We start from the raw sequence: 99,380 nt of genomic DNA on the forward strand, positions 1-99,380 counted from the left end.
CCGTGCTGCTGCTATAGGACGTTTAACGCAGCTTTACGCACCATATTTATTGAGCTTCAGTGCATGCGCCATAAGCAGCGGCATCAGATCGGTGCCACGGCGCAGACCGAGGCTGCCTTTCTGGGCTTCTTCCTCGGTGTAGCGCGAGGTCACGTCTTTGCGCCCGTATTCGCTGTGAATCAGGAAAGGCACCGGATGCCAGGAATGACTCGCCAGCCGGCTCGGCGTGCTGTGATCTCCAGCAATGGCCAGCACATCTGGTTGCAGGGCCAGCAGTTGAGGCAGCAGGGCATCAAACAGTTCGATCTTCTTGACCTTGGCATCAAAGTCGCCGTCTTCACCGGTGGAATCAGTCTTTTTGACGTGAAAGTAGAAGAAGTCGTACTTGTCCCAGTTTTCGGTCAGCGCTGCGACCTTGCCCTCCAGAGCGTCTTCCTGACCTTCAACCGTCAACACGTCCATGCCAACCAGACTGGCCAGGCCCTTGTACATCGGGTAACTGGCAATACAGGCCGCCCGCAGCTGGTAGGCGTCGTCGAAACTGGGGAAATGCGGCACGTCGCTGTAGCCCCGGAACAGCACCCCGTTGACCTGCTCTTCTGCGCGCAGGGTCTCCTCGGCGCGGCTCACGAACGCGTTGACCAGCGCCGCTGTCTTTTCACTGGCCGCGTCGTGGGCGGTGGCCGTCAGGGGCGCCACTCCGGTCGCCTGCGGGTCCACATCACTGATGCTTGCCCCCAGAGGCTCCCCTGCGGCGCGGAAAACCACCACGAAGCGGTGCTCGGACTCGGTGTAGATCTCCACCGGCGTACCTTCAATGTCCGGGATGGCCTGACGCAGCCGGGCGACGATCTCGGCGTTCTTCTCGTCGCTCGGGCGCCCCGCGCGGCGGTCGAGCACGGTGCGGCCCTCGCCCAGGGTGGCAAAGTTGCCGCGCACCGCCACGTCGCCGCTGTTCAGCTTCACGCCAATACCGACTGCCGAGAGGGCGCCGCGTCCCACCACGTATTTCAGCGGGTCGTAGCCGAACAGGCTCAGGTGCCCCGGTCCACTCCCGGGCGTAATCCCGGCCCCGACCAGTTCCAGCTGTCCCAGCTCTGAGCGCTGTGCCAGGGCGTCGAGGTTGGGCGTCTTCGCACTGGCCAGTTCGGTCTCGCCGCCGGGGGTGCGCGGCAGCCCGCCGATTCCATCCAGAACAACCAGCAGGATCTTGCTGTCGGTCTTTTTGGCCAGGCCACGCACGGTTTCCAGAAGGTCACTCATGAGGGTCAGTCTAATCGCGCAGGTCACCGCGCACCTCTGGCCTGATTGGAAGGGTGGCCACGAAAAGGGCCGCACTTTCGTAAGAAAGTGCGGCCTGAACAAGGATTCCGGGGGGCTTAGCGCCCGTCGATACGTCCGTCTGCAGCGTCCACGACCGTTTCGTCCATGTGATGCACGATGGCCTCAGCCTTGGCGGCTGCTTCTGCGTCGCTCATGGCCGGCTTCCGGGTCGCAAGGTACGAACCGATGAGCGCAATGGCGGCCATGACTCCCCAGAACAGGACGGCCGGCATGTGGAAGGTCGGAACCGCGGGGAACACCTCGTGCGCAGCTTCCAGGGTTTCCACGCCCAGTTTCACGGCGATCCAGCCCACCAGCGCGTAGGCCACGTCGTCAAAGGCCGGGTACTTGTTGAGCACTTTCAGGAACACCGTAGCCGCGATTCGCATCAGGATCAGGCCCACGATGCCGCCCATCACCACGATGGTCAGGCCCTGCTCACGTGGCATGCCGCGTGGAATCAGCGCCACACCAGCCAGAATCGAGTCCACGCTGAAGGCCAGGTCGGTCAGGTTGAGCAGCACCACCGTCGGCCAGAAGCCGCGGCCCTTGGCCGAAGCGGCAGCCTCGTCTTCGGTGTGGCCCTTTTTCATGAAGTGGCTGATCGCCAGCCAGGCCAGGTACCCGGCCCCGAAGGCCCGCAGCCACCAGTACTCCAGGATGAAGCTGGCCAGCAGCACACCGAGGATGCGCAGCACCACCGCGCCGCCGATGCCGTACGCCAGCGCCTTGCGCTGCATTTCGCCCTTAAGGTGACGCACCATGACGGCCAGCACCAGCGCGTTGTCAGCCGAGAGCAGCCCCTCCAGAAGAATCAGGGTGCCGAGGATCGCCCAGAATTCGGGCGTAAGAGGTGGCATTTCAAGTCCGAACATAAACACGCCAGTCTAACTGCCAAAACTCCAGTAGAGATGACGTACGCAATGAACAGAAAGCACGCGTCTTCCTGTTTGCCTCTCTACCCCGGCCCAGACGTCGTTCAGGCGAGCAGCTGTCCCTGTTCGTCGAGGGCCGGATACCCCTCTCCACGCTCCTGGTAGGTGGAGACCAGATCAGGGTAAGCCCACTCGAAGGCCAGCCGGTCAAGCGCTTCGGGCGAGAGCTGAGGCGCAGCGTACATGCCGGCGGCCAGCCGCTGGCGCTGGGCCTCGAACAGAATCGTTGCAGCAGCAACCGAGACATTCAGGCTCTGCACCATGCCGAACATGGGAATCACGATGTTATGGTCGGCGGCGTCGGCGGCCTCATCCGAGACGCCCCACTTCTCGGCGCCCAGAAGCACACAGGTGGGCCTGGTGTAGTCAGGTTCCCGGTAGTCCACGCTGCGCTGGGACAGGTGGGTGGCCAGGACCTGAAAGCCCTGGCCCTGCAGGGCATGTACTGCACTGACAGCGTCGGTGTGCGAATGCACCGGTACCCATTTATGGGCGCTGCCGCTGGTCGCCTCGTAGGTATGGCCGGAAAAAGAAGCCAGCGGGCCGCCTTTGGGAGGCACAGCGTGGGCTTCAAGGACCCCTACCGCGTCACAGGTGCGGATAATCGCACTGAGGTTGTGGGGCTTGTTTACCTCGTCCATCAGTACGGTCAGGGTGGGCTGACGGTGCCGCAGAACGCGGAGGATCTTGGCATAGCGCTCGGGAGTGGCCATAGGCCAGCAGGGTAAAGGAAACGCGTCCTCCAGAAGTTCTGGGCCTGTCCCGTGACCGGCGCAGAGGGCCAGGGCGAGCGGTGAGTTTCCCAGCCAGCTTCTGCTAAGCCTGCTCACCGCATGCTATGGCGGCCCTGGCGTGTTCCTGACCGCTGGCCGGTCTTACCGCCTGGTCTTCGAGTCCAGCACAAGAAGCTGGGTTTCCATGGATGGCGCGTGGTCGTGGCAGATAATGCGGAAGATTCCCGGCTTGTCTGCCTTGAAGGTGATCGTGGTCAGTTCTCCACGTTTGACCACAAATGCCTGGTTGTAGCCCTCGATGGTGGTGTCATGCTTCGCGCCGTTGACACCCCAGATTTTGAGTTCGACCAGCTCACCGCGGTTCACCACGATCAGCCCGGGTTCGTAACGGTAGGTCGAGTTCTCCCAGCGTCCGTCCACGGGCGGAGTGAGTTTGTAGCCACGTCCGGCGGGTGGCGCAGCTGTCGGGAAGGCTTCTTTGTCGACAGTGGTCGAACCCTTGTACTCCACGGCACTCATGTAGATGGTCCGCTTGGCTGCGGAGGTAGAGCTGGACTGGGCCAGCACAGACCCAGTGAGGACGAGGCTGCCGAGCAGGGCAGCGCCAGCGAGAGGAATGTGCTTGTTCATGTAATGAGACCTCCTGGAACGTTGAGTGGACCGCATTTTGCTTCTTTTTTTCGCATACCCTAAATCTATAATTTGGTTACATTAAACATATGTCAGATGGAGCCTAAATTCAAGTCTTCTGGCTGACCCGAACCGGCTCCGAAAAGTGCATCCTGTTCAGCAGGTACATTGCCGCCTGAAACGCTCTCCCAAACCCGTGAGATCAAGGCCACGCTTATGCTGAAAGGCATGAACCACACCCGTACCTGGTCTGACGTGTATGGCAGCGCCTGCGCGACGTTTGAAGGTCGTGCCGGAGGACACCGCTGGCTGGTAGCGGCGCCCAGTGATCTGGCGGCCGGACTTCCTGCTGTGCTGGAAGCGGTCGATGGCAAGGGGCAGGTACAACTTCTGGTGCACGACGGCCTGACGCCCCTGCTGGCGGCTATCCAGGCGCTTGAACCCCGTGGGGTGATTGTGGTGGCTCCGCTGGCACTGGCCGCCGGTCCGGCCGTGACCGTGCAGGACCGCACTGTTGACAACGCAGGCGCCGCCAGTTACCTCGAAGGAGGCAGCTTTCCGGCCTGGGAAAGCCCGGCCTGGAGCACTCAGGACGCTGCAGACGAGGTCACCGGCGAATGCCCGGCGGCCAGTGCCGTGGCCTCACTAAACGTCCCAGTGCTGGTCACAGTTCCTGCGCGGGTCGGTGAGATGCTGGAACGCTGGATGGACCTCACGCCACACGGCCGGTAAGCGGACCAGGTCGAGCAGCCAGAATATGCCTGGCCGACTGCCCTCTGCAGTGAAAGAGAGCCATGCGTCAGGATCTGTGCGTATCAGCGGGTGAACAGCGCCTCGGCTTCCTGGAATCCGTAGCAGTGTTCGTGCATGGCTGTGAAGGTGCCGCTGCCCTAAGGCGTCGGCCAGGGCATTGTGCGGTCAGACTCCCGGAATCCTCTACCGGATTCCAACGCGGGAATTTCCGGAGGCGTACACTGCCCCGCGTGATGGGCGAGGCAGACATTGATTCGGTGGTCCGGCACCTGTATGTGCACGTGCCGTTCTGCCCGAGTATCTGCCCGTACTGCGACTTTCATGTGCTGACGCGCCGGGCCGGGCTGGTCGAGGCGTATCTGCACAGACTGGAGCAGGAGGCGGCGTGGCTCTCGGGCACCTACGCCCTGGACCTGGATACGGTGTACGTGGGGGGCGGCACGCCCAGTTTCCTGCGTGACGAGGAGATCCGGGCGCTGGCCACCACCGTGCGGCGCCACCTGGGATGGGGAAAGCTGGAGAACACGCTGGAAATCAACCCTGGAACAGTGAGCCCAGGGCGCGCAGCGCACTGGCGTGACCTGGGCTTCGACCGGGCCAGCGTGGGGGTGCAGAGCCTGCACGACCCGACGCTGCGCTTTCTGGGACGTCAGCACGACGCCGCGCAGGCCCGCGAGGCGGTCACGACACTGGTAGGCAGCGGCTTCCGCGTGAGTGGCGACCTGATTACCGCGGTCCCCGGACAGCCGCTGGACTCGGATATCCGCGGGCTGGTGGACCTGGGTGTGGGGCACGTCAGCGCCTACACCCTGACCATCGAGCCGGGGACCGAGTTCGCCCGGCGCGGCGTGAATGTCACGGAGGACGACGAACGTCTGGGGTTTGAGCGCACTGAGCAGTTGCTGACGGCGCTGGGCTTCGGCCGCTACGAGGTCAGCAACTACGCCCGGCCGGGGCAGGAGTCGCGGCATAACCAGGCCTACTGGCACGGGCGCACGTATCTGGGCCTGGGTCCGGGCGCAGCGGGTCATTATCCAGCTGTGGGCAAGGGGGGCCTACCGCTGCCCGTTCCCGGGTCCGCTGTGTCCTCGCCAGTCCTGACGACCCGGCGTACCAATCCGCACCTGCACGAGTGGTTGCAGGACGCAGGCGGCGAAGTGCAGCCGATCGACGCCACCGAGTACGTGACCGACGCCCTGTTCATGGGCCTGCGGCTGCGTGAGGGCGTGAATCTGACCGACCTGTCGCGCCGCGCCGGGATGGATGTGGCGCAGGAATACGCTGCCGTCATCCGGCGGCAGGTCTCGCGGGGCCTGCTGGTGCGCGACGGCGCCCTGCTCCGGGCTACCCCGCAGGGCTGGTGGGTGCTCAACCAGGTGGTCTCGGAGTTCCTGAACGCCTGAAATTTACCAGTGCAGGTTGTCAGTCACGGCTGTCCAGCTATACCGGCAGGTCAGTGCCGCCACTCCTAACGGTTGTTAGACTGCGCGCATGACCAAATCCTATGACTTCGACGTGCTGGTGATTGGCGCCGGGCCTGGCGGCTACCATGCGGCCATCCGCGCCGCGCAGCTGGGCCTGAAGGTCGCCTGTGCCGAGCGCGAGTCTGTCGGCGGGGTGTGCCTGAACGTGGGCTGCATTCCGACCAAGGCGCTGCTGCATGCCGGCGAACAGGTGGCCGCCGCACGTCACGCCGCCGACTTCGGCCTGACCTTCAGCGGTCAGTCGCTGGATATCGCCAAGCTCAACGGCTGGAAAGACGGCATCGTCAAGAAACTGACCGGAGGCGTGGGCGCCCTGTTCAAGGCGAACAAGGTCACCCACCTGCAGGGACAGGCCAGCTTCGTGGACGATCACACCGTGCAGGTGGGCGACAAGACCTACACGGCCGCCAACTTCATTATTGCCACGGGTTCCGAGCCGGCCAAACTGCCGGGTCTGGAAGTCGACCAGCAGGTAATCGTGGACTCGACCGGCGCGCTGGTCGTGCCTGACCCGGTGCCTGCCCGCATGCTGTGCGTGGGCGGCGGCGTGATCGGCTTCGAGTTCGCGCACGTGTACACCAACATGGGCTCACAGGTCAAAGTCATCGAGTTCCTGCCAACCATCATTCCTGGAGCCGATGCCGACGCCGTCAAGGCCTTCCAGAAGTCCATGGAGAAGCAGGGCATCAAGGTGGCCACCCAGACCAAGGCCAACCGTGCCGAGAAGAAGGCCGACGGCGTGCATGTCGAGCTCGAGAACGTCAAGACCGGCGAAAAGACCACCGAGGTCTTTGACCGGGTGCTGGTCGCTGTGGGCCGCCGCCCCCGCACCGATGGCCTGAATGCACAGAACGCTGGCGTGACCGTCACCGACCGGGGCTTCATTCCTGCCACCACCCAGCAGCGCACCAACGTCAGCCACATCTATTCCATCGGGGACGTGGCGAGCAACCCCATGCTGGCCCACAAGGCCATGAAAGAAGGTCTGGTGGCGGCCGAAGTGATTGCCGGCAAGCCTGCCGAGCAGGACGCCGTGGCCATTCCCGGCGTGGTGTACACCAGCCCCGAACTGGCCTGGGTCGGCCTGACCGAGCAGGAGGCAAAGGACAAGGGCTACGAGGTCAAGACCGGTAACTTCCCCTTCAGCGCCTCGGGCCGCGCCATGACCCTGCAGCAGACCGACGGCTTCGTGAAGATGGTCGTGGAGAAGGACACCGACCTGCTGCTGGGCGTGCACATCGTCGGGCCGCATGCCAGCGACATGCTGGGCGAGGCTGGGCTGGCGCTGGAAATGGCCGCCACCGCCACCGATATCGCGCTGACCATCCACGCCCACCCCACGCTGGGTGAGAGCGTGCTGGAAGCGGCGGAAGCTGTGCACAAGCAGGCCATCCACATCATGAACCGCTAAACGCTCCTGTGTTCAGGCGGCCACGTGGGCAAATATGCTCACATGGCCGCTTTCTTGTGAATAAAGTGAGTAAAGCATGAAGATTTTCTCCAAACGCATGGTGTGGCTGACCGGTTCTGCGGCGCTGGCCACACTGCTGATGGCCTGCCCCAAGCCACCGCCCACGCCCGACCCCAGCGTCTCACTCACCTTCGAATTTCCCGAGGTGCAGCACAGCAGCGACCTGCGTCTGGGCGCCATCTCCTTCCAGCAGAACGACAGTGGCGTCAACCTTAAAAAGCTCTCCAGCTACCCGCACTTCTCGTCCACCTCCAGCACTGGGTCTGGGTCGCCCCAGCGGGTCAACCGCGCGTCGGTGCACCTCAGTGGGTACGACCTGCTTGAACTGCGACGGGTTCCGGGATGCATCTCCCCCTTCATCAGCGGTGAAGCTCAGGGCATGACCGGGGTCACGGTGACGCCCGAGAGCGCGCGCACCTGCAACATCTACTTCACCCTGTTCCGGGACGCGAACGGCGACGGCCTGCCCACCGTCAGCGAAGAGCTGTACACCACGCACACCATCTACAGCCACGCCTCGGTTCCCTTCACCTACCGCTTCACTGACGCCAGCGGCCACAGCACCGAGACCGGCACACGCACCCAGGGCTGGTCGCTGGTGCGCCACGAGGTCCTGCAGCCCAGCGCTACGCCTGGTCAATACCGCGTCACCATGAACAGTGGTCCGCGCGAGGACACCGCGTTGCCCATCCGCCTGCATGAACCGACCAACCGCCTGATCAGTCAGAGCCTGAAGGCCGGAGCAACGAAATGAACTGTCTGCCCTTCCTGATTCCCGCCCTGGTGTTGGCTGCCTGCGGCGCAGCGCCCAGCGCCGCCGACGGTGGCCGCCCCACACTGCTTACTGGCGTGAAGGTCCGCTTTCCGGCAGCACCGGCTGACAGCTTCCTCTCGCTGGTCACCGCTCAGGGCGAAAGCGTGTATCAGCTGCCAGTCCCGGCAGGGGCCACTGCTCTGGCCGTCAATCCTGCCCGCTGGGCGGGTGCGTCGGCCCGCGCGCAAGAGCTGAGCACGCTGCTGCCCGCCGGCATGGTGGCGGGCAGCCTGGCTTCAGGCACCTCCGCCGGGAAGGTCACGCTGCTGGAATGGCTGATGTGGCGGGACCACAACACCAACGGCGCCCGGGATGCGGGTGAGGTCCTGCCGCTGATGAGCCACGACCGTGTTGTCTACAGCACGGAAGCCACAGACGTGAGCTTCCGCAGCACAGCGCCAGAGATGCAGCAGCGCTGGACCTTCAAGGCCGGCTGGTCACGTGCCGAGCACTACGTCTACCTGCCGCTGAACAGCACCACCTACCAGCGTTCCCTGAGCAGCACGGCCACCGAACGCTACACCCTGCACGAGCCCACCCCCCTCACCAGTCAGTAAGACACCTGCCTGAGAGCGAAAAGCAGAAAGGAGAGCAGTCAGGAAAACGGGACAGCAATCCAGGCGGCGCCGAAGCACTCCGGCGCCGCTTCTGTCTGCGCCCGTAGACTGCCGCTATGACCACCTCGCTGTCCGAACGCCTGAATCAAGAGCTGTCCAGCCTGCGCGAATCGGGGCTGCTGATTCACCCACGGGTGCTGGAGCGCGCCAACCGCGCGCGCACCCGGGTCGACGGCCGGGAGGTCGTGAACCTCGCCAGCAACAACTACCTGGGCTTTGCCGACCACCCGGCGCTGAAGGCCCGCGCCGAGCAGTACCTGCGCGAGTGGGGTGTCGGAGCGGGCGCCGTGCGCACCATTGCCGGAACACTGCGTATCCACGAGGACTTCGAACGTCAGATTGCCGACTTCAAACACACCGGCAGCGCACTGGTGCTGCACAGCGGCTTCACCACCAACCAGGGCGTGCTGGGCGCGCTGCTGCGCGAGGGCGATCTGGTGGTCAGCGACGAGCTGAACCACGCCAGCATCATCGACGGGCTGCGCCTGACCAAGGCCACCAAGAAGGTCTTCAAGCACGCCGATCCCGAAGACCTGCGCCGTATCCTCTCGGAAAACGAGACCGGCGGCCTCAAGCTGGTCGTCACCGACGGCGTGTTCAGCATGGACGGCGACCTCGCTCCGCTGGACCGGCTGGTGGCGGTGGCCCGTGAGTTCGGCGCCGTGACCTACGTGGATGACGCCCACGGCTCCGGCGTGATGGGCGCGCAGGGACGCGGCACGGTTCACCACTTCGGCTTCGAGTACGCCGACGACGTTATTCAGGTCGGCACGCTCAGCAAGGCCTGGGGCGGCGTGGGAGGCTACGCGGCCGGGCACGGCGACCTGCGCCAGCTGCTGATCAACCGCGCCCGACCGTACCTGTTTTCCACGGCGCAGCCTCCGGCCGTGGTGGGCGCTCTGAGTGCCGCGCTTGATGAGGTGCAGCGCGACCCCAGCCTCATGGAGCGCCTGTGGGACAACACCCGTTACTTCAAGACCGAGCTCGAGGGTCTGGGCTTCGACATCATGGGCAGCGTGACGCCCATTACGCCGGTGGTCTTCGGGGAGGCCAGCGCCGCTTTTGAGGCCAGCCGTCAGCTGTTCGACCTGGGCATTTTCGCCGTAGGTCTGGGCTTTCCCACCGTGCCGCGCAACCTGGCGCGCATCCGCAACATCGTGACCGCCGAGCACACCCGTGAGGACCTGGATCAGGCGCTGGCCGCCTACGCGCAGGTTGGACGGGCGCTGGGTGTGATCCGCTAAACCGGGGCATCAGCTCCCTCGTCCGTCAGCCCTGGCTTCTGGTGCGCTGACTGAACTGATCAACACTGCCTTTGGCTCCTAGTCTGTACCCAAGACGGCCCTCCCCTGGACGGTTTCGTCAGGGTGGTATGGGGCAGCCGACCTGCTCAGGTTCGGCTGATCCCCGTTTTTCCGGTCTGTCCCACCCAGGGGGCCCTATCATCGGCGCTATGACGAACAGGCCGCCGGTGGGAGATCGCCAGGACAAGGGCAGGGACGTGCAGGCCATGTTTGCCAGCATCGCACCGAGGTATGACCTGCTCAACCGGGTGCTGAGCCTCGGTGTGGACCGCTCGTGGCGCCGCGTAGCCGCCGCCGAGGCGCTCGCTCTGGACCCGAAACGCATTCTGGATGTCGCCACCGGCACGGCCGATTTTGCGCTGGAGCTCAAGGCGCGCGCTCCACAGGCGGAAGTGGTCGGCAGCGACTTCGTGCCGCAGATGCTGGAGATCGGTCGGGAAAAGGCACGGGCGCGGCGGCTGGAAATTACGCTGGAAGAAGGGGACGCGCTGAATCTTCCCTATCCGGATGCCAGCTTCGACACAGTGACCTGCTCGTTCGGGTTTCGCAACTTCGCAGACTATGCTCAGGGTCTGGCCGAATTTCACCGGGTACTGCGCCCGGGGGGACGCGCGGTGATTCTGGAGTTTCCCCCTCCTGCTCGGGGGCTGTTTGGCGACGTGTTCCGCTTCTATTTCCAGCAGGTGCTGCCCCGCATCGGCGCGCTGGTCAGCGGCAACGCCGGGGCCTACACCTACCTGCCGGAAAGCGTGCTGGCCTTTCCCGATCCCGAGCGGCTGGCCGGCCTGATGCGCGCCACAGGCTTCCGCACCCGCTACCAGCGGCTGACCTTTGGGATCGCCGCCATCCACGTAGGCGATAAGCTTTAGGGCTTTTCAGCTCCAGGATTTTTCAGGCGCACCACCAGCATCATCTCGGTGTGTGCCTCGAGTTCACCAGACGCTGTGAAGTCCAGCCCTCTGCCGGTCAACCTCACTCAGGTGGGCCGCGTGAGCACGCAGCTGAGCCACGGTCTCTGAGGTGCAGCCGGACTGCCGGGTCCACCAGTCGAACTCCAGCCGGTAGGGCACCAGGGTATGCCGCGCCCAGTGAATGCCGGCGGCCTGAGCTGCTTCCTGCCAGGCGGGTGCAGAGATGGGTTGCCGAGCTGAGATTCAGAAGAAGACGCCGCCTGGGGAACCAGGCGGCGCTCTGCATGAAGCCGAGACTCCAGTTGCCTCAGTTCAGGCTGGTCACGTACGCATGAATGCTGGCCAGATCAGCGTCGGACAGCTGCGCCTCGGTAAAGCGGGGCATGGCTGGTCCCAGTTCACGGTCCGGGGCTTTGCCCTCTCGCACGGCTGCGGTGAACTGCGCCAGGGTCCACTTGTTCGCTTCGTCGGTCATGGCTGGTCCGATGCCGCCCTGGCCGTTCTGGCCGTGGCAGCCTCCACAGCTGGCAGCAAACAGGGTCTGGCCGGCTCCTGCGTCGCCACTGGCCGCAGCTTCACTGGCGCCTTCAGCGCTGGTGCCACTGCTGTGCTCGGTGCCGATTTCCTGCACGCCGGTTCCTTCCGGACCCGCAGCCTCGCTGCCTTCAGGGGCTTCAACACTACGTTGCCGGGCGGGGTCGTCCTCCCCGGCATCCTCGGTGGCAATGTCCTGGTTGTCGTTGCTGGTTCTGGCTGCGCCCGTTCCAGTATTGCCAACCTCGCCGCCCTCAGGGCCCATGCCGGTGCTGTCGTCATCGCCGCCTGCGCCTTCACCGCCGGCCGTGGCACCGTCACCTTCGTCCTGGGGGGTGCCGGTCGTGCCCTCGCCTTCGCCCCCGGGTGACTCCATGCCCGAGACAGCCTCGCTGCCGCCCTCTTTCTCCTGGCCACCAGCCTGATTGCCTTCAGCAGCAGCCATTGTCTGCGCAGGACGCATCATGAGGGGCGTGGCGATCAGCAGGGTAATGCCCAGAATGACGCCCAGTGTGACGCCCAGCATCCAGGACACCACGCTGCCCGCCACCCAATGAGAGTTCCGCGTTCTGTTCATAGAGAACAGCATACGCCCGGACCCCTGGGACGTTGGACTCAGCGTCTCTTCACACCGGGCTTGCTACAGCAGCGGTTCAGGAGATCCCGGCGCGGCCTCCGGGGGCCACCACTGCAGCCGTCCCAGATCACAGCGCCCAGCATCGTCAAAAGTCACCCCTTCAGCTTCCAGCAGCTTTTCCTGCATGTCACCGAATCCCAGCTTGTGCGTGCTCACGCGTCCCTGGGCATTGATCACACGCTGCCAGGGCAGGTCGCTGCCGCCCATCAGGGTGTTCATCACATACCCCGCCTGCCGGGCGGCGCCGGGCTGACCGGCCAGCAGCGCCAGCTGCCCGTAGGTCATCACGCGGCCCTCGGGAATCCGGGTCACCAGCGCCAGCACCCTTTCACGAAATGAGGGCTCCGGGGTGCTGGTCACTTCTCGGCGCCACCTGCACTGGGGCTCAGCACCTGCCGGCTGGCCGTGACGCCTGATATCAGGGCTTCACGGATGCCGTTGGCGACACCGAGAGCAACGCGGTCGAGGTAGTTTTCGTCCTGAAGATTCAGGCCGTCCACGGGATGACTGGTGTAGCCGATTTCGACCAGAGCCGCAGGAACGCGGCTGTTGCGCAGCACGCTCAGGGACAGGTTGTTCTTGAGCCCGCGCGAGAAGGCGCCGGTCTGCTCGACCATCGAGCGCTGCAGGATCGCCGCGAGGCTACTCGACAGCGGGTGGTTGGGGTTCCACCAGGTCTCGATGCCATAGCCACGCAGGGCTGTCTTGGCTTCCAGGGCGTTGACATGAATGCTGACAAACAGCTGGGTCCCCGGCTCACTGGCAGCGGCACGCATCTCCAGATCCGCGTTCTTGCTGCTGTGAAGTGCGCGGTCGGTGTCGCGGGTCATCACCACATCCACGCCGGCGGCACGCAACAGGTCGCGTACCCGCAGCGCGACTCCCAGGGTGATTTCCTTCTCGACCACCGTGCCGACTGCCCCGGGATCACGTCCACCATGACCCGGATCAAGCACCACACGCGGCTGAGCGTAACTGGCACTCAGGGCCAGGATGGCGGTGCCGCGCGTAACAGGCACAGGGGGCACCGCTCCCAGCACTTTCTCGCGGGCCGTCAGCGGGGTGAGGTTGGCCATTGCCGGCGCAATGTCAATCACCAGGCGCGAGCGGTCGTTGCCCGAAGGGGGCAACAGCTGGGCCCGCCACCCACTGCGTTCCGTGACCCGGGCAGCGGTGACCAGGGTCGCCTGCACTCCTCCACTGACCGGTTCAAAGCTCCAGGAGCGGAGTTCGGGGCTGACGTTCTCGGCAGCCTGGGCTCCGCCCGTGACACCGGTGAGCTCGACACGCAGGCTCAGGCCCGACGGCACGATGCGGTAACCGGCGCCCGGCGGAAGGTCCAGAACCACACGCGTCTGTCCAGGGTTCTTGCCGATACGCGGGGCAGTGAGCTGCGCACCAGCCTGTGGAGTTCCGGAAATACGCCCTTCAAGCACGCTGGGCACGTTGACGTCCGCACCCGGCAGGGCCGGAGCAGGTGGCAGGACCTTGACCTTGGCAACGGTATCGCCTGGAGGCAGCCCTTCCTTGACCGGAGCCTTGGCGGTCGAGGCCGGTGCCTGCGGAGCAGCAGGCGCAGGAGACACGCGCACATTGGCTTTGAGCGCTGCGCTGGCACCACCCTCGACCGTGGGGCCGAATTCCACGATCAGCACCCGGTTACCATTGGCCAGAGTGGCCTCCATAGCCTTCCAGCCATGGATAAAGGACAGCGGAAAGGGCGTGATCAGGGTGGCCTGACCGCCTCCAGCACGGTACTCACTGACACTGGCTCCCAGGCGGGCCGTAACGGCGGGGATAACCCGGGCGCCCTGAATGTCCAGCCGAAGCCCCGTGAAGGTGGGGGTCAGGCTGTAGGTGACGCCAGGCTGCAGGTCAAACACGACCCGGGTATTGCTGCCGTCACTGCTGGCGCGCGGTGTTCCGAACGCCGCGTTCTGGGTTCCCGTGAGTTTCAGTGGAGACGTGATGGGCGAAGTGCCCCGCAAGGCCGGCAGGGTCTGGACCGGGGCAGTGCGCTGGAAGGGATCACTGGACTGCGCGCGACCGTGACTCGCCATCGCAACCAGCAGGGCAGATGAGAGAAAGATGGCAATCCGCTTCATGGACCTACATCTTGACGCGAAAAGCCGTGAGAAGCTATCTCCCGCCCTCATTAGAAAGAAGGACGCCAACCCGTGTCTGACGTCCTGGAGAAATTCCGGGGTCGTGAGGATGCCAAAGCACCCAAATGGGGGCTCAGGGAATGGTTGGAGCTGCGAAGGTCCGCGCAGCAGGTGAGAACAGGGCTCTCCAGGTTGCCTGATCAATCCGTCCGGTGACAGGCAGATTATTGGCGGCCTGAAAAGCCCGGACGGTGGCCGCTGTGACCGGGCCGTACCAGCCGTCTCCCTGCCCTCCACGGCTGTCCTCGGTCAGCTGGATCAGGCGGTTCTGGGCAGCACGGATATCCGAGCCGTTCATACGCCGTTCCTGCAGTTGCAAAACGCGGGTAAACGGCATGGGCGCCAGACTCTGCGCCGGATTGGCCGCAGGCGTACTGGGCGTGGAGTTCTGTGGAGGCGCTGGCTTGGCAGTGGGACTGGCTGAGCCTTGCCTGACGGGAGCTGGTTTGGCGGCCGCGCCTGTAGGTGCAGCAGGTTTTACAGGCTCAGGACGGGCGATGGTGACCCGGGCCTGTTCAGTGCGCTTCACCGTGACCTTCGGGGTGGGTGCAGCACTGGCTGCCGGTGTGCCTGCTGATGCGGAATTGGGTGGTGTATCCACGTAGACCAGCGTCTGTGCCCGGCCATCCGGATCAGCCTGAAGCCGCACATACACGTAACCACCAGGAGTCTCAAGCCAGTTGTAGACGCTGCGCTGGCTGTCACGGCTGCGCCAGACACCCTGCAGATCGTTGCCGACTGTGGCACTCAGTTTGCTGCGGACCTGCTCGACCGTAAGAGCGGCACCCACACATTTCTTGTCCCGGGTGCCGATCTTGGTGTAGCTGGCGGGACAGTCACGCAGCACTCCGTCAATTTTGGAAGCCACACGCACTGCGGCCTGCTCCACCTGCACAGGAGTCGGGGCAGCGGACGCGGGAGCCGCCAGAGCCAGCGTGCATGTGAGCGCGATAAACCTCATGGGTTAGTGGTATCACGCTGGACCTGACGGGGACTGAGCCGCAGACCTAGCCCTCTTTGCGGCTTGTTAACCCCAATCCGGCGCCCCGGGTCCTATGAGGTTTGAGCAGGCCACTGCGCACGTGCATGGCTTCCCGGTAAGCTTCCGAGAAGCTGAGCATCAGGACAGCCATTACCCCATGGTCGTCGACCTGCAGACCCTGCAGGCAGAACCCGGCGCGCAGTTTGGGAACCAGAACCGCGTTGTTGGTGGCATGGTGGTGACTGCGCACCAGATCGTAGCCCTCGGCCTCCAGGGCTCGGAGCACGACCGGCAGCAGCCGGCTGTAGACGCCCTGGCCCCGGTGAGCCGGCAACAGGGCCGTGTTGACCATATAAGCCGTGCGGCGGTCCCATTGCCGCGACATCTGCCAGCCGGCCACCTCCCCCTGGTGCCCGATCAGCCAGGCGTAACGGCGGCCTGCCGGCGCTTCCAGGCGCCCGGGGGCCGGCCAGTCGAACGACACGCTGCTGTAGGCCGACTGTTCGAGCTGTGTGTAAATGTCGTAATACACCTCGTAGCTCACCGGGTGAAGGCTGTAACCCCCGCCCAGGTCCTCTCCTGGACCTGAGCTTTCCGGCAACCGCAGGGGTGGGAGTGGAGCAGGCCTCCGGGTCCCAGCAGGCTCAAGCCCTAGACGCCTCGCCGCCTCACCGCGCGCGCCCCGCGCGTCAGGCGCGCGAAAGCCGCTGCGGATGTGCTGGGCCTCCTGATAGGCGGGGTCGAGCGAGAGGGTCAGGGCCACATTGAGTCCGCCCTCGTACAGGCTCAGGCCCTGCACCAGAAACCCGGCCCGCAGCTTCGGCACGATCACGCGGTTGTTGGTCGCGCGGTGGTGACTCTGGACCAGGGTGTACCCGGCGGTGCGGAAGGTTTCCAGCAGTGCAGGCAGCAGCCGGGTGTACAGGCCCCTGCCCTGATGCTCCGGCAGCAAACCGGTATCGGCCATATACACCGTGCGTTCGTCACGCTGGTGCGCGTGGCTCCAGCCGACGAGTTCGGTGCCGCAGTACACGCCCCAGCTGAAGTTCTCACCCAGGGGGGGCGGGGCCTTGGCCGCCGGACCAAAGCTGTACAGCCAGTTGCCGCCAAAGATCCGGTCCTCAAGCCGGGCGCACGCCTCGCGGTAACTTTCAAGGGTTATGCGGCGGGCAGTGTAGCCCCCGCCAAGGTCGGTCACTCCCCGGTCCACACCGTCCCCTGAGGCTGCTGCTGGGTGACGCAGTGAAAGCTGCCGCCGCCCTCGATGATCTTGCGGCTGGGCAGCCCGATCACTTCACGCTGCGGGAACAGCGGGCGCAGGACTTCTATGGCCCGGGCATCGTTCGGGTCGCCGTACATGGGCACCACGACAAAGCCGTTTCCGATATAGAAGTTGGCGTAGGTGGGAGGCAGGCGGCCCTCGGCCCCTTCCAGGCGGCTGGCGGGCAGAGGCAGTTCCACGATCCGGAACGGCTGGCCATCCTGGTCGGTCATCCGGCGCAGGGCTTCAAGATTCTTCTGCATCACCGCGTGGTTGGGATCCGCAGGGTTGCTCTCCACACTGGTGACGATGGTGCGTTCATCCGTGAAGCGGGTGATGGTGTCGATGTGTCCGTCGGTATGGTCGTTTTCCAGGCCGCCGTCCAGCCACAGCAACTGGGAGACACCTAAGGTGTCATTCAGCAGGGCGCCGTAGTCCTCCTCCGTAAGGCCAGGATTACGGGTGTCGGTCAGAAAGCACGAGCGGGTGGTCAGCCCCACGCCCAGCCCGTTGACTTCCAGTCCACCACCTTCGAGGACCTCGGGACGGTCCCAGTGCGCCGCGCCCAGCACCTGTGCCACGTATTCCGGTACCTGGTCGTCGTGCTCCCAGTTGAACTTGCCGCCCCAGGAGTTGAAGCGCCAGTTCACGAAAGCAAGGTCATTGCCACGCCGCACAAAGATCGGCCCGTTGTCCCGCAGCCAGACGTCGTCCAGCGGCAGGCGGTGATAGGTCACATCTGCCCCCTCCAGCCGGCCACGGGCGTCCTGTTCACTTTCCGGGTCACGTACCAGCAGCTGCACCGGTTCAAAGCGCGCAATGGTCCGCACGAGTTCGGCGAATTCCTCCCGCACGCCTAACAAATGACCAAACCACAGCTCATCGTCGGCTGGCCAGCTCATCCAGGTGGCCGCATGGGACTCCCACTCGGCTGGCATACGGAACCCCAGCTCACGGGGCGTTGGATCAGAGGGCAGAAAATGCTGCATGCCCCGTATTAGACCAGAACAGTGTGATACCCGGCCTTAAGGCTGCTTGTCGGTCAGCGTCATGGGAACCGGAGTCTGGGTGCCCGCCATCCGCTTGGGTGCCCCGCTGCTTCGCAGGCCTGCCCAGACGGTGTTGTCCTTTTCGGGGACCTTCAAGCCTGAGCAGGCGCACCCAGGAGCCCTGACGTACGGGTACATTCGTTTTCAGTTCGCCAGTACACACAGGACGCATTCATGGGACAGCGACTGTCACGAACAGACACCACGGTGAGGTGGCTCTGTCCTAAAGTCACGCTTTCCCCGGCCACAAGAGTCGCGCTGGGTGCCTGGGCAGCACAGGCCATGGTCAGCACACAGGGAGGACAGGACAGACCGTGTTGCCAGCAGTCTGAACTGCCCGCGTAAAGAGGACCTGACCTGTCCAGGCAGCAGGGGCCTGTGCTGCTCAGCCAATCAGGCTGTCGCCGGCACAGCCCATCGCTCGGAAGTGGCGCGCCTTGTCCATCATGCCCATACGCTCGTAGCACTCACACAGGCGCAGCGCAAAAAATTCCATGGCACGGCAATCCTCACGCCGCTCGGCAGCTTCCAGACACTCGCGGTAGTGCCGTACGGCGAGGTGATACTGGGCCTGCTCTGCAGCGTGCTGAGCACGGCAGTGGCTCATTCGGAGAGACACGATGTCACTCTCAATGCGGCTCACGGCGTTCATATCAGGCAGTGTAAACAGCACGACCTACATATGAATGAAAGATGAATCAGATTTGACAAGACAAATTCTGTGATGTAGACGAGCTTTTTTCGTTGTAAGCGAAATTACACGATAACGTTTTTTGTTTTGTTTCCCGAACTCCAGGCGCTGAGAAGTACCTCGCCTGGTGCTGCTTGTAAGATCACGTGCAGTACATATTCTGTTTGCCAGGAAAAGAGCAATTACTGGCTGCGGGCGCGAATAGTCAGGGCCGGCAGGTTTACGTCTGTCAGGCGCAGGCGCAGTTCCGTTCCTGGTGCGGCCGGTGTACTGAGGGGCAGATCGAAGGCCAGCTCGGGAATCAGCAGGGTCGCCTGCGGACCGCGCCGGTCGACCACCACACCGGTCCATTCCCGGTCCGGCTGCGAGGCAATAAAGCGCAGGGTGTGGTGTTTGCGGCTCAGGCGCTCGGCCTGCCGGGTGGCGTCGGCATTCAGACTTGCCTGGGCAATGTGCGCCGCCATGACTTTTCCACCCATGGGTTCGCCGCCCGTCAGAAAGGCGCGCAGTTGCTGGTGCACCACCAGATCAAGGTACCGGCGCATAGGACTCGTGACCTGTGCGTAAAGGTCCAGGCCCATACCGTGGTGCGGGCCTGGCACCGGCTGAAAGCGCGTGCGGGCCAGCGTCTTGCGGCGGGCCCACTGGGCAGGCAGCGTGTCTCCGTGCACCTCCCGGGTGGGATAGTCCTGGGTCGCAAAAGGCAGCGGTACCTCATTGTCATCGGCGAAGATGGCGGCTCCCCAGCCGGCCAGCGTCATGCATTCCTGCACCACGAAGCGCATCTCCGGCTTGGGCAGCGGGCTTACGGCGGCGCCCTGGTCGTCAGCCTTGACCCGAACTTCCGGCAGATCGATGCTCAGGGCGCCCTCGGCCTCGCGCAGGGCCCGGCTGGCCCGTGCCAGGCGCAGGAGCGTCACAAACGGCTCCTGCCCGGCCTCGAGGCGGCCCTGAGCCTGCGTATAGGTCAGCCGTTCGACCCGCACCGTGGTCAGGTGGACGTCCACCGCGTCGGCATTTCCGTCGTGATCCAGATCCAGGGCAATAGACAGTGCCGGGGTGGTGGGATGCAGCCCCAGACCAGTCTTCTCGACCAATTCGTCAGGCAGCATCCCGATGGTCTGGTCCGGCAGGTACAGGGTCGCGCCACGTGAGCGGGCTTCCAGATCCAGTGCGCTGTCGGGAGGCACCAGCGCAGCTACATCTGCGACATGCACCCACAGCCGCGTCAGGCCTCCGTCCAGCATTTCGATTCCCACGGCGTCGTCCGGGTCGCGGTTCCCTTCATCGTCAATGGCGTAGGCCTCCAGATGGGTCAGGTCCAGGCGCTTCTCGGGCACGAAATCCGGCACGGGCAGCGTGACGGGGTTCAGGGCCGCCTGCAGGCGATCAGCGTATGGAGTGCGCGCCTCCGACCACAGGCCCAGCCTCAGCAGCAGCGTATGGGCACTTTCCGGTGTTTCTGGCAGACCGAGGTCGCGCAGGGTCCGGCTTTTTTCCTGCCGCCCGCGTGCCAGCAGTTCAACCTCAGTGCGCTGGGCGGGAGTCAGGTCAGGAGGTGGAACAGTCATACCTATGAGGATAGGGTGTCAGCCACCGGAGCGCTGAATAGAAAAGTTGGTTTTACAGAATTGTCATGCCTCTGACGGCAGAGCAGTCGAATCACCCATCATTCCGCTAGATACCGCCGTTGTTTTACTGAATAGAAAGTTAGTATTGACACTTAGGTAAATCCATGTTTCTATGTTTGCAGGAGGCGAGCATGAGTGAGCAACATTCATCCGAGGAGTTCCGTGCCCAGGTTCAGCGTCTGGTGGCCGAAGGCAAACTCACCCCCGAGGAAGCCCAGGGGTTACTGGAGGGGTTCGATCAGCCCGACACACGCTCAATGGACGCGGTGTATACCGCATCTGGAGACGGCAACACCCCGCCCGACCTGAGACTGAGCATTCAAGGGTTTGCGTTGCAGGTCGTGCAGGACGCAGCGCAGGTCAGCCCGCAGCTGCATGTCAGCGAGGATGGCCGGGTGTTCCTGGAAGCCACTTCTCAGGGCTGGCACGTCGCCCGCCGGCCCGGCCAGAGCCACAACAACTGGCACAACGTCCGTGCCGTGCTGACAGTGCCGTTTACACCACGGCACGTGGTTGCCGAGGTCCACGGTGGGCACCTGTCCCTGCCGGATGTTTCCGGGGACATGCAGGCCAATGTGCACGGCGGCAATGTCCGCATGGGTCAGGCCCTCAGCCTGCAGGCCGAGGTTCATGGTGGACATCTGAGCGCCACCGAAATCGGCGGCCCTACCCGGCTGAATGTCAATGGAGGCAACCTCAGCCTGACTGGCGCCGCGTCGTTGAATGCCAGCGTCAATGGAGGCAACCTCAAGTGGGCCGGTGTGCTCGGAGAAGGCACCCACCGTCTGGAAGTGAATGCCGGGAACGCCACCTTACACCTCGACCCTGGCAGCAATCTGCGGGTGGACGCCGAGGTCACCATGGGCGCTTTCAAGGCAGACTTCCCCACCCACAAGCAGGGCAGTTTCGTGACGACCCGTCATAGCGGCCAGCTCGGCACCGGAACAGGCAGCCTGAGCTGCCGTGTGGCTGCCGGACAAGTGAAGCTGGTCACCAGATGACGGGGCCTGCTCTGACAGAGGCGTTGGGCCGCAGACCAAAATGCACTGACTTGACCATCAACAGGGGGGCCACAGGTCCGTCAGCCCCCCGGAAAGGAGGCGACCCGAGATGACTGTTCCACTTTCTTCCCAACCCCTCCGCATTCACCCCGCTCCGGGACGCCTGCCGGCCTCATCGGGCCCAGTTGCCGCCACTGTCACGAAGTCCGGACGGGGCTACCGTGTGATTCGCCAGGTCCGTCTGGCCTCTGACACTGTCCCGAGCCGCGTGAGTCTGTGGCAGCGTGTTCTGAACGTGCTGCACCCTTCTATGGATGCGGAACAGCTTCATGCCCGCCAGTCCTCACAGCGGGCCCTGCACCAGGAGTCCTGGAGGTGCACTCTACCCATCCTGCTGGGCGGCCAGCTTGCCTTCCTTCCAGGCACCATTCTGTTCCCTCACCAGAGCGCAGCAGACCAAGGAGGCCTGTCATGAAGGAGAAAGTCAAACGTATTCTGGAGCTGGTGCGCGCCGGGAAACTCAGCCTGGAGGACGCTGCGCCCCTGCTGGCTGCGCTCAACACCCGTCTGGCGCTGACCGACAGTGACCGCGAACTGGTCGCCTCCCTGCTGGCCCGTGAGGAGCTTGACGCAGGTCAGGTGGCCGATCACCTGCTGCTGCTGCGCGGTGTCAGAGACACGCCGCCCTCCCCACCCCCACCCCCACGTCCCCCACGGGTGGTAGTAGGCGGCCGGACGATGCCCGGCATGGACGGCTTTGTCGAGCGTCTGTCCGGTGGCCTGGACGGTCTGTTCGACCGCGTCACCGAGCAGGTCGAACGGTCGATCGAGGGCACCATGCCGCCCCGGCACCGGAACGAGCCGGCGCACAGTGGCCAGGCCCACGGCTCGGCGCGCATTCTGCGGGTACATGTCGAGTCCTCGGACGGCGACGAGTACTCGGCCAACCTGCCGGTCAGCCTGGCTCCTCATCTGCACAAGCTGATTCCGCCACACGGCCTGAGGGCCCTGGAAAAGGCGGGGTTGAGTCTGGAGGCACTGCAACTGCTGATCGAGGCTGATCCGCCTCCCGGTGACCTGATCAACGCCGAGGACTCGTCGGGCAACTCGGTCCGGATCACTCTCCGGTGAATCCTGGTTCCATAACCCCTTCAGGGGTAACCGGCCCAGCCCACCCCTAAAGTATGTTTATGCGCCACCTGCCTCTGCCTTTTCCTGACGAGACCGAATCGCCGCTGGTGACGGAACTCCGCTTTCCCACCAGTGGCGTCACGGTGCGCGGTGTCTTTGAGCTCAACGAGTTCGCGGTGCTGACGCCAGACAATCTGGAGTTCCTGAGGCTGTATATCCGGGTGCGCGGCAACCTTAAGGAAGTTGAGCGGGTACTGGGGGTCAGCTACCCCACGGTGCGGGCACGCTTCGATACCTTGCTGCGGGCCATCGGCTACGAACCCGAAATGGCCGATCCGCACGACGAGGTGCTGGAAAAGCTCGAACGCGGCGAAATCACCCCTGACGAGGCAGCCCGCAAGCTCAGGCGTTGAGCTGCTTTCAGTCCCTGACCAGGGCTCCGAGGTCGTCCCAGACCATCCGCCGTTCTCGCAGTTCACCGCCGGGAACGGCAACGGTCTTCTCACCTGCCGGACGCGCGCCCTGCCGGACATACCACTCGCGTGCCGGGTTCAGGTCCAGGACCCACAGGGCCAGCGAGTTGGCTCCCCCGGCGTGAAGCTCACGAGCCAGAGTCAGCAGAAGCTGGCGGCCCATTCCCTGGCCCTGCACCCGCCGGAGACTGTAAAGCGTATACAACTCTGCACTGACCTCCGGGTGATCATGGGGTGGGCCGCCTGACGTGAGCCCCACGACCTCCCCGGCCTGTTCCGCCACAAAAACCGGCTGACCGCTGAGACCGATCGTCTGGGCCCAGGTCGCCCTACGCCGTTCCCGTGCCGCCTCATCGGTCATTCGGCTCAAGAATTCATGGGGGATCAGACCAGGATAGGTTTCTGCCCAGCTTTCCGTATGCACGGCGGCTATGACGGAGGCATCCTCAGGGCGCGCAGGCTGGACGGCAAAGGTCATGATTCAGCCTAGAAGAAGACGCCCAGTGAGTCTGCCTGATCTGGCGATCTGGCAAGGGGCCGAGAACGATTCATCTGAGACAGCGGGCCAGGAGTGCACTGCTCTCACTCAGATTCGGATGCCCTGCATAGACCTGACCGACTGGATCGCCGCCCAGAAGCTCCCCGAGCCATTCAGCGGTGTCATTTCCCTGACGCGCCCGGGGATGCGCCTGGAAGGGTGCTTCGGACATGCCATCCGGGCCCTTGAGCTGCCCAATACCGCAGACACACGCTTCCAGATGGCGTCCGGGTGCAAGGTGTTCACGGCTGTGGCGGTGAGTCAGTTAATGGAACAGGGCAGGGTCACGGAGCACACCCGGCTGCTTGACTGCGTAGACGCCGATCTTCCCCACATCGACCCTCGCGTCACCCTACATCAGCGGCTCACGCACACCTCCGGGATGCCCGACTACTTCGACGAGGCAGTGATGCACGATTACGCGGACGTCTGGCGGGACCGGCCGATGTATCAGATTCAGCAGCCCAGGGACTTTCTGCCGCTGTTCAACCATCTGCCTATGGTGTTTTCGCCTGGCGAGCGCTTTGCCTACAACATTTCTGGCTTCATTCTCCTGGGGCTGGTGGTTGAAGCCCTCACCGGACAATCCTTCGCCAGTTATGTGCGTCAGCACGTCTTTACTCCTGCCGGAATGACGGATTCCGGATACTTCCGGGCAGACGACCTGCCTGACCGGACTGCCTACGCCTACCTCCAGCGCCCTGATGGCTCGTGGAGCACCAACATTTTCAGTGTGCCTGTCATGGGCGGACCGGATGGTGGGGCCTACACCACGGCTCCAGACATGGAACGCTTCTGGAAGGCCCTGTCGGATGGAACGCGGCTCAGCCCTGAATGGATCCTGCAGCTCAGAGTGGCGACCGGCAGAGACAGGCCGCACACCCATTACGGATACGGGGTGTGGATAGAAGAAAGCGGCAGCGAACGCGCTTTCTTCGTAGAGGGATCCGATCCGGGCGTGGTTTTGCGGTCCTGGTTCGTTCCTGATTCGCAGACCGTGCTGACCGTTATGGGCAACACCGGTGGCGCCGCATGGCACTTTTTGATCCCTTGAAGTCTGCGCTCCTCGAAGGCCACCTCGCTCAATCCTGAGCGCGGACGTATCCGTCATGAGGCGCAGAGATGGGGCGAGGTGACTCCTGCGCTCTTTTGATCAGAACCAGGGCCGCTGAGCCCCCACACACCTTCGCCAGCCTGCTGACCTGCGGTCAGTGGCTCTGTTCGAGGTACTGCTTCAGCGCGTCCATGCGCACGATGATGGGCGTGCGTGCCCGCACGATGGCGCCGTCCTGCTTGAGCTTGCCCAGGCTGTGGCTGACTGTCTCGCGGGTCGCGCCGACCATCCGGGCAATGTCTTCCTGGTTGAGCTTCAGGGCCAGTTCCACGCCCTGCGCGTGCGGCCGGCCGAACTCGCGTGCCAGCCGGTAGAGCAGGCTGGCAACGCGCTCGGGAGCACTGTAGGCGCTAACGGCAGCGGACCAGGACTGGGCCTCGAACAGCCGGGCAGCCATCAGCCGGATCAGCTTCATGGCCAGTTCAGGCTTGCTGTTGAGGAGTTTTTGCAGTTCATTGCGTGGCAGCACGATCAGGGTGGTGCGCTCCAGGGCTTCGGCCTGGGTGGGCCGACGCTCCTCAGCCTGCAGCAGCAGTTCACCAAAGGTGTCGTGCTGACCGATGACGCCCAGGATGGCTTCCTTGCCATTGGGAAACAGCTTGCTGATCTTGATCAGGCCGCTGCGCACGAAGTACAGCGCGTCTGCCGGATCATCCATGCGGTAGATCACTTCCCCGGGCTGGTAGGAACGGTAGGGGGTGGTGGCAGCGACCTGTTCCAGTTCGGCAAGTTCAAGGTCAGCGAACAGCTCCGTACGCTTGAGATGCCAAACCAGACTTGGGTAATTCATGATCCTGTACACCATACCCGAAAACCCTGTGTTCAGCCGGTTGCGCAGGCCAATGTGGACGGACAGTGAGGCCACCGGAGTCCAGAGAAACCAGTACGTGACTTTCGTTCGTACAAGTTTTATACTCGGTCTAACCAACAGACCCGGGTCTCCTCCTGCCGCAGGCGGAACCCGCCTAAGGAGGATGGACCGATGCCCACCTACAAAGCCCCACTGCGCGACATGAAATTCATCATGAACGAACTGCTCGACGCGCCCGCCCAGCTCTCGCAGATGCCCTTCTACACCACCAATGAGACCGCCGACGCCGACCTGATGACCCAGGTGCTGGAAGAAGCGGCCCGTTTCGTTGAAACCGAACTGGTGCCCTTGAACCGGGTCGGCGATCAGGAAGGCTGCACGCGTGACGAACAGGGCAACGTGACCACCCCCACCGGCTTCAAGGCTGCCTACCGGAAATACCGCGAGGCCGGCTGGACTGCCCTGGACGCTGACCCTGCCTATGGCGGGCAGGGCATGCCGCACCTGGTCAGCAACATGCTGGTCGAAATGATGTGCAGTGCCAACGTCGCCTGGAGCATGTATCCGGGACTGTCGCACGGCGCCTACAGCGCCCTGCACGCGGTAGGCAGCGACGAGCTCAAGAATCTGTACCTGCCCAAGATCGTCTCGGGCGAGTGGACGGGCACCATGTGCCTGACCGAGCCCCACGCCGGTACCGACCTGGGCATGATCCGCACCAGGGCCACCGACAACGGTGACGGCAGCTATAGCGTCACCGGGACCAAGATCTTCATCAGTGCCGGCGAGCACGACATGGCCGACAACATCGTCCACCTGGTGCTGGCCCGCCTGGAAGGCAGCCCCGAAGGCACCAAGGGCATCTCGCTGTTTGTGGTCCCCAAGTTCGTCCCCAGCGCAGAGGGCGGCGTCGGTGAACGCAACGGCGTGGTCTGCGGCTCTCTGGAGCACAAGATGGGCATCCACGGCAACGCCACCGCCGTGCTGAACTTCGACGGCGCCAAGGGCTGGCTGGTCGGCGAAGTCAACAAAGGCATGAACCACATGTTCATCATGATGAACGCCGCACGACTGGGCACCGGTCTGCAGGGCCTGGGCCTGGGCGAAGGTGCCTACCAGAACGCGCTGGTGTACGCCAAGGACCGCATCCAGATGCGCCACACGCCGCGCGTGAGCAGCGAGCCGGCCGACCCCATCATCGTGCACCCTGACGTGCGCCGCATGCTGCTGACCGGCAAGGCCTACACCGAAGCCGGGCGCGCCCTGGCCATGTGGCTGGCCCTGAGCATCGACACCGAGCATCACCACCCCGACGAGGCCAGGCGCAAGGAAGCCGCCGATCTGGTCGCGCTGCTGACCCCCATCGCCAAGGCTTTCATGACCGACAACGGCTTCCATGTAGCGGTTCAGAGCCAGCAGATCTACGGCGGACACGGCTACATCCAGGAATGGGGCATGGAGCAGTTTGTGCGTGACGCCCGCATCGGGCAGATCTACGAGGGCACCAACGGCATCCAGGCGCTGGACCTGCTCGGCCGTAAGGTCCTGATGGACGGCGGCAAGAAGCTGCAGAAGCTGGCCGGCACCCTGCAGGAATTCGCCGAAGCTCACGAGGACGACGAGCACATCGGTGAATACGTCAACCAGCTGGGCAAGGCGGCGCAGCAGCTGGGCAGCCTGACCATGGTAATCGGGCAGAAGGCCATGGGCGGTGAAGGCGGCGCCGACGAGGTGAACGCCGCAGCCGTGGACTACCTGCGGTACTTCGGTCACGTGGTCTACGGTTACCTGTGGGCCCGCATGGCCAAGACTGCCCAGGAGAAGATCGACGCTGGTGCCGACCGCGACGGCTTCTATCTGGCCAAGGTGCAGACCGCCCGCTTCTACTTCGCCAAGCTGTTTCCCGAGACCAAGACGCTGGCTGCGACCATCAAGGCCGGCAACGAGCCTCTGGCTGTGGATGACCAGGCTGTCTTCGGCTGGGAAGCGGCCCTCGCGCTCGCCTGAAGCGAACTCCAGACAAAAGCGCCCCCGACAATCAGTCGGGGGCGCTTCTCTTGGACGGCTGCGCTCAGCGCGTCATCCTGCGGGTGCGTTTAATGGTGCCGATGCCTGCTTCGGACTGCAGGACGTCCCGGTACAGCTGCCAGCGCTCGCGCGCCACCTGCGGGTCCCGGGTCAGGTGGTCAAAACGGTAGTACGCCGCGTGACCGTCTGGCAGCACAAACGTAGGCGTGCCGAACACGCCCAGCCGGTGGGCTTCGCTCAGGTCGGTCCGGAGGCCCTCCCGCAGACCAGTCTCATCTGCGCGGTCGGCTGCCCAGCGGCCGCTGTCCAGACCTGCTGTCTGGGCGGCCTGGGTCAGTGCGGCCTCGTCCAGCGGCTGCCCGTCCTCGTGACGGATGCGCAGCAGCGCCAGAGAGAACGCCCAGGCGGCCTCCTCTCCCTGACGGGCCGCCGCACCCGCCGCCAGAAATGCCGCGAGGCTGCTCTGCTGCGAGACCGTCCCCTCCCCCGGCGGCTGGTCGGTCAGCCACCAGCGGGGCTCCGGCTGGCCGGCATTGTCTGCGTGATTGCCCTGGACCAGGGAAAAGTGCCGCAGCCGGAAGGTCTCGCCTTCAGCGCGCAGCGCATTGACCAGTTCCAGGCCCCGCCACGCATAGGGACAAATAAAGTCAAAAAAGAGATCGGTTGAAGTCATCCGGCGACCCTACCACGGGAGTTCTGAAGTCCTACGGGTAGGTAAAGCTCACATGGCGACCCGGCCCAGCATTTACGGAGGCCGGGTCCGGTACCCTTTTCGTCATGAGCCGTACTCCTGACACCGTGAAGCTGGCCGCCGTGCAGATGCACGTGACCGATCAGCTCGAAGACAACGTGGCCCGCGCCGAGGCGCACGTGCGCGACGCTGCAAGGCAGGGTGCGCAGGTGGTGCTGCTTCCGGAGCTGTTCGAGAACCTGTACTTCTGCCAGGTGGAGCGTGAGGATTACTTCGGGCTGGCCCATCCCATCGAGGGCCACCCCTTTATCGGCCGCTTTCAGAATCTGGCGCAGGAGCTCGGCGTGGTGCTGCCGCTGTCGTACTTCGAGGCCGCCGGGCAGGCGCACTACAACTCGCTGGTGTGCATCGACGCGGACGGCTCTCTGCTGGGCAACTACCGCAAGACCCACATCCCCGACGGTCCCGGCTACGAGGAAAAGTATTACTTCAACCCGGGCGACACCGGCTTCAAGATCTGGCCGACGCGCTACGGCCGGGTGGGCGTGGGGATCTGCTGGGACCAGTGGTACCCCGAGACCGCCCGCGTGATGATGCTGCAGGGCGCCGACTTCCTGCTGTACCCCACCGCTATCGGCAGTGAGCCGGCCGAGGTCGAGACCCCCAACAGCCACCACATGTGGCAGCGGGCCATGGTGGGCCACGCGGTCAGCAACTCCACGTACGTGGGTGCGGCCAACCGGATCGGCACCGAGCGGGTTGGTGACCTGGAACAGACCTACTATGGGCATACCTTCGTCAGCGACTACACCGGCGAGATCGTGGCCGAACTGGGCGAGCAGGAAGAAGGCGCGCTGGTGCACGACCTCCACCTGGCTGAAGCGAAAAAGTTCCGCGCCGGCATGGGATTTTTCCGGGACCGCCGCCCTGAGCTGTACGGCGCCCTGCTGACCACCGACGGTGTCACCCGCCGGGGCTGAATTCAGGATTCCGGCAGGTCCGGCGCGAGGTTAAACCGGTACAGATACCGTTCCGGGCCGCCTCGTCTGGCATAGCGCGCTCGTAACTCGTGCAGCTCCCGCTGCAGGGCTTTGGCGTCCTCCCTGGTCAGCTGCAGGTGCCCCCAGTCCACGGTCAGCGCCGGGCCCGTCTCCTTCAGTAGGTCTGCCAGGTCAAAGGCCTCGGCACGGGGAGTGATATCAAAACTCACCTCTTCGCCGGTGCGGTACAGCCGCAGGGCAATGTCTTGCTCGCGCTGCACCAGCTTCACGCCAGCGTGCACCACCGCGTGGTGAAAACGGGTCTGGAAGGTGCCCTCGTGCAGAGAGATCAGATCTTCCAGACTCCCCAGAGCTGTCAGGTGGTAGGGAATCAGAAACGCGTCAGAGACAGCGCGGTAATGGCGCACCGGGCGGCCGCGCCTGGGTTCCAGGCGTGTCTCGGCGACCAGGCCCGCCGTCACCAGCCGGCGCACCCGGCGGTGCGTGGCATTGACCGGCCGCCCACAGGCAGCGGCCAGAGGTGCCACGCTCCATTCGCACCGCATCAGGTGCTGCAGGACCAGGGTGTACTCGGGCGACAGGCACAGTTGCGCGGCAAACGGGTCGCGGACGTGCAGCCAGACGCGGGACATATCAGGCAGCGTACCGCGCCCCTGCCGTCTACTCGACATCAGGTCTTGAGGCTCGAGTAGACCGCAGGGCACGCTGAGTCATGACCACACCAGTTCCGCAGCAGGCTCCGGCACATCTGGCCATCCAGGCCCTGTGGCACCCGGAGGCCGTGCACAACCCGTACCCCGGCTATGAGCGGGTCCGGGCACTGTCCCATGAGGGCCTGTTGCCTGTCCCGGAGTGGAACGCGACCTTCGTGACCGGCCACGCGGCCACCAGCACCCTGCTGCGCTCCCCGGCGGCCCGCAGCGGAGGCATGGTTGCCCAGGCTCCCGGGGACACTGAGGCGATGCGGCTGCTCAAGCCCATGATGCTGTTCCACGACGGCGCAGGGCATGCACGCCTGCGGGGGCTGGTGCAGGCGGCCTTTACGCCCCGGGTGGTGACCGAACAGCGCGAGCTGGTCCGTGCGCTGCTGGGAGAGCTGCTCGGCGCCCTGCCGCGCGAGGCCGAAACCGATCTGGTGGCAGGTCTGGCCGCACCGCTGCCCGCACGCGTCATCATGCACATGCTGGGCCTGCACGGCGACGACGAGGCCCGCTTTATCCGCTGGACCCAGAGCGTGGCCGACCTGCTGGGTGGCGCCGACCAGAGCGCGGAACTGATGGCGAGAATCGAGGCCGACGCCCGTGAGATGCGCCAGTACTTCCGCGGGCTGGCCGATGAGCTGCGCGCCTCACCGCGCCCGGGGCTGCTGAGTGCCCTGGCAGCCGCCCAGGACGGCGGCGAGCGCCTGAGCAGCGACGAGCTGCTGTCCAATGCGGTGCTGCTGCTGGCCGCCGGTCACGAGACCACCAGCAACCTCATTCCGGGTGGTCTGCTCGAGCTCTCGCGCCAGCCTGAAGCCTGGGCCGCCCTGGTCATGCAGCCGGACCACCCCAACGTTGCAGACGAACTGCTGCGCGTGGTGTCACCGGTGCAGTACGACGGCCGGTCCCTGGCGGAACCTGTGACCCTTCAGAACGTGCGCCTGCCAGCAGGCAGCCACGCCCAGCTGCTCCTGGGGGCTGCCAACCGTGACCCGCAGGTCTTCCCGGAGCCGGACCGTATCCGCTGGGACCGGTCCAACAGCGCCCGCCATCTGGCGTTCGCCGCCGGTGCCCATTACTGCCTGGGCGCCAGCCTGGCCCGACTGGAAATCCGCGAGACCTTCGCGGCCCTGGCCACCCGCTTTCCCAATCTCACCGTGACAGACCAGGCCCCGCCTTTCAAAGCCAACCCGGTGCTGCGCGGGGTCACCCGGTTGAATGTTCGTCTCAGCGGGTAAATCATGTGGGGGCCAGTGTCCCTTCCTATTACTGAATCTTTACCCAGGCTGCGCCTGCCCTGGGTTTCAGGCACCTTCTGGCACCGGGTAGCTCGCTCCGGTGAAATACAGGCCATACGCCGGCACGTTCGCTCCTGCCTGCGAACGCTGCCGGTGCGCGAGCACGTCACGAACCGCCAGCGGCTCCAGCTTGCCCTGGCCGCACAGCAGCAGCGTTCCGACCAGCCCACGCACCATATGGCGCAGAAAGCTCTCTCCAGTCACCTGGACCTCCCAGACTGGCCCTTCCGGCACCACCCGCAGGACACGCAGTTCGCGCACCGTCTGCCGGTCCTCCTGTGTGGCGAAGGCAGCGAAATCATGTGTGCCGGTCAGGTAGGTGGCCGCAGCGTTCATGGCCCCGGCGTCAAGGGCGCCCGGCAGGTGCAGTGCCCGGCCATGCCACAGGGGATGGCGCTGTGAGCTGACCAGCAGCCGGTAAACATACCTCCGCTCGGTGCAGGAAAAGCGCGCATGAAACCCGGCCGGGGCATCAAAGGCTTCCAGCACCGATACGCTGGGCGGCAGCCAGGCGTTCAGGGCGCGTGCCAGTTTTGGCGCCGGCACCCGGAAGCCGCCGGGGACATCGACATGCACCGGCATGGCTTCAGCGTGCACGCCCGCGTCGGTGCGGCCGGCCGCCACCGGCCGGAACGCCCCGGACCCCAGCCGCCCGAACGCCGCGTGCAACGTGTCCTGGACACTGGGCGCGTTGGGCTGGGATTGCCAGCCGGCGTAGGGCCCACCGTCCCAGGCCAGGGTCAGCCGTAATCGCCGGTATCCCGCAGGCGGGCGGAAGTCAGGCCGGGCGTCGGGCAGGGGGTCCATCGGAGGCAGGGTAGCGCGGCCAGCGCCAGGCGTTCATCCGGCAGGCCAAAGCCGCACTTATGCTGAGCGTACGTGACTGCTCTGCTGCCCCCTCGCCTCCTGCGCCCCCCGGCGCGGGTTCTGTTGATGGCCGCCCTGTGTACCTCGCTGCTGACTGGCGCAGCCGAGGGTGCCACCGTCTACCGCGTGAAACCGGGTGACACCCTCAGCGCCATTGCCGTGCGCGCCGGCGTGAGCATGGCGAGCATAAAGGCCGTCAACCCTTCGCTGCGCAATACCGATCGCCTTCAGCTGGGGCATGCCCTGCGGCTTCCCAACCGGCAGGTGGCCGCCCGCACCCATACCGTGAAAGGAGGCCAGAACCTCACGGTTATTGCCCGCAAATACGGCCTGAGTCTGTCGCAGCTGCTGCGGGCCAATCCGAAGTACGCCGGGGGCCAGCCGCTGTGGGCCGGCGCGAAGCTCACCATTCCGGCCCGCCGGGTCGCGGCGCGCACGACCGGTGCGACGGTGCGCACCGCCAGTGTGCGCGTCAGCAGCTCGCCCGCTGCTGGCGGAACCTGGCTGTGGCCGGTGGCGGGCTACCACAATGTCAGCAGCGGCTTCGGAGAGCGCACCCTGGAAGGGAAGCACGAAACCCATTACGGCATCGATATCGTGGCGCCTGAAGGAACCCTGGTCCGCGCCGCGCGCTCAGGCCGGGTCCTGGAGTCGCGGCCGGATTTCGAGCGCGGCTGGGGCTGGACAGTTGTTGTCGAGCATCCGGACGGCTGGATCACCCGCTACGCGCATCTCAGCGCCAACCTGGTTCGCGCCGGCGAATTGGTAACGCGCGGTCAGCCGGTGGGCCGGGTCGGTAATACAGGGCGAAGCACGGGCCCGCACCTACATTACGGGACGTACCTGCGCTGGAACCCCCACGACCCCATGAGTCTGTACTGAGGTGCCTGATCCGGCTGCTACTCAGCCTGTCCAGATCGGGCCTACTCAGATCTGGTATGTCGAAGCGCGGGGAAAAGACGCCCTGAGCAGCCTGCGCGCCTTTCTGCACACACTGCAGGATCAGCCTGGTCTGCTGGGTGCCGACCTGCTGATCAGCCCAGCCCAGCCAGACCTGGCCCTGATCGCCAGCCGCTGGTCGGCTGTTCCTCCCGAGATGACGTTGCCATCTGGAGCTAGAGGCTGGGTCTTTGAAGTTGTAGCCAGCTGCTGACCAAGCTCCTGGCAGTCAGAGGAACACACAGAGGTATGGGGTGATGGGGAGCAGCCCACTGACTGCTCCCCATCACCCGTTCAGGCCACACGGGCCCACTGCTTTGACATAAGGGCACAGGATGCTGGATCAGTGGGTGCGCCGCACACGGGGTCAGAAATAGCCAAGGCGCTGCCAGATCAGTCGGTCTGCATTTCCAGGGCAGGCACGTAACCGCTGACCTCATCCAGCAGGTCCCGCGCCGTCAGGTCCAGGCGGACCGGCGTCACACTGATGTATCCCGCCTGAACAGCGCCGTAGTCAGTCTGCTCGTCGTGGGCATCGCGGGCGCGGCTGGTTCCGGCAACCCAGTGGTACTCGCGGCCTTCGGGGTCCTCACGGGTCACGATGGTGTCCTCCCAGCGGTGCTCACCGACACGCGTTACGCGCACACCCTTAGGGACGCCGTGAGGAAAATTCACGTTCAGCAGCACACGTGGGGGCAGACCCCGGGCCAGCACCTGCTGAGCGAGACGTACTGCGTAAGCGGCCGAAGCCTCGAAGTCATACTCGCCGGAAGGCGCGGCCTGCTGGCTGAAGGCGATGCTTGGCAGGCCCAGCGCCAGCCCCTCGATGGCGGCCGCGACGGTCCCGCTGTGGGTCAGGTCATCCCCAAGGTTGGGGCCGATGTTGATCCCACTGACAATCAGGTCCGGGGTGCCCAGCAGGTGCACGCCCATCACCACACAGTCAGTCGGCGTGCCGTCCACCCGGTAGGCCGGAATGTCCCCGAACCCTGCTGAGGCCGTGTGCTTGAAGCGCAGCGGGCGCCGGATGGTAATGCCGTGCCCCACCGCTGACTGTTCCACGTCCGGCGCCACCACCACCACATCCGCAATCTGCGCCATTGCCTGACCCAGAGCCTTGATTCCAGGTGAGAACACGCCGTCGTCGTTGGCTACCAACACCTTTTTTTTATTCGTTGCGGTCATTCGCCTCACTCTAATGGGGTCCGGGCAGCGGGGGTGACAGCAATCTCCACGACATCTTGTGAAAAAGATGGGGTGGCTGGACGCTGACATCAGCTTGCGCGTCAGCATCCCCGCTATTGCCTTGAAGTACCTGGCTCCTGGAGGAGTTCATCAGTCGTCCAAACGGCTCATTCGTGAGCATCGTCAAGCTCGCAGAAGAAAGCCGGATGCGGTGCCTGGATGAATGACGGGTCAACCAGCAGCGCCTACTGTGTTCGTATGGACGATGCACGCTGGTTTGTCAGGGATCACTACGAGTACCTCACCGGTGAACTCCTGCCAGACTCTGGCGGCGTCACGGCCGTATACACGTTTCTTCAGCGGGAAGGTGGTGCCACCCGGCAGCACTTGCTGGAGGAACTGGACCTACACGAACGAACCATCGACCGCAGCCTTCAGGTTCTCGTCGCGCGGGGCGTCATCGAAGCCCGGGACTGAATGCTGCTCTTCAACGCCCGCACGGCAGGCTTCTGAGAGTTCCGACATCTTCTCATTGCAGCTGGCCAAGGGAGTGCAGAGCAGCGAATCACCGGGCCATGACTTCATGACAAGGATTGTTCTCCAGGGTGCAGTCTCTGGGACGACAGCCAGTCCCGTTGAAGCTTTTTCTGGCCGCCATGATCGCTTGACTTGCCCGACCAACTCACGCATCACCTTGACGAATACCGCATAAGGCGCTATCTTTTTTTCATCACCGCCCGAGAGGCGGCTTTTTTATTGCCTGTTACATGGTCTGATACACCGCCCTGTACGCTCAGTGCCGGTGTACGCTTCGGGCATGACTGCTGCCCCGCCAGGTTCCCCACTGACCCGCGCTGACTGGCTGGTTGCCCACCTGAACGACTCCCGCGTGCGGGTGCTGGACTGCCGGTATGCCCTGAGTGATCCGCTGCTGGGGCGCATCGCCTACCTGGAAGGCCATGTGCCCGGCGCCGTCTACGCAGATCTGGAAACGGACCTGAGTGGCCCAGTGCAGCCCGGCGGCACAGGCGGGCGGCATCCTCTGCCGGCCCCCGAGGTGCTTGCGGCGTGGTTGGGACAGGCAGGGATTGGCAACGACAGCGTGGTGGTTTGTTATGACGATCCCTCTGGCGGCCAGGGCTTTTATGCCGCGCGCGCGTGGTGGCTGCTGCGCTGGCTGGGTCACCGGGAAGTCAGCGTGCTGGATGGCGGCTGGCCCGCTTATCTGGCTGCTGGCGGTCCGGTGAGCACTGAAGACCCCACGCACCCTCCTGCCCGCTTCATCCCTGAGGTTCAGGCTGACTTCGTGGCCAGCGCCGACGAGGTGGCTGCGCGTGACCGCGCCACACTGCTGATCGACTCGCGCGCCGCATCACGGTACCGCGGAGAGACAGAGCCTCTGGACCGCAAGGCCGGCCATATTCCTGGCGCGGTGAACCGCGATTGGAGCGGCGCACTGCACCCTGATGGCACGTTCCGTTCCGCAGGAGAACAGGCCAGCCGGCTCCAGGCGGGAGAACAGGCCACCATCACCTACTGCGGCAGCGGGGTGAGTGCCACGCCGAATCTGCTGGCCCGCGAACTGGCCGGCATACCGCTTGGGCCGCACAACCGCCTGTATGCCGGCTCCTGGAGTGACTGGGTCAGCGATGACAGCCGGCCAGTGGCTACCGGAGATGAGGACTCCGGAGCGTGAGCAGGCTCCTACACAGATTGAAAGCAAGCAGTGAACCTGCCCGGGGCTTTCCTCCCGCCTTCTCGCGTAGTACCGCTCAGCTTCCAGATATCAATCTCTGAGCCGTTTCTCCAGGCTTACCCTTCCCTGGACCGCACCTGCACCGCGCCGTCGTGAAATTCCAGCGTGAGATCCTGGGCTTCTCCTACCTGTGCGGCGCGCGTGACCGGCTGCCCGTCCGCGTCGCGCACCAGCGCGTAACCCCGGGCCAGCGTGCGGGCGGGCGTGAGGCCCAGGGCCTGCCGCATCAGGGCGTCGGTCTGGGCCTGGGCGTGATCGGTGGCCCGGCGCGCAGCCTGTACGGCCCGGTCCACCGCCCACGTCGCACCTGCGTCAGCGTCCAGCAGCAGTTGAGTGGCGTGGGCGCGGATAGTCCGGGCGTCCTCCTGGGCCTGCGCAGCCGCCTGCACCACCGTGCGAACAATCAGGGCAGCGGCCTTGCTGGGAGTGTCGGTGCGAATCGACGCCACCTCGTCGGGCAGGGTGTCGTCGCGGGCGTGACCCAGACCAGTGATCACCGGCGCCGGAAAGGTGGCCAGGGCGCGCGCAAAGTCCAGGTCATTGAGCCACGCCAGGTCCGTCACGGCGCCGCCGCCCCGGATCACGACCAGGGCGTCCAGAGGTTCCTGGACATGCATACTCCGCGCCTGTTCCACGGCGCGGGTCAGGCTGGCTGAGGCTTCACGGCCCTGGAAAGTGGCTTCCAGATATTCGAACCGAACCAGTCCGGCGGCCTCCAGCGCGTCTGCTTCCCGGCGGAAATCACCCAGTCCGGCTGCCTCCACCGGGGCAATCACCGCCACCCGGGTGAAATCGGAGGGGGCCGGCAGCAGGCGGTTGAGCCCATAGACCCCTTCAAGCAACAGGGCCTGCCGCAGGGCGCCGAGTTTCAGCGCCGCGTCCCCCAGCGTAAATTCCGGAGCAATGTCAATCACATTCAGCGAAAACCCGTACTGGGCATGAAATTCAGCCGTACAGAACAGCAATACCTTCACCCCGGCAGTCAGGGTTCCACCGGTGGCTTTTCGGAACTTGCCTTCCAGACTGAAGCGCTCACGGGCCCAGATGGTGGCGCGGCACCTGGCCACCTCCACACCGTCTTCAAGCTGCACCAGATCCAGGTACAGGTGACGGCGGTCGGTCACGCTGACCAGTTCGGCGCGTACCCACACGCCGCCCGGTACTCCCCGCGCAATGACCTGTCCGACGTAGGTCAGCACGTCGGCCAGTTCCAGAAACTGCTCGGGGGGGCGGGCCGTATCCTTCTTGCGTTTGCGACCGGTCATGGGGCGCCTCCCAGCCGGTCTCCAAGAAGCCGGCCAGCCACAGCCGCCAGCACACCCAGGCTCACGCTCAGGATGACGTACAGCAGGGCCAGCGCTCCTAACCCCCGCGCCGTCAGGCTATCGAGTTCCACGCTGAAGGTACTGAAGGTGGTGAAGGCCCCGAGAAACCCCGTGCCGAAGGCCAGACGGGCTGCTTCAGGCCACACCCCCCGGCCCACCAGCGCTACCGTCAGGCCCAGCAGAAACGAGCCCACCACGTTGATCAGCAGGGTCGGCACCGGAAAGCCCGAGCGTACCAGCGGTGCCAGACCCAGCATCACGCCGTAGCGGGCCGCCGCCCCCAGTGCTCCGCCCAGCATCACCCACAGCCACATGCCCACGCTGCACAGCATAGGCGACGTAGCATGGGCGGCATGATCCGCGCACGCCTGTTGGCCAACGGCCAGGAATTTGACTGGCAGGGACAGACCAGCGGCATATGGGTGGACGCGCAGGCCGCGACCGACACCGAACTGGCCCAGTTGCGAGCGGCCTTTCCCCTGAACCGGCTGGCCCTGGAGGACGTGCTGGAGGTAGGCCACTGGAGCCGCGCCGAGCAGTACCCGGAACATGCCTTTATTACCGTTCGCAGCTACGCGCGCCCCGATACCGACGACGAATTCACTGAGCGCCTCAGCATTTTCGTCTTCAGCGACGCCGTACTGACCCTGAGCAGCCACGGGACACTGGCCCTGGCGCAGGTCTGGCCGATGGCCAACGGCCGGGAGGCCCTCAACAGCCCGCATGAGGTGACCTACGAACTACTTGACCATACAGCGGACACCTTTTTTACTCTGGCCGATACGCTTGAGGCGCAGGTCGACAAGCTGGAGGAACGGGTCTTCCGGAACGAACAGAAAAATCCGGTGGCCGACGTGTTCGAGCTCAAACACCTGATCACGCAGGCCCGCCGGCTGGCCAATGAAGCCCGCGAGGCCACAGTCCTGCTGAGCCGGTACGCCACGGCCACACCCGCCGATCTAGTGCGTTACCGCGACGTGCAGGACAGCTTCACACGGGCAGTCAACCGCTTTGAGGGTCTGCGCGAATACCTGACCAGCCTGCTTGACCTGCACCTGAGCTTACAAAGCCAGCGGATGAACGAGGTGATGCGGACGCTGACGGCCGTCAGCGTGATTTTTCTGCCTCTGACCTTTCTGGCAGGAGTCTGGGGCATGAACTTCGAGCACATGCCGGAGTTGCGCAGCCCCTTCGGCTATGCGTTTGCCTGGAGCAGCTTTCTGCTGATCGGCGGACTGCTTGCGGCGTACTTCAAACGTCGTGGGTGGTGGTAGGCGCCTGCGCCGGTTGTCCCAGCGCCAGGCCTGCGCCGAGCAGCAGTACTGCTGCGCTGAGAGCCAGCCCAAGCCGCAGGCCACCCGCACTGTCCGCGGCCAGGCCGGTCAGCAGCGGTCCGGCCACCTGCCCCAGGGCAAAAACACTGGTGAATACAGCGATGCCCCGCGCCCAGGCGTACTCCGGCAGGGCGCGCCGGGTGATCACGGTGGTGAAGGTCACCACGGCCAGGAAGCTCAGTCCGAACAGCACGGCCGACAGCAGCAGTGCAGCCGGATATGGCGCGATCAGCGGCAAGGCTGCACCGGCACAGAGCAGCAGCATCAGCAGGCTCATGGCCCGCGCCCCGGCGGCGCGCGTCATCAGTGGGCCCCACACGAACGGGTTGATCATCACGCACACGCCCAGCAGCGTCCAAAAGGGCGTGACCAGAGCCTCTGCGCCCAGCGAGCGCAGGAACGCCACGATGAAGGTCATGTAGGCGATGTACCCCACTCCGAAGCAGGCGTAGGCGGCCAGGGTGAACCCGAGTGGCTGCAGGGAGGTGGGTCCCTCGCCTTCCGGCAGGGCGGGTGCCCGGTCTGGCAGGCGCCTCAGGGCACGTAGGGTCAGCGCCAGACACAGCAGGGATGTGGCTCCCAGGGCCACCCATGCTCCGCGCCAGCCACCCGTCAGCAGCGGGGGCAGCAGCAACGCCGACAGCACAATGCCTATGCCGGCCCCGCCGTAGAACACTCCCAGCAGTCGGGCGCTGTGTTCCGGATGAGCGCGCGCGGCCAGCGCCGCGAGCCCGCCCCCGCTGACGAACACCCAGGCACCCCCGAGACCGGCCAGCAGCCGCCAGAGCAGCAGCGCTCCGCTGGCGGAGGTCAGGGCGCAGGCCAGCAGCGACACCGCCGTGAGCAGCATGCCCGCCACAAAGGTGCGCCGCAGCCCGACGCGGCCCGAAAGCCAGCCGGCGCTCAGGGCACCCAGCAGGTAACCCAGCGCGTTGACCGCGTTCATGCTGCCCGATAGGGTGAAACTCCAGTTCAGGTCAGCGCGCATGACCGGCAGCAGCAGGGCGTAGGCAAAGCGGGCGAATCCCAGCGCCACTGCGCCGCCCAGCGACAGCGCCAGCATGTCCAGCAGCGCCCGGGTTGCCCCGGATGTCTGCCCCCTGCCTGCCTGCGGCGTCAAGCGCTCAGCTCCGGCGGATCAGGGTGCGGAAAGTCAGGTCGTAGCGGTTCTTCTCGTCGGCGGGGCGCTCACGTTCAGCCGTGACTTCCCACTGGCCGCTCAGCTCAGGAAAGAAAGTGTCGCCTTCCAGGCTGGTATGAATCAGGGTCATCTCCACGCGCGTGAGCTGCTCCAGGTACAGGCGGTAGATCTCCTCACCACCCAGGATGGCGATCTCGGGAGCATCTCCAGCAGCGTCAAGGGCTTCCTGCGGCGTATGCACCACCTGACACCCGGGCGCCTGAAAGCCGCGATTGCGGGTCAGCACGATGTTGGTGCGCCCCGGCAGCGCCTGCCCCAGCGAGTCGTACACCTTGCGGCCCATGATGTTCGGCTTGCCCACGCTGAGCCGCCGGAAGTGCGCCAGGTCGGCCGGCAGGTGCCAGGGCATGCCGCCATCTTTGCCGATCACACGGTTTTCGGTCATGGCGACGATGGCAACCAGCTCCGGCTTAACCGACATGCTGCACCTCGATTCCTGCGGAACGCAGAATCTCTGCCCCGCTGGGCAGGCCCGACTGCACGCGGCTGGTCTCGCTGTACGGCGAGGCAAAGGCCACCCGGCCCACCCGGCGTGAATTGACAATCAGGCGGGCGCAGGTGGCGCAGGGCTCGTGGGTGACGTACAGGGTGTGTCCCTCGCCGTTCCAGTTGGCGGCCAGCAGGGCGTTGACCTCTGCGTGAATAAACCCGCTGTGCCCCTGATCCAGACTCTCGCGCTCGTTGGGTTCGCCAGCGGCGCGGCCGTTGTACCCCACACCCACCACCCGGTGATGCCGGTCCAGGATGCACGCGCCCACCTGCACCTTCGAGTCCGCGCTGCGGGAAGCCCACAGCCGCGCGGTGGCCAGCCCCAGATCGTCGAAGCTTGGACGCGTCACACCGCCACCGGGGCCTTGATTCCGGGGTGCGGATCGTAGCCTTCCAGGGTGAAGTCCTCAAAGCGGAAGCCGTCGAGCTCACGCACGTCCGGATTCAGGCGCATGACTGGCAGCGTCCTGGGCTCACGGGTGAGCTGCTTGCGCGCCTGCTCCAGGTGGTTGGTGTACAGGTGGCAGTCGCCTCCCGTCCAGATGAACTCGCCGGGCTTCAGGCCCGTGACCTGCGCGACCATCAGGGTCAGCAGGGCGTAGGAAGCGATATTGAACGGTACCCCCAGGAAAATGTCGGCGCTGCGCTGGTACAGCTGGCAGCTCAGGCGGCCGTCGGCCACGTAAAACTGGAAAAAGGCGTGGCAGGGCGGCAGGGCCATCTGCTCGATCTCCCCGACATTCCAGGCGCTCACGATCAGCCGGCGTGAATCGGGGGTACGGCGGATCTGCTCCACCACCTGGGCAATCTGGTCAATGTGGCGTCCGTCCGGCGTGGGCCAGCTGCGCCACTGCACGCCGTAGACTGGGCCCAGTTCTCCGTCAGGGTCGGCCCATTCGTCCCAGATGGTCACCCCGTGCTCACGCAGGTAGGCGACATTGCTGCTGCCCTGCAAAAACCACAGCAGCTCGTGAATGATCGACTTCAGGTGGGTGCGCTTGGTGGTGACCAGCGGGAAACCCTCCTGGAGGTCAAAGCGCATCTGGTGTCCGAAGACCGACAGGGTGCCGGTTCCGGTGCGGTCTGTTTTCTCGGTGCCGTGCTCCAGCACGTGCCGCATGAAGTCGAGGTACTGCTGCATGAATGTCAGCCTACTTCCTGGGAAGGCGGGTCTGCATGGGACCGTCCAATGGCGCGGATCTGAGAGGCGGGAGCGGCGCCTCAGGACCACCTTTGAGAGGTTTTCCGTGCAGCGTTGATGGACACTTCCGGCTCCGTTCCCTCCCCCGTGACAGGAGCGCCCCTTTAGACTCGGAAGGTATGACGAACTTCCGCAAAGAGTCCGACACGATGGGCACGCTGGACGTCGCCGCTGACCGGTACTGGGGCGCGCAGACCGAGCGCAGTATCCACAACTTCCCGATCGGCCGGGACACCTTCGTGTGGGGACGGCCCATCATCCGTGCGCTGGGCATCCTGAAAAAGGGCGCCGCGCAGGCCAACGCCGACCTGGGCGAACTGCCGCGCGATGTGGCCGACCTGATTGTGCAGGCCGCCGATGAAGTGATTGCCGGCAAGCTCGACGATCACTTCCCGCTGGTGGTGTTCCAGACCGGCTCGGGCACCCAGAGCAACATGAACGCCAACGAGGTCATCTCCAACCGCGCCATCGAGATTGCGGGCGGAGAGATGGGCTCCAAGAAGCCCGTGCACCCCAATGACCACGTCAACCGCGGCCAGAGCAGCAACGACACCTTCCCCACGGCCATGCACATCGCCGTGGTGCTGGAACTCAGCGAGCGGCTGTACGGCAGTGTGGGCAAACTGCGCGACACGCTGGACGCCAAGGCGCGCGAACACGCCGGACTGGTCAAGGTGGGCCGCACGCACCTGCAGGACGCCACGCCCATCACCCTGGGGCAGGAGATCGGTGGCTGGGTTGCGCAGCTCGACTACGCGCTGGCGGAAGTGCGCCACGCCGGTGAGGGCCTGCTGGACCTGGCCATCGGCGGCACGGCGGTCGGCACCGGTCTGAACGCCCACCCGCAGTTCGGCGATCTGGCCGCGCAGAAGTACAGCGAGGAAACCGGCTTTAAGTTCCGCAGCGCCGAAAACAAGTTCGCCGCCCTCAGCGCCCACGACGCCCTGGTGCAGACCAGCGCCGCCCTGCGCACGCTGGCTGGCGCCCTGATGAAGATGGCCAACGACGTGCGCTGGCTGGCCTCCGGTCCACGCAACGGTATCGGCGAGATCATCATTCCCGAGAACGAGCCCGGCAGCTCGATCATGCCCGGCAAGGTCAACCCCACCCAGAGCGAGGCCATGACCATGGTGGCCACCCGCGTGTTCGGCAACGACGCCACCGTGGCGTTTGCCGGCAGCCAGGGCAACTTCCAGCTCAACGTGTTCAAGCCCGTCATGGTGCACGCCGTGCTGGAATCCATCCGCCTGATCAGCGACGCCTGCCTGGCCTTCAACGACAACTGCGCTGTAGGCATCGAGCCGAACCTGGAGCGCATCGAGCACAACCTCAGCATCAACCTGATGCAGGTCACCGCCCTGAACAAGCACATCGGCTACGACAAGGCCGCTGCCATCGCCAAGAAGGCCCACAAGGAAGGCAGCAGCCTGAAGGACGCGGCGCTGTCACTGGGCTACGTTACCGAGGAACAGTTTGCCGAGTGGGTCGTGCCCCTCGACATGACCCACAGCTGAACACCGACCTGTCGCAGTAGTCAACGCTCGGCTGGGGCCGTCAGGACAAGACTGACGGCCCTAAGTCCTGAACCCAATCCAGCAGCGGGAGCACGCTGCTCTGGCTACCTTCACCGGAGCAGCGCTGGGAAGATGATGACCACTGGGTACATCGGCACCCTGATGGTCAGTCTCCCGAGCTGCATGTCAGTGATATATCTCAGCTTTCTATCGCTGTCCGTGACCATCAACTGGAGCAAAGTCATCCGGAGTTATAACCGCAGCGGCTGGGTCGCAGAACTGACCGGATATTCTTGACGAATACCGCATAAGGCGCTATCTTCTTTTCATCACCGCCCGAGAGGCGGATTTTTTATTTCCTGTTCTGCCCCTTCAGCCTTCCAGGGTACTCAGGTCACCCGGGTCCTGGCCCAGCGCCTGGGCGCGCAGCACCCGGCGCATGATCTTGCCGCTGCGGGTCTTGGGCAGGGTGTCGACCACCCGGATCTCGCCTGGGGTGGCAATGGGCCCGAGTTCGCGCCGGACATGCTCGGTAAGGCTGGCGCGCAGCCCGCGTCCCACCTGATCGCCAAAGCCCCGGCGCAGTATTACGTGAGCCAGGATGCTCTCCCCTTTCAGCGGGTCGGGAACGCCGATCACCGCCGCTTCGGCCACGGCCGGATGCGACACCAGGGCGTCTTCCACGTCGGCCGAACCAATCCGGTGCCCGGCGACAGAGAGCACATCGTCGGCCCGGCCCAGGATGCTGATGTAGCCGTGCTCGTCACGCAGCGCCAGATCGCCGCTGAGGTACCCGGCCGGATTCTCGTTCCAGATGGCCGCGTACTTCTCGGGGTTGCCGTGCACGCCACGCATCATGCTGGGAAAAGGACGGCGGATCACCAGGTAGCCCTGCTGGCCGTTCGGTACGGGTTCGCCGCGCTCGTCCACCACGTCAGCATCCACACCAGCCAGGAGCGGACCGGCGTATCCGGGGCGGGCTGGCCAGCTGGCATGCGTGCCCAGCGTCGGCGCGCCCAGTTCAGTCTGCCACCAGTTGTCGATCACCATGGCGTGCGCACCTTCACCCAGGCCTCCACCGATATGCTCCTGCGCCCAGCGCCACGCCTCAGGATTCAGGGCTTCACCTGCGCAGGCGATCACCCGCAGGCTGCTCAGGTCATAGGGTTTCACGACCTCGGCGCCCAGCTTCATGAACAGCCGCAGCGCGGTGGGAGCCGTAAACAGCACGTTCACGCCGTACTTCTCGATCAGCCGCCACAGCACGCCGGTATCCGGAAAGTCGGGCGCGCCCTCGCGGAACATGACGGTCGCGCCCGACACCAGCGGTCCATACACGATATAGCTGTGCCCCACGATCCAGCCGATGTCGCTGGTGCAGAAGAACACGTCTCCCGGATGCACATCGAACAGCGACTTCAGGTGGTACGACGTGCCGACCATGTACCCCGCGTGCGTATGAATGACACCCTTGGGTTTGCCGGTGCTGCCTGAGGTATACAGCACGAACAGAGGATGCTCGGCCGCGACCGGCACCGCCTCGACCTTGCCGTGCGTGAACAGATCCTCCCACGGCACCGTGCGGCTGTCGTGCTCGCGGTGAAGGGTCTTGATGCGCTCCCACAGCACCAGGTCATTCACGCCCACCAGGTCGCTGATGGCCTCGGCCGCGATGGCGTACAGATCAACGAGCTTGCCGCGCCGGTAACCGACATCCGCCGTGATTACTACCCGGGCTCCGGCATCCTGAATGCGTTCGCGCAGGGCAGTGACGCCCAGCCCGGCGTACACCACGCTGTGCACCGCACCAATACGCGCGCAGGCCAGCATGGCAATCACTCCCTCCGGGGTCAGTGGCATATAGATCACCACCCGGTCACCGGACTGCACGCCCAGCGCCCTCAACCCGGCCGCCGCACGGGACACCCGGTCGTGCAGGGTGCCGTAGGTGTAGATCTGCACCTGCTCATCTTCCGAAACCCAGATCAGCGCGGCGCGGGTGCGGGTCTCGCCCTGGGCGTGACGGTCCAGGGCGTTCAGGGTGATGTTCGTCTCGCCGTCCTCGAACCAGGCCATTTCGGGTCGGTTCCAGGTCAGACCTGTTGTTGGCATCCGGGTCCATTCATAGGTGGCTGCCTGCGACAGCCAGAAGGCATCCGGGTCCAGGCGGGCCTGCCGGATATCCTCATCGGGACGGGCACGCAGGCGCTCAAGCACACTCTGTGGCGGAGGAATACGGTCAGTCATGAGGCAGCCACCTCCTGGCGGGGCCGAAAGACGAAGGCATGGTTGCCTACAGTGTAAGGGCGGAAGTAAAGAGCTCACCGGTCCCGCCTGCAATATCAGGGTCCCGGGAACTCATGTGCGCTGCGACCGATAAACTTCCCTTTACGCCCTTCTCGTGAAGCGCCCGGTCCATGCAGGCAAGCTGAGGCATGACTGACGACCAGAAGAAGCCCCAGGGCCATGATCCCGCTGAGCAGTCACCTGCCGAGGGCCAGAGCCACGCCATCCCAGACGCCGCCCAGGGCAAGAATCCTGGTGTGGACCCCGCAGCCAAGGGCGCGCCCGCAGAGGGTGGCCGCGACGAGGTTGAAGGCAGCTCCACGCCCGGGCAGTAAGCCCCGCCTGGCCTTCGAACGGCGCCCATGTCTGAGTCACCGGTCCTGAATGTGGTCCGCCCGGCCCCGGAGCGGGCCGAACTGTTGCAGTGGATGTACGCCAGACTCCGCGACGAGTACGGCGAGAAACCGTTAGAGCCCCGGCGTGACCCGATGCACGAGCTGATCAGCACGATCCTCTCGCAGCGCACCAACTGGCGCGACGAGGACGCCGCGTATCAGGAGCTGCGTACCCTGGGAGACTGGGACGCCATTATTGCGGCGCCTACCGAAGCAGTCGCACACGCAATCCGCCGCAGCAACTACCCGGAGAGCAAAGCCCCGCGCATTCAGGCCACGCTGCGCGCCATCCGTGACGCTCCCGGAGGCTACAACCTGGATTTCCTACGCGAACTGCCGGTGAAAGACGCCCTGAAATGGCTCACCGACCTGCCGGGAGTGGGCATCAAGACAGCGAGCCTGGTGCTGCTGTTCAATTACGCCCGGCCGGTCTTCCCGGTGGATACCCACGTGCACCGGGTCAACACCCGGGTCGGAACCATTCCCCGCATGGGCGAACAGGCCGCCCACCGGGCGCTGCTGGGGCTGCTGCCCCCCGACCCTCCTCTGCTGTACGAACTGCACATCAACCTGCTGAAACACGGCCAGAAGGTCTGTACCTGGAGCCGTCCCCGTTGCCTTCAGTGCGTGCTGCGGGAGCGCTGCGACGCCTTTGCCCTTTATGGAGACCGGGTGCCCAGCTTCAGCGAGAAAGCCCCGCCCTCAGCCTGAGGCATTCCGGTCACCCCCGTTCGCGCTCGCGCAGCACCAGCTGAATCAGCCCCAGGAGTACAAGTTCCTCGTCCTGCGGCTGACCGGGGCGCAGTTCCTCTACCGTGAAGCGGCGTGCCAGCAGGCTGCGCTTCTTGTGCACGCGGTAGGCCGGCTGTCCGCCTGCGTCGGCAACGGTATAGGTGGGATTCACAAAGTAATCGAAGGCCATGGCCACCAGGTCTCCGACCAGCGGCACCGCACCAATCAGACCTTCTACAGCACTCATCCAGGGATTGTCATCGCGGATGGTGAAGCGGACTTCGTCCTGTGGTCCCAGCAGCTCGTAACTGGCGGCCCACAGCGTGCGAACCCCCTGCGCCTGAAGAGCTCCGACTTCGCTGCCGTCCACCCGGCGCAGCTCGCGGCGGGCGCGCCAGTCCAGCGCTCCGGCCATCAGGCCCCGTGCCCGCATGGCGTGGGTCTGCACCCGGCGCTCCTCGTCCGCGTAGACGCGCACCTCGTCGCGGATGCTGAAGGTCTTTTCCTTGACCACCGCGATCAGCCTGCCGCCGGCGTCAGTGACGCGCAGTTCGGTAAACAGGCTGAATTTAAAATCGATGTTCAGCGGAAAAACCGGATTCATGCCTTGAAGTATGCGCTCAGGCCCGCTGCGGTTCCCACAGGTCAAAGCGTGCGCCTGCTCCTACGCCCGCCGACTGCGCCCAGACGACGGCAGGCTGCGCCTTGCGGGCCTCGGGCTGCACAGTCTCAATCTGCACGGCGCCGCTGCCGGCGGCCACCACCAGACCCGCTTCGTCTGCCCGCAGCACTTCGCCGGGCTGACCGTGTCCCTGCGTGGGGCTCAGGCCACCCAGCTTGAGGCGCGCTCCTCCCAGAAACGCGGTTGTCTGCGGCCAGGCCGCTACACCGCGAAAACGGTTGACCACTGCCTGGGCCGGGTCGCTCCAGCGCACAAAGCCGTCCTCCTTGACCAGCATGGGGGCGTGGGTCGCCTGAGCTTCATCCTGGGCAGTAGGTGTCAGGGTGTCCAGTTCTTCCAGCGCCTGCACGATCAGCCCGGCGGCCTGCGTCGCCAGGGCGTCCGCCAGTTCCAGGCTGGTCCAGGCAGGCTCGATGGGCAGTTCCCGTTGCAGCAGGACCGGACCGGTGTCCATTCCCTCGTCGGTCTGCATGATGGTCGTGCCGGTCACCGTTTCGCCCGCAATCAGGGCCCACTGGATAGGCGCCGCGCCCCGGTAGCGGGGCAGCAGGCTGGTGTGGGTATTCAGAAAGCCGTAGCGCGGCACGGAAAGCAGCGAAGCCGGCAGAATCTTGCCGTACGCACAGGTCACCGCCACATCTGCGCCCGAATCCCGCAGAGTGGCTTCAAACGCGGCGTTTCCACGCACTTTCCCAGGTTGGGCCAGTAACAACCCCAGTTCGGTGGCGCGGGCGGCCACCGGGGGCGGCGTCAGCTTTAGGCCCCGGCCGACCGGCTTGTCGGGCTGGGCCACCACCAGCACCACTTCGAAACGCTCACGAATGGCGTCCAGCACAGGCAGAGCAAAGGCGGGGGAGCCAAAAAAGGCCACGCGCGGCCTGCCCGGCTGCGCCGCCGTCAAGATCCGCGCTCCTGGCGGCGCTGCCCTTCGCGCACTGTCAGGTCACTCAGGTACTGCTTGGCCTTGCGCTGCATGGCCAGCAGCTCGCGGCGGTAATCCTCGGTCACCTCAGGCGGCAGGCGGTCCAGAAAAAAGATGCCGTCCAGGTGGTCAGCTTCATGCTGAAACACACGCGCAAGGTAGTCATCGGCCTGAATGGTCCGCTGGGCGCCGTCCAGGTCGGTGTAGCGCACTTGGATGGCCCGGGCACGTGACACCCCCTCCTCGTAGATGCCCGGAATACTCAGGCACCCTTCCTGGTAGGATCGGTCTTTTTTCTTGTCCAGTACGCTCAGCACCGGGTTGAGCATCACGAACTCGCGCAGCACCCGCGATTTGAGGGGAGTGTCCTGACCCTCGTTCTCTTCCTCGTCGTCCTCGTATTCGACGGCCACGAACATGCGCACCGGCAGCCCCACCTGCGGCGCCGCCAGCCCCACGCCACGGGCCTCGAACATGGTCTCGAGCATGGTGTCAGCCACCTGACGTACGGTCTGGGGGTCAAAGCCGGGCACGGTCAGCATGTCGGTGTGCTGCAGGGGCCGGGCCTTTCGGCGCAACACCGGGTCGCCGTACAGGCGGATGGGATAGATGCGTGGAGAGTCGCTGAGAGCCGTCACAATACCCCGTTTTACCAGAGGCCCGCCATGCACGCCCAGGACAGAGGACGCAATGAGCGACAGGAACGGTCCACTTACGGCTCCTCTCACGCCCTCCCCACCCCCACAACCGAACATCAGCCCCGAAGGTCCTGCACACAATCACGGCCACCGTCGTCCTACCCCACGTTCCCGAATGGAGGTTCCCCATGACCCGAAACGTCCTGACCATGACTGCCCTGCTGATCTCGTCCCTGACGCCTGCGCTGGCCCAGACAGCCCCAGCGTCCCCGCCCTCAGTCTCCACCGTGGCGGCACAACCGGCCTCTGGACTGGCCGCCGAGGCCCGCGCGCTGGCGGAGCGCGCCCGCGCCACCTACCCCAAAGGCAGCGCCAGCATCGACCAGACGCTGTGGAAACAGGCAGCGGCGGCGGCTGAGGCTGCGGTCAGTGCCGAACCCACCAACGCGGAGTACCTGAAGCTTCGCGCGCAGATCTATACCGAGGTGGGCTTCTGGCGGCAGGCAGAACTGAGCTGGGCCGCCTATTTCCGCGTGGCACCAGCCCAGGGGGTCACTCCGGAAACGCGCCAGGCCGCTGACGTGCAGTACAACCTGGGTTACGCCGCCTACACCCGCAACCAGCCAAGCGAGGCAGCGCGGTTTTTTGCGGCCTGCCTGCAACTTGATCCGGCCAGCGTGCCGTGCACCACGTGGGCCGCCCGCACTGCCCTGGAGGCCGGCAACTATGCCCAGGCCCAGACCCTGTACGCCAGCGCACTGCGGCTCAATCCTGGAGACAAGACCCTGAGCTACTTCCAGACGGTGGCCCAGAACGCCAGCCGCTACGGTCCCGCTGCCACCCGCGCTTTCAGCCGGGCGTACGCGGACGTGGAAGCTGGGAAGAAGGCGCAGGCACTGGCGGGATTTCAGGAGGCGGCGCGCAGTGCCCCCAACTTCCTGGAAGCGCAGCGTGAGGCTGGGCGCCTTGCCCTGGAGCTGGGCAACGCCGAGGTCGCACTTGCCGCCTTCCAGAAAGCCGCGAGTCTTCCGGGAGCCACGGCGGCTGACCGCTATAACCTGTCTCTGGCACAAGAAGGGCAGCAGTATGGTCTGGAGGCCGTGCGAACCTTCCGCGAGGCCTACGCCCGGTATACGGCCGGTAATAAGGCGGCGGCCGAACAGGGGTTTCAGGCTGCAACCAGCCGAAATCCGAACTACGCCAAGGCCTGGGCCTGGCTGGGCCGGGTCCGCTATGAAGCCAAGAATTTCCAGGCGGCGGCCGAAGCATATGGCCGAGCTGTGCAACTTGATCCTGGTGACAAGTCCAGCGCGTACTTCCTGCGTCTGGCACAACAGGGCAAGTAGCTACCGTGATGGCCAGAGGCTGGGCAAGTCCACCCTTTCCCGGTGACACCAGAACCTTTCCGTTTTGAGAACACTGTCCATGAGTGCGTGGTGTTCGGGGAAGGAACGGAACATCCGGCGCAGGTGTCACCCTCCCAAGTACACGAGCCTTTTGCCACATATTTTGCAGCGCCCAGACAGGCGGCGTGGCATGGTAATCCGATGAAACACGACTGGCTGCAGCTGACCTCGCATGCCCTTATGGCCGTGCTGACCCTGGGCACTCTGGCTCTGCTGGTTTACGCCTTCGTCTGAAGTTTCTGATCTTTATGCCCGTCTGACGCGTTCAGGCGGGCAATTCGTATATGTGCCCTGTAAGCACCTTCCAAGCCGGACGCCGGTCAACTGCCGGGTCCAGGAAAACAGACGGCGGAACAGCAGATGTAAGGAGCGCCGGGGTTCAGGGTACGGTTTGACGTGAGCGCTGGCGCCCTGAGCAGGCTGGTCACCAGCGGCCTACACGTACACATGGACCGCACTCCAGCCTCCCGCTTTCAGGTTCCTGTTGCAGGCGCTCCAGGGTCGAACGTATCGCCTGAATCTTCCCTAGCGGCTGAAAGAAGAGCAGCAAGAGCCTGGGATGCTCTTGCTGCCTGAGGTGCGGGTGACTGGCCTTGAACCGGTCCGGGACCCTGGATCTGGCCCGCTCGCACGTCCGTTTTTCAGAAGGTGGACGTCCCCCTTCGCTCCTGGAGAGGACAGAAGTATGCCGCGCTCCACTGCACAGCAGATGGGGAAAAGGTCAGGAGAGTTTCAGCTTTTCTGCTCTGGCGATGAGAAGACTGCCAATGCAAGCTGTGGCTCCTGCAGCCTCCACACTGTGCCGGGCCTTGCAGGCAAGGCCCGCCGGCATTCCGTTACGCCACTGTGCTTACAGAGGGCACGGTCAACGCGATCCAGCCATACAATCCAGACTATGCAAAAAAGCCGCCTTCGAAGGCGGCCTTGATTTCTTTAATATAAAACGGTATTCACTCCACGTCAATAGCAGCAATCGGGTACCAGGGAGAAGCTGGAAAATCACGGTCTGAACGTCAGTTTCCAGGGCATCCGCAGCGCCCGCCTGATGTAGGCCAGTGCCGGGTATACATGCCACTGACAGGCGCAGCTGGAAACACCGCCCCAGAAAGGGCAACGATCAGCGCTGCGCAGTGAATCCCGTACTTCATCACTCGCGGCACGAAATTCTTAGGAAGAACAGGTGTTCAATGCAGCCTGAAGGGCCACCGAAGGGAACGCCAGACAGTGCAGGCTGCCTGAACAGTGTCCCATAGAACAAGAAGAACTTCGTTGGTAATGGACAAAACCCCGAGGAAACCAGATATGAGCGAACCTTCCCAAGACCGCACGCCCACCTCTTCTGACACGCGCCTACACCCCCGCCCGCAATTGACCCGCGACCACTGGCAGGACCTGAATGGCGTCTGGGGCTTTGCCCACGATGACGCGGATATCGGCCTCAGCGAGCGCTGGTTCGAGCGCCCCGAAGCCTTTGATCAGGAGATTATCGTGCCCTACCCCCCGGAAAGCCGGGCCAGCGGCCTGCGGGCCACCGGATACCACCCAGTGGTGTGGTATCGCCGGACCGTCGACCTGCTGCCCAAGGACCGGGAAGGCAGGGTCCTGCTGCATTTCGGTGCGGTGGACTACCGCGCGAGGGTATGGGTCAACGGACAACTGGTGGCTGAGCACGAAGGCGGGCACACGCCGTTTACTGCCGACATTACCCTTGCCCTGGTTCCCGGGGAATCGCAGGTCATCGTGGTCCGCGCCGAAGACGACCCTCTGGATATGGCCCAGCCCCGCGGCAAGCAGGACTGGGAGCGCGAGCCCCACGCCATCTGGTACCACCGCACCACAGGGATCTGGCAGCCGGTGTGGCTGGAGGTTGTACCAGACACCTTTATCCAGTCCATCCGCTGGACACCTGATGTCGAACGCAGCCGACTGGGATTCCAGCTGCGTCTGAACAAGGCGCCCACACGTGATCTGCGGGTCCGGGTACAGCTGAGCCTGAAGGGAACGCGCCTTGCCGACGACACCTACACCCTGGACTCCCAGAACCTGCTGCGGGACATCGACATCCGCTCCATGCACTTCAAGGATGAGCGCAGTGATCTGCTGTGGACTCCCCGGCACCCCAACCTGATTGATGCCCGGATCACCCTGCTGGATGACGGGATTCTGGACGAGGTGGGCAGCTACGCCGGCATGCGCAGCGTGGACGTACGGGACGGCCGGTTCCAGCTCAACGGCCGGGCCTATTACCTGCGCATGGTTCTGGGACAGAATTACTGGCCCGAATCCCACCTTGCAGCGCCCAGCGAGGAAGCGCTGCGGCGCGAGGTCGAACTGGTCAAGGAACTTGGCTTTAACGGCATCCGCATCCATCAGAAAGTTGAAGATCCGCGCTTTCTATACTGGTGTGACCGGCTGGGGCTGGTGGTCTGGGGCGAAATGGCCAACGCCTATATTTTCACCCCTGAAGCGCAGCGCCGGCTGACCCGCGAGTGGCAGGACGTGCTCGAGCGCGATTACAGCCATCCCTGCGTGGTCACGTGGGTACCGGTCAACGAAAGCTGGGGGGTCCCCAACCTGGAAGGTGACCGGGCTCAACGCTCGTTTGTCCGCGGGCTGTATCACCTCACGGCGGCGCTGGACCCGACCCGTCCGGTGATCGGCAACGACGGCTGGGAAATTGTTGAGGGCGACATTCTGGGAGTTCACGACTACGCCCTGGACGGCGCGACTCTCCGCGAGCGTTACAGCTCGTCTGAGGCCCTGGAGCACACGCTGGCTTCGGTGCAGCCGGCGCGGCGCAATTTCTACCTGGCCGGGCACCACCGCAAGGGTGAGCCGGTCATGCTCACGGAATTTGGCGGCCTCAGTCACGCGCCGGCCGATTCGGACCGCTGGTGGGGCTACGGGACCCTGCCCGACACCGACACCCTGCTCAGCAGTTACGAGGACCTTCTTAACGCGGTGCTCGACAGTCCGGTCATCGCCGGTTTCTGTTACACCCAGCTGACCGACACCGAGCAGGAGACCAACGGCCTGCTGCGAGAGGACCGCACGCCGAAACTGGATATGGAGCGCGTCCGCGCGATCACCACCCGGGTTTCCAGGGCCGTGCAGCATGATGTATTGCAGGAAATCCATGCGCTGGCCGACGAACGCCGCCGCGAGCAGCTGCGGGCTCAGGAGTCTGCGCCGGTTCATGCAGAAGACTGAGGTGTTTATGCCCTTCGTCTAAGCACTCGGAACGAGACACCTCAGCCTGCAGCGTTGTGAGCCGTCACCCTGTCATTTCAGTACGCTGGGAACATGTCTGTCCCGGACTCGGCGTCTGTTGCACTTCTCCTGAACCTTGGCGACAAGAGTGCCAGGATGCTTTCCTCGGTTGGCATTCATACCGTGGGTGAACTGCGCGCTGTCGGGCCAGTTGAGGCGTACCAGCGCTTACAGGTCATGGGTGAACGGCCCTCGCTGACGCTGCTGTGGGCCATGGTGGCGGGCCTGCGTGGCGAGCACTGGAACACGCTCGGCCACAAGGAAAAACTATCGCTTCAAAGACAACTGACCACAGAGTGACCCCCGGCTGTCACACTCCCCTCCTGCCAGGCCTCTAAAGAAACGAACGGCCTGCGGCCCGTTCAGGAGGTCATCATGCACGAATCCCTGGAACTTACCCGTTTCACTGTCCACCCTGGCGCCGAAGCCGCCTTTCTCAGCGGACGAGACGCTGCGATGCGTGCACTCAGCAAACGCTTTCCTGGGCTGCTGGACGCAACGCTCGTGCGGCTGAGCAGCGGCGAGTACCTCGATTCCGTCCGCTGGGCAAGCCACGACGAGGCCCAGCACGCAATGGAAGGAGCCATGGCTCTGCCCGAGGTGGCTGCCTGGTTCATACACATCAGCGAAGTGCATTCCATGGAGCACGCGAGCGTTCTGCATGTCCTGCGCGAAGTACGCTGAGGTGACCGTGGACCTCAATGCCCTCGCCCATCTTGCCGCGCAAGGCGACCGCGCTGCTCTGGAACGCCTGTGCCTGGAAGTACGCGATCCAATCTATCGGCTAGCCCTGCGGACCCTGGGTTCGCCCCACGATGCAGAAGACGCCGCACAGGAGATTCTGATCCAGGTAGTGACCCACCTCGGCCAGTTTCAGGGCCGCGCGCAGCTCATGACCTGGGTCTATACCATCGCCACACGTTCTCTGCTGCGTACCCGGCGCCGTGCCGCAGAGGACCAGGTGCGCGGCGCCGAGCCGTTTGCACAGTGGCTTGACTCCCACCTCGCAGATCCCGCATACGGCCCGGCAGAAAAAGCTGAGTTGCATCTTCTGGAAGAAGAGTGCCGCCTGGCTTGCACCCAGGGCATGCTGCTGTGCCTGACGAGAGAGCACCGCATTGCTCTGCTTCTGGGTGACGTGCTGAAGCTGAGTGATCGGGAAGGCGCGCAGATCTGCGAGGTGAGCCGCGCGACATTCCGCCAGCGTCTGGCGCGGGCCCGCAAAACGATTCGGCTCATCATTGGCAAGCGCTGCGGTCTGGTGGACCCAGGCAACTCCTGCTCCTGTTCACGGCAGATCGGTGCCTGTGTTCAGGCAGGGATCATGGACCCGCAGAGGCCTGTTTTTGCACATTTACCTCGTGTAGGTCTGACAAATGGGATGACCCTGACCCGCGGAGCAAGCCAGCTGAACGAACTTGAGCGTTTTGCAGAGTTGATTGGAAGCGAGGGCTTTCAGGCGCCCGAATCGGTGTGGGCACAGGTGCGTCTCAAGGCACCGGATCTGGTGACCTGAAGGAGAGGCCGCTGCCGACTTCGCAGCGGCCTCTCCTGACGACGATCACCGGCCAACCGCTGCTAGGCGCGCGCCAGGAGCTTCATCCGGACCTCGTTGGTATCGTCCAGCCTCTCGGTGACGGCCACCCGGAAGCGCACGCCATCATGCATTTCCAATATGGCCTCCGCACCCTCGCTGATGTCCGGCGCCCCGTTCAGCGACACCCGCATCAGCCCCCGGCCACCTTCCAGGGCTTCTATCCGCCCCGGTACGGCTATATCTCCAAAAAACGCCGTGACGCTGTTGAACTCTCGCATGGGTTCAGGCGTCGCCCATCATGAGGCCCTCGATGGTGTGCCCCTGCATGATGGGTTCAAGCTCATCCACCACCCGGCAGATCAGGTGATCCTTGACCTCCTGCGGCAACTGCTCGTAATACGCCCGCGTGAACTGCAGGTCGTGCTTCTCGTCGTGCCCAGCGCCAGGCGCGTCCACGCCCAGCACCAGTACAGGGCGGGGCTTGTTGCTGACATTCGCCGTACCGCGGTGAATGGTCAGGGCACTGCGGGCCGAAATGTCGCCCATCTTGGGCAGCTTGCGCTGCGCCAGGGCGTGATACCGCGGGAACAGCGACACCGGCGGGAACATGCCGTGGTCGTACTCGCTGGGGTCATCCCACTGGGTCCCCGGAGCGATTTCGAACGGCCCCATGTCTTCTTCGACATCCACCGTGGTCAGGTTGAATGCCAGCGAGTTCAGGCGGCGGTCCACCAGTGTCTCGGAGGTGGCCGGGAAATCGCGGTGCCAGGGCTGATCCTTGGCCCCCGGATTGGGCACGTCGAAGCCGATCTCGACGATCTTGTAGTTCGGACCCAGCACGCTGGTGCACACGGCCACGATCCACGGATGGGTCACCAGATCCAGAAAGCCGCTGATGTCCTCGGGGTGAATCTCCACATAGTGCCGGTTGGTCCCGCGCCCGACGGCGCCGCCCGGACGGGCCAGAGCTGCTGTGTACAGTTCCGGAAGTTCGCGGCCAAGCTGCGCGACCCACTCCCGGGAAAAGGCTCCCTTGAGGCCGATAATGCCGTCTCCGTAAATGCCTGCCATGATGGAAGGCACGTCGTACTGCTCTTGCACGGGCTTCGTTGCACTGCTGAGCGTCATAAATTCCTCCGGGGGCAAGGCCGGCGGTGCGGCCAGGGTACAGGCTCGTTCAGGTCTTCAAACAGTAGTTCTTCCATAATCGGGCACTATCGTGAGGGACATTGGAGACCAGGTCTTGATTAGGGGACGAAGGTCGGTGTGATCTGGGGCCTGAACCCACCAACTGACATCTCCTGAGCCTGAACAGGAACACCTGACCTCACACGGGCATTTCAGCCGTTCTCCTGTCCAGCTTGCCGGAGCGCCTCCTGGAAGACCTGCAGGTTCTGGCTGCCGTACAGCACCATACGGACCGTCATCTGGGGATGGGTCCGCAGGAAATCCTGGATTGTCCCCAGGGCAACCTCAGCAGCCAGTTCGGGCGGATAGCCGTACACCCCGGTACTGATGGAAGGGAACGCCACCGACGAACACCCGTGCTCGGCGGCCAGCTCCAGGCTGCGCTGGTAGGCCCGGGCCAGCAGGGCGGGCTCGCCGGCGTTCCCGCCCTTCCAGACCGGGCCTACGGCATGAATGACAAAGCGCACGCCCTGTTCTTCCAGCCGGAACGCGGGGGTAATCACGGCCGTTCCGGTGGGCGTGCCCCCGATCTGGCGAATGGCACGTAACAGTTCAGGGCCTGCAGCTCGGTGGATGGCGCCGTCTACCCCACCGCCGCCGACGAGTTCCTTATTGGCAGCCGTGACCACCGCGCAGGTCTGCTGCGCGGCGATATCTCCCTGAATCAGTTCGAGTGGCATGCCCGAAGGCTACGCGGCTTTTACCCTGGCGTGCCTGCCAGGAAGGTTCAGGAATTCACCACGTGCAGCAGATCGGCCTCGCTGAGTGCGTCACTGCGGACCTGTGCAGCGCGCTCCACAGCGGCGCGGTCCTCAGGCGTCCAGCTGCTCTCTGGACGCTGCCGCGCCCGTTCGGCACCCTGCACAGCCTCGAGCTCCTGCACCGCACGGTTCAGGTCATCGTTGACAATCACGTAGCGGAAGGCGTGCGCGTGCATGATTTCCTCGCGGGCACGGGCCAGACGTTTCTCGATCCGTTCGGGCGTTTCGGTCGCGCGGCCTTCCAGGCGCCGGCGCAGCTCGGTCAGGCTCGGCGGCATGATGAACACCAGAATGGCCTCGTCGCCCATACGGTCACGAACCTGCATGGCGCCCTCGACCTCAATTTCCAGAATGACGTCCTGGCCCCGGCTCAGCGCCGCCTCGATAGGTTCTACCGGGGTGCCGTAATGGTTGCCCACGAACGAGGCATGCTCCAGAAATCCACCCTGCTGAACCTTCTGTTCAAAGGCGTCGGCGCTGACAAAGATGTAGTCCACGCCGTCCACTTCTCCCGGGCGGGCCTCCCGGGTAGTCCAGGAGGTGCTGTAAAAGACGTCCTGGTCACGCAGCCACAGCTCCCGCAGGGTGCCCTTGCCCACGCCGGACGCGCCGGTCATCACGATCAGCAGGCCGCGGGGCGGAGCGGTGGGTTCAACGGGAGTGGTGTGGGCCTCAGACATCATCGGGTCCACCATACCCGCCTGTGGCCCCTGGAGGCAAAGGCCCGGACATTTATTGAAAGGTGTTGCTGGCAGGGCGGCCCCTTGCGGTTCAGCGACGCCAGTTCCTGATGCGACTTGAGCAACGACACCTGCTCGAGACTGCTTACCTCTGCTGGCTTTCGTCCAGGCCCACGCCGAAGCCCTGATCAAGCAGGTCCTCGCTGTAGGTACGGAAAGCCAACATGGTCTGGGTCCGGATGATACCGGCGACCTTGCGCAGATGTCCGGTAACCACATCATCGAGATCGTCGTAGCGGGCCAGTTTCAGAATGGCGACAATGTCCCACTCGCCGGTCACGCTGTAGACCTCACGGACGCTGGGCACACCGGCCAGAGCTTCGGCAGTTTCCGGAATGCGGTGGCGTTCGGCCTGGACCAACACGATTGCAGTGACCATGTCTGACATTGTGACTGCCGGACAGGGAAACTGTGGCCCAACCCGGCGCAGATGTCTGCCACGGGGGCTGGCCGTGCCTTACCCTGAGGCATGTCCCGGCCCTTTCCTCTGCAGCCCGGCGAAATGCGTGATCTGTATGGTGTGTATGAGCAGCATGCCCTGGGTGCCGCCCTGGCCGAGTCCCTGCCTCCGGGCGCAGTGCTGTTTCTGGAAGGTGAACTCGGCGCCGGCAAGACGACCCTGACGCAGGGACTCGTGGGTGCGCTGGGCTTCCGTGAACCGGTGACCAGCCCCACCTACGCCCTGATCAACGCCTATCCCACCCCGGCGGGACAGGTGCTGCACGTCGATGCTTACCGCGTGCGTGACGTCAACGAGCTGTACGAGATGGATCTCGAAGACCTGATCAGCACATCGCGGCTGAGCGTTATCGAATGGGGAGAAGGGCTGTACCTGGACTATCCCCAGGCCCCCATCCTGCACCTGGCCCACGTGGACGGACAGCCGGACCTGCGCCGGGTGACGCGCAAGCGCTGACAGAGAGGCGCTCAAGAGACGGCCCGGCTTCCGGGCTCAGACCTACAGGTCGCCTCGTCTGCTCCAGGAGAGAGCCGAAGCGTACACCGCCGGTTCTGGGCCGGGTGACGCAGTTCGCCGGGCTGCAACGTTCGCAGAGCGGTGCGTCAACTGAAAGGCCAGGAACCTGCAGGGAGCCTATGAGCGCAGCTTTGCCTGTTTCACGCTCTTGACCGGCACTCTTCCGGTCACAATAGGCAGATGTTGACCCTGGTCCTGAATTGCGGATCCAGCAGCGTAAAGTTTGCGCTGCTGGACCTTTCCGCAAATCTGACGCTGCTCTCCGGTCTGGCCGAGCGACTGGGATCAACCGGTGCCGTGGCGACCCTCAGCCGCGGTGAGAACAGGCGCAGCGTGCCGGTTCCGGACGGCAGCTACGCCGGGGCCTTCGAGGTCGTGCGTGCCGAACTCGGTGCCCTGGGGGTCCGCGAGCAGGTCCGCGCCGTGGGGCACCGCGTGGTCCACGGTGGTGAACGCTTCAGCGCGCCAGCACTTATTGACGCCAAAGTGATGGCGGCCATCCGCGCATGCGTTCCTCTGGCGCCGCTACATAACCCTGCGAACATCGCTGGGATCGAAGCGGCTCAGGAGGCTTTTGGCCAGCTGCCTCATGTGGCGGTGTTTGATACCGCGTTTCATCAGACCATGCCGGATGTCGCCTTCCGTTACGCGGTGCCTGAATCCTGGTATGCCCAGCATGGCGTGCGGCGCTACGGGTTTCACGGCACCAGCCACGCCTATGTGGCTGCAGAGGCGGCCCGGATGCTGGGAATGCCACTGGACGCGCTGAATCTAGTGACTGCTCACCTGGGCAACGGCTGCAGCGTGGCGGCGGTCCAGGGTGGGCGCAGCATAGACACCAGCATGGGCCTCACACCGCTTGAAGGCCTGATCATGGGCACCCGGAGCGGAGATGTGGACCCTGGCCTACACGAATTCATGGCCCGTCAGGCGGGGCTGAGCCTGACCCAGGTCACAGCCGCCCTGAACAAGGAAAGCGGACTGAGCGGTCTGTCCGGCGGGCTGGGAAGCGACATGCGTGAACTGGAAGCCGCAGCCGGGCGCGGGCATACCGGCGCGCGCCTGGCGGTTGCCGCTTTCGTGTACCGGCTGGCCAAGGGTGTCGCAGGCATGGCAGTCGCGCTGGGCCACCTGGACGCCCTGGTGTTTACCGGCGGCATCGGCGAGAACAGCGCCACCATCCGGGCAGCCACGCTGGAGCGGCTGGGGGTGCTGGGCTTCAGGCTGGACCAGCAGGCCAACGCGCAGGCCGTCCGGGGTCAGCCCGGACTGATCTCGGCGGCTGGCAGCGTCCCGGCGCTGGTGGTCAATACCAACGAGGAACTGAGCATCGCGCGCCAGACCCGGCAGGTGCTGGCCGCACAGACAGGAGATCAGGCATGAAAACCCTTTTTGTCGCGCCCACCCGCAACGGCGTGGGTCTGTCCAGCACAGCGCTGGGATTGATGCGTGCCCTGGAGCGCCAGGGCCTCAAGGTGGCCTTCCTCAAGCCCATCGCCCAGACCCACGAGGCCGACACTGATGACAGCGTCCATTTCGCGCGCGTGCTGGCTCATGCGGTGACGCCTGAACCTATTCCTCTGGCAGTCGCCGAAGAGCAGCTCAGCCTCGGCGGCAGCGAGGAACTGATGGAAAACGTCATCGCCCTCGCTCGGGAAGCCAGTTTGACCGGGCCAGACGGAGTGGCCACGGATGTCCTGATCGCCGAGGGTCTGGCCCTGAACGAGCGCAATCTGTACGCCGGCGCCCTCAACGCCAGTCTGGCGCGCAACCTGGAGGCCGAGACGGTGCTGGTGTCGAGCCTCTCGGAAGTGACACCGGGGGTCCTGGCCGACGAACTGGAAATTGCCGCGCAGTCCTACCGCCGCAGCGATGGAAGCGGGCTGGCGGGTTACGTCCTAAATTTCGCGCCCACCGAGCTGGATTTCGGCAGCCTGATGGCTGAGCTGCGTGCCCGCAGCCGGGTGCTGGCCAGCGGTGAACTGCCGCTGCTGGGTGTGGTGTCGGTCTCCCCTGGTCTGGCTGCGCCGCGCACGCTGGACGTCGCCCGCTATCTGGGAGCCGAGGTAATCAATGAGGGCGAAGCCCGCCTCCGCCGTGTCACCAGCACGGTGGTCACTGCCAGGACCGTACCCAAGATGGCCAGCTTATTTACACCCGGCGCCCTGGTGGTCACGCCCGGTGACCGGGAAGATGTGGTGATGGCCGCTTCACTGGCGCACCTCAGTGGCGTACCCCTGGCAGGATTGATGTTCACCTCCGGTAGCGCTCCTGAAGACAGCATTGAGCGGCTGTGCCGCGCGGCGCTGAGCAGCAACCTGCCGGTGCTGCGGGTGGCCACCAACTCGTTTCACACGGCTTCGAATCTCTCACGCATGGACCCGCGCGTACCTCACGACGACACCGAGCGCATGGACCGCATGCTGGAGTTTATTGCTGACCGGCTCGACACTGTTCCACTGGGCACACGGCTGCGCACGCCGCAAGAAGGCCGCGAACGCCGGCTGCCGCCCAGTGCCTTCCGCTACGAACTGATTCAGAAGGCCCGCGCAGCAAACAAGCGCATCGTGCTGCCAGAGGGCGACGAGCCACGGACCGTGAGGGCAGCCATCCGCTGCATTGAAAAAGGTATTGCCCGCTGCGTGCTGCTGGCCAAACCCGACAGGGTGCGGCAGGTGGCCGAGGGCCAGGGCCTGAGCCTGCCCGAGGGCCTGGAAGTGCTGGACCCCGACAGCATCCGGGGGCGGTACGTGGAACCCATGGTTGAACTGCGGCGCCACAAGGGCCTGACTGCCCCCCAGGCTGAAGCACAGCTGGAAGACACGGTGGTACTGGGCACCATGATGCTGGCGCTGGACGAGGTAGACGGACTGGTATCCGGTGCGGTGCACACCACCGCCAACACCGTGCGCCCGGCGCTTCAGCTGATCAAGACCGCGCCCGGCGCGCAGCTGGTCAGCAGCATCTTTTTCATGCTGATGCCCGAGCAGGTGCTGGTGTACGGCGACGCCGCCATCAATCCCAACCCCAACGCCCAGGAACTGGCCGACATTGCCCTGCAAAGTGCCGAAAGTGCCCGGGCCTTCGGGATTCCGGTGCGGGTGGCCATGCTGTCCTACAGCACCGGCGAGAGCGGCAGCGGCGAGGACGTGGAGAAGGTCAAGGAGGCCACCCGGCTGGTGCGCGAGCGGCACCCGGACATTCTGGTGGACGGTCCTCTTCAGTACGACGCGGCGTCGGTGCTGAACGTGGGCCAGCAGAAAGCACCGAATTCCCCGGTGGCCGGACGGGCCACGGTATTTATCTTCCCGGACCTGAACACCGGGAACACCACCTACAAGGCCGTGCAGCGCAGCGCCGGGGTGGTGGCAGTGGGGCCCATGCTGCAGGGACTGCGCAAGCCGGTCAACGACCTGTCGCGCGGCGCGTTGGTCGATGACATCGTGTTCACGATCGCCCTGACGGCCATTCAGGCAACGCAGGGGCGCGATGCTTAACCAGATTGCCCCCTCTGAGTCACCGGGACCCACCGCGCTGCCTTTAGCATGAGGAATGGCTGACTCCAGCCCCGGTGACCACATCAGCGTTCCCCGGCATCAGCAGACCTGCCTGAGCGCCGTGAACGTGCCTGGAGGTCTGGGATACGTGCTGGACAGCGTGCCCTACGGTTTCCCTGCTCTTGCTGGTGTGTCCGCGCAGATTCTGGCGCAGCGTCATGCAGCGGCCCTGGGCTTCAGGGAGCTGCGACCGGGCGCCCAGCCAGACCTCCGGGCCAGGCAGGCGGCCGCCCTTGCCGTGGCACTCGCAGAGCTTGCCTCAGGTCAGCAGCTGACCACGGCAGCCCGGCAGATTTTGCAGGCCCGGCATCCGGTGAGCGGCCCGGAGGTCACGGTCCGCACGGACGGCAGCGCTGACAAACAGACGGGCGCCCTGAGTCTGGGTTACCAGTTGAACGACCAGCCGTATGCCCTGAGCCTGCGGGGCGTGACCGGTCACGAAGAGCTCGCGGAACGTGAGGCCATCCGGATGGCCCTGGCGCACGCCCGGGTCCTTGGGTACACGCGCTTCCACGTGCAGAGCGACCATATGTTCCATGTCCGGCGTTACGACGAGGCCCTGATCCACCGGGGCCGGCGCAAATCCAGTTCGCTGGAACGCCTCGATGCCCTCGTCGATGACCTTGGGCCGCAGGTGACGTTCGAGTATGTCAGCAGCCTGAATACGGGTGCGCCACACCGCATGGCGCTGCACGCCCTGGCCCTCGACCGGCTCGCACGCGGGGAGCCTCTCTCCCGTGCTTAGGGGGTAGCATTGCGGCGCGTTCACTACGCACTGAAATCGGGAGGCGACGTCCTGTACTGAGGCTGAATGTGACCGGCTCGGTTGGTCAAGGAGGACAGAAGCTGGTCCAACGTTCGCCTTTTTAAGACTGCAACTGTGGCAGGGCTGCGAAACTGCGGCTCAGCAACCTGCCTGGAACGCTCCTACCCTGTGCAGGGTTTCAGGCAGTCACCCGCCTTTCAGCTGTACAGGTCCGCACGGCTCAGGGGCAGATGCGCGCTGCGTTCTGCATCCGGCTTGGCCAGCAGGCTTTGAAACAGGGTCAGGTGCCCTTTCTGGAAGTAGTACCCGCAGGCGCCCAGGTAGATGCGCCACAGGCGGAACCGCTCTGTGCCCAGGGCAGCCAGGGCCTCTTCACGGTGCTGTTCCAGGTTGGCTGCCCAGTGACCCACCGTCAGGGCATAGTGTTCGCGCAGGTTCTCCACGTCCCGCACCTCGAACAGTGCTTCCGAGGCATGCTTGAGGGTCTCCCACACCGGCAGCAGCTCCCCGTCTGGGAATACGTATTTGCGCGCGAAATTGCCACTTTGCAGCCACATGGGCACCCGCGCCTGTCCCAGTCCGTCGCCGATGGCGTGGTTGAGCATCAGCCCGCCGGGCTTCAGGGCCGCGTAGGCCGCACGGAAGTACGTGGGCATGTTCTTGCGTCCCACGTGCTCGGCCATGCCAATGCTGCTGATCTTGTCAAAGGCCCCCTCGCCTTTGGCCAGCACGTCGCGGTAATCACGCAATTCCAGGGTGACCTGACCTTCCAGACCTGCGGCCGCCACCCGTGCACGCGCCTCATGCAGCTGCGCTTCGCTGAGGGTCACGCCCAGCACCTGCACGCCGTACTTCTGCGCCGCGTAGATGGCCAGGCCACCCCAGCCGCAGCCGATGTCGAGCAGACGCTCACCCTGTTGCAGGCGCAGTTTCCGGCAGATGTAATCGAGCTTGGCTTCCTGCGCCTGATCCAGCGTTTCCTGCCCCGTGGGGAAATAGGCGCAGGAGTACACCATGCGCTGGTCCAGCCACAGTTTGTAGAAGTCGTTGGACACGTCGTAGTGATACGTGATGGCCTGCCGGTCGCGTTCACGGCTGTGCTGCGGTCCTTCCAGGGTTGCTGTCACCGGAGCTGGCGCGGCGCCCGCATGCCGGCGCAGAAGCTGCACGTCCCGGGCCATGGTCGCCAGTGCCGCCGCTGAAAAGGAGCCTTCAAAATCGTCCGCCAGTCCTGCAACCGCGCCGATATCTCCCTCGATCTCGAAGTCGCCGCGCAGGTACGCCTCGCCCAGGGCAAGATCCACCGGTAACCTCATCATTCGTCCCAGCGCCTGATCACTGTTCAGTATCAGTCGGGCCCGCGGCGGAGTCTGCCCCCCTAGCAGCACTGTGCCGTCCCAGAGCACCAGCTCAAAGGCCCGTTTGTCGGGGAGGACGGTACCCAGCAAACGCAGGCTGGCGTCACGAACCTCGTGCGGGGTGGGGGCAGGTCGGGAAGCCTGACGGGCCGCAAGGGCAGCCGCGCCAAGCCCGGCAGCAGCCAGGAGCGCCCGGCGCCCGGTGATGGGAGAAGAAGTCATGTTGCCGACAGAATAGGGAGACGAAGGAATGGATACCAGCGCATCCCGGCTGGGAAGTGTTCATGTGCAGCTGACCTGAGTTCTGGAACAGGAAGGTCAGGTGTGGTGTGCTGGCCTCCACACACCAAAAGGCTCCACACCTTCAGCTTGTTCGTTTCAGGTTTGCTTCACCCTGCAGTCAATATTGCCGTGCAGCTCTGCACTCAGCATTCCTCTGACGCAGAGGCTGGCTCCAGCGAACAGCCTGACCGGTGGTTTGCCGTACCGCTGCCTCCGCACTTGTTCAACTCCCGCCTAACGGCGCCCAGCCAGTTTCAGCAGCACTGCTCCCGCCACAACCGCAATCAGGTCGGGGGCATAGGCCGCCAGCACACCTGGAATCGCGCCGTTCTCGCCCATGATCCGGAACACGCTCCAGGTGGCGTAGTACGCGAAGGCCAGCAGCAGCGCCCACACCAGCCCGAGGTCACGGCCACTCTGGAAGGTAAACACGGCCAGACTCACGGCAAAAAAAGCCAGCGCCAGGGCTGCGAGCGGCTCGGCGAACTTCTGGTGCAGCGCAGTGAACTCCGCGGGCGCCTGGATGTGCTGCTGGCGGTAGGAGTTGGTGCGCGCCAGCAGCTCCCGAAGCGGCAGATAGTTGGCCTTCAGCGCCTTGCCGCCCGTGTCCAGGTCAGCCTGCACGTCCTGAACCGGCAGCGTGCCGCGCTCGAAGCTCAGGATGGTGACGGGGCGGCCATCCTGATAGGTGACACGCTGGCCGCCCTGAAGTTCCAGCACATTGCTGCCGGATTTCAGGCGGCCTTCCCGGGCGGTGATCACCTCGCGCGGCACCGACCCGCCCTGCATGGTCACGATCCGCAGATCGCGCAGTTCGCCGCCGGCCCTGACTTCTCCCACACTGATTGCGCGGCCGAGCGCGTCGCGCAGCACCAGGCTCTGCCCGCCCGGTTCCTGCGCGCCCAGCCCAATAACACGGGGATTGTCGAACACGATTTCCTGCTTGACCTTGCGCTCCTCGATCTTGGTACGGGGCAGCAGACCCTCTCCGATCAGAAAGGCCAGCACCGTGACTCCCAGGCCCAGCAGCAGCACGGGCCGGTACAGCCGGCGAGCCGGAATTCCGCTGGCCAGCGCGGCCTTGAGTTCCGAGTCGCTGCTCAGGCGCGAAAGGCCCAGCAGGGTGGCAAACATCAGCGCGATCGGCAGCGCACGCGCGGCGGCTTCCGGAACATTGAGCGCCAGCACGCGGGCCACCAGCAGGGGCCGGGCCCCCTTGGCGAGCAGCGGCGCAATCACTTCCTGCAATGCTGCCAGCACAAACAGCACGATGACGGAAGCCAGCGCTCCGACCAGCAGCGGCAGGATCTCAGCGAGGACATAGCGCTCGAAACGCTTCACGCCGGTCCCCGTAAACAGCCCAGGTTCATCTGAGCCTCCAGGCGAGCACGCCTGCCAGCAGCAGGAATGTCAGGTTGGGCAGCCACGCGGCCAGGGCGGGATCCATGGCGCCGGCCCGGGCCAGTTGCGGCGCGGTGGACCACAGGATGTAAAAGGAGGCGATGAACACCAGCACGGCCGCGAAAGCCGTGGCCCGGCTGCGGATCAGCAGGCCCAGGGCGCCGGCGGCCAGCGCAAACACCACTGGCGTGACCGGATCAGCCACCCGTGTGGCCAGCTGATACTGGTAATCCCGGCGCTGGGCGGGGCTGAGCTCCCGCTTGAGTCCTGCGCGCAGCTGGGCATTACTGAGCTGCTTGCCCTCGGCAGGTGGGGGTTGCAGTGTGTCGCGCTGTGGCAGCACCAGGGCTCCGGTTTTCTGACGGGGAGGCTGACCGGGGCGCACCACCCAGGCGTTCTGCAGGGTCCAGGTCCGTGCCTTGGCGTCCCAGACCCCACTGGTCGCCGTCAGGGTTTCCTCGCCGCGCTGCACCATCACGCCGGTCAGTTCGGCGCGGTCGCCTCCTTTGGCGTTTACTATCCGGCTGGCGTAGTACAGCGCACCGGCCGGAGCAAAGGTGTAGTGCTCCTGGGTGGGCGGGGGCGGCGTCTGCTCGTAAATGCGGTACCACGCACGGTCCCACTGTTTAAGCCCGGCCGGCACCAGGGTGCCGGCGTTATATCCGGCAATCAGCCCCACCACAGCGAAGGGTGCCAGCAGCGGCCACACAAGACTCAGGGGCCGCACTCCGGCCGCCAGGATGGCCTTGAACTCGCTGTCGCGCTGCATGCGGGAAAAGGCCAGCAGAATGGCAAACGGTACCGCCAGGACCAGGGTGCGGTTCAGAATGGTCGGCAGAATAGCGCCGAACGCCGCCACGGCCTTCCACAGCGGCGGATCATAGGTCAGCAGTTTGGCCACGGTGGTACTGAGCACATCCGTCATCTGCAGGGTCAGGAACAGCGCAGCGCCCGCCGCGTACCAGCGCAGCACCTCGCGCAGCACGAAGCGGGTCAGGATGGACGGCACACGTGCGATTCTAGCGGGCGCGGATGAGGGCGGTACAACAAAGAAGGCCCCCGCCGGTGGGGGCAGGGGCCTGGCTCAGAGACTTTAACCGGTCTGGGTGGTCAGTGGCATCTCCCAGCCGAGGCGTTCGCGGCGGGCCACCTGCTCGTGCACGCGCAGAATCGCAGCGTTGCCATGCGCGCCGTGTTCCTGAATGGCGCGGGCGGTGGCAGTGTCCAGGTAGGCCATGCGCAGCAGTTCGGTGCTGTTCAGGCCGTCGCGGGTCTGCTTGACCCCACGCTCGCGGCGGATGGTCGCGCTGTCCGTGCCCAGGACGCTGCGGTTGCTGATGCTGCCCAGCTGACCGTAAACCTGTCCGGAACCGCCGTGACGCGAGACGGTGCTGAGCAGTTCACGCCGGGCATGGGTGCTTTCCAGGCGGGCGGCCAGCCAGCGCCGGGCTTCGGGGTCGGGGTTGCGCTCGGCTATCTGGGCGCTCAGGCGCACGTCGCCCTGCATGGCGCGCGACAGCAGGGTCTGAGCGCGCTTGCGCCAGCGTCTGGCCTCAATGGTGTCGAGGACAAAGGCCAGACGGGTGAACTCGTCGGGGTGCAGGGTGGGCTCGGGACCGGCCCCGAAGTCGCGCAGGGGGCTGGTGAGCTGATGGGTGTGGGCAAACTCGTCCCACTGTTCGGGAGTTTCGAGGCCCAGATGGGCCAGGGCGGTCGTGGCGTGCAGCAGGCCGTCCGCACTGACGGGCAGCCTGACGTTGCCAAAGTCAAGGGTGTTAGGAAGGCTCTTCATACGTAAAAGTATAGCATAGATTATGCTAAAAACATAATCTCGAGGCAAGAATCGAAAGACTGTTTTCGCGCTGCCAGCCTTGCTTCAGAGGCTGCTCAACGCTGTGGCGAAGTCATGCTCCTCTCCGTTTTACGCTCTACAGACAGTTCCGGTAAGGAAGGTCAGATTGACAGCCAGGCCTGAACCGGAAGATTCCCTTGAGTGCAGCAGCCAGCAGTCTCAGCCTCCGCACGACTGGACCTTTCCCATGCTCTGCCATCAGCGCACTCTCCAATTTCAGACCAGGCCTGAAGGTTCTGACGGGCCCGTGCCTTTTTCCTGCTCATCCCCTGCCCACCCAGGTGAGCTATGCTTTTTCTTCTATGGCCCGGGCTGTCACCGTGACGGCGGGCATCGGCGCGTTCGCCCCTGACGCCGGGGTAGTCGCGACACCGTAAAGGAGCGTCTTTCATGCACCTAGACTTCCGTCTACCGGCCCACGTGTGCCGGGTGCGCCTTCAGGCTTCTGTCTGGGCGCCGCCTCTTTCACCCGACCTGCTCGCCACCCTGACGGGTGTGGAGGCTTCTCATGCATAAAGTTGCCATTGTCGGCCGACCCAACGTTGGCAAATCCAGCCTGTTCAACCGCCTCATCGGCCGCCGCGAAGCCGTGGTCGCTGACTTCCCCGGCGTCACCCGCGACGCCAAGGAAGGGCTGATGCTGTACCACAACCACCGCATTACCCTGGTGGACACCGGTGGCCTGTGGAGCGGCGACGAGTGGGAAGCCGCCATCCGCGAGAAAGCCGAGTGGGCCATGGAAGGCGCGCAGGCCGTGGTCTTTGTTCTCGACCCCCGCGAGGGCCTGAGCGCCGCCGACTACGAGGTGGCCGACTGGCTGCGCCGCGTTGGCAAACCCGTGATCGTGGTGGCCAACAAGATCGACAGCCCCAAGCATGAGGTTTATTTGGCCGAACTGTGGGGCCTGGGCTTCGGCGACCCCGTGGCCATCAGCGCTGAGCACGCCCGGGGCCTGGACGAACTGCTCGACCGCGTCATGACCCACCTGCCGGCCGACGACGAGGACGTGCCGGAAGTTGCGCCCATCCGCATCTCGCTGATCGGGCGGCCCAACGTGGGCAAATCCAGCCTGCTCAACGCCATCACCAACACCGACCGCGCCATCGTGGCCGACCAGCCCGGCACCACCCGCGACAGCCTGGATGTGGAGTGGGATTTCGGTGGCCAGCGCTTTGTTCTCGTGGACACCGCCGGTATCCGCAAGAAGCCGGACACGGCCATCGAGGACTACGCTATCCAGCGCTCGCAGGCTGCCATCCAGCGCAGTGACCTGATCTGGCTGGTCGTGAACGCGACCGACATGGGCGACCATGAACTCAAGCTGGCTAACCTGGCGTACGAGAGCGGTAAGCCGGTGATCGTGGTGGTCAACAAGTGGGACCTGGTGCCGGACGAGGAACTCAAGCGCACCGAGAAGGACCTGAACCAGAAACTGCACCATATTTCCTTTGCGCCGCGCGTATATACCAGCGCAATCAACGATTACGGCATTCACGAGATGCTGGCCGAGGCCATGAAACTGCACGACAAGTGGCAGAGCCGCATTCCGACCAGTGAACTCAACCGCTGGCTGGAAGTCTGGCAGATGCGACAGGCTGTGCCGAACTTCCACGGTAAGAAGCTCAAGATGTACTTCATGACGCAGGTAGAGACTGCGCCGCCTACCTTCGCGATCTTCTGCAACCGCGCCGACTTCGTGACCCGCGCCTACGAGGGCTACCTGCAAAACCGCATCCGCGAGGACCTGCAGCTTGCTGGCGTGCCCGTACGGCTCAAGTGGAACGAAAAGGGCCCCTACAAGCGCGGCAAGAAGGACGAGGACAGCGAGGACTGAACTGCAGCTGGCCACTGAGTACTGAGTTGCAGCTGGCCCAGGCTGAGGGAATAAGCGAGTTCCTGAGCCTTCCGGTTCCACCTGATGACGGCGCCTGCGCGCATCTGGCTGGCCTTTTCCTCCCGTCCGTGCCCCTGGCAGGAACCGATGGCCTTAACCACGACCTCTCCGCCTTGCCGGGGAGGTCGGTTCTGTGTGTATCCGCGCATGGCGCGTCCTGGCGTCCCCATGCCGGACGACCGGGACCTGATTCTCGGAGCCTGGGGGTGTTCGCCGCAGTCTTTGTGCCTTCCGGGACATCACGCCGAGTTGCAGGCTGCTGGAGCGCGGGGCTTTGGCCTGAGCGTCCAGAACACGGCAGAGCAGCAGGAGGCCGCTGCGCGGCTGCACCTCCCCTTCCCGCTCCACTCGGATACAGAGAGGCTCTCTCCGCCGAATTTCCGGCTGCCAACCTTCGAAGCCGGTGGAAGCACGCTGCTGCGCCGCGTCACCCTGATCCTGCGTGGCGGTACGGTAGAATATGTGTTCTCTCCGGTGTTTCCCCGGACCGCAATGCAGCAGAGGTGCTGACGTGCCCTGGAGCCCATCGACACTCCTGAAGCACAACGGATGGCGGGCCCTATGCAGGCCCGCCATCTTCTTTTGATTCGCTGTTACGGCTGGTAGGTCTTGAGCCCACCGCTGTACCCCGGCAGGGTCCGGGTGCGGTAAAACACCAGGCTGATCGGGAGGTTGCTTCCGCTGGAGGGCACGAAATCGATCTTCAGACGGTCAGACTGCGCGCGCCACAGCAGCACCGGATGTTCCGGCTGCAGAGCATTACCTGTGCGCGGCAACTTGATGGTCTGGTTGATCGGACCGTCCTGCACATTCATGGCGCCGCGGTACAGACCACCCCGCGGGCTCAGCGCCACGGCGGTCCCGCTAGCACCATTGACCTCCAGGTCGTACAGCACACCGTAATTCCCGGCCAGCCGCACAGCCTGACGGGTCAGGGCGTCAACGCCAATAATTGCCGGGTCCATTTGTCCGTCCCCAATGACGATCCGGGTGGGCAGGGCTCCCAGATTTACGCGCAGGCTGCGCACCGCCCCGGGAAAGGTACCGCGCACGTGACGTCCGTCCGGCTGCAGGTAGGGCAGTTGCTGGGCGACCTGCGCCGTGGGGGGAAGGCTCGCCTCCAGCATCAGGAAGGTCAGCTCCACGCGGCCCGAGGCATTGATGTCCTGCATGATGTTCACGCCGCTGCCGGGGTTCAGGGTTGGGCTGGCATACACCGCTGCCGTCTGTCCCGGCGCCAGGCTCAGCGTGGCACCACCGAGACTGGCAAAGTACTCCAGCAGCGTGACCTGGCCCAGCAGACCCTCGATACGGGTGGGGGCGGTTTCACCCTGACGTTCGGTGCGAACCTCGACCTCGCTGCTTTCGAGGTTGCGCGCCAGGATATACAGCCGCGCCGGGCGGCCCAGCCCGTTCATGTGGTAGGCCAGCAGGCGCGCGCGGCCTGAGAGGCTGTCCTGATACAGCACGCCGCTCTGGCTGGGCACCTCGGGACTGTCACTGAACAGCAGCGGATAGTTTGGCCCCTGAACGACCATAGGGGTGGCGGCCGGGTACGTCAGCACCTGGGAGTCAGGAAAAGCGTCACCTGGCTGCGCGTACTTGAGTCCGTAGGTCAGTGGGGTGTCGATTGGTGTGCCTTCCACCCGGATGGTGCGGGTAAACGGCTGGCTCTGCAGCCCACGGCTGTTGGTCACCGTCAGGCTGACGGTATAGGTGCCCGGCTGGAAGAACACGTCCTGGCGGCCAGTCCAGCGGCGTCCTGTGATGTCGGCGCCGTCCGGGTCATAGGGGTAGTCGGTATAGATCACCCGCTCGCCGGGGGCATAAACGCTCTTGTCGGTCGAAAAGCGGGCCTGGGGAGCCAGTGGGTTGCCCCCTTCGCGCAGCGCGGTCAGGGTCATGGTGCGCCCCGAGTCGTCGGCGGCACTCAGGTTGGCGTTGAGGGCGTCGGCCAGCGAGCGCACGCTGACGTACAGCACGCCACCGACTGTGGCCGCGTTGCCGGCAGGCTGCGGAACCCCAGCCAGCGACACCTGATGGCGGCTGGTGTCCACGCTCAGGCGGCCCAGCTGTGTCTGCCCGTTGCCGGTGGTGAGCGGCTGGCCCAGCAGCGCGGCCGTTTCGCGCAGCGGAAGCATGCTCCGCCCGCCCACATTGCGCGGGACGTTCTGCAGGCGCACCGTCTCGCCGTTGATGTAGGCCGTGGCCTGATCCACCGTGAAAGTCAACTGTACTGAACCCACCGAGGCTACTGCGGCTTGGGCACGCAGCACAGGGGTGCCAGTCAGCGGAGCGCCCAGCAGGGCGAGGATCAGCAGACCACGGGCAGAGGTTCGTCGGCGGGTCCGGAGGTGAAGGTTGGAAACAAAGCGCGAAAACGACATCCGCCGAGTATGCCCGTTGAGTCTGATTGATGTCTTCCAGAACCACTTCGTTTTCCGGCCTTCTGCGAAACCGTGAAGAGTACATCAGGAACATGAGGAGCCGAGATCAGTGAGATTGGTGAAGACCATCCTCTTTGTGGGCTGTGGCGTAGCTCTAGACTGGAGCATGTCCGTGACCAAGGAGCGCCGCCTTTGAGCTGGCCCCGCTGGGCCTGGGGGCTCCTTGGAGGAGCTGGAGTGTTGCTGGTCGTGATTGTCCTGGTTATGCCACGCGGGGGCGGGCAGGACCTGAACAATTCCGATTTTATGCAGGTGCTGAGGCAGGGCGAGGTTCAGAGCGCTGTCCTGACCTTTCAGAACGGCACCGCAGCGATCCGCGGCCAGTTGAAAAACGGGGAGCCCTATCAGACCCGGGCGCTGGCCAGTGATCCGGCGGTGCAGCTTGAAGCCCTGCAGGCCAGAGGCGTGAACGTGCAGTACGCACCAACTTCCCGCCTGAGTGGCCTGAGCCTGCTCAGCGGTCTGCTGACCCTGGCGCTGATTGCCGGACTGGTGATGGTTCTGCTGCGCAGCCGCCAGGGAAACACGCAGGACGCCACCACCACGTTCGGCAAATCGAAGGCAGCGGTGATCAGCGAGGGACAGGTGAAGCTGAACTTCACGGACGTGGCCGGCTGCGACGAAGCCAAACAGGACCTCCAGGAAGTGGTGGACTTTCTGCGCCACCCCGAGCGCTACCACCAGCTCGGCGCCCGCATTCCCCACGGTCTGCTGCTCGTCGGTCCCCCCGGCTCTGGCAAAACCCTTCTCGCCAAGGCGGTCGCCGGTGAAGCGCGGGTACCGTACTTCTCCCTGTCCGGCTCAGACTTCGTCGAAATGTTCGTCGGTGTCGGCGCTGCCCGGGTACGCGACCTGTTCGAACAGGCCCGCAAACACGCACCCTGCATCGTCTTTATCGACGAGATCGACGCCGTGGGCCGCAAACGCGGTCTGAACGTCCAGGGCGGCAACGACGAACGCGAACAGACCCTCAACCAGCTGCTGGTGGAAATGGACGGCTTCGCCTCCGGACAGGAAGTCATCATCCTGGCCGCCACCAACCGCCCGGATGTCCTTGACGCCGCGCTGCTGCGTCCGGGACGCTTCGACCGTCAGGTGGTGGTCGACGCCCCCGACGTGCGGGGCCGCGAGATGATCCTGCGCATCCACGCCCGCAAGAAACCACTCGATCCGTCGGTGGATCTCTCGCTGATTGCCCGGCGCACCGCAGGCATGGTGGGGGCGGAACTGGAGAACCTGCTCAACGAGGCGGCCCTGCTGGCGGCGCGGGCGGGGCGGACGCGGATTGTGGGACGGGATGTGGACGAGGCCCGAGACCGGGTGCTGATGGGTCCCGAGCGCCGCAGCATGGTGGTCAGAGAAGCCGACCGTAAGGTTACCGCCTACCACGAGGTCGGTCACGCCCTCGCTGCCCAGTTATTGCCGCATGCCGATAAGGTTCACAAGCTGACCGTGGTCCCGCGAGGGCGCAGCCTCGGCTCGGCGCTGTACACCCCGGAGGACCGCATGCACCACACCCGCTCGGCGCTCCTGGACCGGCTGTGCGTGGCCCTGGCCGGCCACGCCGCCGAGCAGGTGGCCACCGGGCAGGTCACAACTGGCGCTGCCAACGACTTTCAGCAGGCGACCGCCCTGGCCCGCCGGATGGTCACCGAATGGGGCATGAGTGATGTCGGTCAGATCGCCCTGGCACAGGAAAGCGCCGGTTATCTGGGTTATGGTCCGCAGGCCGCTGCCTACAGCGATCAGACTGCCCAGCAGATTGACGAGCAGGTCTCGCGTCTGCTGAACGATCAGTATGAGCGCGCCGTGACCCTCCTGACCGAGCACGTACATGTCCTGAACCGGCTGACCGACGAGCTGGTGATCCGCGAGAGCCTCAGCGGTGAGGACGTGCAGACAGTACTGGAAGGTGGAGCCCTGCCGCCGCTGGATCAGCCGTCTACCGAACCGGCGGCGGGGCACGGCACGGAAACGTCACGGCCCGGCAGTCTGGCGCCTGATCCCATCTGATCCGGACCGGCGTGAAACAAAGAGACAGGGCTCTCTGAGAGCGGGAAAGGGTGAACCCGGCGTATATGTACGTCAAACCTGCTGCCTACAGCACGTGATCAACACTCGTTAGGAGCTGGCGTGCAGCTATCCCGTGGGACAAGCCGTGCGCATCTGACCCTGCAGGCACGTGGCGCCGCAATACCCTGTGGTGGAAAAGCATCTGGATGAGGCTGTCCACGGTGGAAACGGAGAAGATCGTCCGGAAATTACTCCAGCTTCCCTGGCAGCAGCCGGCGCAGGTGCAGCAGGTGTGCCCCATGCCACTCGGTGGGGTCGTCCATGTAAGGCTGGATGCCGTCTACATACCCCAGTGCCCGCAGCAGTTCAGCGGCCCGCAGCGCATCTGCATGCAGGGACCGCAATTTCGCAGGGGAAGCGTAACCGGTCCAGCTCTGGAGATAGGCTTCTATGGCGCAGCCTCCAGCACATTTTCACCGTAGTAGGTCGTGTGCCCGACGGTCAGGCTAAGGCGGGCGAAGTGCTTTCCGTCCGGGTGCAGACACAGATGAAGGCAGGTCTGGCGCCGGGTCATGTCGTTCAGCATGTCAGGCGGAGTGAGCGGCTCGCATCGGCCAGCTGGCGGGGGCGGCACAATAGGCAACATGGACCGTGAACTGAATTTCGCGCGCGAGATCTTGGGAGAGCGCTCCTACCGCGACGTACCTGAAGGTGAAGTCCTGCGCGAGGCCGAGCGCCTGCTCGCAGGCTGGATGGCCGGTGAGCTGCGCATGGAACGGCCAAAACTCTACGACCATTACGCTCTGCTGCTGCTCGCTCTGCTGCGCCGCAACCGCGAACTGGAAGCCCGCATCTCAGCGCTGGAAGCGCAGGTGGCCCAGCCGTGAAGGTCAAGGTGTGCGGCACCACCAGCGTACGCGACGCCGTGCTCAGCGCTGAGGCTGGAGCCGACGCCCTGGGATTTATCTTTGCGCCAGTCAGCCGCCGGCTGGTCACGGCTCAGGTCGCCCGGGAGGCTGGGCTCAGCGTTGGCCCCGCCGTGGCAAGGGTCGGCGTCTTCCTGAATCAAGGCCTGGACGAGGTTCTGCGTCTTTCGGAAGCTGCGCGGGTCTCGGCGGTGCAGATTCATGGCCCGGTGTCAAGTCTTTACCTGGAGCATCTGGCTGCGTATTATCCCGTTCTGCGTGTGTTGCGCCCCGCCGATCTGGCGGCAGCGCAGGACGTGTGGAGAGGCCCGGGCCAAGTGACCTTGATGCTGGATGCGCCGGAGCCTGGGGGCGGCCAGCCTCTGGACTGGGCTGGGCTGCGCCCGGAATTTCCGGTCGGTGCATGGCTGGCCGGTGGCCTGGGACCCCAAAATGTGGCGCAGGCTGTCCAGGTTCTGCGCCCCGCCGGGGTGGACGCTGTCAGCCGCCTGGAAGTACAGCCTGGAGTCAAGGATCCGGAAGCCGTGCGGGCCTTTGTGAGAGCGGCAAAACAGGCAATTGGCCAAAGTTATCCACAGTGAAACGCCTTCCTGTGGATAACTTTCCCGGGATTGGAGCAGCTGCGCAAAGCTCGCTTCCACGACGTTCCACACAGAGTTTCTCTTTGTGATTCCCTGGCGTCACAGACACCTTATCCACAGCTTGTCCACAAGCCCTGTGGATAACTCTGTGGATAACTTTTAACTCCGGTCGCGGCTTATCGTGGTGCTGCAGGCGCCCTGGTTGTTGGCACGGCAGCCGTACAAATCGGGAAAATCATACGGCATTTCAGCTGCTTTTTTGTGACCGAAGCCCCAGGTGGAGAGCTGCCGTATGCAGTCATTTCAAAATTCTGCAGTTCCGGGAAGTCCCATCCAGGTTTTCAGCCACTGTCCACCATGCACCACATGGAGGGGACCCCTCACGTCCGTCCACGAGGCCGCCAGAGGCACCCTTGCCAGGGTATGGGCCTTGATCAGCAGATTTTCCATATTGCCGTGATCGCTGCTCAGAACCACTTCTGCCCCGCTGGACAGCAGCCCTTCAATCAGGGCGTCGACCCGGCATAGATAGGTCCGGGCAGCCCGCATCACCTCAACAGGAGTGGGGTCGCGGCCTGCATGTCCCAGCAGGTCACTGAACCACAGGTCAAGAATCAGCAGATCCCAGGCACGGGCTGCGCCTCCCAGGGCTGTGCCCAGCGCTGAAACGTCAGAAAGGCTCATGGTGTGTGCCAGCCAGGGCGCGCGGTAGTCCAGGCCCAAGGAGGCCGGCACCAGCGGCAGGCCAGGTGGGTTCAGCGGCAGCCTTGCGGCCTGAATTGAAAAGGGAAAGCATCCCAGACGCGAACGGCGGCGCTGCGCCTCAAAAAACGCCGGAGCATAGTGGTTGGCCAGCGCCACGCGCGCTCCGGCCTGAACCAGTTGCACGGGCAGGCTGTGCTGGGCCAGCAGGCGCTGCAAGGTCGGCCCAGGGTGAGGCCCGAAGTGCTCGCCCATGACCCTCACCGCATCCTGGCCGGTCAGCCAGCAGCTCTGCCCTGTCCCGGACTGGGGCTGGCCCGGCACGCCAAGAGTGGCGTCCAGTGCCGCGCCACGGTCTACCAGAGGGCGCAGGGTCGGCAGTGCCTGCTCCCAGGCGCTGCCGCCCGGAGCGTCCAGGGGGTGGCCCACGCCGTCCAGCGCGATCCATACCTTCACCCGCTCGTCCTCGCCGCAAGCCTCACGGCCGCAGCATAGCGGTGCTCAGTGAGGCCGCCAGGCAAGCACGTCCACATGTGTGCCATCAGGGTCACCGCTGGCGCAGCGCTGTCCCCAGGGTGCATCGAAAGGCTCAGTGATCACGTGGTATCTGGCGTCCCCAACCCGGCGGACGACCTCATCAACTTCAGCCGCATCATCGGTCTGCACCACCACGCCGATTCGGCCACCAGAGAAAGTAAGCACCAGGAGGGATTGACCTGACGCAGCAGAACCTAGGCTTTCCAGGCAATCCACAGGCCACCGACCTCAACCCTCCTATGGTCCTGCGTGGGGTCGGCGCACAAGGAGACATGAAGCCCCTACATGAGGTCAAAGTCCAGCGCTGCCGACATCTCTGAGACGACAAAGCCTGCGTGGCTCAACCGCATCTTCTGACTTCACGGACCGCAGCTGCCAGCTGCAGCTGGCAGGTGGAGACCCAGACCGCCTGGACCTGATTCCACGCCACCTGACCACCACGCCCGCTTATACCTGCGCCGCGCGGCGTTCCTCAATGACCTTTCTGGCCAGATGTTCGGGAACCTCCTGGTAGCCGAATGGCTTGACCGAGTAGGCGCCCCGGTCACCGGTCATGCTGCGCAGGTCAGCGTTGTAGGTCTGCAGTTCCGACTGCGGCACCACCGCGCTGATGGTAAAGACACTGCCTTCGGGCTCCATCCCCTGCACCCGCGCCCGGCGGGTCTGCAGGTCACTCATCAGGTCACCGGTAAAGGACGCCGGGGCCCGGACCCGCAGCAGCATGACCGGTTCCAGCAGAACGGGACGGGCCTGCTCCAGGGCGTTGCGCATGGCCAGCGCCCCTGCCATGCGGAAAGCCAGGTCGCTGCTGTCCACCTCATGGTAGCTGCCGTCCAGCACAGTGACATGCACGTCCTGCACCGGGAAACCGGCCAGGCTGCCCTTGACCATGGCGTCCTGTACGCCTTTTTCAATGCTGGGCAGGTACTTGCTGGGAATGGCTCCGCCTACCACCGCACTGCTGAAGAGGTAGCCCTTTCCCGGCTGGATCCGCAGCACACAATCTCCAAACTGGCCGTGCCCCCCCGACTGCTTCTTGTGCCGCCCCTGGGCCTGCGCTGTGGCACGTATGGTCTCGCGGTACGGAATCTGCGGTGGGGTGGTGCTCACCTTGACCCCCAGCGCCGCGAGTTTCTCCACAGCGATGGTGGTGTGCATCTCGCCCATGCCGCCCAGCAGCATTTCGCCGGTCTGCGGTTCGCGGCTGTAGTTCAGCGTAGGGTCTTCTTCGAGCAGCTTGCCCAGCGCGTCTCCCAGACGGTCCTCGTCCTGACGCGTCTGCGGGTGCAGGGCCACCGTGTGCACCACGTCCGGCAGTTCCAGCGGATCGTATTCGATCGGGTGCTGCGGATCGGCCAGGGTATCGCCCGTATGCAGGTCCGGGCTCTTGGTCAGCACGCCGATCATGCCCGCGCTCAGCTCCGGGACCTCCTGCAGCTCCCGCCCGCTGGCCACATACAGGTGGGCGGGACGCAGCTCGGCGCCCCGGGTCGTGTTGCGCACCGTGTCACCCGCGCGCAGCGTGCCGCTCCAGACCCGGACGTGCGCCACCTTGCCCACATACGGGTCCATGCTGACGCGCCAGACCCGCGCGCTGAAGGGTGCCTCGGGGGTGGGCGCACGGGTCTGACCGTCTACTCCGGTCACGTCCCCACGTTCGGCCGCGCTGCGCAGGCCGTGAACCATCAGGTCCAGCAGTTCGTCCAGACCCACCCCGGTGGTGGCGCTGACCGGCAGGGCCGGGTACAGCTGGCCGGCATGCACGGCCCGGAAAAACGCCGCCCGCAGTTCCTCTGTGCTGATCTCCTCGCCTTCCAGATACCGGTTCATCAGCTCGTCGTCGGATTCGACGATGGCGTCGGTCAGCACGGTGCGGGCCTCAGCCACGGCGCTGCGCAGCTCGTCCGGCACCTGATCCTCGTCGGACAGCACGTCCACCAGGCCACGGAAATCAGGGCCTTCACCGTCCGGGAGGTAAGCGGCCACCGTCGGGCCGGGCAGGGTGGCACGCACGTCCGCCAGGGTCGCGGCAAAATGCGCACGCTCCCGGTCCATCTTGCCCAGCACCACGATGCGCGGCATGCCGAAGCGGTCGGCGGTGGTCCAGACCCGTTCGGTACCGACCTCGACCCCGCCTGTGGCACTGACCACCACGATCACGTTGTCAGCCGCACGAATTCCCCCGCGGATCTCACGCACGAAATCCGCGAAGCCCGGCGTGTCCAGCAGGGTGATGCTGGTGTCCCGGTGCTGCAGGCGCAGCACGCCGGTACGGATCGAAAAGCCATGCTGGCGCTCTTCTTCACTGTGGTCGCTCTGGGTCGTGCCGTCCTCAACACGGCCGGCACGTGAAATGGCCCCGCTCCGGTGCAGCAGGGCTTCGCTGAGCGTGGTTTTTCCGGCGCCGGAGTGCGCCGCGAGACTGACAATACGAACGGGCATGTGCATCACCTCTGGTCTGGGCAGTGAGAGGAGAGGGTGGCCGAACGAACGCCTGACCGGGAAAAAGGGGTGCCCTGAAGATACTCCCTTCCCGCCCGGCTGGGCCAGTGAAGACTCAGGGCCCAATGTGGCAGCATGACGCCAGCATGTCCGGCTCCCCCGAACAACCCCGTAAAGTCCGGCTGCCTGCCCTGGCGCTGGTGGCGCTGATCGGTGCACGTGGCGCCGGAAAAACCACCTTCGCCGCAGAGCACCTCAGGCCGGAGGAGGTGGTGAGCGCGGCCCAGCACGGTGAGGACCCGCTTGCTCCTCTGCTCCAGGCAGCCGGCACACGGCTGTCGCGGGGGGAACTCGCGGTGGTGGACGCGCCGCTGGTCCGTCCACACGACCGGCGGCGCGTGGTGGAGCTGGCCCGGCAGCATGACGTCTCGGCGGTGGCTGTGGTGCTGGATCTGCCACGCCCACTGCTGACCCAGCGCCTCGGACCTGAAGGTGACCGGGCTGCCCTGGCCGCCGAAGTCACCGAGCTGCACCGGACCCTGCACGGCCTGGAGAAAGAAGGTTTCCGGCGGGTCTGGGTGCTGCGGAGTCTGCAGGAAGTCAGGCAGTTCAGCCTGCAGCGCGTGCCGCTGGCGCCGGACCGCCGGGACCTGGAAGGACCTTTTGACATCATCGGTGACGTTCACGGCTGCCTGCCGGAACTGCTCACCCTGCTGGACCAGCTGGGCTACACCAGGGGGCAGGCCATGACGCCTCCACCAGGGCGCCGGGCCGTGTTTCTGGGTGATCTGGTGGACCGCGGCCCGGACAGCGCCGGGGTGCTCCGACTGGTCATGGACATGGTGAATTCCGGCGCGGCGCTGTGCCTGCCCGGCAACCACGAGGAAAAGCTGCTGCGCGCCCTGAACGGCAAGGCGGTGCGTGCGCTCCATGGCCTGGACGTGACACTCCAGCAGCTGCACGCTGCCGGCGAAGCGTTCCGCTCGGAGGTGCGGGCCTTCGTGCAGAGCATGCCCAGCCACCTGCTGCTGGATGGTGGCCGGCTGGTCGTGGCGCACGCCGGTTTGCCTGAGCATTACCACGGCCGGGTATCGGGCCGGGTCCGCAGCTTTGCCCTCTACGGCGACACCGACGGGCGGGTGGATGAGACTGGATTGCCGGTCCGCCGTGACTGGGCCCGCACCTACCGGGGTGAGGCCCTGGTGGTGTACGGCCACACCCCGGTCACCGCTCCCCGCTGGCTCAACGGCACCGTAAATATTGACACCGGGTGTGCCTTCGGGGGCCAACTGACGGCCCTGCGGTACCCGGAGCTGGACACCGTGAGTGTCCCGGCCAGCGAACAGTACGCGGTTCCTGGCCGCCCCCTGCTAGAGGCGGGCATACACCCAGGCTGACGCCCGCGCTGACCGGACGACCTTACCCTTGCAGGCAGCAGCACCTGACAGAATGCGGCCCATGAGTGGTCTGGTAGATGTTGCGATTATCGGTGCGGGCCCGGTGGGTCTGGCCGCCGCCATTGCCTGCAAGCGTGCAGGCCTGAGTTACGTGGTGCTGGAAAAAGGCTGTGTGGTGAACGCCATTTTCGAATACCCCACCTACATGTCCTTTTTCACCACCGCTCCAGAGCTGGAAATCGGCAACCACCCGATGGTAACCGGGCACGACAAGCCCGACCGGCGCGACGCGCTGATGTATTACCGGCTGGTCACCCAGCGCGAGGCGCTGAATGTCGAGCAGTACACCGAAGTTACTGCCGTTCATGCAGCGCCTGCCGGCTTTACCGTCCAGGTCGAGAAGCGTGACGGCAACAGCGGGGTCGTCGAGGCCCGTCGGGTGGTGGTGGCCACCGGGTATTACGACAATCCCATGGCCCTGGGCATTCCGGGCGAGGACAGCGACAACGTCAGCCACTACTACACCGAGGCCCATCCTTTCATGGGGCTGAACGTGACGGTCATCGGTGCAGGAAACTCGGCCGCCGACGCCGCCCTGGACCTGTGGCGCGGCGGGGCGAACGTGACCATGGTGGTGCGTGCCCCGGAACTGAAGCCCACCATCAAATACTGGGTGCGGCCAGACCTGGAAAACCGCATCAAGGAAGGCAGCATCACTGCCCATTTCAACTCCCAGGTCGTGGAAATTCACCCTGATCTCGTCCGGGTGCAGCGCCAGGACGGCACCACGTGGGACCTGCCGACCCATTTCACCTTCGCGCTGACCGGCTACCGCCCGGACCTGTCCTTCCTGTCGGGTCTGGGACTCGCACAGCACCCGGACGAGTGTCTGGTGCTCAGTGATCATTACGAGAGCAGCGTGCCCGGTCTGTTCGTGGCGGGCAGCGCGGGGTTTGCCGGGAAAACCAATCAGGTCTTTATCGAGAACGGCCGCTTTCACGCTGATGTCGCAGTGGCTGAAATTACCCGTCAGCTGGGGAGCGGAGTCCTGCGGCAAGGCTGAACAGGAAGAGACCCAACTCAGCCGCCCAGCGGAGAAAACTCCAGGTCGTCCAACGAAGCTATCGGGCCCCTGAAGGCCAGTCCGGCCCCTCTCCCCTCCCCCGCCTGGGGGCATTCATGGGCCACAAAGCCATGCGTGAAATACTCCCGGCATGGTTTCTGCCCTTTCGCGTGCCCTCCTGTTAGGCACACTGCTGCTGGGTGCGCACGCCGCTGCACAAAGTGTGCCGGTGTTGCCACCTGCTGCCCCGGTTACCCCAGTTCCTCCCACCGAGCCCGCGCCTGTTCCTGTGGAGCCGGCTCCTGTTGATCCAGCTCCCGTCGAGCCGGCCCCGGTAGAACCTCCTCCGGCTGAGCCGGTTCCAGTCGACCCGGCTCCCAGACCGCCTGCCAAGCCTGTGGCCCCTGCTCAGCCCGCTCCCCAGATCTCCGCTCCCCTCCTGATCAACGTGGAGGCCCAGTGGCCCGCGGTGGTCAACGGAAAAAAGACCGTGGTGCCATTTACCCGGACCCTCACTATTCCTGGACACCGCGTCAGCGTGCTGCGTCAGCGCGGAGTTATCACTCCCAGCCTGGAGGCCGACGTTGCCACCTTCATCAAGGAGCTGCCCACTGAACCCCAGGACGCCCGTTTTGAGGAGCTGTGGGATGGCTGGACCCTGGTCCAGCGAAACGGCCTGAAAGTAGACGGCGCCAAAACACGTCAGAGCATCCTGACCGCCCTGAAAAACCCCAAAGGCGTCAAGGCCACGGTCGTGATCAGTGGACAGGTGGCGCCCAAGCGCACGCTGGACTACTTTGTCTCGCGGGGCATCACCGCGCATCTAGGCAGCGGAGAGACCAACTATCACGGCAGCAGCCCGGCCCGCATGACCAACATCCACGTGGGTGCGGCCAGCTTCAAAGACCGCCTGTTTGAAGGCAAGACGTTTTCCTTTAATCAGATGATCGGGCCGATCAGCACCCAAAGCGGTTACGTGACAGGGCTGGTGATTGCTGGCGAACGTACTGCCAGTGGCGTGGGCGGCGGCATCTGTCAGGTCAGTACCACGGTCTTCCGGACTCTGTACAAGGCCGGGCTGCCCGTAGTGGAACGGCGTAATCATTCCTACCAGGTGCATTACTACGATCCGCAGGGAATGGACGCCACCATCTACCAGCCCAGTCAGGACCTGCGCTTTGCCAACGACACAGGCGGCGCCCTGTGGTTCCAGGCAGACTGGAATGACAAGGAAGCGCGCCTGAGCGTTCATGTGTTCGGCAAGGTGCGCGACCACACGGTCGAAGTCGGGGCACCGCGTACCCTGAGCACCACGCCGTCGCCTAAAGACCGGCTGATTCAGGACGCCACCCTGAATGCCGGGCAGCGCAAACAGGTGGACTGGGCCGCGCCGGGAGCCGTCATCGAGGTTACCCGGAAGTTTATCCGTGCCGGCAAGGTCTTCAAGCAGGACACGCTGCGCAGCCAGTACCGGCCCTGGCCCAACATCTTCCTGGTCGGTACGAAGTCCTGACAGAAAGGATCACGCGAAGGGGAGAGACCTGTGTGCCTCTCCCCTCTTTGCTGCTTAATGGCCGCAGCCCTTCAGTCGTCAGCCGCGTAGCCCAGCAGCGACAGGATGCGATCAAGTTCCTCACGGGACCCATAGTTGAGTTCCACACGTCCCTTGTCCTCTCCGGTGATGCGCACGCGCGTCCCGGTCCGGCGGCTCAGGTCCAGTTCGACCTGCCGGTAGGTCCTTGGTGGGTTGACCTTGATGGGCCCCGGGGCCCGGGTTTCACGCTTGAGGGCCTCGGCCTCCCGAACATTCAGTCCGTGGGTCACGATCTGGTCCAGTGCCCAGGCCCGGTCCTTCTCAGGCTGAGCCAGAATCGCCCGGGCATGGCCTGCACTGATCTGGCCACGGTCCAGGGCGTTCAACGCAGCACTGTCCAGCGACAGGAGGCGCAGGGCGTTGGCGACTGTACTGCGCCCTTTGCCCACCGCCTGGGCCACGCCTTCCTGATTCAGCCCCTGATTCATTAGCGCCTGATAGGCACGTGCCTCTTCCAGGGGTCCCAGATCCTCACGCTGAAGGTTCTCGACGATGGCAATTTCCAGCGCCTCGCGGTCAGCCAGATCGCGGATAATGACAGGGATTTCAGTCAGTCCCGCCAGCTGGCTGGCACGCCAGCGCCGTTCACCAGCAACAATCTCAAAGTTGTCCCCGCGTGGCCGCACCAGAAGGGGTTGCAGGACGCCCTTGTCGCGAATGCTCTGGGCCAGTTCAGCCAGAGCTTCCGGGGCAAAGACCTGCCTTGGTTGATAAGCGGCCTGGGTAATCCGGCTGATGCTCAGGGTCTGCACCTGGGGCCCGCCTGCGGCCTCGGGAGCGGCCTTGGCACCCAGCAGTGCGTCCAGACCACGGCCGAGACTAGATTTTTTCGACACGCTGCATCACCTCGTCGGCCAGTCGCTTGTAGGCCGCGGCACCGCTGGACAATGGCGCAAATGCGTTGATGGGCTTGGAAAAACTGGGGGCCTCGGACAGCCTGACATTGCGCGGCACTACCGACCAGAACACCAGTTCCCCAAAATGTCCGCGCACCATCGTTTCAACTTCCTGTGCCAGATTGGTCCGGCCGTCGAACATGGTCAGGACCACTCCAAGCACCTTCAGCCGCGGGTTCAGGCCGCCCTGGACGCGTTCGACGGTTTCCATCAAGCCTGCCAGTCCCTCCAGCGCGTAATACTCGGCCTGCAGAGGAATCAGCAGGGCATCAACCGCCGCCAGGACATTGACTGTCAGCGGACCCAGGCTGGGCGGTGCGTCAATCAGGACCAAGTCGTACCCACCAACACTGGCCAGCAGCCGGGTCAGGGCGTCCGGATCATCAGCCAGTTCGACGCCCGCACCGGCAAGGTCAGGGGTAGAAGGCAAAACGAACAACCCGTCCTGCAAGGTCGGCAGGGTGAACTCGGCGGCCCGGGCCGGTTCGCCCAGAGCCTCATACAGGCCCTGCTCAGCGCCGCGCAGCCCCAGGCCGCTGGTGGCGTTGCCCTGAGGGTCCATGTCGAGCAGAAGCACCTTTCTGCCACCTGCAGCCAGATAGGCCGCAAGGTTGACAGCAGTGGTGGTTTTGCCCACGCCGCCTTTCTGGTTTACGACCCCAAGCACCTTCATGGTTTTCGTCTCACTTCGCGCTCCAGAATAGCGGCTGTTGATTGGGCACGCCTTCCCGGCGCGGGTATCTGTCGGGGGTATCCCTCAGTTTCTCCACCACCACGAGTGTCCGGGCGTCTCCGAGCACGGGCAGCGTAAAGGCCTCAACCTCGGTAACACGGCCGCCGAGTTCACCCGCTGCCCGCTGCCCCGCACGCAGCTCTTCTGGACTGATCGGGCCTTTCTGCGCTACCAGAAGGCCTCCGGGCCGCAGGAAAGGCAGGGCGAGCTCTGCCAGGATGGGCAGCGCAGCGACGGCACGCACCACCACCCGGTCATACCGGTCGCGGTGCTCCGGCTGTCTGGTCAGGGTCTCCGCTCGCCCAGCCACTGGGCGAACATTCTGCAGGCCAAGCGCTTCAGCAGTGGCGCGCACGAACTCCACCTTTTTGCGGGTGGAATCCACTGGCGTGAATTGCAGTTCTGCCCGCATCAGGGCAAGCGGCAGGGTTGGGAAACCAGCGCCCGTTCCCAGGTCTACCACCTGATGGTTGCCGTCCAGGTGGCCACCCCCGAGACACGTCAGCGAATCCACGAAGTGTTTCAAAACGATGTCACGCTCGGTCTTCAGGGCCGTGAGGTTGAACCGGGCATTGCCTTCCTGCAACAGGACCAGCAGCGCCGCAAATTGATCGAGCACTGGCGCTACATCGAGTCCCAGTTCCTGCGCGCCTGCGAGCAGTAATTCGGTGGCTTCAGGATTCACAGGTGATACCTCTGCTTCATTTCCATATAACGGTCGTAAACATGGTGGTCGATGCTCTGTAAAGGCAGGGCATCCAGTTGAGGAACCAGCTGCTCCCGCAGCACCTGTCCGCGCACCATCCACTGGTAGTAACTGCGTCCTCCGTGCTCGTACGGACCGTACAGCTTGGAGCCCGGGCACAAATCAAGCAGCGTATTGAACAGTCCGGCGTGCTTCGTGTGCATCCGTACCGTCACGTGTGGCTGCTTGCCGTCTCCTCCGAAATGCCCTTCACCAATCAGCACCCCGAGCAGAAGGCCCTGTTCAAAAGTCGCCAAATCACTTCCTCCTCTTGTTTCACCGTCAAGTTTCCCGTGAAACGAAAGAATCGTCAAGCGAAAGGTGCGCCAGCACACCCTGGCGCACCTATTTGTTTCACCGTCAGGTTTCCCGTGAAACACGCTGCTGTTTCAAATGAACCAACAGGACGCCAATGTCGGCGTGCCGCACTCCAGAGATCCGCGCTGCCTGATCCACAGTCTGAGGCTGGTGGCGCGCCAGCTTCTCTCGAGCCTCATTGGACAGCGCTGCAATACCAGCAAAGTCCACGCCTTCCAGGCTGAGGCGACGGGCATGGGCTTCGGACTGTAACTGGCGGCGGGCCCGGTCGATGTATCCCGCGTATTTCACACGGATCTCCAACGCTTCCCGTTCCTCTGCGGCGAGGACAGGAAGCTCGATCCCAAGCGCTTCCACATCGGCGAGTGCGAATTCGGGTCGCCGCAGCCAGGAGTCACCTGTCTGTCCCTGAATCCTCTGGCGCTGCAACGCTTCCAGTCCTGCCTGAACCCGGCTGTACTTCGCCTCGACCCGGGATGCTTCTGCATCGGTCACCAGTCCAAGACGCAATCCCAGGGGCGTCAGACGCTCGTCGGCGTTGTCCTGCCTGACCAGCAGGCGGTGTTCGACCCGGCTGGTCATCATGCGGTAGGGCTCGTCGCTGCCCTTAAAGACCAGGTCGTCAAGCAGAACTCCCAGGTATCCGGTTTCGCGCCCGATAACCTGTTCTTCCAGGCCAAGGGAACGCCGCGCTGCCGCCATTCCCGCCACAAGACCCTGGGCCGCCGCTTCCTCATACCCACTGGTGCCGTTGATCTGCCCCGCGGTAAACACGCCGGGCAGGTACCGCGACTCCAGATTGAGGGTCAGCTCTGTCGAGTCCACCACGTCATATTCGACCGCGTAGGCGTACCGCTGGATCACAGCTTGCTCGAATCCCGGAAGGGTCCGGACCAGCTGATCCTGCAGGTGCGGCGGCAACGACGAGCTGAATCCCTGCAGATACACCTCGCTGGTCTGCACACCATCCGGCTCGACAAACAGCAGGTGCCGGTCGTGATGAGCGAAGCGCACGACCTTGTCCTCGATACTCGGGCAGTAGCGGGGTCCCAGCCCTTCGATGTCACCGGCATACATGGGAGATTCGTGCAGATTGGCCTGAATAAGGCGGTGGGTTTCCGGAGTGGTATGGGTCTGCCAGGTTGGTGATTCCGTAGCGCGCGGCCCCGGACGCCCGGTGAACCCCCGCGGCTGCGGATCAGCCGGAATTTCGAGCAACTCAGAGAAGTTCACTGCGTCTGCTCGAACCCGTGGAGGCGTGCCGGTCTTGTACCGCTTGAGAACGTGGCCCGCACTGGCCAGCGGTGCGGAAAGAAAGCGTGACGGGGGCTCACCCTGCCGGCCTTCCGGGCGGGAATGCCGGCCGTACCAGGTGACGCCGCGCATAAACGTCCCGGCGGCCACGACAACACTGCGCGCTGCCAGCCTGCGGCCATCAGTGGTCACGACCAGCCAGCCGCCCCGTCCGTCGGACTCCAGATCGGCCGCCTCGCCACGAACGATGTCAATACCAGCGTGACCAAAAATGACATCCTGCGCGCGCTCAGCGTAGGCGTCACGTTCGTTCTGCACTCTCAGGGACTGCACGGCCGGGCCTTTGCTGGCATTCAGCACCCGGGTATGAATCGCGGTCTCATCGGCCAGCCGCCCCATCAGGCCGCCCAGTGCCTGCACCTCGAACACCAGCTGGCTTTTGCCGGGGCCTCCTACTGCAGGGTTGCACGGCATCCGACCCACGGTGGCCGGGTTGCCAATCAGCAGCGCGACCCGCTCGAACTTTGCCGCGGCCCACGCTGCCTCCAGGCCCGCGTGTCCACCGCCGATTACAATCACATTCCAGCCACTCATCTCAGGCGGCAGTGTACCGGGCGGCCCGTCACACAAGGGTGACCGTCCTTCCTGGACAGCCGCGCGGGGCAGGAAAGAGACCACTACACTGCGACTATGGACTTTGCAAGTTTACGGGCCGATCTGATCGGCGGGGACGCGGCGATCCGCACACCGTTCGGAATCCGGCGCGTGACCTACGCAGACTATGTGGCCTCAGGACGGGCGCTGCACAGCGTGGAGGACCGTATCGCCACCCTCGCTCTTCCCCTGTATGCCAACACCCACACTGAAGACAGCGCAACCGGCGCACACAGCACCCACCTGACGCACCAGGCGCAGGCGTATATCAAGAGCCAGCTGGGTGGAGACGATACCTGCAAGCTGCTGTTCTGCGGGTCGGGAAGCACCGCTGCCGTGCGCCGTCTTCAGGACATCCTGGGCCTCAGTGTGCCGTGCAGTCACCGTGAAACAGTGCTCTCGAACCTGCCTGAACACGAGCGGCCCGTGGTGTTTGTCGGCCCGTACGAACATCACAGCAACGAGGTGAGCTGGCGTGAGACGCTGGCCGAGGTGATCGAGGTGCCCCTGTGCCCCAGGGGAGGCCTGGACCTCGACGCCCTGCGGGGTCTCCTCAGAAATCCTGTTTACGCACGGCGCCCAAAAATCGGCTCATTCAGCGCTGCCAGCAATGTCACCGGGCTGCTGACTGACACGCGAACCGTGGCCCGGCTCCTTCACGCCAACGGGGCGTATGCCTTCTTCGACTTTGCTGCCAGCGGACCGTACGTCAAGATTGACATGAAGCCCGGCGCTCCGGATGGTTATGACGCTGTGTTCCTGAGCCCGCACAAATTTGTAGGAGGGCCAGGCACACCCGGCCTGCTGTGTTTCCAGCAGCACCTGTACCAGTTGCAGGTCCCAAGCACCGCCGGGGGCGGCACGGTCCGCTACGTCAGCCGGCAGCGACACGCCTACATCGAGGACATCGAAGCCCGCGAGGATGCAGGCACCCCAGCCATCCTGGGCAAGCTCCGCACAGCTCTGGCCTTCCGCGTCAAAGAGGAGCTGGGGGTCAAGCAGCTGACCCAGCGTGAGCACGAACTCTTTGGACGCGCATTGGCTCAGCTGGGGGCCAATCCCCGTGTTCAACTTCTGGGCAACCCGGATTCTGCCCGCCTGGCTTTTCTGTCATTCCTTGTCAAAACGTCGCAAGGCACGTACCTGCATCCCCGGCTGGTGGTCCGGCTGCTCAACGACCTGTTCGGGATCCAGGCCCGGGGTGGTTGTGCCTGCGCCGGGCCCTATGGCCACGCCCTGCTGAACATCGACGAAGAGCACAGCGAGCGCTACTTCCAGTGCATCATGGGAGACCTTGAAGGCATCAAGCCCGGCTGGACCCGCCTCAATCTGGCTCCCTGGGCTACGGACGAGGAGGTCACCTTTTTGCTGGCCGCTGTGGAGTTCATCGCGGAATATGGAGAACGCTTCCTGCCGCTCTACGACTTCAACTGGCAGACCGGAGCCTGGACCCATGCGGACGATCAGGCCCCACTTGATCTTTTTGGGCACGAGCGGCCCCTGAAAGAAGAGGGGGCAGTGCCGTATCAGAAGTATCTGTCATACGCATTTCAGCTCGCCAGCAGCCTGAGCGAGAGGGGAGAAGCACGCGCAGTTCCACCGCAGGTGCCGGCTGACCTCGTGTTCTTTGCCCATTAACGCTTGATCGGTAGATTTTTCCGAGGTTGTTTGACGGACTGTGAGGGTGACCTGATCTCCCGGGCTTGAGTTTGTCCTCCTGACTGGGAGGGCTCAGGTCCTCTGAGCTCAAAAGGTGCCGTTGGTCCCATGAGACTCCCTGCAACAGGTCACTTCATGGGTCAGCGCGCTAGCTTATGATGCCGTCCAGACGGCAGGACCCCTGGTGCGTGCTCCACAGGACTTGAAAGCATTAACGTACGCCATCAAGCACCTGTACTTTATTGCGCGCTCCAGCTCACTCGGATATCAACCCCTCCCCAGCCATTCAGACACGCGCCATCCCAGCGGCGCTGATCACCGTGCCGGAAGACATGGACCTGTAGACTCCGGGTTCTGGGCTCATCGGCAGTTGAACCGACCTCCTGTGCAAGCGCTGTACGCCCGCTGGTCCCGACAGCCACGAAGTAGCGCACCGTCCATTCCTGAGGTGGCTGGACGACTGCATCCACCGTGAGTGCACAGCGTTTCTGAAGTTCTTTCGGGGGTAGACTCCACGCGCTCTCCCAAGCCATGAAGAGCGGAACTGCCAAAATCAACAGGAGGACACCACCCGCTTGAGCCCACGCCTTTGCAGGTGGCGTTGTGGGATTGCTCGTTCTGCTCATTTGCGCTTGTGTTTGATCACAATCATTCTTTCGCACGGCTTGAGTTCAGGACAGGAGAAATCAGAATGCCAACAAGACGAACACAGTGAGGTGGAATTAAGCGCAGAGTGACCCCAGGTAGCATCTTCTAGAGTACATTCCAGGCACAGCAGCATGATCTTGCTGGTCTTGTCGTCCATATCACCCGGGTAAACATCCCGGCTCATTCCTTATGCCGACTTCCATAGAGCCTTCTCAGTCAACTTTAGCTGTCTTCTCTTCAAGGGCGTCTCAAACTACAGCTTGTCTCTGCATGGTGGACAGCGAACGGCCGATAAGAAAGCACGCTTCACCGCCGGGCCTTCCAGGCATGGCTTAGAATGCCTAACGAACGTTAGATAGACAACTCCTGACGGTAGGGCGCGGCCCGTGAGCCTTCCCGCCGTCATGGCTGAGGAGGCTTTCCCCGTCATGATTCAACCTTTTACAGCTGAACCCATCCAATGGGTCTCGGAAAGCGGTGTGCCGGTCCGTGACCTGCCGGAACGGTTCACGCCCCAGTTGCTGCGAGATCTGCATGCCCTGATGCTGCGCGCACGCGAATTCGACCGCAAGCTCATCACCCTGCTGCGCCAGGGGCGCACCACCTTCTACGCGCAGTCCAGCGGTATGGAAGCCACCCAGGTCGGCCTGGCACGCTCTATCCGCGTAGGCCACGACTGGGTCTGGCCGTATTACCGCGACCACACCCTGGGACTGGCCATGGGCGTACCTATGTTTGAGCTGATCAGCCAGTGCCTGGGCAGCAACAGCGACCCCAGCCGCGGGCGGCAGATGCCTCACCACTTCGCGGCCAAGCGTCAGAACTTTGTGTCGATCTCCAGCAGCATCGCCTCGCAGGTGCCGCCGGCCGCTGGCAATGCCATGGCGCAAAAGTACCTGGGCGTAGACGAAATCACGGTCTGCACCTTCGGAGACGGCGCGACCAGCGAAGGTGACTGGCACGCCGGCATGAACATGGCGGGTGCCCATCAGGCCCCGGCGCTGTTCGTGTGTGAGAACAACCAGTGGGCAATCAGCACCCACCTCAGGGCCCAGACGGCCAGCGAGAACATCCACATCAAGGCCAAGGCCTACGGCATGCCGGGCTTCTACGTCGACGGCAACGACATCGTGGCTGTCATGGAAGTCTGCGCCCACGCTGCCGAGTGGGTGCGCGCCGGCAACGGCCCCGCCCTGGTGGAGTGCCTGACCTACCGCGTGGGCTCACACAGCAATGCCGATGCGGACGCCGAGAAGCACTACCGCACCCGCGAGGAAGTCGAGGAATGGCTGGGCCGGGACCCGATTGTCCGCATTGAAAAGCTGCTTGAGCACCTGGGTCACCCGATCAGCGCCGAGGAACGCGCCCAGATGATTGCCCAGACCCACCGCGAGGTCGACGAACAGGTCATTCAGGCCGAGGCCACGGGCCAGCCTGACTGGCGGATTATTTTCGAGGATGTCTATGCCGACATGCCCGGCCACCTGCGTGACCAGGAGGCCCAGCTGCGTGCCGAGCAGGAAGCTGGCCAGGAGGTGCGCGCATGACGGCCACGCAGCAACGCAATCCCGCCAGTGGGGGAGGGGAGACCCGGACCATCAACCTCATTCAGGCGGTGACCGAGGCCCTCCACGAGGAACTCGAGCGCGACGAGCGCGTGGTGCTGTTTGGAGAAGACGTTGGCGCGCGTGGTGGAGTCTTCATGGCCACGGCCGGGCTGCAGGCCACGTTTGGCAAGCACCGCGTGTTCGACACGCCGCTGAGTGAAGCCAGCATCGTAGGCGCGGCAGTCGGGATGGCCGTGCGTGGCCTGCGCCCCGTCGCAGAGATTCAGTTTGCCGACTACATGGGTCCGGGCTTCGACCAGATCATCTCGCAGGCGGCCAAGATCCGCTACCGCAGCGGCGGGCAGTTCACCGCTCCCATGGTCATCCGTACGCCTTCAGGCGGCGGGGTCAAGGGCGGACACCACCACAGTCAGAGCCCCGAGGCCTACTACACCCACACCCCGGGTCTCAAGGTGGTGATGCCCAGCACTCCCTACGACGCCAAGGGGCTGCTCAAGGCTGCCATTCGCGGCGAGGACCCGGTCATCTACTTCGAGCCCAAGCGGCTGTACCGCGCCTCCAAGGGTGAGGTGCCAGTCCACGACTTCACCGTCAAACTTGGCGAGGCGGCCATCCGCCGTGAAGGCAGCGACCTGAGCCTGATCGGCTACGGCGGCGTAATGCCGGATCTCGAAAAGGCCGCCGATGCCCTGGGCGCTGAAGGCGTCAGCGTGGAGGTCATTGACCTGCGCAGTCTGGTGCCCTGGGACAAGGACCGGGTGCTGACCAGTGTCCAGAAGACCGGCCGCGCCGTGCTGGTGAGTGAGGCCCCCCGTATCGGGAACTTCATGGGCGAGGTCGCCTACACCATCCAGGAGCAGGCCTTTGATTATCTGACGGCGCCTGTGGGGCAGGTGGCCGGTTTCGACACGCCTTACCCCTACGTACAGGACAAGGTCTATCTGCCCGGTCCCAACCGTATCGTGCGCGCCTGCGTGCAGGCCCTGAATTACTGATGCCGGTCCAGCAGCTTAGGAAGGCCGCATGAAGCCCGAACTGTGGCGTCCCCTGCTGGGAACCCTGGGGCTGATGATCGGGTTCGGGCTCTACGGGCTGATCGGCAAACTGGCCGAGCCATGGCAGAGCGTCTGTATCGGCGCGCTGTTCGTGATTCTGGGCGCGGTGGCCTACTGGTATGCCCAAGGCGAACGCTGGATCCAGGTGCTGGGGCTGCTGCTGGCGGTCTACGGCGTGTTGCGCGCGTTTCTGCTGCGCTGAATGTTTTTTTCTCAAGAGAGGTTGTCATGAAAGAAGTGCTGCTGCCCGAACTCGCCGAAAGTGTCGTCGAGGGTGAAATTCTGAAATGGCTGGTTCAGGAAGGCGACACCATCGCCCTGGAACAGCCGCTGTGCGAGGTCATGACAGATAAGGTCACTGTGGAACTTCCCAGCCCGGTGGCGGGTGTGCTACGCCAGCGGCTGGCCAATGAAGGCGACGTGGTCGCAGTACACGCCGCGATTGCCCTGATCGACGAGACAGGCGGCGGCGCCTCTTCCTCTGCCCCGAGCGCCATGCAGGCCATTCAGGACACGGCAGAGAGTCCGGCAACCGCTGATGCCCAGCTTCCTCCCCAGGCTCAGGAAGAGCGCGAACAGATCGGTGGCAGCATCGTGGAAGCCAGCCACCTGCCCAAGGCCGATGACGACTCCAGCAGCCTGTTCAAGGCTTTCGCGTCGGACGAGCAGGTCAAGGTCCAGGGCCTGGGAGGCCGCACTCCGGCGCCACAGGGCGCCGCGCAGCCGGTCCGCAACGACGGCCGGGTGCTGGCTGTTCCAGCGGCCCGCCAGCTGGCCCGCGAACTTGGTCTGGATCTCAACCGTATCCAGGGCAGCGGACCCAACGGCCGCATCCGCGTATCAGATGTCCTGGCCCAGACGCAGGGGCAGACCGCTTCCTCAACGGCTGCTTCCTCAATGCCTGCTTCTGCACCGGCTCCCCAGCCCGCCTCCACTGCCCAGGCTGCCGCTCAGCCGGCGCCAGCATCCAGCAAAGCCGCCCAGGGTGGCCTGCCGGTCGCTCCGGTGCAGTACCGCACGCCCAAAGGCTACGAGCACCTCGAAGACCGTGTTCCTCTGCGCGGCATGCGCCGGGCCATCAGCAACCAGATGGTCGCCTCGCACCTGTACACCGTGCGGACGCTGACCGTGGACGAGGTCAACCTGACCCGCCTGGTCGAATTCCGCAACCGCGTCAAGGACGAAGCGAAGGCTGCCGACGTCAAGCTGTCATACCTGCCTTTCATCTTTAAGGCGGTTGCAGTTGCCCTGCGTAAGTATCCCAGCCTGAACACCTCTTTTGACGAGGCCACCCAGGAAATTGTTCAGAAGCGCTACTACAACATGGGGATGGCTGTGGCCACCGACGCTGGCCTGACCGTACCGGTCCTCAAGGACGTGGGCCGCAAGAGTGTCTTTGAACTGGCCCGCGAAGTGGTGGACCTGGCCGGGCGCGCCCAGGCCGGCAAGCTGCAGCCTGACGAACTGGCAGGAAGCACTTTCAGCATTACCAACATCGGGTCTATCGGAGCGCTGTTCAGCTTTCCCATCATCAACGTGCCTGACGCTGCCATCCTGGGCGTCCACAGCATCGTCAAGCGCCCCATCGTGGATGAGGACGACAATATTGTCGTCGCGCACATGATGTACCTCAGCCTGTCGTTCGACCACCGTCTGGTGGACGGCGCCGAAGCTGCCCGCTTCTGCAAGGAAGTGATCCGCCTGCTGGAAAATCCTGACCGACTGATGCTCGAAGCCATGTGATCAGGGGCTCAGGCTGCAGCTTCGACCTGATCCTGGGCCAAATCTGCAGTCTGGTTCAGCGTTCCGTCAGCTTGAGCCGCTAGGGTAGTGATTCACAGGTGGATTGACCGCCTGAGCGCTGTGCCTGAACGCAGGTCGGCTTGCTTTCCACACCGGAAAGATTGGATACCCTAGTGAAAATGCCTCGACTCCTGACACTCCTTCTTCTGCTGCTGCTCGCCTCACCGGCGGGGGCCCTGCAGCTGATTGTCTGGGACCGTGATTTTCAGACAAAAGTTGGCTATGGGGAAAGCAGTGGTGGGAAATTCAACATCCAGTTGCTGCCGCGCTACAGTGGGCCGGTCGTGGTGCTGTTTTCCCAGACGGACGAGGAACGCCGGCGTGCCACGTTCCCCACCCTGCTGAGCCGCTACGACGGATTTCTGCGCGGAGGGCAACTGACCATCGAGCCTCCGGGAAACGACGACGTGACACTCGCGAAGTTTCTGGCTATCTTCCGGCTGAGCGTCAACGTGCAGTCGACGGGACAGACCCTCACACTGCCTGGTCTGAAAGTCGCTGGGCCGGATAACATCAAGATCAACAATAAGTAGTTCCAGAGGAGGCTCTATGCTTGCGCAGATTCTTGTGGTGGAGGACGACCCGCACCTCGGGCCCCTTCTGAAGGAATACCTGTCGGCCGATTATCAGGTTCATCATTCCGCGACGCTGAGAGACGCTCAGGCCTGGCTGGGCACCCACAGTGCGCAGCTGATCCTGCTGGACCTGAACCTCCCCGACGGTGACGGGCTCGATCTGGTCCAGGCACTCCGGCAGTACAGCAGTACGCCGGTGCTGGTGCTGTCAGCGCGCAGCGGCGTGCAGGAACGGGTGGCCGGCCTGAATGCCGGAGCAGACGACTACCTGACCAAGCCGTTTGCCATGCCGGAACTTGATGCACGCATTACTGCGCTGCTCCGCCGGACAGCGGCAGGCACCGGGGTCAACCTGGGCAATACCAGCCTGTCGACCAGCAGCCTGCTGCTGACGGTGGACGAAAAGAACATCAACCTCACGGAACACGAGGCGCGCATCCTGGAACTCATGATGCGCACGCCCGAGCGGGTCTTCTCGCGCGCTGACATCGAGTCCCACCTGTATGGTTGGGAAACGCCCAACAGCAACAGTGTGGAGGTCCGGATCTCCCAGCTGCGCAAGAAGCTGGAGCAGGCTGCCAGCGACCTGAGAATCCGTACCATCCGCAATGTCGGCTACGTTCTGCAAACCTGAAGAAAGCAGTTGCCCCGCAGCGCTTCCCTTCTACACTTCAGCCATGATGCTGCCCTGTCTGCGCCGCCTTCCAAAGAGTTGGAAGCGGCGTTCTGACGTGGGGGAGCGGTCATGACACGTCATGTGGCCCTCAGTACCGCGCGCGTGGCCTGGCGTCACAGCCTGCGATTCCGGCTGGCCCTGGTGTATTCGCTGGTGGCCCTGGCCATTACCACGTTAAGCGGGCTGGTGGTGATCACGCTGCTGCTGGGCAGCATGGACCGGCAGTTCGACGCGCGCCTGAATGAGCGGGCCGACGTCCTGGCAGACCAGTTCACCAACCTGAGTAAGGGGCTGGGCCAGCGGCCACCGGCCATCACCGGGTTTACCGTGCTGGTTGATGCCCAAAATCGGGTGGCGCTGAGCAGCAACGGACTGAACCTGGCACCAGGGGAGCCGTTTCCCCAGCTGAACGAGTACCGGCTGCCTGTGCAGGGCACCCGGGTCCGCGCCGTGACCCGCAAGGCCGGTGGGTTTGGCACCCTGTGGGTGGGCCTCCCCGAAGATGACCTGATTGCCGCCCGTGAAAGTGCCATGCGAGCGCTGCTGCTCTCGGCACTGATCACTCCCGCGCTGATGCTGCTGCTGGGATGGTGGGTCGGGCGCCGGGCCCTGGCCGGTCTGGGGCAGGCTGCAGACCTGGCGGACCGCATCGACCCGACCCGCTCCCTGGCGACCCTGCCGCTGCCCCAGCGCGAGGACGAAGTCCACCGCCTGCTGGCCGCCATCAACCGCCTCCTGGTGCGAATCGAGGCCGGGCAGGCCCGCGAAAAGCAGCTGCTGGGCCAGATCGTGCATGAGCTGGGCGCCCCTCTGACTGTCCTGAAGGCCTCACTCAACCGCGCGGCCGAACGTACCGGTGACGTTGAAGTGGGCCGGGCCGCCCTGGTGGCTGACGAACTGACCTTTACCACCCAGGACCTGATGCAGCTGGCCCGCGGGCAGCTGGAAATGAAGATGGTGTGGCACTACATTCCCGCCCGTACGCTGCTGGGACGGCTGGACCGCCTGGTTCCGGGCACCCGTTTCGAGGGGGACTGGAGCGGAGGCATCCTGTGTGATCCGGACCGCCTGACCCAGGCCCTGCGCAACCTGCTGGCCAACGCCCGGCGCGCTGCCGGGCCAGACGGCACAGTCAGCCTGACCCTGGAGGACACGCCTGAGCAGGTGCGCTTTGTGGTTCAGGACAGCGGCCCAGGCCTGCCACCGGAACTGGGTGAGCGCATCTTCGAGCCGTTTATCAGTGGATCCGGGAGCAGTGGTCTCGGCTTGAGCGTCAGCCGACAGATTGCTGTGATGCATGGCGGCAACCTGACCGGTAGCAATCAGGGGGGCGGCGCCCAGTTTGTGCTGTCGCTTCCCAGTGCCACGTTGGGTGATGACCAGGATGACGACCTGGAGGAAACCGAGTCTGCAGAGGTCTCCACACCTGCGGCGGCGCACCGCTGAGCACGCGGTTATGCTGCGCCGGTGCCTCTGCCTGACCTTCCGACATCACCCGCTGTTCTGCCGGAACCCGGCAAGGCTGAACTGCTCGCGCTGCTGACCTTACGCTTTACACCTCACCTTGGACCGCGCCGGATTGAAAGCCTGCGCCGCCATTTCGGCACAGCGTGTGAGGCCCTGAGCGCTCCTTTCTCTGCCCTCAGAGAGGTCCCAGGGCTGGACTCCCGGAGCATCGCAGCCCTGGGAAATGCCAAAGCCCGCGCACAGGCAGAAGCGGAGCTTCACCTGGCTCAGCAGCTGGGCGTGACCCTGCTGGGCCGTGGCCTGAGCGGGTATCCCCAGGCGCTGGAAGCCCTGGGTGATCCGTCCCCGGTGTTGTGGGTGCGCGGGTCCCTGCCTGAGTTGCCGGTGGTTCCCCGAAGTATCGGCATCGTGGGCACCCGGGCAGCCAGTCCCCATGCACTGAGCATGGCCCGCATGCTCGCAGCCGAACTGGCCCACGCAGATGTCACCGTGGTCAGTGGTCTGGCACGCGGTGTGGATACGGCGGCGCACGCCGCTGCCGTTGAGGCAGGCGGCCAGAGCATCGGCGTGCTGGGCAGCGCAGTGAACCGCATCTATCCTCCCGAGAACGAGGCGCTTTCAGAGCAGCTCACCCTGGTCAGCGAGTATCCGCTGGGCACAGGTCCTGCGCAGCATCACTTTCCGACCCGTAACCGCCTGATTGCGGCCCTGTCGGCGGGCACGCTGGTTGTGGAAGGTGAATTCAAGTCCGGCTCGCTGATTACTGCTACCCACGCGCTGGAGTGCGGGCGGACCGTATTCGCCATGCCGGGCCGGGCTGGCGATCCACGGGCAGCCGGCCCCCATCAGCTGCTGCGTGACGGGGCAGTGCTTACTGAAACGGCGCGCGACATCCTTCAAGAATTTGGCTGGGGCAATGCTCCTGCGCGTCCGCTGCCGACCTTGCCGCCGGATCAGGCAGCAGTTCTTGAAGCGCTGACCGCGCCCGCGACACTGGATGACCTGCGGGCGGCGACCGGGCTTTGCCTTCCCGAGTTGCAAACCGCCCTGGTCATGCTGCAGCTCCAGGGTCTGGCCGAAGAGAGCGGCGGCCGCTGGGTCCGCCGCTAGGACAACGCCGATTCGTGGGCGTCAATGTGTTGAGGTCCAAAGTCCTTTTCCACATCCACCCGAACAGGCCCGGAGAGCGTCACCCCTTCACGGGAGGGGTCCAGAAGGTCAGGCAACAGCAGGCGCAGCCCGACTTCGAGCAGCGGACCCCTTCCGGTCACACTGTCCGACTGGGGGTCGAGGGTCAGACTCCAGCCTCCGCCGTCCCAGTCCACTCCTGTCGTCTGCGCTTCCCCGCGCTGCAGGGCTGCCAGTTCCAGGTCATCGATCCGGACACGGACGCCCCGGGCAGTGAAACGGACTTTCATGCAGGCAGGATAGCCCCGCGCGGGACTTAAGCTACCTGTATGAATGTTCTGGTTCTGGGCGGCACGCAGTTTGTCGGACGGCATATCGTCGAAGCGTTTCTTGCGGCCGGTCACAAGGTCAGCATCCTCACGCGCGGGAAGTCAGCCGACGAACTGCCTGCGCAGGTGGAGCGTCTGCAGGGCGACCGCAATCAGGGCCCTCAAGGGCTCTTAGCACTCACAGACCGGCAGTGGGATGCGTGCGTGGACGTCAGCGGCTACACTCCCGGCCAGGTCCGGGCCAGCGCTGAGCTGCTTCGTGACCGCATCAGCCAGTACGTGTTCATCAGCACCGTCAGTGTCTACGCCGAGCCTGGGCGGCACCCGGTGCGTGAGGACGACCCGCTGATGCCCCCGGCTGCCGAGGATGTTACCGAAGTGACCGGTGAGACCTACGGCCCCCTGAAGGTCGCCTGCGAGCGCATTGTTCAGGACGTGTACGCAGAAAACTGCGCCATTCTGCGTCCCCAGATCGTTGCAGGTCCCTATGACCACACGGCCCGTTATCCGTACTGGGTTGATCGGGCCAGCAGGGGAGGGGAGATGCTGGCACCCGGCGACGGCTCGGACCATGTTCAGGTCATCGACGCGCGCGATCAGGCCCGCTTCACTGTAAAAGTCGCGGAGGAAAAAATCAGCGGCGTGTTCAACCTCGCAGGACCCCGCCTGAGCTGGTCAGACTTCTTGGAGGTCCTGGGGGCTGCCCAACCACACTGGGTCTCCTATGAAACGCTGCAGAGCCATGGCCTCGGCCACCGGGACCTGCCGCTTTATCTACCTGAGCACAGCGAGCAGGGTGGGCTGATGGACGTCAGCCCGGAGAGGGCGCTGGCTGCGGGTCTGATTCATACTGCTCCGTCAGTCACTGCAGCCGACACCCGAGCCTGGAGCCAGACCGCAGAGCTGAGCTATGCCCTGACCCCGGAGCGCGAAAAAGAGGTGCTGGGCGCAGTCGCCCGAACTTCCTGATTCTTTCTCGCCGAACCGCAGAGAGAAGAGGAAA

General features: G+C 64.5%; 98 protein-coding genes. 49 read left to right on the forward strand and 49 right to left on the reverse strand.

What is annotated here, in order from left to right:
* Window positions 1–33: 33 nt before the first annotated feature.
* The 4 genes from DEIDE_RS12950 to DEIDE_RS12965 all read right to left on the reverse strand — a co-directional run bounded on the left by DEIDE_RS12950 (window position 34) and on the right by DEIDE_RS12965 (window position 3,622).
* The gene (locus DEIDE_RS12950; RefSeq protein ID WP_012694417.1) at window positions 34–1,263 is read right to left on the reverse strand and encodes a 2,3-bisphosphoglycerate-independent phosphoglycerate mutase; all 1,230 of its coding nucleotides are present in this window, start codon (window positions 1,261–1,263) and stop codon (window positions 34–36) included.
* Window positions 1,264–1,379: 116 nt separating this feature from the next.
* Window positions 1,380–2,198, reverse strand: coding sequence for a TerC family protein (locus DEIDE_RS12955; protein WP_012694418.1), 819 nt, complete (start codon window positions 2,196–2,198; stop codon window positions 1,380–1,382).
* Between the two features lie 104 nt (window positions 2,199–2,302).
* Window positions 2,303–2,971: a tRNA (guanosine(18)-2'-O)-methyltransferase TrmH gene (gene trmH, locus DEIDE_RS12960; RefSeq protein ID WP_012694419.1), complete on the reverse strand. Its 669-nt coding sequence runs from the start codon at window positions 2,969–2,971 to the stop codon at window positions 2,303–2,305.
* Window positions 2,972–3,133: 162 nt separating this feature from the next.
* Window positions 3,134–3,622 carry a cupredoxin domain-containing protein gene (locus tag DEIDE_RS12965; protein WP_012694420.1) on the reverse strand — a complete coding sequence of 163 codons (489 nt, stop codon included), beginning with the start codon at window positions 3,620–3,622 and terminating at the stop codon, window positions 3,134–3,136.
* Window positions 3,623–3,850: 228 nt separating this feature from the next.
* Here DEIDE_RS12965 and DEIDE_RS12970 point away from each other — a divergent pair, with 228 nt between their 5' ends.
* From DEIDE_RS12970 to ubiE, 7 genes are all read left to right on the forward strand, one after another.
* Complete coding sequence (locus DEIDE_RS12970; protein WP_049760533.1) at window positions 3,851–4,354, forward strand: hypothetical protein; 504 nt, start codon at window positions 3,851–3,853, stop codon at window positions 4,352–4,354.
* Window positions 4,355–4,608: 254 nt separating this feature from the next.
* Entirely contained in the window at window positions 4,609–5,778 is a 1,170-nt protein-coding gene (gene hemW, locus DEIDE_RS12975) for a radical SAM family heme chaperone HemW (protein WP_041227279.1), read from the forward strand.
* An 88-nt stretch (window positions 5,779–5,866) separates the two neighbouring features.
* Window positions 5,867–7,270 carry a dihydrolipoyl dehydrogenase gene (gene lpdA / locus DEIDE_RS12980; RefSeq protein WP_012694423.1) on the forward strand — a complete coding sequence of 468 codons (1,404 nt, stop codon included), beginning with the start codon at window positions 5,867–5,869 and terminating at the stop codon, window positions 7,268–7,270.
* A gap of 76 nt (window positions 7,271–7,346) precedes the next feature.
* Window positions 7,347–8,084 (forward strand): hypothetical protein, encoded by a 738-nt coding sequence (locus tag DEIDE_RS18095; RefSeq protein WP_012694424.1) that lies wholly within the window; start codon window positions 7,347–7,349, stop codon window positions 8,082–8,084.
* A complete protein-coding gene (locus tag DEIDE_RS12990; protein WP_012694425.1) occupies window positions 8,081–8,701 on the forward strand; it encodes a hypothetical protein in 621 nt (206 codons plus the stop codon). Before DEIDE_RS18095 ends, DEIDE_RS12990 begins: the two co-directional genes overlap by 4 nt.
* Before the next feature lie 116 nt (window positions 8,702–8,817).
* Window positions 8,818–10,005, forward strand: a complete 1,188-nt coding sequence (locus DEIDE_RS12995; RefSeq protein ID WP_012694426.1) for a BioF/Kbl family PLP-dependent acyltransferase — start codon at window positions 8,818–8,820, stop codon at window positions 10,003–10,005.
* 209 nt (window positions 10,006–10,214) lie between these two features.
* Window positions 10,215–10,934: a bifunctional demethylmenaquinone methyltransferase/2-methoxy-6-polyprenyl-1,4-benzoquinol methylase UbiE gene (gene ubiE, locus DEIDE_RS13000; RefSeq protein ID WP_012694427.1), complete on the forward strand. Its 720-nt coding sequence runs from the start codon at window positions 10,215–10,217 to the stop codon at window positions 10,932–10,934.
* A 349-nt stretch (window positions 10,935–11,283) separates the two neighbouring features.
* On the opposite strand, the gene DEIDE_RS18100 is transcribed toward ubiE, so the two are convergent.
* The 8 genes from DEIDE_RS18100 to DEIDE_RS13040 all read right to left on the reverse strand — a co-directional run bounded on the left by DEIDE_RS18100 (window position 11,284) and on the right by DEIDE_RS13040 (window position 19,866).
* Window positions 11,284–12,087, reverse strand: a complete 804-nt coding sequence (locus DEIDE_RS18100) for a c-type cytochrome (RefSeq protein ID WP_162485469.1) — start codon at window positions 12,085–12,087, stop codon at window positions 11,284–11,286.
* Window positions 12,088–12,150: 63 nt separating this feature from the next.
* Complete coding sequence (locus DEIDE_RS13010; protein ID WP_012694429.1) at window positions 12,151–12,507, reverse strand: MGMT family protein; 357 nt, start codon at window positions 12,505–12,507, stop codon at window positions 12,151–12,153.
* On the reverse strand, window positions 12,504–14,252 hold the full coding sequence (locus DEIDE_RS13015; protein WP_012694430.1) for an N-acetylmuramoyl-L-alanine amidase: 1,749 nt from the start codon (window positions 14,250–14,252) through the stop codon (window positions 12,504–12,506). Before DEIDE_RS13015 ends, DEIDE_RS13010 begins: the two co-directional genes overlap by 4 nt.
* Before the next feature lie 133 nt (window positions 14,253–14,385).
* Window positions 14,386–15,273, reverse strand: a complete 888-nt coding sequence (locus DEIDE_RS19775) for a peptidoglycan-binding domain-containing protein (RefSeq protein ID WP_012694431.1) — start codon at window positions 15,271–15,273, stop codon at window positions 14,386–14,388.
* Between the two features lie 46 nt (window positions 15,274–15,319).
* Window positions 15,320–16,492 (reverse strand): GNAT family N-acetyltransferase, encoded by a 1,173-nt coding sequence (locus DEIDE_RS13025; RefSeq protein WP_242402922.1) that lies wholly within the window; start codon window positions 16,490–16,492, stop codon window positions 15,320–15,322.
* On the reverse strand, window positions 16,489–17,544 hold the full coding sequence (locus DEIDE_RS13030) for an agmatine deiminase family protein (RefSeq protein ID WP_012694433.1): 1,056 nt from the start codon (window positions 17,542–17,544) through the stop codon (window positions 16,489–16,491). The genes DEIDE_RS13025 and DEIDE_RS13030 overlap by 4 nt, the downstream gene beginning before the upstream one ends.
* Before the next feature lie 445 nt (window positions 17,545–17,989).
* The gene (locus DEIDE_RS13035; RefSeq protein ID WP_041227647.1) at window positions 17,990–18,256 is read right to left on the reverse strand and encodes a hypothetical protein; all 267 of its coding nucleotides are present in this window, start codon (window positions 18,254–18,256) and stop codon (window positions 17,990–17,992) included.
* A gap of 221 nt (window positions 18,257–18,477) precedes the next feature.
* A complete protein-coding gene (locus DEIDE_RS13040) occupies window positions 18,478–19,866 on the reverse strand; it encodes an RNB domain-containing ribonuclease (RefSeq protein ID WP_012694435.1) in 1,389 nt (462 codons plus the stop codon).
* A 191-nt stretch (window positions 19,867–20,057) separates the two neighbouring features.
* Here DEIDE_RS13040 and DEIDE_RS13045 point away from each other — a divergent pair, with 191 nt between their 5' ends.
* From DEIDE_RS13045 to DEIDE_RS13060, 3 genes are all read left to right on the forward strand, one after another.
* Entirely contained in the window at window positions 20,058–20,927 is an 870-nt protein-coding gene (locus tag DEIDE_RS13045) for a DUF4097 family beta strand repeat-containing protein (protein ID WP_012694436.1), read from the forward strand.
* Between the two features lie 471 nt (window positions 20,928–21,398).
* Entirely contained in the window at window positions 21,399–22,058 is a 660-nt protein-coding gene (locus DEIDE_RS13055) for an SHOCT-like domain-containing protein (RefSeq protein ID WP_012694437.1), read from the forward strand.
* Between the two features lie 53 nt (window positions 22,059–22,111).
* On the forward strand, window positions 22,112–22,471 hold the full coding sequence (locus DEIDE_RS13060; RefSeq protein ID WP_012694438.1) for a DUF2089 domain-containing protein: 360 nt from the start codon (window positions 22,112–22,114) through the stop codon (window positions 22,469–22,471).
* 7 nt (window positions 22,472–22,478) lie between these two features.
* Here the strand turns inward: DEIDE_RS13060 and DEIDE_RS13065 are convergent, their stop codons facing one another.
* Window positions 22,479–23,009: a GNAT family N-acetyltransferase gene (locus DEIDE_RS13065; protein ID WP_012694439.1), complete on the reverse strand. Its 531-nt coding sequence runs from the start codon at window positions 23,007–23,009 to the stop codon at window positions 22,479–22,481.
* 118 nt (window positions 23,010–23,127) lie between these two features.
* On the opposite strand from DEIDE_RS13065, the gene DEIDE_RS13070 reads away from it, so the two are divergent.
* Complete coding sequence (locus DEIDE_RS13070; RefSeq protein WP_012694440.1) at window positions 23,128–24,123, forward strand: serine hydrolase domain-containing protein; 996 nt, start codon at window positions 23,128–23,130, stop codon at window positions 24,121–24,123.
* A 154-nt stretch (window positions 24,124–24,277) separates the two neighbouring features.
* Here the strand turns inward: DEIDE_RS13070 and DEIDE_RS13075 are convergent, their stop codons facing one another.
* Window positions 24,278–24,973: a Crp/Fnr family transcriptional regulator gene (locus DEIDE_RS13075; RefSeq protein ID WP_041227649.1), complete on the reverse strand. Its 696-nt coding sequence runs from the start codon at window positions 24,971–24,973 to the stop codon at window positions 24,278–24,280.
* A gap of 192 nt (window positions 24,974–25,165) precedes the next feature.
* Here DEIDE_RS13075 and DEIDE_RS13080 point away from each other — a divergent pair, with 192 nt between their 5' ends.
* Window positions 25,166–27,001, forward strand: a complete 1,836-nt coding sequence (locus DEIDE_RS13080; protein ID WP_012694442.1) for an acyl-CoA dehydrogenase C-terminal domain-containing protein — start codon at window positions 25,166–25,168, stop codon at window positions 26,999–27,001.
* 64 nt (window positions 27,002–27,065) lie between these two features.
* On the opposite strand, the gene DEIDE_RS13085 is transcribed toward DEIDE_RS13080, so the two are convergent.
* On the reverse strand, window positions 27,066–27,695 hold the full coding sequence (locus DEIDE_RS13085; protein WP_012694443.1) for a DsbA family protein: 630 nt from the start codon (window positions 27,693–27,695) through the stop codon (window positions 27,066–27,068).
* 104 nt (window positions 27,696–27,799) lie between these two features.
* Here DEIDE_RS13085 and aguB point away from each other — a divergent pair, with 104 nt between their 5' ends.
* Window positions 27,800–28,693, forward strand: a complete 894-nt coding sequence (gene aguB, locus DEIDE_RS13090) for an N-carbamoylputrescine amidase (RefSeq protein WP_012694444.1) — start codon at window positions 27,800–27,802, stop codon at window positions 28,691–28,693.
* 2 nt (window positions 28,694–28,695) lie between these two features.
* Here the strand turns inward: aguB and DEIDE_RS13095 are convergent, their stop codons facing one another.
* Complete coding sequence (locus DEIDE_RS13095) at window positions 28,696–29,346, reverse strand: helix-turn-helix domain-containing protein (protein WP_012694445.1); 651 nt, start codon at window positions 29,344–29,346, stop codon at window positions 28,696–28,698.
* 80 nt (window positions 29,347–29,426) lie between these two features.
* Between DEIDE_RS13095 and DEIDE_RS13100 the strand changes: the two genes are divergently transcribed.
* Complete coding sequence (locus DEIDE_RS13100) at window positions 29,427–30,653, forward strand: cytochrome P450 (protein WP_012694446.1); 1,227 nt, start codon at window positions 29,427–29,429, stop codon at window positions 30,651–30,653.
* 66 nt (window positions 30,654–30,719) lie between these two features.
* Here DEIDE_RS13100 and truA read toward each other — a convergent pair whose 3' ends face one another.
* Window positions 30,720–31,520, reverse strand: a complete 801-nt coding sequence (gene truA / locus DEIDE_RS13105) for a tRNA pseudouridine(38-40) synthase TruA (RefSeq protein WP_012694447.1) — start codon at window positions 31,518–31,520, stop codon at window positions 30,720–30,722.
* A 72-nt stretch (window positions 31,521–31,592) separates the two neighbouring features.
* On the opposite strand from truA, the gene DEIDE_RS13110 reads away from it, so the two are divergent.
* On the forward strand, window positions 31,593–32,462 hold the full coding sequence (locus tag DEIDE_RS13110) for a M23 family metallopeptidase (RefSeq protein ID WP_242402923.1): 870 nt from the start codon (window positions 31,593–31,595) through the stop codon (window positions 32,460–32,462).
* 1 nt (window position 32,463) lies between these two features.
* Complete coding sequence (locus DEIDE_RS13115; RefSeq protein ID WP_012694449.1) at window positions 32,464–32,733, forward strand: hypothetical protein; 270 nt, start codon at window positions 32,464–32,466, stop codon at window positions 32,731–32,733.
* Window positions 32,734–32,912: 179 nt separating this feature from the next.
* Here DEIDE_RS13115 and surE read toward each other — a convergent pair whose 3' ends face one another.
* Window positions 32,913–33,704, reverse strand: coding sequence for a 5'/3'-nucleotidase SurE (gene surE / locus DEIDE_RS13120; protein ID WP_012694450.1), 792 nt, complete (start codon window positions 33,702–33,704; stop codon window positions 32,913–32,915).
* 258 nt (window positions 33,705–33,962) lie between these two features.
* Here surE and DEIDE_RS13125 point away from each other — a divergent pair, with 258 nt between their 5' ends.
* Complete coding sequence (locus DEIDE_RS13125; RefSeq protein WP_041227281.1) at window positions 33,963–34,181, forward strand: helix-turn-helix domain-containing protein; 219 nt, start codon at window positions 33,963–33,965, stop codon at window positions 34,179–34,181.
* 340 nt (window positions 34,182–34,521) lie between these two features.
* Complete coding sequence (locus tag DEIDE_RS13130) at window positions 34,522–35,400, forward strand: sulfurtransferase (protein ID WP_012694453.1); 879 nt, start codon at window positions 34,522–34,524, stop codon at window positions 35,398–35,400.
* A 116-nt stretch (window positions 35,401–35,516) separates the two neighbouring features.
* Here DEIDE_RS13130 and xseA read toward each other — a convergent pair whose 3' ends face one another.
* Both xseA and crcB read right to left on the reverse strand, forming a co-directional pair.
* Window positions 35,517–36,725: an exodeoxyribonuclease VII large subunit gene (gene xseA, locus DEIDE_RS13135; protein ID WP_012694454.1), complete on the reverse strand. Its 1,209-nt coding sequence runs from the start codon at window positions 36,723–36,725 to the stop codon at window positions 35,517–35,519.
* Window positions 36,722–37,099: a fluoride efflux transporter CrcB gene (gene crcB, locus DEIDE_RS13140; RefSeq protein WP_041227651.1), complete on the reverse strand. Its 378-nt coding sequence runs from the start codon at window positions 37,097–37,099 to the stop codon at window positions 36,722–36,724. Before crcB ends, xseA begins: the two co-directional genes overlap by 4 nt.
* A gap of 39 nt (window positions 37,100–37,138) precedes the next feature.
* On the opposite strand from crcB, the gene DEIDE_RS13145 reads away from it, so the two are divergent.
* Window positions 37,139–38,059, forward strand: coding sequence for a magnesium transporter CorA family protein (locus tag DEIDE_RS13145; protein WP_041227652.1), 921 nt, complete (start codon window positions 37,139–37,141; stop codon window positions 38,057–38,059).
* On the opposite strand, the gene DEIDE_RS13150 is transcribed toward DEIDE_RS13145, so the two are convergent.
* Genes DEIDE_RS13150 through DEIDE_RS13165 form a run of 4 tightly spaced genes read right to left on the reverse strand, consistent with a single transcriptional unit; the run spans window position 38,037 to window position 40,950 of the window.
* Window positions 38,037–39,239: a YbfB/YjiJ family MFS transporter gene (locus DEIDE_RS13150; RefSeq protein ID WP_012694457.1), complete on the reverse strand. Its 1,203-nt coding sequence runs from the start codon at window positions 39,237–39,239 to the stop codon at window positions 38,037–38,039. The two genes, DEIDE_RS13145 and DEIDE_RS13150, sit on opposite strands and share 23 nt — an antisense overlap.
* Window positions 39,240–39,243: 4 nt before the next feature.
* Entirely contained in the window at window positions 39,244–39,741 is a 498-nt protein-coding gene (locus DEIDE_RS13155) for a dihydrofolate reductase (protein WP_012694458.1), read from the reverse strand.
* Window positions 39,731–40,159, reverse strand: coding sequence for a dCMP deaminase family protein (locus tag DEIDE_RS13160; protein WP_012694459.1), 429 nt, complete (start codon window positions 40,157–40,159; stop codon window positions 39,731–39,733). The genes DEIDE_RS13155 and DEIDE_RS13160 overlap by 11 nt, the downstream gene beginning before the upstream one ends.
* Complete coding sequence (locus DEIDE_RS13165) at window positions 40,156–40,950, reverse strand: thymidylate synthase (protein WP_012694460.1); 795 nt, start codon at window positions 40,948–40,950, stop codon at window positions 40,156–40,158. The genes DEIDE_RS13160 and DEIDE_RS13165 overlap by 4 nt, the downstream gene beginning before the upstream one ends.
* A 179-nt stretch (window positions 40,951–41,129) precedes the next feature.
* Here DEIDE_RS13165 and fumC point away from each other — a divergent pair, with 179 nt between their 5' ends.
* Window positions 41,130–42,524, forward strand: a complete 1,395-nt coding sequence (gene fumC, locus DEIDE_RS13170; protein ID WP_012694461.1) for a class II fumarate hydratase — start codon at window positions 41,130–41,132, stop codon at window positions 42,522–42,524.
* 372 nt (window positions 42,525–42,896) lie between these two features.
* Here fumC and DEIDE_RS13175 read toward each other — a convergent pair whose 3' ends face one another.
* Window positions 42,897–44,771 (reverse strand): acetate--CoA ligase, encoded by a 1,875-nt coding sequence (locus DEIDE_RS13175; protein WP_041227282.1) that lies wholly within the window; start codon window positions 44,769–44,771, stop codon window positions 42,897–42,899.
* Window positions 44,772–44,959: 188 nt separating this feature from the next.
* Here DEIDE_RS13175 and DEIDE_RS13180 point away from each other — a divergent pair, with 188 nt between their 5' ends.
* Together DEIDE_RS13180 and DEIDE_RS13185 are read left to right on the forward strand one after the other, a co-directional pair.
* Complete coding sequence (locus DEIDE_RS13180; RefSeq protein ID WP_041227283.1) at window positions 44,960–45,145, forward strand: hypothetical protein; 186 nt, start codon at window positions 44,960–44,962, stop codon at window positions 45,143–45,145.
* A 27-nt stretch (window positions 45,146–45,172) separates the two neighbouring features.
* Window positions 45,173–45,916, forward strand: coding sequence for a monofunctional DNA glycosylase (locus DEIDE_RS13185; protein WP_012694464.1), 744 nt, complete (start codon window positions 45,173–45,175; stop codon window positions 45,914–45,916).
* A 10-nt stretch (window positions 45,917–45,926) separates the two neighbouring features.
* Here DEIDE_RS13185 and DEIDE_RS13190 read toward each other — a convergent pair whose 3' ends face one another.
* The 3 genes from DEIDE_RS13190 to def are packed head-to-tail and all read right to left on the reverse strand — an operon-like array spanning window position 45,927 to window position 48,179.
* Complete coding sequence (locus DEIDE_RS13190; protein ID WP_012694465.1) at window positions 45,927–46,541, reverse strand: hypothetical protein; 615 nt, start codon at window positions 46,539–46,541, stop codon at window positions 45,927–45,929.
* Between the two features lie 16 nt (window positions 46,542–46,557).
* Window positions 46,558–47,520, reverse strand: a complete 963-nt coding sequence (gene fmt / locus DEIDE_RS13195; RefSeq protein WP_012694466.1) for a methionyl-tRNA formyltransferase — start codon at window positions 47,518–47,520, stop codon at window positions 46,558–46,560.
* On the reverse strand, window positions 47,517–48,179 hold the full coding sequence (def, locus tag DEIDE_RS13200) for a peptide deformylase (protein WP_012694467.1): 663 nt from the start codon (window positions 48,177–48,179) through the stop codon (window positions 47,517–47,519). The genes fmt and def overlap by 4 nt, the downstream gene beginning before the upstream one ends.
* A 188-nt stretch (window positions 48,180–48,367) precedes the next feature.
* On the opposite strand from def, the gene DEIDE_RS13205 reads away from it, so the two are divergent.
* The 5 genes from DEIDE_RS13205 (at window position 48,368) to DEIDE_RS13225 (ending at window position 54,371) form a co-directional block, all read left to right on the forward strand.
* Window positions 48,368–49,525, forward strand: coding sequence for a tetratricopeptide repeat protein (locus DEIDE_RS13205; protein ID WP_012694468.1), 1,158 nt, complete (start codon window positions 48,368–48,370; stop codon window positions 49,523–49,525).
* Between the two features lie 1,362 nt (window positions 49,526–50,887).
* Complete coding sequence (locus DEIDE_RS13210) at window positions 50,888–52,795, forward strand: glycoside hydrolase family 2 protein (protein ID WP_012694469.1); 1,908 nt, start codon at window positions 50,888–50,890, stop codon at window positions 52,793–52,795.
* A 93-nt stretch (window positions 52,796–52,888) separates the two neighbouring features.
* Window positions 52,889–53,155 carry a TfoX/Sxy family protein gene (locus DEIDE_RS13215; RefSeq protein ID WP_012694470.1) on the forward strand — a complete coding sequence of 89 codons (267 nt, stop codon included), beginning with the start codon at window positions 52,889–52,891 and terminating at the stop codon, window positions 53,153–53,155.
* Window positions 53,156–53,230: 75 nt separating this feature from the next.
* A complete protein-coding gene (locus DEIDE_RS13220; RefSeq protein ID WP_041227284.1) occupies window positions 53,231–53,539 on the forward strand; it encodes a hypothetical protein in 309 nt (102 codons plus the stop codon).
* Window positions 53,540–53,546: 7 nt separating this feature from the next.
* Window positions 53,547–54,371 carry an RNA polymerase sigma factor gene (locus tag DEIDE_RS13225; protein ID WP_012694471.1) on the forward strand — a complete coding sequence of 275 codons (825 nt, stop codon included), beginning with the start codon at window positions 53,547–53,549 and terminating at the stop codon, window positions 54,369–54,371.
* Between the two features lie 62 nt (window positions 54,372–54,433).
* On the opposite strand, the gene DEIDE_RS13230 is transcribed toward DEIDE_RS13225, so the two are convergent.
* The 5 genes from DEIDE_RS13230 to DEIDE_RS13250 all read right to left on the reverse strand — a co-directional run bounded on the left by DEIDE_RS13230 (window position 54,434) and on the right by DEIDE_RS13250 (window position 57,460).
* Window positions 54,434–54,670, reverse strand: coding sequence for a hypothetical protein (locus tag DEIDE_RS13230; protein ID WP_041227285.1), 237 nt, complete (start codon window positions 54,668–54,670; stop codon window positions 54,434–54,436).
* Between the two features lie 4 nt (window positions 54,671–54,674).
* Entirely contained in the window at window positions 54,675–55,520 is an 846-nt protein-coding gene (locus tag DEIDE_RS13235) for a phytanoyl-CoA dioxygenase family protein (RefSeq protein ID WP_012694472.1), read from the reverse strand.
* A gap of 212 nt (window positions 55,521–55,732) precedes the next feature.
* Complete coding sequence (locus DEIDE_RS13240) at window positions 55,733–56,260, reverse strand: macro domain-containing protein (protein ID WP_012694473.1); 528 nt, start codon at window positions 56,258–56,260, stop codon at window positions 55,733–55,735.
* A 47-nt stretch (window positions 56,261–56,307) separates the two neighbouring features.
* Window positions 56,308–57,021 carry a guanylate kinase gene (gene gmk / locus DEIDE_RS13245; RefSeq protein WP_012694474.1) on the reverse strand — a complete coding sequence of 238 codons (714 nt, stop codon included), beginning with the start codon at window positions 57,019–57,021 and terminating at the stop codon, window positions 56,308–56,310.
* Between the two features lie 145 nt (window positions 57,022–57,166).
* On the reverse strand, window positions 57,167–57,460 hold the full coding sequence (locus tag DEIDE_RS13250; RefSeq protein ID WP_012694475.1) for an Lrp/AsnC ligand binding domain-containing protein: 294 nt from the start codon (window positions 57,458–57,460) through the stop codon (window positions 57,167–57,169).
* Between the two features lie 90 nt (window positions 57,461–57,550).
* Between DEIDE_RS13250 and tsaE the strand changes: the two genes are divergently transcribed.
* The 4 genes from tsaE (at window position 57,551) to DEIDE_RS13270 (ending at window position 62,359) form a co-directional block, all read left to right on the forward strand.
* A complete protein-coding gene (tsaE, locus tag DEIDE_RS13255; RefSeq protein ID WP_041227286.1) occupies window positions 57,551–57,997 on the forward strand; it encodes a tRNA (adenosine(37)-N6)-threonylcarbamoyltransferase complex ATPase subunit type 1 TsaE in 447 nt (148 codons plus the stop codon).
* A gap of 240 nt (window positions 57,998–58,237) precedes the next feature.
* Window positions 58,238–59,440 (forward strand): acetate kinase, encoded by a 1,203-nt coding sequence (locus tag DEIDE_RS13260; RefSeq protein ID WP_012694477.1) that lies wholly within the window; start codon window positions 58,238–58,240, stop codon window positions 59,438–59,440.
* The gene (gene pta, locus DEIDE_RS13265; protein ID WP_012694478.1) at window positions 59,437–61,554 is read left to right on the forward strand and encodes a phosphate acetyltransferase; all 2,118 of its coding nucleotides are present in this window, start codon (window positions 59,437–59,439) and stop codon (window positions 61,552–61,554) included. The genes DEIDE_RS13260 and pta overlap by 4 nt, the downstream gene beginning before the upstream one ends.
* Before the next feature lie 55 nt (window positions 61,555–61,609).
* Entirely contained in the window at window positions 61,610–62,359 is a 750-nt protein-coding gene (locus tag DEIDE_RS13270; protein ID WP_041227287.1) for a hypothetical protein, read from the forward strand.
* A gap of 218 nt (window positions 62,360–62,577) precedes the next feature.
* On the opposite strand, the gene DEIDE_RS13275 is transcribed toward DEIDE_RS13270, so the two are convergent.
* From DEIDE_RS13275 to ddrC, 4 genes are all read right to left on the reverse strand, one after another.
* On the reverse strand, window positions 62,578–63,960 hold the full coding sequence (locus tag DEIDE_RS13275) for an SAM-dependent methyltransferase (protein WP_012694480.1): 1,383 nt from the start codon (window positions 63,958–63,960) through the stop codon (window positions 62,578–62,580).
* Window positions 63,961–64,254: 294 nt separating this feature from the next.
* Window positions 64,255–65,361 (reverse strand): LptF/LptG family permease, encoded by a 1,107-nt coding sequence (locus DEIDE_RS13280; protein ID WP_012694481.1) that lies wholly within the window; start codon window positions 65,359–65,361, stop codon window positions 64,255–64,257.
* Window positions 65,362–65,386: 25 nt separating this feature from the next.
* Entirely contained in the window at window positions 65,387–66,430 is a 1,044-nt protein-coding gene (locus DEIDE_RS13285; RefSeq protein WP_012694482.1) for an LptF/LptG family permease, read from the reverse strand.
* A gap of 84 nt (window positions 66,431–66,514) precedes the next feature.
* Window positions 66,515–67,213, reverse strand: a complete 699-nt coding sequence (gene ddrC, locus DEIDE_RS13290) for a DNA damage response protein DdrC (protein ID WP_012694483.1) — start codon at window positions 67,211–67,213, stop codon at window positions 66,515–66,517.
* A gap of 568 nt (window positions 67,214–67,781) precedes the next feature.
* On the opposite strand from ddrC, the gene der reads away from it, so the two are divergent.
* Both der and DEIDE_RS13300 read left to right on the forward strand, forming a co-directional pair.
* Window positions 67,782–69,107, forward strand: a complete 1,326-nt coding sequence (gene der, locus DEIDE_RS13295; protein WP_012694484.1) for a ribosome biogenesis GTPase Der — start codon at window positions 67,782–67,784, stop codon at window positions 69,105–69,107.
* Window positions 69,108–69,302: 195 nt separating this feature from the next.
* A complete protein-coding gene (locus DEIDE_RS13300) occupies window positions 69,303–69,677 on the forward strand; it encodes a thioredoxin domain-containing protein (RefSeq protein ID WP_202796667.1) in 375 nt (124 codons plus the stop codon).
* Between the two features lie 83 nt (window positions 69,678–69,760).
* Here the strand turns inward: DEIDE_RS13300 and DEIDE_RS13305 are convergent, their stop codons facing one another.
* Window positions 69,761–71,554 (reverse strand): stalk domain-containing protein, encoded by a 1,794-nt coding sequence (locus DEIDE_RS13305; protein WP_162485471.1) that lies wholly within the window; start codon window positions 71,552–71,554, stop codon window positions 69,761–69,763.
* Between the two features lie 192 nt (window positions 71,555–71,746).
* On the opposite strand from DEIDE_RS13305, the gene ftsH reads away from it, so the two are divergent.
* Window positions 71,747–73,627, forward strand: coding sequence for an ATP-dependent zinc metalloprotease FtsH (gene ftsH / locus DEIDE_RS13310; protein WP_012694487.1), 1,881 nt, complete (start codon window positions 71,747–71,749; stop codon window positions 73,625–73,627).
* A 248-nt stretch (window positions 73,628–73,875) separates the two neighbouring features.
* Here ftsH and DEIDE_RS19115 read toward each other — a convergent pair whose 3' ends face one another.
* Together DEIDE_RS19115 and DEIDE_RS19780 are read right to left on the reverse strand one after the other, a co-directional pair.
* Complete coding sequence (locus DEIDE_RS19115) at window positions 73,876–74,031, reverse strand: hypothetical protein (RefSeq protein ID WP_162485472.1); 156 nt, start codon at window positions 74,029–74,031, stop codon at window positions 73,876–73,878.
* A 44-nt stretch (window positions 74,032–74,075) separates the two neighbouring features.
* A complete protein-coding gene (locus DEIDE_RS19780; protein WP_275040567.1) occupies window positions 74,076–74,201 on the reverse strand; it encodes a hypothetical protein in 126 nt (41 codons plus the stop codon).
* 70 nt (window positions 74,202–74,271) lie between these two features.
* Here DEIDE_RS19780 and DEIDE_RS13315 point away from each other — a divergent pair, with 70 nt between their 5' ends.
* Window positions 74,272–74,514, forward strand: coding sequence for a hypothetical protein (locus DEIDE_RS13315; RefSeq protein ID WP_012694488.1), 243 nt, complete (start codon window positions 74,272–74,274; stop codon window positions 74,512–74,514).
* Complete coding sequence (locus tag DEIDE_RS13320) at window positions 74,511–75,134, forward strand: phosphoribosylanthranilate isomerase (protein ID WP_012694489.1); 624 nt, start codon at window positions 74,511–74,513, stop codon at window positions 75,132–75,134. The genes DEIDE_RS13315 and DEIDE_RS13320 overlap by 4 nt, the downstream gene beginning before the upstream one ends.
* 303 nt (window positions 75,135–75,437) lie before the next feature.
* On the opposite strand, the gene DEIDE_RS13325 is transcribed toward DEIDE_RS13320, so the two are convergent.
* From DEIDE_RS13325 to DEIDE_RS13335, 3 genes are all read right to left on the reverse strand, one after another.
* The gene (locus DEIDE_RS13325) at window positions 75,438–76,292 is read right to left on the reverse strand and encodes a hypothetical protein (protein ID WP_012694490.1); all 855 of its coding nucleotides are present in this window, start codon (window positions 76,290–76,292) and stop codon (window positions 75,438–75,440) included.
* Between the two features lie 45 nt (window positions 76,293–76,337).
* On the reverse strand, window positions 76,338–76,538 hold the full coding sequence (locus DEIDE_RS19120; RefSeq protein WP_162485473.1) for a VOC family protein: 201 nt from the start codon (window positions 76,536–76,538) through the stop codon (window positions 76,338–76,340).
* Window positions 76,539–76,820: 282 nt separating this feature from the next.
* Entirely contained in the window at window positions 76,821–78,815 is a 1,995-nt protein-coding gene (locus DEIDE_RS13335) for an elongation factor G (RefSeq protein WP_012694491.1), read from the reverse strand.
* Window positions 78,816–78,961: 146 nt separating this feature from the next.
* On the opposite strand from DEIDE_RS13335, the gene DEIDE_RS13340 reads away from it, so the two are divergent.
* The 3 genes from DEIDE_RS13340 (at window position 78,962) to DEIDE_RS13350 (ending at window position 82,788) form a co-directional block, all read left to right on the forward strand.
* A complete protein-coding gene (locus DEIDE_RS13340) occupies window positions 78,962–80,212 on the forward strand; it encodes a metallophosphoesterase (protein WP_242402925.1) in 1,251 nt (416 codons plus the stop codon).
* A gap of 61 nt (window positions 80,213–80,273) precedes the next feature.
* Window positions 80,274–81,275 (forward strand): YpdA family putative bacillithiol disulfide reductase, encoded by a 1,002-nt coding sequence (locus DEIDE_RS13345; protein WP_041227289.1) that lies wholly within the window; start codon window positions 80,274–80,276, stop codon window positions 81,273–81,275.
* 151 nt (window positions 81,276–81,426) lie between these two features.
* Window positions 81,427–82,788, forward strand: coding sequence for a VanW family protein (locus tag DEIDE_RS13350; RefSeq protein WP_012694494.1), 1,362 nt, complete (start codon window positions 81,427–81,429; stop codon window positions 82,786–82,788).
* A gap of 71 nt (window positions 82,789–82,859) precedes the next feature.
* Here the strand turns inward: DEIDE_RS13350 and parB are convergent, their stop codons facing one another.
* From parB to mnmG, 5 genes are all read right to left on the reverse strand, one after another.
* Window positions 82,860–83,705, reverse strand: a complete 846-nt coding sequence (gene parB / locus DEIDE_RS13355; protein WP_012694495.1) for a ParB/RepB/Spo0J family partition protein ParB — start codon at window positions 83,703–83,705, stop codon at window positions 82,860–82,862.
* A complete protein-coding gene (locus tag DEIDE_RS13360) occupies window positions 83,689–84,438 on the reverse strand; it encodes a ParA family protein (RefSeq protein ID WP_012694496.1) in 750 nt (249 codons plus the stop codon). Before DEIDE_RS13360 ends, parB begins: the two co-directional genes overlap by 17 nt.
* A gap of 10 nt (window positions 84,439–84,448) precedes the next feature.
* Window positions 84,449–85,183, reverse strand: a complete 735-nt coding sequence (rsmG, locus tag DEIDE_RS13365; protein ID WP_012694497.1) for a 16S rRNA (guanine(527)-N(7))-methyltransferase RsmG — start codon at window positions 85,181–85,183, stop codon at window positions 84,449–84,451.
* Window positions 85,180–85,500: a hypothetical protein gene (locus DEIDE_RS13370; RefSeq protein WP_012694498.1), complete on the reverse strand. Its 321-nt coding sequence runs from the start codon at window positions 85,498–85,500 to the stop codon at window positions 85,180–85,182. The genes rsmG and DEIDE_RS13370 overlap by 4 nt, the downstream gene beginning before the upstream one ends.
* 103 nt (window positions 85,501–85,603) lie before the next feature.
* Complete coding sequence (gene mnmG / locus DEIDE_RS13375; RefSeq protein ID WP_012694499.1) at window positions 85,604–87,409, reverse strand: tRNA uridine-5-carboxymethylaminomethyl(34) synthesis enzyme MnmG; 1,806 nt, start codon at window positions 87,407–87,409, stop codon at window positions 85,604–85,606.
* Window positions 87,410–87,505: 96 nt separating this feature from the next.
* On the opposite strand from mnmG, the gene DEIDE_RS13380 reads away from it, so the two are divergent.
* From DEIDE_RS13380 to dprA, 9 genes are all read left to right on the forward strand, one after another.
* Window positions 87,506–89,107, forward strand: coding sequence for an aminotransferase class V-fold PLP-dependent enzyme (locus DEIDE_RS13380; RefSeq protein WP_012694500.1), 1,602 nt, complete (start codon window positions 87,506–87,508; stop codon window positions 89,105–89,107).
* 1,097 nt (window positions 89,108–90,204) lie between these two features.
* A complete protein-coding gene (locus tag DEIDE_RS13385; protein ID WP_012694501.1) occupies window positions 90,205–91,323 on the forward strand; it encodes a thiamine pyrophosphate-dependent dehydrogenase E1 component subunit alpha in 1,119 nt (372 codons plus the stop codon).
* Window positions 91,320–92,339: an alpha-ketoacid dehydrogenase subunit beta gene (locus tag DEIDE_RS13390; protein ID WP_012694502.1), complete on the forward strand. Its 1,020-nt coding sequence runs from the start codon at window positions 91,320–91,322 to the stop codon at window positions 92,337–92,339. Before DEIDE_RS13385 ends, DEIDE_RS13390 begins: the two co-directional genes overlap by 4 nt.
* Before the next feature lie 28 nt (window positions 92,340–92,367).
* Window positions 92,368–92,601 carry a hypothetical protein gene (locus tag DEIDE_RS13395; protein WP_012694503.1) on the forward strand — a complete coding sequence of 78 codons (234 nt, stop codon included), beginning with the start codon at window positions 92,368–92,370 and terminating at the stop codon, window positions 92,599–92,601.
* Between the two features lie 26 nt (window positions 92,602–92,627).
* A complete protein-coding gene (locus DEIDE_RS13400; protein WP_012694504.1) occupies window positions 92,628–94,142 on the forward strand; it encodes a dihydrolipoamide acetyltransferase family protein in 1,515 nt (504 codons plus the stop codon).
* 179 nt (window positions 94,143–94,321) lie between these two features.
* Window positions 94,322–94,735, forward strand: coding sequence for a hypothetical protein (locus DEIDE_RS13405; protein WP_012694505.1), 414 nt, complete (start codon window positions 94,322–94,324; stop codon window positions 94,733–94,735).
* A gap of 16 nt (window positions 94,736–94,751) precedes the next feature.
* On the forward strand, window positions 94,752–95,411 hold the full coding sequence (locus tag DEIDE_RS13410) for a response regulator transcription factor (RefSeq protein WP_012694506.1): 660 nt from the start codon (window positions 94,752–94,754) through the stop codon (window positions 95,409–95,411).
* Between the two features lie 111 nt (window positions 95,412–95,522).
* Window positions 95,523–96,899, forward strand: a complete 1,377-nt coding sequence (locus DEIDE_RS13415; RefSeq protein ID WP_012694507.1) for a HAMP domain-containing sensor histidine kinase — start codon at window positions 95,523–95,525, stop codon at window positions 96,897–96,899.
* Window positions 96,900–96,920: 21 nt separating this feature from the next.
* The gene (dprA, locus tag DEIDE_RS13420) at window positions 96,921–98,030 is read left to right on the forward strand and encodes a DNA-processing protein DprA (RefSeq protein WP_012694508.1); all 1,110 of its coding nucleotides are present in this window, start codon (window positions 96,921–96,923) and stop codon (window positions 98,028–98,030) included.
* On the opposite strand, the gene DEIDE_RS13425 is transcribed toward dprA, so the two are convergent.
* On the reverse strand, window positions 98,027–98,338 hold the full coding sequence (locus tag DEIDE_RS13425) for a hypothetical protein (protein ID WP_012694509.1): 312 nt from the start codon (window positions 98,336–98,338) through the stop codon (window positions 98,027–98,029). The genes dprA and DEIDE_RS13425 overlap by 4 nt on opposite strands.
* Before the next feature lie 39 nt (window positions 98,339–98,377).
* Here DEIDE_RS13425 and DEIDE_RS13430 point away from each other — a divergent pair, with 39 nt between their 5' ends.
* Complete coding sequence (locus DEIDE_RS13430) at window positions 98,378–99,346, forward strand: NAD-dependent epimerase/dehydratase family protein (RefSeq protein ID WP_012694510.1); 969 nt, start codon at window positions 98,378–98,380, stop codon at window positions 99,344–99,346.
* Window positions 99,347–99,380 lie beyond the last annotated feature (34 nt).

This window comes from Deinococcus deserti VCD115, from assembly GCF_000020685.1.
GTDB classification, from domain to species: domain Bacteria; phylum Deinococcota; class Deinococci; order Deinococcales; family Deinococcaceae; genus Deinococcus; species Deinococcus deserti.

What these genes read in the sequence shown, in the direction of transcription:
- DEIDE_RS12950 (WP_012694417.1), bottom strand. Translation starts at nt 1,263, where the DNA reads ATGAGTGACCTTCTGGAAACCGTGCGTGGCCTGGCCAAAAAGACCGAC.
- DEIDE_RS13275 (WP_012694480.1), bottom strand. Translation starts at nt 63,960, where the DNA reads ATGACTTCTTCTCCCATCACCGGGCGCCGGGCGCTCCTGGCTGCTGCC.
- DEIDE_RS13315 (WP_012694488.1), top strand. Translation starts at nt 74,272, where the DNA reads ATGGACCGTGAACTGAATTTCGCGCGCGAGATCTTGGGAGAGCGCTCC.
- DEIDE_RS13415 (WP_012694507.1), top strand. Translation starts at nt 95,523, where the DNA reads ATGACACGTCATGTGGCCCTCAGTACCGCGCGCGTGGCCTGGCGTCAC.
- DEIDE_RS13430 (WP_012694510.1), top strand. Translation starts at nt 98,378, where the DNA reads ATGAATGTTCTGGTTCTGGGCGGCACGCAGTTTGTCGGACGGCATATC.
- DEIDE_RS13335 (WP_012694491.1), bottom strand. Translation starts at nt 78,815, where the DNA reads ATGCCCGTTCGTATTGTCAGTCTCGCGGCGCACTCCGGCGCCGGAAAA.
- xseA (WP_012694454.1), bottom strand. Translation starts at nt 36,725, where the DNA reads ATGACCGGTCGCAAACGCAAGAAGGATACGGCCCGCCCCCCCGAGCAG.
- DEIDE_RS13210 (WP_012694469.1), top strand. Translation starts at nt 50,888, where the DNA reads ATGAGCGAACCTTCCCAAGACCGCACGCCCACCTCTTCTGACACGCGC.
- DEIDE_RS12955 (WP_012694418.1), bottom strand. Translation starts at nt 2,198, where the DNA reads ATGTTCGGACTTGAAATGCCACCTCTTACGCCCGAATTCTGGGCGATC.
- DEIDE_RS13080 (WP_012694442.1), top strand. Translation starts at nt 25,166, where the DNA reads ATGCCCACCTACAAAGCCCCACTGCGCGACATGAAATTCATCATGAAC.
- DEIDE_RS13260 (WP_012694477.1), top strand. Translation starts at nt 58,238, where the DNA reads ATGTTGACCCTGGTCCTGAATTGCGGATCCAGCAGCGTAAAGTTTGCG.
- tsaE (WP_041227286.1), top strand. Translation starts at nt 57,551, where the DNA reads ATGTCCCGGCCCTTTCCTCTGCAGCCCGGCGAAATGCGTGATCTGTAT.
- DEIDE_RS13230 (WP_041227285.1), bottom strand. Translation starts at nt 54,670, where the DNA reads ATGCGAGAGTTCAACAGCGTCACGGCGTTTTTTGGAGATATAGCCGTA.
- DEIDE_RS13250 (WP_012694475.1), bottom strand. Translation starts at nt 57,460, where the DNA reads ATGGTCACTGCAATCGTGTTGGTCCAGGCCGAACGCCACCGCATTCCG.
- DEIDE_RS12970 (WP_049760533.1), top strand. Translation starts at nt 3,851, where the DNA reads ATGAACCACACCCGTACCTGGTCTGACGTGTATGGCAGCGCCTGCGCG.
- DEIDE_RS13085 (WP_012694443.1), bottom strand. Translation starts at nt 27,695, where the DNA reads ATGACTTCAACCGATCTCTTTTTTGACTTTATTTGTCCCTATGCGTGG.
- DEIDE_RS13190 (WP_012694465.1), bottom strand. Translation starts at nt 46,541, where the DNA reads ATGAATCCGGTTTTTCCGCTGAACATCGATTTTAAATTCAGCCTGTTT.
- DEIDE_RS13410 (WP_012694506.1), top strand. Translation starts at nt 94,752, where the DNA reads ATGCTTGCGCAGATTCTTGTGGTGGAGGACGACCCGCACCTCGGGCCC.
- DEIDE_RS13400 (WP_012694504.1), top strand. Translation starts at nt 92,628, where the DNA reads ATGAAAGAAGTGCTGCTGCCCGAACTCGCCGAAAGTGTCGTCGAGGGT.
- der (WP_012694484.1), top strand. Translation starts at nt 67,782, where the DNA reads ATGCATAAAGTTGCCATTGTCGGCCGACCCAACGTTGGCAAATCCAGC.
- DEIDE_RS13390 (WP_012694502.1), top strand. Translation starts at nt 91,320, where the DNA reads ATGACGGCCACGCAGCAACGCAATCCCGCCAGTGGGGGAGGGGAGACC.
- crcB (WP_041227651.1), bottom strand. Translation starts at nt 37,099, where the DNA reads ATGTGGCTGTGGGTGATGCTGGGCGGAGCACTGGGGGCGGCGGCCCGC.
- DEIDE_RS13035 (WP_041227647.1), bottom strand. Translation starts at nt 18,256, where the DNA reads ATGAACGCCGTGAGCCGCATTGAGAGTGACATCGTGTCTCTCCGAATG.
- surE (WP_012694450.1), bottom strand. Translation starts at nt 33,704, where the DNA reads ATGACCGCAACGAATAAAAAAAAGGTGTTGGTAGCCAACGACGACGGC.
- DEIDE_RS19780 (WP_275040567.1), bottom strand. Translation starts at nt 74,201, where the DNA reads ATGACCCGGCGCCAGACCTGCCTTCATCTGTGTCTGCACCCGGACGGA.
- DEIDE_RS13165 (WP_012694460.1), bottom strand. Translation starts at nt 40,950, where the DNA reads ATGCAGCAGTACCTCGACTTCATGCGGCACGTGCTGGAGCACGGCACC.
- trmH (WP_012694419.1), bottom strand. Translation starts at nt 2,971, where the DNA reads ATGGCCACTCCCGAGCGCTATGCCAAGATCCTCCGCGTTCTGCGGCAC.
- DEIDE_RS13100 (WP_012694446.1), top strand. Translation starts at nt 29,427, where the DNA reads ATGACCACACCAGTTCCGCAGCAGGCTCCGGCACATCTGGCCATCCAG.
- DEIDE_RS13405 (WP_012694505.1), top strand. Translation starts at nt 94,322, where the DNA reads ATGCCTCGACTCCTGACACTCCTTCTTCTGCTGCTGCTCGCCTCACCG.
- DEIDE_RS13185 (WP_012694464.1), top strand. Translation starts at nt 45,173, where the DNA reads ATGTCTGAGTCACCGGTCCTGAATGTGGTCCGCCCGGCCCCGGAGCGG.
- lpdA (WP_012694423.1), top strand. Translation starts at nt 5,867, where the DNA reads ATGACCAAATCCTATGACTTCGACGTGCTGGTGATTGGCGCCGGGCCT.
- DEIDE_RS13175 (WP_041227282.1), bottom strand. Translation starts at nt 44,771, where the DNA reads ATGACTGACCGTATTCCTCCGCCACAGAGTGTGCTTGAGCGCCTGCGT.
- DEIDE_RS18100 (WP_162485469.1), bottom strand. Translation starts at nt 12,087, where the DNA reads ATGAACAGAACGCGGAACTCTCATTGGGTGGCGGGCAGCGTGGTGTCC.
- hemW (WP_041227279.1), top strand. Translation starts at nt 4,609, where the DNA reads ATGGGCGAGGCAGACATTGATTCGGTGGTCCGGCACCTGTATGTGCAC.
- truA (WP_012694447.1), bottom strand. Translation starts at nt 31,520, where the DNA reads ATGGACCCCCTGCCCGACGCCCGGCCTGACTTCCGCCCGCCTGCGGGA.
- DEIDE_RS13040 (WP_012694435.1), bottom strand. Translation starts at nt 19,866, where the DNA reads ATGACTGTTCCACCTCCTGACCTGACTCCCGCCCAGCGCACTGAGGTT.
- DEIDE_RS13055 (WP_012694437.1), top strand. Translation starts at nt 21,399, where the DNA reads ATGAAGGAGAAAGTCAAACGTATTCTGGAGCTGGTGCGCGCCGGGAAA.
- ubiE (WP_012694427.1), top strand. Translation starts at nt 10,215, where the DNA reads ATGACGAACAGGCCGCCGGTGGGAGATCGCCAGGACAAGGGCAGGGAC.
- DEIDE_RS12995 (WP_012694426.1), top strand. Translation starts at nt 8,818, where the DNA reads ATGACCACCTCGCTGTCCGAACGCCTGAATCAAGAGCTGTCCAGCCTG.
- DEIDE_RS13385 (WP_012694501.1), top strand. Translation starts at nt 90,205, where the DNA reads ATGATTCAACCTTTTACAGCTGAACCCATCCAATGGGTCTCGGAAAGC.
- DEIDE_RS13380 (WP_012694500.1), top strand. Translation starts at nt 87,506, where the DNA reads ATGGACTTTGCAAGTTTACGGGCCGATCTGATCGGCGGGGACGCGGCG.
- DEIDE_RS13425 (WP_012694509.1), bottom strand. Translation starts at nt 98,338, where the DNA reads ATGAAAGTCCGTTTCACTGCCCGGGGCGTCCGTGTCCGGATCGATGAC.
- DEIDE_RS12965 (WP_012694420.1), bottom strand. Translation starts at nt 3,622, where the DNA reads ATGAACAAGCACATTCCTCTCGCTGGCGCTGCCCTGCTCGGCAGCCTC.
- gmk (WP_012694474.1), bottom strand. Translation starts at nt 57,021, where the DNA reads ATGTCTGAGGCCCACACCACTCCCGTTGAACCCACCGCTCCGCCCCGC.
- DEIDE_RS13030 (WP_012694433.1), bottom strand. Translation starts at nt 17,544, where the DNA reads ATGCAGCATTTTCTGCCCTCTGATCCAACGCCCCGTGAGCTGGGGTTC.
- DEIDE_RS13065 (WP_012694439.1), bottom strand. Translation starts at nt 23,009, where the DNA reads ATGACCTTTGCCGTCCAGCCTGCGCGCCCTGAGGATGCCTCCGTCATA.
- DEIDE_RS18095 (WP_012694424.1), top strand. Translation starts at nt 7,347, where the DNA reads ATGAAGATTTTCTCCAAACGCATGGTGTGGCTGACCGGTTCTGCGGCG.
- DEIDE_RS13270 (WP_041227287.1), top strand. Translation starts at nt 61,610, where the DNA reads ATGGCTGACTCCAGCCCCGGTGACCACATCAGCGTTCCCCGGCATCAG.
- DEIDE_RS13155 (WP_012694458.1), bottom strand. Translation starts at nt 39,741, where the DNA reads ATGTCGGTTAAGCCGGAGCTGGTTGCCATCGTCGCCATGACCGAAAAC.
- DEIDE_RS13125 (WP_041227281.1), top strand. Translation starts at nt 33,963, where the DNA reads ATGGACGATGCACGCTGGTTTGTCAGGGATCACTACGAGTACCTCACC.
- DEIDE_RS13015 (WP_012694430.1), bottom strand. Translation starts at nt 14,252, where the DNA reads ATGAAGCGGATTGCCATCTTTCTCTCATCTGCCCTGCTGGTTGCGATG.
- DEIDE_RS13240 (WP_012694473.1), bottom strand. Translation starts at nt 56,260, where the DNA reads ATGCCACTCGAACTGATTCAGGGAGATATCGCCGCGCAGCAGACCTGC.
- DEIDE_RS13340 (WP_242402925.1), top strand. Translation starts at nt 78,962, where the DNA reads ATGTCCGGCTCCCCCGAACAACCCCGTAAAGTCCGGCTGCCTGCCCTG.
- DEIDE_RS13205 (WP_012694468.1), top strand. Translation starts at nt 48,368, where the DNA reads ATGACCCGAAACGTCCTGACCATGACTGCCCTGCTGATCTCGTCCCTG.
- DEIDE_RS13130 (WP_012694453.1), top strand. Translation starts at nt 34,522, where the DNA reads ATGACTGCTGCCCCGCCAGGTTCCCCACTGACCCGCGCTGACTGGCTG.
- DEIDE_RS13095 (WP_012694445.1), bottom strand. Translation starts at nt 29,346, where the DNA reads ATGTCCCGCGTCTGGCTGCACGTCCGCGACCCGTTTGCCGCGCAACTG.
- ddrC (WP_012694483.1), bottom strand. Translation starts at nt 67,213, where the DNA reads ATGAAGAGCCTTCCTAACACCCTTGACTTTGGCAACGTCAGGCTGCCC.
- pta (WP_012694478.1), top strand. Translation starts at nt 59,437, where the DNA reads ATGAAAACCCTTTTTGTCGCGCCCACCCGCAACGGCGTGGGTCTGTCC.
- DEIDE_RS13305 (WP_162485471.1), bottom strand. Translation starts at nt 71,554, where the DNA reads ATGTCGTTTTCGCGCTTTGTTTCCAACCTTCACCTCCGGACCCGCCGA.
- DEIDE_RS13070 (WP_012694440.1), top strand. Translation starts at nt 23,128, where the DNA reads ATGCCCTGCATAGACCTGACCGACTGGATCGCCGCCCAGAAGCTCCCC.
- DEIDE_RS13350 (WP_012694494.1), top strand. Translation starts at nt 81,427, where the DNA reads ATGGTTTCTGCCCTTTCGCGTGCCCTCCTGTTAGGCACACTGCTGCTG.
- DEIDE_RS13045 (WP_012694436.1), top strand. Translation starts at nt 20,058, where the DNA reads ATGAGTGAGCAACATTCATCCGAGGAGTTCCGTGCCCAGGTTCAGCGT.
- DEIDE_RS13060 (WP_012694438.1), top strand. Translation starts at nt 22,112, where the DNA reads ATGTTTATGCGCCACCTGCCTCTGCCTTTTCCTGACGAGACCGAATCG.
- DEIDE_RS13180 (WP_041227283.1), top strand. Translation starts at nt 44,960, where the DNA reads ATGACTGACGACCAGAAGAAGCCCCAGGGCCATGATCCCGCTGAGCAG.
- aguB (WP_012694444.1), top strand. Translation starts at nt 27,800, where the DNA reads ATGAGCCGTACTCCTGACACCGTGAAGCTGGCCGCCGTGCAGATGCAC.
- DEIDE_RS13145 (WP_041227652.1), top strand. Translation starts at nt 37,139, where the DNA reads ATGATCCGCGCACGCCTGTTGGCCAACGGCCAGGAATTTGACTGGCAG.
- fumC (WP_012694461.1), top strand. Translation starts at nt 41,130, where the DNA reads ATGACGAACTTCCGCAAAGAGTCCGACACGATGGGCACGCTGGACGTC.
- DEIDE_RS13075 (WP_041227649.1), bottom strand. Translation starts at nt 24,973, where the DNA reads ATGAATTACCCAAGTCTGGTTTGGCATCTCAAGCGTACGGAGCTGTTC.
- DEIDE_RS13395 (WP_012694503.1), top strand. Translation starts at nt 92,368, where the DNA reads ATGAAGCCCGAACTGTGGCGTCCCCTGCTGGGAACCCTGGGGCTGATG.
- mnmG (WP_012694499.1), bottom strand. Translation starts at nt 87,409, where the DNA reads ATGAGTGGCTGGAATGTGATTGTAATCGGCGGTGGACACGCGGGCCTG.
- DEIDE_RS12990 (WP_012694425.1), top strand. Translation starts at nt 8,081, where the DNA reads ATGAACTGTCTGCCCTTCCTGATTCCCGCCCTGGTGTTGGCTGCCTGC.
- DEIDE_RS13215 (WP_012694470.1), top strand. Translation starts at nt 52,889, where the DNA reads ATGTCTGTCCCGGACTCGGCGTCTGTTGCACTTCTCCTGAACCTTGGC.
- DEIDE_RS13360 (WP_012694496.1), bottom strand. Translation starts at nt 84,438, where the DNA reads ATGAAGGTGCTTGGGGTCGTAAACCAGAAAGGCGGCGTGGGCAAAACC.
- DEIDE_RS13220 (WP_041227284.1), top strand. Translation starts at nt 53,231, where the DNA reads ATGCACGAATCCCTGGAACTTACCCGTTTCACTGTCCACCCTGGCGCC.
- DEIDE_RS13345 (WP_041227289.1), top strand. Translation starts at nt 80,274, where the DNA reads ATGAGTGGTCTGGTAGATGTTGCGATTATCGGTGCGGGCCCGGTGGGT.
- DEIDE_RS19775 (WP_012694431.1), bottom strand. Translation starts at nt 15,273, where the DNA reads ATGAGGTTTATCGCGCTCACATGCACGCTGGCTCTGGCGGCTCCCGCG.
- DEIDE_RS13235 (WP_012694472.1), bottom strand. Translation starts at nt 55,520, where the DNA reads ATGACGCTCAGCAGTGCAACGAAGCCCGTGCAAGAGCAGTACGACGTG.